We start from the raw sequence: 113020 nt of genomic DNA, 5'->3' as shown, positions 1-113020 counted from the left end.
CTGAGGATCGGCGTCGGCAGTCAGTCGCATGGGTCAACGCTAACGTCTGCGGCTGTGGGATGCCGGTACGCCTCAGTGGGCCGCGCTGACTGCTCGGGTAGAGTTACCAGCGCCCGAACAGGGCTTCCCTTGGCAGCCACATCGTAAGGCAACATATCTGTGACCTCCTCTGACGATTCGATCGATCCGTCGAGCGGCCCCGCCGCGGATCACGCGCACCGCCCGTTGAAGATCCTGCTCGGCTGCGACACGTTTGCTCCAGACATCAACGGCGCGGCGCGCTTCGCTGAACGCCTCGCCGCAGGCCTCGTGCAGCGCGGCCACGACGTGCACGTCGTGGCCCCCAACCAGGCCTACCGCCGTGCCCAACCGCGCACCGAGGTCATTGAAGGTGAGCCGATGACCCTTCACCGGCTTCCGTCAGTGCGCTGGGCGCCGCACGATTGGTTGCGGTTTGTGTGGCCGTGGCGTTCCAAGTTCTACGCTCGTCAGGTGCTCGACTCCGTGCAACCAGACATCGTGCACATTCAGTCGCACATTCTGATCGGTCGCGGACTCGCCCGCATCGCCCATGAGCGCGGCATCCCTGTGGTCGCTACGAACCATGTCATGGCCGAGAACATCATCGACCACAGCATGTTCCCGAACTTCGTCGACGAAATGATCTTGAAGTGGGCGTGGGGTGACGCCAAGCGCACCTTTGATCTGACGCGCGCCGTCACGACGCCCACCCGTCGCGCAGCCGACTTTCTTGAAAAGACCGTCGAAGTGCACGGTGTCATCCCCATCAGCTGCGGTATCGACCGAGCGCAGTACTCGCCAGTCGTCGCCCCGCGCGACAAGAACCGCATCATCTTTGTGGGAAGACTCACCGCTGAGAAGCAGGTCGAGGTCATCCTCAAAGCCATGACGAAGCTTGACCCCGCTCTGAACGCCACGTTCGACATCGTCGGCGGGGGCGACCAGCGCAAGCAACTGGAGAACCTCTCGGTGCAGCTCGGACTCGCAGACCGCGTGACCTTCCACGGTCGCACGAGCGACGAAGAGCTTCGGGCACTGCTGTCCCGCGCCAGCCTGTTCGTCATCGCCTCGATCGCCGAACTGCAGTCCATCGCCACAATGGAGGCGATGGCTTCGGCACTACCCATCGTGGCGGCGGATGCCGTTGCGCTCCCACACCTGGTGCACGACGGTGAAAACGGATACCTCTTTGAACCGGGCAACGCAGATGTACTCGCCGCGCGCCTGACAGATGTACTCACCGCGTCCCCCGAGGCATACGAGCAGATGCAACGCGCCTCGCTCGACGGCGTCGCGATTCACGACATCAACCGCACGCTCGATACCTTCGAGGCGTTGTACCGCGACGAGCCACTGCCCGAGTAGTCGCCATGCACATCGTGTTCTTCGGTGATCAGCACCTCGACTCCCTCGGCGGGGCGCAGGTGTCGATGAGGCTTCAGCGCGAATTTCTTGAGCGTGCGGGGCACATCGTCACCGTGGTGGCGCCGAAGATGCACGGGGCGGACGCTTCGACAGGCTCAGCGACCCAGCAGGGAGGCTCAGCGACCCGAGGGGGAGGCTCAGCGACCCGAGGGGCGGACGCTTCGACAGGCTCAGCGACCCGAGGGGGGGACGCTTCGACAGGCTCAGCGACCGGGGGAGGGTCAGCGACCGGGGGCGCGGGGGCGTATGTTGATCTGCCTTCGATGCCGATCACGGTGGATCGCGAATACTCGATGAGCTGGCCGGGGCGAGGCACTGACCGCCTCCTCGACCGGGAGATGACCAGACGACCCCCGGTCGACCTCGTGCACGTGCAGGCAGATTTTTGGGGCGCGTTCATCGGTCACCGGTATGCGCAACGCCACGGCATCCCGGTCGTTCACACCATGCATAACCGTGTCGATGTGGGGATCGCCGCCGTCACGCCACTGCACCGACCAGTGTTGGCAGCATTGAACGCCTGGCGCCGCGTGGCCCTGCACGGTATCGGATCCCCGGTGCCCGGCAGTGACGGGTGGTCTTTTCTCCGCGGTCTCGCCGCTGGAGCATCCGCGGTCACTGCTCCCTCGACACACTTCGCGCGCCGCCTCGAACAGCACGGCGTCTACCCGCACGTCGACGTGATCTGGAACGGGATCGACGACGACGTGCGCGACCAGACCCTCGCGGCGAGGTCAACAGTGCGCGAACCTGGGCGGCCACGCTTCATCTGGCTTGGCCGCATGAGTCCCGAAAAGCGGCTACTGCCCTTTCTGGAGGCGTTTGTAGCCTCCGGGGTCGACGCAGACCTTGAGATTATCGGCGGCGGCGCGCAACGCGCTGCGGCGGAGAAGATCGTCAGCGGCACGAGCGGCGTGCGCTTCGCTGGACGACTGACCTACCCGCAGACGCTGGCGCGGATCGCCGCGGCAGATGCCCTCGTGCAGACATCAATCGGCTTCGAGACCCAGGGGATGACCCCTTTCGAGGCAGCGACCCTCGGAACACCCTCGGTAATCTGCGACCCTGACATTGCTGCAGAGCTGGGCGGCGGGCTCTGGGCGGTGCCAGAAGCCGATTCCGCAGTGAGCGGCCGCGAACGTGAATCGCAACGGCAGCAAGCGCTTGTCGCTACGCTGCAGCGCGCGGCAGCAGAGATCGCGAGTGGCACAGCGCCGACGCCGCTCCCCGAGGTGGCGGAAGCGTTCCGGCAGTCGTCGCGCACGACGGCCATGATCGAGGTGTACGAGCGCGTTCTCGCCGCGCACTAGCGGTAGCCGTGCATTGACTCCGCGCGCTGGGTGGCGTTGCGGTCACTCACCCGATCACTGACCCGGCTCCAATCGGTGGGCGTTTGACGGTAGCCGTCGCGCCGCACTTCGACGAGCGTAGAGATGGTGGCCCAGGCGGTGAGGGCGAAGAGAGCAATGAGGAGTACCATGGCAGAAACGCTACGTTCGACGTAAACCTGCCACGAGGTGTCTGAGAGACTTCGAGCGTCGAAAAACTGCCATTGGGGGTAGGGGTGAAAACGGTCGCTTGTGTGATCCAAGAGGGGTTCGCGCCGTTCGAGTTTGGTGTCGCGTGCGAGGCCTTCGGGCTTGATCGTGCTGCCCAGGGCGTGCCGAACTTCGACTTCCGGGTGGTTGCCCCGCGAGCCGGCGTCGTGACGTCGAACATCGGGTTCTCGGTGAATGTCGAACACGACCTCACCTTCGCCTATGAGGCTGATTTGGTGGTGTTCTGCCCCATTCCGCGAGGAAGCTGGACAGGCGTCAATCCGCTCGTCATTGATGTGGCAAAAGACGCGGTCTCTCGCGGTGCGTGGGTGCTGAGCGTGTGCAGTGGTGCATTCATCCTTGCGGCGGCTGGAGTGCTCGATGGTCGGCGAGCGACCACGCACTGGCTGTATGCAGACACGCTGGAGGCGATGTATCCGCAGATCGAGATCGACCCGAATGTGCTTTTTGTGCAAGACGGCAAGATCGTCACCAGCGCGGGAACCGCCGCGGGCATTGATGCGTGTCTGCATCTGCTGCGACAAGAGGTGGGCGCAGAGCTCACCAATCGCATCGCCCGAAGAATGGTGGTGCCGCCGCAGCGCGATGGCGGGCAGGCGCAGTTCATCGACCGCCCGCTTCCCGTCGCCGCCGCAAACCCGCTCGCCGTGGTTGCAGAGTGGGCGGTCGAGCACCTCCGCGAAGAGCTGGGGGTCGATCAGTTGGCGGCCAGGGCACTGATGTCGCCGCGAACGTTCGCTCGCAGGTTCAGGGCAGAGTACGGCGCGACTCCCGCCGCATGGCTGGCGCGGCAGCGCATCATCCATGCGCAGCGCATGTTGGAGCACACTGATCTGCCGCTCGATCACATCGCTGACGAATGCGGGTTTGGATCTGCGGCAGTCTTGCGGCAGAACTTCGCGAGAGTGCTCGGGGTCACGCCCACTGCCTATCGTGCACGATTCTCGTGCGCCGAAGTCGCGACAGTGGGTGCGGGTTAGGCGGCACCATCTGGGCAGGTGGGTGGTAAACTTGAGTCAACACCACTCAACTTTGAAGGAGTATCTCCAGGAGGAGCGCATGGCAAACCCGCAGACCGGATCCCAGAACCAAGATCAGCAGTCCGCCCTTGAACAGTTCGGCATCAACCTCACCGACCGTGCCCGTCAGGGCAAGCTTGACCCGGTGATCGGGCGCGACAGCGAAATTCGGCGCGTTAGTCAGGTTCTTACCCGCCGCACGAAGAATAACCCCGTGCTGATTGGCGAGCCAGGCGTCGGCAAGACTGCCGTTGTCGAAGGTCTCGCTCAGCGCATTGTGGCGGGCGATGTCGCTGAATCCCTCAAAGGTAAAGAGCTGATCACCCTCGACATCTCCGCCCTGGTGGCTGGTGCGATGTACCGAGGGCAGTTCGAGGAACGCCTCAAGCAGGTGCTCAAAGAGATCACCGACTCTGACGGGCGGATCATCACATTCATCGACGAGTTGCACGTGCTGATGGGTGCTGGCGGTGGAGAAGGATCCGTGGCGGCCTCCAACATGCTCAAGCCGATGCTGGCCCGTGGTGAGCTGCGGCTGATTGGCGCGACCACACTGAATGAGTACCGCGAGTTCATCGAAAAAGATGCCGCGCTCGAGCGCCGGTTCCAGCAGGTGTATGTGGGCGAGCCGACTGTCGAAGACACCATCGCCATTCTGCGCGGGCTCAAGGGGCGCTACGAAGCGCACCACGGAGTCACGATTTCGGATAGCGCGTTGGTCGCGGCGGCGGCGTTGTCGAACCGCTACCTGCCAGCGCGCCAGCTTCCAGACAAGGCGATCGACCTGATCGACGAGTCGATGTCGCGACTCAAGATGGAGATCGACTCCTCGCCTGTCGAGATCGACCAACTCAAGCGTCAAGTTGACCGCATGAAGCTGGAAGAGCTCGCGCTCAAGCGCGAGAAAGACGCCGCTTCCAAGGAGCGCCTGAGCGTTTTGCGCGAGCAGCTCGTCGGAATGGAAGCGCAGCTCGCCGAACTCGAAGCCAGGTGGGCGCGCGAGCGGCAGAGCCTCAACCGCGTCGGAGACTTGAAGAAGAAGCTCGACGATGCGGTCACTCAGCGGGACCTTGCCATGCGCAACGCCGACTACACGAAGGCATCGAAGCTGGAGTACGAGACGATCAAGCGCCTGGAGCGCGACATCGCCGAGGCTGAGCAGGCTGAGGCAGCCACTCCAGCCGAACCCCGCATGGTGAATGAGCAAGTGACGGACGAAGATATCGCCGCGGTGATCGCCGCCTGGACAGGTATCCCGGTCGGTCGACTTCTTCAGGGGGAGAGTGAGAAGCTGCTGCACCTCGAGAAAGAGTTGGGCAAGCGTCTCATCGGGCAGAAAGACGCCGTCGGAGCTGTCTCTGACGCGGTACGCCGTTCGCGAGCAGGGATCAGCGACCCTGGTCGGCCCACCGGCTCGTTCCTGTTTCTGGGACCCACCGGTGTGGGCAAGACCGAGCTGGCGAAGGCACTTGCCGACTTCCTCTTTGATGATGAGCGTGCGATGGTGCGCATCGACATGTCCGAATATGGCGAGAAGCACTCGGTTTCTCGGCTGGTTGGTGCCCCTCCCGGGTATGTCGGCTATGAGCAGGGCGGTCAGTTGACTGAGGCAGTGCGGCGTCGTCCGTACAGCGTGATCCTGCTCGATGAAGTCGAGAAGGCGCACCCAGAGGTGTTCGACGTGCTGCTGCAGGTGCTCGATGACGGGCGGCTGACCGATGGGCAGGGGCGTACGGTCGACTTCTCGAACGTGATCTTGATCCTCACATCGAACCTCGGCTCGCCCATCCTGATCGACCCGGTGCTGTCCCCTGACGAAAAGCATGAGCAGGTAATGACGCTCGTGCGGCAGGCGTTCCGCCCGGAATTCTTGAACCGACTCGACGACATCGTGCTGTTCGCGCCGCTCAGTCAAGATGACCTCGCGCAGATCGTCGAACTGTCGATCGACCAGCTGCATGATCGTCTGAAAGACCGCAGGCTCACCCTTGCGGTCACGCCTGATGCGCGGTCCTGGCTGGCAGAGCGTGGGTACGATCCGATGTTCGGCGCGCGTCCGCTACGCCGCCTCATCCAAAGCGAGGTGCAGAACAAGCTGGCGACGGCGTTGCTCTCCGGCAGCGTGCACGACGGAGACACCGTGCGCGTCGACCTGGCAGTCGACGGCGCTGGCCTTGCCCTCACCTCGGCGACGCCTGAGCCTGACAACGGCGACGCCTGAGTCTGACGACGGCGCCGGAGCGGGAGCGGGAGGGGTCAGCGTCCCAGGGCCCAGAGGATCCGGCGTCGCACGATCCCCGCTCGCCGCCGCGCTTGCACGGTGAGCGGGTGGTCGCGCGCGGTATCGAGTATCTTCGCGTCGTACACGGAGCGCAGCTCGCGCGACCAGCGGCGCGTGATCGCCTCATCGGAGAACTCGGCCGCACGCGCGATCGCGCGACGTCGCATCGCCTCGACGGATGCAGGGGGCATCTGCTGCAGTTCGAGTATTCGTTTAGCCAGCGTCGAGACGTCGCCGTTGAGGACGAGAAAACCGTCGGCCCCGTCGGTGATCATGTCGGCTGGACCGTAGTGAATGTCATACGCCAAGGGGATGCACCCGGCGGCCATACTTTCGACGAGTACGAGCGGAAGGCCTTCGGAAGTTGAGGTGAGCAGACTGAAGCTCGCCGTCCCGAATGCCGAGCGTGCGGCGGCATCGTACCCACGCAGGTGCACGTAGTCCTCAGCCTGGAGTTCGTGCACCTGCTGGCGCAATGACGCCTCTTCTGGCCCTTCGCCAATGATGTCTACGTTGATGCGAGGGTCGGCGGAGTGAGCATGATCGATGGCCTGCACCGCATGCTCGAGGCGCTTTCGTTCGCTGAGGGAGGCGACGACGACGCCCTGCGCCGAGTCGCGTACGACGCTGCCCGGTGGCGGCAAGACAACGGCATTAGGGATTGTGCGGATCCGCGCCTGAACGCCCAGCGCGGCCAGATCTTCAGTGAGGTCAGCGCGCTGTCGTGGGGTGAGGACGACGATCTGATCGAAGTCGCCAGCGCGGCGCAGAACTGACGCGCGTGAGGCGCGCAGTGACCCTGGTGCCCCACCCACTCTGTGTGACGCGTGGACGATGTGGACCGTGGTGACGTTTTCTCGTCGATAGCCGGCCACCGACCTCGCGGCAGTCTTCGAGTCGACCAGGAGAAAGCTGGGCTTGCCGCCGGTCAGGCGATCCAACCACCAGCGATACAGCCCCCAGGTTGTCCGCCAGCTTCGTAGAGGCGTGCCATCGGCGGTGTAGAGCACGATCTTTTGCTCTTCCCCGTCGCGCTCGGTGGCCAGAAGTGATCCGTCGCGGCGGAATCGGTCAACAGCCAGCCGACCGTCGATGTGACGGGCCCGGCTCAGCACCGTTCCTTCGTGCATGGCGACGACGTCGTGCTCCTGCGGGACCAACAGCGTGTGTGCGGTGGGCGATGCGCCGCGCGCACGGGGAAGCTGCTGACGCAGCTCATCCCACAGGTTCAGAATGCGCAGTCCCTCGATGAGAACGCCCGTTTCTTGTAGGCGTGCCGCGTGTTCCGGGTAGTCGGGACGATCATCGAGGGTGAGGATGTCGACGTTGACCCCGCCGACCCGGCGAAAGGCGCGCGAACGGTGCAGCAGTGCCCCCGTCATTCCGCCGTGCTGATCGGCGATCCCCCAGGTGAGGGCGAAGTGTCGAGCAGCGGGGAGTCGAGCAGGAGAGCGGAGCATCGCGCGTAACAGTAGGCAGGCAGTGTGTGAGTTGCCTGAGTGTCGATCACGCGTTCGTTCGCGCGCCTCTGTGGAGACGTGTCTCCGGCGCTTTAGGCGCTGAGAATGACAGTTTCGGCCATCGGGCGGCGCACGCGTGGGGCGGTTTCGCGCTCGCGAAGAGCGTCGGAAAGGGCGTCGATGTCGCCCAGCTCACCCACGGCAAGAACGGTCGCGGCAGTGAAGCGTGGTTCCAGGTCGGCAAACTCGCGCACGACCTCAGGATCGAAGCCGCTCATCTGGTGCACCACAAGGCCATCGTGGTGTGCCTGCACGGAGAAGTGTGCAACAGCCTGGCCAACGTCGTACAGAGCGTGCGGGATCGGCGTGCCCTCGGCGGTGGCCGTCTCGGCAACCGCGACGACCAGCACTGCCGCGCTACCGGCCCAGGTCTGGTTGAAGCCGATCAGCGAGTCCACGATCTGGGCGTGCAGGGCGGTGTCGCGGCGGGCGATGATGAACCGCCAAGGCTGCTGGTTGTAGGCAGAGGGGCTCCAGCGTGCTGCCTCGAGGGCGGTGGCGAGCTTGGCCTCGTCGATGGGGTTCTGGTTGTTGAAGGCGCGGGGGCTCCAGCGTGCTGCCAGCACGTCGATCACGGGATGTTCGGTAGGGGCGGTGCGATCGATGACGGGATTGCTCACGGAAGTGCCTTTCGAAAATCAGGTCAGACCATCGGTCCAGGTACTCCGGGGCAAACCCTGGTGCCCGCGGTGCTATTCCTGATGCAGGCAAAGAGATTGCTAGTCCGGCAGATTGTCGGAGGCGGCGGACGTGAGTGCGCTGCGGACGGCCCTGATTGACGGTGCGGCCACAGACACCCGTCTTGTGGAGGAGAAGATCTCTCTGCGCGGCGCCGATGGCAACGGTGACAGCGTGACGGTCGGCGTCTCGCCTGCCCAGACGAGTTCTGGCAACAGGCCAACAGCGAGACCGGCCCTGATCAGACGAACGTGCGCCGTGAGGTCGGCGACTTCGAAGCGCACATCCGGCTCGAACCCGGCGGTGCGGCATAGCTGCTCTGCCCACGCTCTGGAGGCCGTACCCGCAGGCTCCAGCACCCATGGCTCTTCGCGTGTTGCCCACAGCGCTGCGGCAGCATCCGAGATCTCCGGTGTGCCAGGACGGGTCGCGAGCGCGATGGTGTCTTTGGCCAGTGCCATCCGGTCAAGGTCAGCGTGGATCGGGCGGGTGTGTCCGGGGTACTGCTCCGCGAGAATCAGATCGAAGTCGCGGCTGGACACCCCGATAAGGCCCGTCTCAGGGTCGCACTCTGTGACCTCCACCCGCAGCGCCGGATGCTCGACCTTGAGGCTGGCGAGTGCACGGGGAAGCAACGAGTGCGCGGCGGACTGAAACACTGCGATGCGCACGGTTCCGGTGACTTCCGTGAGCGACTCGGCCACGGCGACCCTCGCGTGCTCAAGCTGATCGAGGATACCGATCGCCTGCCGGACCAGCACATTTCCCTGAGGGGTGAACTGTACTCCGCGGCCGACTCGACGCAGCAGTGGCACCCCCACATCTCGTTCCAGTGCGCTGAGCTGCTGCGACACAGAAGCCTTGCTGTACGAGAGCGCATCGGCCACGGCAGACAGCGTTCCGCGGCGAGAAAGCTCCACCAGCATCCGCAAGCGATTGACGTCGAGCACGCGCATTCCGTTCGTTCGGTTTGAGTGAACAGAATCCACTCGAATCGGTTGATAGACGGAGCCTACCGAGCGGCAGGAAAATGAACCAGCCGCACACGAAAACCTGATGTGCGCATCCCGGAAGGTTCCCGACTATGACTGTCATCGACGACACCACCCCCCGCGCCGAAAACGTGGCAGCACTCGTGCAACGCTGGCTTGCTGAAAGTGAGACCTATCCGGTCGAGCCAGCCGCTCAGCGCCTGTCTGAAGTGCTGAAAGATCCGAACGGCCTGGCGTTCACTGTGGGCTTTGTCGATGGGGTGATGCGTCCAGAAGACCTGCGTGTAGCCGGACGCCAGCTCGCCGAGCTGAGCGACATTACCCCCGGCCTGCTTCCGGGGTACCTGCGCGCCGCGATCAAGACCGGCGGCTTCTGGGCCCCGAAGCTCCCCGGCGTTGTGGTGCCGATTGCGCGCCGTGTGCTGCGCGAAATGGTCGGCCACCTCGTGCTCGACGCGACGCCGTCGAAGCTCGGACCAGCCATCGCCAAACTCCGCAAGAGCGGAAACCGCCTCAACCTCAACCTCCTCGGCGAGGCAGTGCTCGGCGAGCGCGAAGCAGGACACCGTCTGCAGGGCACCCGCGACTTCCTGGCCCGCGATGACGTCGACTACGTCTCAGTCAAAGTTTCTAGCGTCGTCAGCCAGCTGTCGATGTGGTCGTTCGATGAGGCCGTCACCGATGTTGTCGCCAAACTCACCCCGCTCTACAAGCTCGCCGCGGCGGCTGAAGCGAAGGGTAAAGCGAAGTTCATCAACCTCGACATGGAGGAATTCCGCGACCTCGACCTCACAATCGCGGCGTTCACGAGCATCCTCGATCAGCCGGGCCTTGAAAAGCTTGAGGCAGGCATCGTGCTGCAGGCTTACCTGCCAGATGCGCTCGGAGCGATGCAGTACCTGCAGGAATGGGCAACCGCACGGCGTGCGAAGGGCGGAGCGCCGATCAAGGTGCGCGTCGTCAAGGGTGCCAACCTCGCGATGGAAGAAGTAGACGCCGCGATCCACGGGTGGCCACTTGCCACCTACAACACCAAGCAAGACTCCGACACCAACTACAAGCGCGTGCTCGACTGGGCGATGACCCCGGAGCGTTTGGATGCGGTGCGCATCGGCGTCGCCGGACACAACCTGTTCGACATCGCCTACACGTGGTTGCTCGCGAAGGCGCGTGGGGTTGCTGGCCCTTCGACAAGCTCAGGGGCCAATGGGGGCTCAGGGACCAACGGGGGCTCGGGGGCACCTTTGGTGGAGTACGAGATGCTGTTGGGGATGGCGACGGGACAGGCTGAAGCCGTCCGCAAAGATGTTGGTCGCCTGCTGCTCTACACACCGGTCGTCAACCCGGCCGAATTCGACGTCGCGATCGCCTACCTGGTGCGCCGGTTGGAAGAGAACGCCAGCCCAGAGAACTTCATGTCTGCGGTCTTCGAGCTCGCCTCAAACCCGACGCTCCTCACGCGTGAGCGTGAGCGCTTCGAGCGGTCGCTTCTCGGGCTGGCTGACGACGACCCGCAGCGTCCACCGGCATCGCACCGCGTGCAGGATCGCACCGCGGAGGTGCAGGTAGGCACGACCACCGGGTTCGAGAACCAGGCAGATACCGATCCGGCCATCGCCGCCAACCGGGCGTGGGGTCGCGAGATTCTGGCGCGCTCCGTCAATTCAACGCTTGGCCTCGATGCGATTGCGAACGCCAAGGTCGAGACCGATGAAGAACTCGACGGCATCTTCTCCGCCGCCACCGCCGCCGCCGAGAAGTGGGCGGCACTTCCCGCCTCCGACCGCGCAGCCGTGCTGCACCGTGCAGGCGATGAGCTCGCTGCGCGACGCGGTCAGCTCCTCGAGATCATGGCCAACGAGGCAGGCAAAACCATCGCCGAGGGTGATCCTGAGGTGAGCGAAGCGATCGATTTTGCGCACTACTACGCGGAGCGTGCCAAAGACCTCGAAGCTATTGCTGGTGCGGAGTTCGTGCCGTCGAAGGTCACAGTGGTCACCCCGCCGTGGAACTTCCCCGTCGCAATCCCCACGGGTGGTGTGCTGGCAGGGTTGGCCTCTGGCTCAGCCGTCATCATCAAGCCTGCCAAACTCACCCAGCGCTGCGGTGCCGTGATGGTCGAGGCGCTGTGGGCTGCAGGCGTGCCGCGCGACCTGCTGGTTCTTGTCGATCTTGCTTCGCGCGATCTGGGTACGCGTCTGGTTTCCGCTCCGTCGGTCGACCGCGTGATTCTGACAGGTGCGTACGAGACGGCGCAGCTGTTCCGTTCGTTCCGCTCCGACCTGCCGCTGCTGGCGGAGACCAGCGGAAAGAACGCGGTGATCGTCACACCGTCTGCCGACCTCGACCTCGCCGCCGCCGATGTCGCCAAGAGCGCGTTTGGGCACGCAGGACAGAAGTGTTCCGCGGCATCTTTGGTGATCCTCGTCGGATCAGTCGCCGAGTCGAAGCGCTTCGAGCGTCAACTTGTCGATGCCGTGACCTCGCTGCGCGTGGGGTTGCCCGATGACCCAGCCACGCAGATGGGCCCGCTCGTTGAGCCGGCAAACGGCAAGCTCCTCAGTGCCCTGACGAAGCTCGACAAGGGGGAGCGCTGGCTGGTCGAGCCGCGCAAGCTCGACGAGGAGGGGCGCCAGTGGACGCCGGGGGTGAAGACCGGTGTGCGCGAAGGCTCGTACTTCCACCTCACGGAGTTCTTCGGTCCGGTGCTCGGCATCATGCATGCCAAGGACTTGGATGAAGCGCTGCGCCTACAGAACGCGGTTGACTACGGCCTCACCGCCGGGGTGCACTCGCTGGATGCCGCCGAAATCGCGACCTGGCTTGATCGGGTCGAGGCCGGAAACCTCTACGTGAACCGCGGCATCACCGGCGCGATCGTGCAGCGTCAGCCGTTTGGTGGCTGGAAGCGCTCCGCGGTCGGTGCGGGGACGAAGGCCGGCGGTCCGAACTATCTCTTTGGTCTCGGCGAGTGGGTTCCTGCAGAGCTTCCTGCCGTCGCTTCTGGGGCAGCAGTCGCGCCGCAGGTCCGTGCGTTGTTGGCGGCAGCCGAGCCCGAAATCGATGCGGTGGAAGCTGACTGGTTGCAGCGTGCGGCGGCTTCTGACGAGCGCGCCTGGGTAGACGAGTTCGGTGCAGTCAGCGACAAGTCGGGCCTCGGTGCGGAGCGCAACATCTTCCGCTACCGGCCGGTGGCCATCGACGTGCGCATCGCCGAAGGTGCACCGCTGGTCGACGGAATCCGCGTGTTGGCGACGGCATTGCGCAGTGGCAGTCCGTTCACGGTGTCGGCTCCGGCGTTGCCTTCGCGCGTCGAGAAGGCGTTGCGTACGCACGGCATCACGGTGAAGCACGAGTCAGATGCCGCGTGGATGAAGCGTTACGCCAAGGGTGTTCGCACCTGGCACCGCGTGCGTCTCGTCGGCGGCGATGCCACTGCACTGCACGAGGCGCTCGACGGCAGCCCCGATGTCGCCGTCTGGTCCCACGCTGTCACGGGCGCCGGCCGTGTCGAAATGCTTCCCTTCCTGCACGAGCAAGCCGTCTCGATCACCAACCACCGTTTCGGCAACCCCACCACGCTCTCCGCCCCCCTGATCTAGCCCCCGCGTCCCCCCCCCGCGTCCCCCCCCACCCCCGTCCCCCACCCCACATATCGTCGAGACCCCGCGTTCGCGTCGAGACCCCCTGCTACCAGCACAGGTAGCAGGGGGTCTCGACGTTAAGGCGGGGTCTCGGGGGGGGGGGGAGGATGTGGGAGTGGGGGGCTAGCTTCGGAGAGCTTCGGAGAGCTTGACGCGCGAGCCCATCCGCAGGAGGGAGTTCTCGTAGATTTTCGCCCCGATGATGATCGCGGCCGCGCAGGTCACGAGCAGGATGACGAGGCTCAGCAGCGGCTCCCACCACTGTGCCTCGCCGACGAAGAGACGCATCGGCATGCCCACAGGAGCCGAGAACGGTACGTACGACATGATCGTCAACACCAGCGGGTTGTCGTTGAAGAAGATGACGAGCATGTACGGCGCCATGATCAGCATTGTGATGGGGGTGGTTGTGGAGCCGATGTCTTCCTGACGAGACACCATCGACGCCGCGGCGGCGAACATCGCTGCCAGCAGAATGAAGCCGAACAGGAAGAACACCGCAAACCAGATGATGGGCGCACCGAGTGTGTTGAGCACCTCGCGCTGGCCGGTGACCATCAGCCCGACCGTGGCTACCGCCGCGAGGGCGAGGATCTGGCCAATCGCGAGTACGGTGTTGCCGAGAACCTTCCCTGCCAGAATCGTGCGCGCAGGAATCGCCGAAAGAAGCACTTCAATCACACGAGTTTGTTTCTCTTCCACGACACTCTGCGCGATCGTTCCACCGAAGGTTGCTGCGGCGATCATGAATACCGCACCAAAAGCGATCGCGACGATGAACCGGAGCAGTGGATTGGTCGTCATTGGTTCGAGGATGACCACGTCTGGCTGCAGTGAGAGCGCCTGAATGAGGAAGCTGGGGGCGTCTTCCAGTGCAATGACCGTGTACCCCGCAACTCCCTCGTCTGCGAGAACGGCAGCGTCGACCGTTCCATCTCGCACGAGGTCTTCTGCTTCGGCCTGGTCGGTGACCGTGGTTACGTCGACATCGGGGATCTCAGATACCGCGGATGCCGTTTCGGCTGTCGCTGCGATGGGTGTGGCGTCGGTGTTCGCGCTTTGGAAACCGGCGAACAAGACACCTGCAAGGGTGAGCAGTAACAGGATGCCGCTGGAGATCATGAACGTCTTGCTGCGGAGCTTCGAACCAATCTCCCGCTCGGCCACGAGCCAGACACCGTTCGAAGCCTTCAGCATCCCTGCCCCGTTTTTGCCCTGGTGTCCTGCGCCGTTGGTGCCGTGGTGCTCTGCCCGGTTGGTGCCCTGGCGCTCTGCGCCGTTGATGCCCTGGTGCCCTGGCCCGTTTTGGGGCGCTGAGCCTGTCGAAGTGCTCACTGGATGACCTCCTTGAAGATCTGTGCGAGAGAGGGATGCTTGGGGGTGAAGCTGGCCACGTCGCCGCGCTGCACCGCAGATTTCAACACGCGTTGGGCTGTCTCTGGTTCGTCTGCATCGAAGAGCGCATAGCCGCCTTCGAAGTCGACGACGGTGACGCCTGGTTCGGTGCGTAGCCAGCCGGCGTCTCCGGTGGAGACCAGTTCGTAGCGGTTGTTGGCATGCTGGGAGCGCAGTCCTTCGCGTGACCCGGAGGCGCGGATTACGCCTCCGGCCAGGATGACAAGGTCGTCGCACAGCCGTTCGACCACATCGAGCTGATGGGATGAGAACAGAATTGATGCGCCCTTGGCGGCGCTCGCCTGCAACACGCCAGCGACCACGTCGACAGCGAGCGGGTCGAGTCCAGAGAACGGCTCGTCGAGGATCAGTACTTTCGGATCGTGCACGAGCGACGCGGCGATCTGCGCGCGTTGCTGGTTGCCGAGCGACAGCGACTCGATCGTGTCGTTGAGGCGCTCCCCGAGCCCGAGTTCGGTGAGCAGATCGGTCGCCCTTTCGGTCGCTTTCTGCTTGTCGAAGCCGTGCAGGCGGGCCAGATAGACAATCTGCTCAAGCACTTTCATCTTCGGGTAGAGGCCGCGTTCTTCGGGCATGTATCCGAAGCGGCGACGGTCTTCGGCCGAGAGCGGTGCACCGTCGAGCTCAACGTTGCCGCCGTCGGAGGACAGCAGGCCAAGCACAATCCGCATGGTGGTGGTCTTGCCCGCGCCGTTGCCGCCGACAAAACCGGTCAACCGCCCAGGGGTGACCGTGAAGGACACGTCGTCGAGCACCAACCGAGAGCCGTAGCTCTTGGTGATGCCGGAGAGTTGGAGCTTTCCTGTCGTCATGCCTCCACGCTAGACATCCACCCTTCTCACTTCGTCCCCCCTCCGGCGGACTTCCCCCCTCATCCCCCCTCATCCCCCCTCCGGCTGACCCCCTCTCAGAGTCGCCGAGTGCACGGCCGGTTGCCGAGTGCACGGACTACTCACGTGAGCTGCCCGTGCACTCGCCGCGATCCCGTGCACTCGCCGAGAGATGGGGGGAGCTGGGGGTCAGCGGGGGTGGAGGGTGGTGCGGATGAGGAGTCCGGCGACGAGGGCCCAGAACGCGGCGCTGACGCCGAAGACGGCGATTCCGGATGCGGCGACCAGAAATGTCACGACCGCGGGGAGGCGCTCGTGGGGATCTTGGATCGCCTGTTGCACGGACGATCCGAAGGCGGCGAAAAGTGCGAGGCCAGCAACGGCCGGGATCACGGCGGTCGGTGCGAGCACGACCAGGGTGGCGAAGGCGGCAGAAGAAGCGCCGAGCACCAGGTACGACACCCCTGTTGATACTCCAGCCACCCACCGCCGCTTCGGATCGGGATCTGCATCGGGCGATGCCGCGAGCGCGGCGCTAATCGCCGCGAGGTTGATGGCGTGACCGCCAGCAGTAGCGCCGAGTGCTGTGCCGACCCCGGTGACGAACATCGCGGGGCGCCACGGCACTTCGTAACCGAAGCTGCGCATAATCGCGATTCCCGGCACGTTTTGTGAAGCCATCGTCACGATGAAAAGGGGAAGCGCGAGCCCGATCACCGCGCCAATAGTGAAGGTGGGGGCGGTGAACTCCAGCTGCGGCAGTAGTCGTCCGGGGGAGAACTTTCCGCCATCGCCGATCAACGAAACAGTGACAACCACCGTCGCCGCGACAAAGGCAAGTGGCACGGCCCACCTCGGCGCAAAACGCGCACACACGAGCCACGTGAGCACCACGGGAACCACACCCCACGGATTCGCGACCATCCCGGTGATCGGGGCGAGACACAGCGGCAACAACACCCCGGCGAGCATCGCCTGTGCGATGGAAGGCGGGATGCGGGCGATCAGGGTGCCAAGTGCGGGCCAGAGAGCCGTGAACAAAATGAGTACGGCTGTCACCAGGAAGGCACCGACGGCTGCGGGCCATCCGCCCTCAACCGTGCCGGTCGCCACGAGCAGGGCGGCGCCAGGGGTCGACCAGGCGACGGTGATTGGCATGCGATATCGCCAAGCCAGTACGACACAGGCAAGGCCCATCGTGAGGCTGACCGCGAGGAGGCCACTCGCCGCCTGTGCCGCGTTTGCCCCGACGGCATCCAGCCCGGTGAGCACGACGGCGAATGAACTCGTGAATCCGACGAGCGCCGTCACCACCCCCGCCAAGATCGGGCGTGAGAGGGGAGCGGATCCTGCCATGGGTCTGAGGCTATCGCGGGACGCGGAACCTGCTGTGCCTAGGCGAGTCCGAAACGGTGCGCGAGCACCACGGCCTGCACGCGATCGCGCGCTCCCAGCTTCTGCAACACCCGGGAGACGTGGGTCTTTACGGTGGCTTCGCCGATAAACAGCGCCTTTGCGATCTCGGCATTGCTTTGCGCATCCGCAAGCAGCGCCAACACTTCAGCCTCGCGCTCGGTGAGTGGATCGGTGAGCGTCACCTTCGGCACCGCAACGCGCGCGACCGGGGTTTCCGTCGGCAACGGGGCGGGGTTAGCGGCGAAACGTGCGACCACTCGGCGGGTCACTTCGGGGGCGAGGATTCCGTCGCCAGCCGCAAGCGCGCGCACGGCAGAGATCAGGTCTTCGGCGCCGGCGTTCTTGAGTAAAAAGCCGCTGGCCCCCGCATCCAATGCCCTGAACAGGTAGTCATCTTGGTCGAAGGTGGTGACGATCGCGATGGCCGCGCTGACTGTGGGATCGGCGACGATGCGCCGGGTCGCTTCGATGCCGTCCATGTCTGGCATCTGTACATCCATCGTGATGACGTCGGGGTGGAGGGTAGACGCCAACGCCACCGCCTCTGCTCCCGATGCTGCCTCGCCCACCACCGTGATGTCTGGTTGCGTATCGAGAATTGTGCGGAAGCCCGCACGCAACAGCGCGTGATCGTCGACGAGGAGCACGCGGATCGGATCGCTCATCGCGTCACACTCGATTCGGCGGATACGGGGTCGGATACGGATGCGGATACGGGGTCGGATGCAGACAGCGGCACGCGTGCACGCACCCGCATGCCTCCGAGAGGCCGAGCGGCGACCTCGATGGTGCCACCAGAGGCGGCGGCTCGCTCGCGCATTCCGAGTTGTCCGAGGCCTGGACGCACCTGACCGACAGTGTGTCCCGTGTTCACGATCTCGACCTCAACGCCCTGGTCGTCGTAGCGCACGCGTACGTCGGCCGTCGCGCCTGGGCCCGCATGGCGCCGCGCGTTCGTCAGGGACTCTTGGGTGATCCGGTAGAGGTTCACGGCGACGAGCGAAGGCACGGCGGCCGGCTCTCCGATCACGACGTAGCCCGTGGGTAAACCCGCCTCGATCGACGCATCGACAAGTTCGGCAATGTCGTCGAGGGTGAGGATCGATGCGGAATCCATCGTCTCCCCTCCCGGGGCGCGCAGAGTCTCTAGCAACTGCCGAAGCTCGTGAATCGCATCGCGCGCGGAGTCTTCGATGCCTGTGAGAATGCGTGCGGATTGCGCGGGATCACGGTCGAGAACGAGTCGGGCCGCACCCGCCTGCACGCCCATCACTGACACGTGGTGAGCCACCACATCATGCAACTCTCTGGCGATGCGCACACGGTCAAGCGCCACGGCCTGCGCCGAGGTCACCTCGCGCTCGCGCTCCAGCTCTACGGTGCGTTCTTCGAGCGCGGCCAGCTGCTCAGCGGCGGCCCACGAGCGCTCGCCGAAGTAGTACGCGCCACCGAAATAGAGCACGTTCAGCAAGATCTGAATGAGCATAAAAGCCAGGTACGGCGACATCGCGCCAGCAACGACTTCGGCCTGGTCGGCCTCGTCAATCACGTCGCGGTACGCCGTAATCAGAAGCCAGATGAACATGCCCACAATGATCGCGACGCGCACAATAAGCGCGCGGCGGCGATCATTCATCCACGCCCCGACTGTGTAGAGACTGATGAACATCGCGATGTTGCCGACGTATATCTCGGGGACGCGAGCCGTCACCGCGGTGAAGTACGCCAGGGCGACGACGATCGCGACCGTTCCTGGCCAACAACGGCGGAAGGCGAGCGGAACCGTGGCGACGACGGCGTAGACGACGGCCCACCAGAGCGGGGCCTGATCCTCGCCGTAAATCTCGGCCATCGAGGACAACCCTGCGCTCAGCACCGCCCCGACAAACATCACGACGGCGAGCAACACGTCGGCGCGAAGCTCGCGATCGGTTGGTGTGCGGGTGAGCAGTTCTGCGGCCATCCCTCCACCGTAGGGCGGGGCGGCGCGTCTCGGTATCCCCCGTGGGGCGGATCGCGGCGTCAGTCGAGCAGTCGCTCGATCACCTGTGCGACACCGTCGTCGTCGCTTGATGCCGTGGTTTCGTTCGCCGCGTCCTGCACCACCGATTCCGCGTCGGCCATGGCGATGCCCAATCCAGCCCACCGCAGCATCTCGACATCGTTGAGTGCGTCACCAAACGCGACGACATCCGCCCGCTCAATGTGCAGATGTTCGCACAGGCGGGCAAGGCCCGTGGCCTTGGTGACGCCTTCGGCCATGACTTCTACAAAAGGGGCCCCAGAAAGAGTGGCTTCGAAGCCGGTGAGGCCGAGGGAGCGCACCGTGTCGAATAGTGCTGCGGGGGCGAGCTCGGGGTGCCGAATGACGAATTTGAGGCTGGGGGCAGCAAGCACCTGCTCCAACGGCACGCCGCCCATTGTCTTCGGATCGCGTTTGTGGTCGGCGAGGTCGGCAATATCGGCGTACCCGTGCTGGGCGACGAACGTTTCTCCGGCATCCCGCACGCTAGCGAACAGTAGCCCGGGGATACTCGCGCGCAGAGCCTCGGCGAGAGCTTGGATGGTCGCGGGAGGGAGCTCTTCGGCGAACAGCATCCGTGCGTCACGAAGGTGTACGGCGTACGCGCCGTTGCTGCAGAGCGCCCAGTCGTCAAACTTTGCGTCGGCGGCGATGGTGCGCAAACCGATCGGCTGGCGCGCGGTGACCGGAACAACGTGGATGCCGCGCGCCCTGGCCGCATCCAGAGCCGCGCGGGTGCGTGCGGTGACAGCCGATGCCGAGTTGAGCAGCGTGCCGTCGAGATCGGTGGCGATCAGTCGTGGTCCTCGCATCGTGCGTCCTTTTCTCGGCGGGTGCTTCGACAGGCTCAGCAACCGATTCCGCGCGGTCCCTGAGCTTGGCTCGGCGGGTGCTTCGACAGGCTCAGCAACCGATTCCGCCGGGTCCCTGAGCTTGTCGAAGGGTCAGGAGAAGATCATCGGCATGTCGTCGTCATCCTCAGCGCCGCCGAAATCCACGTCAACCACCACGGGAACGTGATCGCTTGGCTGTTCGCCCTTGCGCTCGTCGCGGTGGATAGACGCGCCGGTCACGGCTTCGGCGAGTGTGCGCGAGCCGAGCACAAAGTCGATGCGAACACCCTCATTGCGGGGAAACTTCAGGCGCTGATAGTCCCAATAGGTAAAGCCCTCGGGGATCAGCGGGCGCACCACGTCGGTGACGCCAGCATCTTGGAACGCGAAGAATGCGTCGCGCTCTTGCGGTGAGACGTGGGTTGACCGACCGATCACGATGTCGGGGTCTCCGTTGTCCACGTCGAACGGGATGATGTTGAAGTCGCCCACCAGCGCCAGTGGCAACTCAGGATTCGCCGCGAGCTCAGCTGCGGTGGAGTTTTTTAGGGCCTCGAGCCAGCGCAGTTTGTAGGCGTAATGGGGGTCTTCAAGCGAGCGTCCGTTCGGGACATACAGGCTCCACACCCGCACACCGTCGACCATCACCCCGAGCGCGCGAGCTTCGAGCGGAGCGTCAGGGCCTTCGTGTCCCTTTGCGAAGCCCGGCATCTCGTCGAACGACGTGCGCACATCGGTGATCGGCAGCCGGCTCGCGATCGCGACGCCGTTCCACTGATTCAGCCCGTGAACTTCGACGTGATATCCGGCCTCTTCGAACGGGCCGTAGGGGAATTGCTCCGGCTTGCACTTGATCTCCTGCATCGCCAGCACGTCGATGTCTTCTCGGACGGCGAACTCGACGGTGCGGGTGACGCGGGTGCGGATGGAGTTGACGTTCCAGGTGGCCAAGCGCATACGCCCAGCCTACTTGCGGCATCCCCCATCGCCCCCACCCTGCCCCCACCCTGCCTCCGCCTGCATGACTCCACCTGCATGACTCCTCGACAGCTGCAGGGGCCCGGCAGGGCACCTGCTCCGGCATCCGGAAAATCATCATGCATGTGCGGGGTGCGCTGCCTTCTAAACTGGATGTCGTGACCGCACTCGACGTAGACCGCCAGACACTTCTCGACCTCATTAAAGATGAGGCGGTGTTCCACGGTGACTTCACGCTCTCTAGCGGCAAGAAGGCGACGTACTACGTCGACATGCGCAAGCTCACGCTGGATCACCGTGCCGCCCCCGCCATCGGCCGCATCATGCTCGACCTGATCGGCGACCTCGACATCGTCGCCGTCGGCGGGCTCACGCTCGGCGCCGACCCGATCGCGAACTCTGTGCTGCATGCCTCTGTTGCAGCCGAGCGTCCGCTTGATGCCTTCGTTGTGCGCAAAGAGCCGAAGGATCACGGTCGCGGTCGTCAGATCGAGGGTGCCGACGTGAAGGGCAAGCGCGTCGTGGTGTTGGAAGACACGTCGACCACAGGGCAGTCGGCGCTGAAGGCAGTGGAGGCGCTGCGCAAAGAGGGCGCCGAGATCGTCGCTGTTGCGGTGATCGTAGACCGCAAGACCGGCGCGCAGGCCGCGATCGAAGCTGAGGGACTGGAATGGCGAGCAGCCTTCGACCTCAACGACCTCGGACTTGACCCGCAGTGACCCGCTACGCGCTCGCCGTCGATGTCGGCGGTACGAAGATGGAGGCCGCGCTCGTCGCGGAAGATGGTCTGCTCGTTGTGGGTAGCCGTAGTCGGCAGGGCACTGGCCGCGAAGCCACTCTCGACTCGTTGAACGCCGCAGTGGTGGCGATCGTCGAGCACGCGCTCGCTGCTTTGCCTGCGGGGGCTGAGGTTGTGGGTGCCGGGATCGGTAGTGCTGGCCCCGTCGACCGGACGATCGGCGCGATCATGCCGGTCAATATGCCGCTCGCCCTGGGGTTCGGTCTGGAAGCGTCGGTGCGCGAGGCGGCATCCGCCGTTCTCGGACGCGATGTGCCCACCACTCTGGGACATGACGGGGGCGCGCTCGCGCTCGCTGAATCATGGCTCGGCGCAACACAGGGTGCTCGCGCCTCGTTGTCGATCGTTGTCTCTACCGGAGTCGGCGGCGGGTTTGTGGCGAATGGGGCCTACCTCTCCGGCGCAACCGGTAACGCAGGGCACCTTGGTCAGATGCGTCGAGAAGGCGGCCTGACTCTCGAAGAAATCGCTTCTGGTCCGGCAAGTGCGGCATGGGCTCAGCAGCAGGGGTGGACCGGTGCCACAGGTGAGGATCTTGCGCGAGACGCCGATGCGGGTGACACCACCGCACGGGCGGCGATTGAGCGTTCGGCCCGCGAGGTGGGGGAGGCGCTGGCTGATGCTGCAACGCTCGTCGACCTGGATGTTGTGGCGATCGGTGGCGGATTCTCGCGAGTGTCTCCCGATTACATCGACCTCGTGCAGCAGGCGCTCACCGCGAGCGCGGTGCACGAATACTCCCGCCGCACTCGCGTAGTGCGCTCTGGCCTGGGCGATGAGGGTCCGCTGATTGGTGCCGCGGCGCTCGTCTTGCGCTGACTCTTCTTCACAACGCTTCAACGCTTCGACGCTTCAACGCTTCAACGCTTCAACGCTTCAACGCTTCAACGCCACAAAGGCTCAACGGTTCGCCGTGAGGAGATGACGCGGCGGACCTTCGAGTCGGGCGACGGAGACTTTGAGGTCGGCGACGTCACGTGCGACCCCATCGATCCGCGCGCTGAGCTTTTCGTCGACGGCGTCAATCCGCGCGCCGAGTTTCACATCGACAGCGTCAATCCGCGCGCCGAGCTTCTCGTCGACTGTGTCAATCCTGGTGCTGAGCTTCTCGTCGAGTCGGTCGATGCGGCGGACTATCCATGCTCCGGCGGCGACGAAGCTCGAGCCGAGGGTGAGCACGATGCCGATCGCGCTGACGATAATCGCGACGACCTCGGTAGACACGTGCACTCTTTGCTGGTGGGTAGGGAAATGACGTTACGCCGCTTCTCGCTCGGTTGCCCCCGGTGCCACGGCATCTGTGGAGATGTTTTTCGCACTTGAAGTAGTGGAGAGGATGTCAGCTGTGCGGCGCTATCTGGCGTGGCATCCGCGCGGCAATCAGCATCAGCACCGGCACCATGGCGCACAGTGTTGCTGACACAAGGAATGTGGCGCGGGATGCCGGGTCGTGCCCGACCAAAAGCACCAGCGTGGGCACGAATGTGCCGCCGACGGCACCGCAGGCGACGAGCGCTCCGGTCACTGCGGCGCTGCGAGCGGTGTCGAGACGGTCAAGAGCGAGTCCCAAAATGAGCCCGTAGCTCGGGGCCAGAAGCACCACAACGACAGCCAGCGCGACGAGCGCCCACACGGGAGCAGTTCCCACGAGCAACCCCGTGGCCGCCATCAACACGGCGGCCACGCTCGTGCTCACAGCGAGGATCACGAGGGGAGGGGTGGCGAGACGCCGCAGCGCAGCTGCGCCAAAGCGACCGACGGCCATCAGTGTCCAAAATGCCGAGGTGCCCAGTGCTGCAACGCCGGGATCAAGGGCGAGGAGCCGCTCGGGAATCACCGCCGACCAACCGGAAAGTACTGTTTCTACGCCGACGTAGAGTGGCAATGCCACGGCGAACGGCAACAGAATCCTCAGCCCGCCGACGTCACGATGGGGCGGCACTCCCGAGCCAGCCGCCGAGCCGAACGCCGTGGGGCGACTCGCGGCCAACAAGACGACGGCAACGACGGGAACGGCAGCGAGAAGGCTGAGCGCCGGACGTGCCCCTACCCCCGCGGCAACGAGAAGTGGGGTCACGGCGGCACAGACGGCGACCGTGCCGAGAAGTGCGCTGAGCAGCCCGGTTGCGCTGCCGACGGCCATCGACTTCGCGGCAACGGAGCCAGACGCCTCGACCAGCCCAAACCCGAATCCGGCGATGGCTGCCGCCGCGATAAACATCGCCGGAGTGCTGGCAAAAGCTCCGGCGACGATGGCCGCGGCCTGGAGTCCGCTGCCGAGCATCAGTGTGATGCGAGCGTTGGTGCGCATCAAAAGCGGGCCAGAAGCCAGCACCCCGATGAGCAACCCCGCAAAGAGCGCAGGCACTGCCACGCTGAGTTCGGTGCCGATCGTCTGTTGTGCGGCGGGGAGCATCGCGGGAACGAACGCCGCAGTGACCCCCAGACTGGCAAAAGTGGCAAACAGCCCGGTACGTGCGCTTCGGGGTGTCACGCCCCGCCCGCCCGCACGTGGTGCACGGCGGCGAAGGTGTCGCGCAGTGCCTCCATTGAGCGGTCGTAGTTCGACTGGGCGACACCGATAAAGATGCAGTCGACCACCATCAGCTGCGCGATGCGGCTCCCCAGTGCACCAGAGCGGAAGCCGGTCTCGCGCGCTGCCGTGGTGAGGACGATGTCGGCTTGCCCGGCCAGCGGCGCTCCGGCATGGTTCGTGATCGCGATGGTGGTCGCCCCGGCCTTGCGGGCGAGCAACAAAAACTCGATGGTGTCGGTGGTTGCGCCGCTGTGTGACACCGCAATCGCCACGTTGCCCGGTCCGAGAGTGGCCGCCGATGTCCAGGCGGCGTGCGGGTCTGACCACTCCAGCGCGGTGCGCCCAATACGGGTGAGCTTGCGCTGTAGGTCGAGGCCGACGATCGAGCTCGCGCCGACACCGAAGATGTCGACTCTGGTCGAGGAGGTAATTGCGTCTACCGATGCCCGCAATGATTCGGTGTCGAGCACCTTGGCGGTGTCGGCGAGGGAGAGGGTCTCGGCGAGCGACACCTTCGCCACGATGTCTGCGAGGGTGTCGTTGCGGTCGATGTCTCCGGATACGTCCGGAAACGCGGCGGTGTCGAAGGTTTCGCGCTCGACATCGCGCAAGACGTGGTTGCGGAGTTCGCGCACGTGTTCGTAGCCGAGCCGTTTGCAGAACCGCACGACCGAGGTGGTCGAGGTGTCGCAACGCTGGGCGAGCTCGGCGACGGAGAGTCCGGCCGTGCGCGCGGGGTCGGTGAGAAACAGATCGGCGATGCGTTGTTCGCTTGGCCGTAGTTCGGGGCGGATGGCCCGCATGCGAACGAGCACGGGGTGTGCGCCTGCTTCGTCGCGGACGGCTTCATTGATCATGACGGTCTCCGATCGGTGTCCCATAACAGTAAGGGAACTTCTGTTACATCTGAAGTGGGTTTCATGTACTTTTGGTACTTACCCGACCGACGATGTTCACAGGGCGATCAGGCAGCACCGCCTGAACCTGCACCAGGGCAATGCGGTCCCAGCCAGGAGGAATCTGTAATGAGCACAGCACGGCGAGCGTCATTCGGCGCTCTCACCGCCACGGGTGTCGCTTTGGCGCTCGTGGTTACCGGATGTTCCGCCCCCGCGTCCGACTCCGATTCGTCGGAAGGCACAGCGGGCGGCGATCTTGTCATCGGCGTCACCAGCGATCCAGACACCCTTTTCCCGTGGAAGGCGACGCAGTTCCAGGCCGTCAACGTGCTGCAGAACCTGTACGGCACGCTGACCGAATTCGACGAAGAACTCAACGTCGTCCCCGGCCTCGCCGAGTCGTGGGAGGTCTCCGAAGACGGCCTCACCGTGACCTTCACCCTGCGTGAAGGCGTCACCTTCGCCGACGGCAGCACCTTCGGATCCGAAGACGTCAAGTACTCGCTCGACGCGATCGCCGCCGAAGAGACCGCGGCGGTTGCCAGTTCCTCCCTCGCCTCTGTCACCGCGGTCGAGGCGACGGATGAGAACACCGTCACCCTCACGCTGAGCGCACCGGACGCGGCACTTCCCGCGAACCTCGCCGTGATCAACATGGCGATGCTCTCCTCTGACGACACGGAGGAAGCTCTCAACGCCACCCCGAATGGCACCGGCGCGTTCATCCTTGAGGACCGCACCGCAAGCCAGTCGATCACGCTCGCCAAGAACGAGGACTACTGGGGCGACACGGCGCTGCTCGACACTGTTGAGTTCCGCGTGATCCCCGACGAGTCGTCGATTGTCTCTGCGATGCAGTCCGGCAACGTGCAGCTCGCCGTCTTCAACGACCCGCTGGTGGCCCAGACCGCTGAGGGTGCCAACGTTGAGGTCGCCACCACCCCGCAGCTGAGCTACCACGCCCTGCAGCTGAATGCCACGCGCGGCGATCTGACCGACGTCAACGTGCGCCTTGCTATGCAGTGCGCCATCGACCGCCAGGAAGTGCTCGACACGGCAGCTCTCGGCGAAGGTGAAGTCACCGGCCCCATCACGTCTCCTGCGTACAAGTCGGATCCAGACGCACGTCCGTGCCCAGAGCGCGATCTCGACAAGGCCGCTGAGTACCTCAAGAAGGCGGGCAAGGAAGACGGCGTCACCGTCAACACCATCGTCTCGCAGGGCGAGTACGCCACCTCGGTCAACGAAGCGCAGAGCCTGAAGGCGCAGCTCGCCGAAGCGAACATCACCCTTGAGCTCGAGGTTCTCGAGTCCGGTGCATTCGTTGACCGCTGGATTGCGGCTGACTTCGATGCTGCCGTCGCGCTGAACGGCGGTCGCCCCGACCCAGACGGCATGTACGGACGTTACTTCACCAGCACCGGAAACCTGAACCAGGTCGCCGGCTACTCCTCGCCTGAGCTCGACGCTCTGTTCGCCGAGGGTCGCGAGACGGCTGACGCGGAGAAGCGCAAGGAAATCTACGCCCAGGTCTCCGAGAACCTCGAAGACAATGCCGCGTGGATCTGGCTGTTCACCAGCTACTCCTACACCGCAACGGCATCGAACGTCGACGGTTTCGTTCCGATGGCGAACGGCGCGCTGCAGTACCTGCGCACCACTTCCCTCAAGTAGCCGAATGTGGGGGCGCGGTACGGCCGCGCCCCCACATTCGCCCCAGACAGGCCCCGACGACAGGCACCACACACTCGCATGTTCAGACAGATTCTCCGTAATAGCGTGCTGCGACGCATTCTCGCCGCCCTCGGCACGCTTTTTGGCGTCGCCATTTTCGTGTTCCTGATGCTGCGCGCCATTCCTGGCGACCAGATCAGCTCCAATCTCGGCACAGAGGCGGCCGCACTGACGCCTGCGCAGCGCGCGGCACTGGAGTCGTACTACGGGCTGGACCAGCCGCTCATCGTGCAGTTCTTCTCGTGGTTGGGCAACATCTTCACGGGAAACCTCGGCTTTTCTGCGCGGGCTCAGACGAGTGTTCTCGATCTCACCGCCGCCGCGCTTCCGGTGACGTTTGAACTCGCGATCTTCTCGATCGTGATCGCCCTCGCGATCGGTATCCCTCTCGGCATGCTCTCCGCGTCGAAGCCCGACTCGATCCGCGATGGTTTCGGTCAGGTCGTCGGACTTGCGGGTCTTTCCATCCCCGCGTTCCTGTTGGGGACCGCGTTGCTGGCGATCCTTGCCTCGTCATTCGGGTTCAACCCGAACGGACAGGGGTACGCCACGCTGTTTGAAGACCCCCTCTTGAACCTCCAGCAGATGTTGCTGCCGTCGATCGTGTTGGGCTTCGGTATCGCCGCGCCCATCATGCGCACCACTCGCACAGCGGTGCTGGAGATTCGCGCCAACGACTTCATCCGCACCGCCCGCGCGAAGGGTGTTCCTCCTCGCCGCTTGCAGGTGCGTCACGTGCTCGGCAATGCGCTGGTGCCCATCGTCACGATGACAGGCTTGCAGTTCGGATACCTTCTCGGCGGTGCCGTGGTGGTGGAGCAGATCTCGTCGCTCCCCGGCATCGGGCGCCAGGTGCTGCTCGGCATCCAACAGAAGGAATACGCGCTCGTGCAGAGCACCGTGCTCGTGATCGCGCTGGCCTTCGTGATCGTCAACCTGCTCACCGACCTGCTGTACCGGGTCATCGATCCTCGGGTGCGTGCCGCATGACCGCCATCTCTCAAACACCGACCCTCACCCCAGGCGGTGGACGCAACCAGGAGCGCCTGCGGCTGCTGCTGCGCAGCCGCAGCGGTCTCGCTGGGCTGATCATCGTGGTGCTGCTCGCCATTCTCAGCATGGTCTCGGCGTTCGGCTTGCTGCCATATGACCCGCTGGCGCAGGATCCTCCCTCTCGCCTACAGGGTCCGTCGGCTGTGCACTGGTTCGGCACAGATCAGTTCGGACGCGATGTGTTCTCTCGGGTCGCTGCCGGTGTGGCGAACTCGGCGCTGATCTCTGTTGTCGCTGTCGCCTTCGCTACCGTCGTTGGCACGCTCTGTGGCCTGATCGCCGGGTTCTATCGCGGTTTCTCCGACAGTGCGATTTCCGCCGTCACGAACGTGCTGTTTGCCTTTCCTCCGCTGCTGCTCGCGCTGTCGCTGGCATCGGTGTTCGATCGCAACTGGTTCACGATTGCCGTGGCCATCGCCATCGTCTACGTCCCGATTTTTATTCGCGTAACCCGTGGCCCTGTGCTGTCGCTGCGCGAAGTGGAATACGTCAAGGCAGCCAAGAGCACCGGACAGAGCCGGATGGCGACGATGTTCCGGCACGTGTTGCCGAACATCACCTCGATCATCATCGTGCAGGTCACGCTTTCGCTGTCGTGGGCGGTGCTCACCGAGGCATCGCTGAGCTTCCTCGGACTCGGCACCCCGCCGCCTGCGCCCTCGCTCGGATCGATGATCTTCGAAGCGCGCACGCTGGTGACCATTGCCCCGTGGACGATGATTGCGCCCGGTGTGATCGTGGTGCTGCTGGTGGTCGGACTGAACCTGCTCGGCGACGGACTTCGCGACAGCCTCGACCCGAGAAACAGAGGAAAGCGATGACCACGGAAGATCTCGGCGGACTCGCCACCGAGGCGAGCGACCCGCGTTACGCCGAACTCGATCTGATGAGCGTCGCAGAACTCGCCCAGACGATGAACGAGGCAGATGCCAGCGTGCCCGCTGCTGTCGCGCGCGCCATGGGACAGATCGTGCCGGCAATCGAGGGGACCGCTGAGCGCATGGCCCAGGGGGGCCGTTTGGTCTATGTCGGCGCGGGAACCCCAGGACGCATCGGCGTGCTTGACGCCTCAGAATGCCCACCCACTTTCAGCACTCCGCCGGAGATGGTGTTTGCGATCATGGCAGGGGGACCCCGCGCGATTGTGAACCCCGTCGAAGGCGCAGAAGACGACGCGGAGGCGGGGGCGGCCGCCATCGATGCCTCAGAAATTGGTCCGCTCGATACCGTGATCGGGATCGCCTCCAGTGGACGCACTCCCTATGTTGTCGCCGCTGTGACTCGTGCGCGGGAACGCGGCGCACTCACGGTCGGTCTGTCGTGCAACAGCGGCACCGTTCTTAGTGCAGCCGCCGATCATGGCATCGAAGTTGAGGTCGGTCCAGAGGTGCTCTCCGGCTCCACACGCCTCAAGTCGGGGACAGCCCAGAAGCTGGTGCTCAACATGTTCTCCACCATCTCGATGGTGCGAAACGGCAAGGCATACGGCAACCTGATGGTTGACGTGAAGGCGACGAACCACAAGCTGCGCGAGCGTGCCATTCGCATGGTGCAGACCATCGCCGATGTCGACCGCGAGGCGGCGGTGCAGGCGCTGGAAACGTGCGCCTACGACGTGAAGCTCGCCTCGATCATGATCCGCCGCGGCGATGACCTCGCCGCAGCCACCGCTCGACTCGCTGCGACCGGCGGCCGGTTGCGCACCGCACTGGAAGGCAACTGATGCGCGTTCTTGGACTGATTTCTGGCACATCGCACGATGGGATTGATGCGGCAGTCGTCGACTTCGCTACCAGCGGCGGGTTCACCGCGTGCGGCGTCGATCTGCACGGCACCGTGCTCGCTGCAACGAGCGTGCCGTACTCGCCAGAGCTGCGCGCACGGCTGGTCGCGGCGCTTCCCCCCGCCCAGACGACCCTCGCCGAGGTGTGCGAACTCGACACCCTCATCGGCCAGGCTTTCGCCGAGGTTGCCGCCGATATCGCTGCCGAGGTCGGCGGCGTCGATGCTGTCTGCTCGCACGGCCAGACCGTCTACCACTGGGTAGATGGAGCACAGGCGCTCGGCACCCTGCAGATTGGACAGCCAGCCTGGATCGCCGAGAAGGTCGGCGCTCCGGTCGTGTCAGACATCCGCATCCGCGATATCACTGTCGGCGGCCACGGCGCTCCGCTGGTCTCCTTCCTTGACGAGCTTTTGTTGCGTTCGCGCGCGGGAGTCTCTGCGGCCCTCAACCTGGGCGGCATCTCAAACATGACAGTGGTGCGGCCGGATGGCCTGGTGGCCTACGACATCGGCCCGGCCAACGCGCTGGTCGATGCGGTGATTGTGGAGCACGGGCTGAACCCCCTCGGTTACGACGACGACGCAGCGATTGCGCGCACGGGTCAGATTGATGAGGCGCTGCTGGCAGCCCTGCTCGACGATGCGTACTACGCGCTTCAGCCGCCCAAGAGCACCGGAAAAGAGCACTTCCACCTGGGCTATGTGCACGAGCACCTTGCCGCACAGGGGCGGGAGATTCCGGTAGCCGATGTCGTGCGCACGCTCACTGAACTGACGGTGCGCACGGTGGCACGCGACGTTGAGGCCGCCGGTATCGGCTTTCTCGCGGTCTCGGGTGGCGGCTGCCGTAATCCGTTGCTGCTGGATGGACTCCGCGCCGCCCTGCCGACGACCGAGGTGGTGCTCGCCGACGAACTGGGCGCCGCCGCCGACAGCAAGGAAGCGATCCTTCTCGCGCTCATCGGATGGTCGACGATGCATGGGGTTCCCGCCATCGTCCCCGGCGGTACCGGAGCACGCGAGCCGCGCATTCTCGGCACCATCACGCCGGGTGTCGGCCCGCTGCAGATGCCGGAACCGATCACCGCTATCAACTCCCTCGCGCTCACGGAGGCCTCGGCATCGTGACCCTGCAGGTGCGCCGCGCCACCCCGGACGACCTGTCCGGGGTGCTCGACGTGTTCCTCGCCTGCTGGCGGGAGAGCTATCGAGGGATCCTCCCCGATGCCTCCATTGATGCGATGACTGACGAGCGGGCAGAAGCGCTGTGGCGCCGAGTGCTCGCCGCCGTCGATGGTGTCGTGCTGGTGGCAGAACGCGAAGGCGCGATCGTCGGGATGACCCGGTACGCGGTAACGCAGACAGATGCTGACCGCACCGCCGGCGCAGTGCACTCCCTTTACGTCTCCCCGCGCGCCCACGGCGGCGGGATTGGTGGAGCACTCCTCACCCGCGCGGCGGATGACCTGCGTGAGGCGGGGGCAGAGGCGGCCACCCTTTGGGTGTTCTCCGCGAACCAGCCGTCGATCGGCTTCTACGAGGCGAAGGGCTGGCATCCAGACGGTGCGACGCGCACGCAGCCGGAGTTTGGTGAGCCGGAACAGCGCATGCGTAAGGAGTGGTCATGAGCGCCGGGGCAATCCAGCGCATCCGCGTGCTTCGGGTGCCGTCTCCTCTACTGCGCCCTTTTGTCACCGCAGTGCGGCGCGCCACCCACCTCGATGTCGTGCTCGTCGAGGTGACCGATGCCGAAGGACGCCGCGGATACGGCGAAGCCGCCACCAGCTGGCGCGTCACCGGTGAGAGCCCCGAGAGTGTGGCGGCTGCCGTCGCCGGGCCGCTGGCAGAGATTGTGCTCGGCCATCCAGCCACAGACACCGACCTTGCCGCACGAATTGCCCCGTCGGTGTGGGGTAACGCTGCCGCGCGCAGCGCGGTCGAGTGCGCTGCCGCCGATCTTGCTGCACAGCAGCGGGGACTTCCGCTGGCGGCGACCCTGGTCGTGAGTGATGTAGCGACTGATGTGGCGAGTGTTTCCGGGCGGCTGGCCAGCACCCCGTCGCGCATCCGCACCGACATGACACTCTCTGTCGCTGAGCCGGCCGAACTCGCGAAGCGCGCGACCGAGTACGTGGCGCGAGGGTTCGGATGCCTCAAACTCAAAGCCGCAGCGACCCACGACACCATCGCAGGTCTTCGCGCGCTGCGGGCAGCCGTCGGTCCAGAAATCGTGCTGCGAGTAGACGCAAACCAGGCCTGGACTGCGGCAGAAGCTATCGGCGTGATCCGCGCAGCCGAAGACGCGGGCCTCGGGTTGGAGTTCGTGGAACAGCCGGTCGCCGCCCATGATCTCGCCGCGCTCGCCGCCGTGACGGCCGCTGTCGATACGCCGATCATGGCGGATGAGTCGGTGCGCACGGCTCGGGATGTGCGGCGGATCGCCGAACGCGGTGCGGCGACGCTGGTGAATATCAAGCTCGCGAAAACAGGCGGGCTCGCCGAAGCCCTCGCGACAGCCGATGCTGCCCGCACAGCAGGGCTGGGCATCGTGATCGGCTGCATGATGGAGTCGCACGTGGGCGTGAGTGCTGCTGCGCACCTGGCCGCGGCCATTGCTCCCGAAACAGTGCACGACCTCGATGCCGCGTCTTGGCTGCGAAGCTCTCCGGTAACCGGCGGGATGTCGCTCATGGGCGACGCTCTCGCGCTCAATGCGGGCCACGGGATCGGGGTAACGGGGATCTCCGCTGACGCAGAGGCCGATCTTCTCCTCGATGTGTCTTTTCGTGTGGGGGTGCCCGCATGACCGCCGCTGAAGCCGTCGCAGCCGTGCTCGCCGGCTCATCCGCCCCGCGCGGAGCGGTCGCCGGTGTGGCCACTGCGGCAGGGCGCGATATTTCTGCTGGCGGCTCGGCTGACCTTTTGGGTACACCCGTGACCACGGCTACCGCCTTCGACATCGCATCGGTGTCGAAAGTCGCCGCGACCACTACCGCGATCCTGCGCCTGGTAAGCCGCGGCGAGCTGAGGTTCGAAGACCACGTTGACCGTTTTCTACCGCGCACACACTGTGCGCCCGAGACAACAGTGCGTCACCTGCTGCACCACCGAGCAGGGCTGTGGGAGTGGCAGCCGCTCTACCTGGATCGTGCGCACACAGACGCGGCGGATGCGGCGGATGCCCTCCCGTTGCGCTACGGGCTCGACGAAGCTCATCACTACTCCGACCTGGGCTTCATGCTGCTTGGACGCATCGTTTCGGTCGTTACAGGACTCCCGTTGGACGATGCGGTGCGCGAGCTCGTGACCGCCCCGCTCGGCCTCGACCGCACCGGATATGGTCCTGCGGTCACCCCCGTGGCTTCGTCGGCCATCGGTGACGCCGCCGAGCGTCGAATGGTCGCGACCGGTGAGCCGTACCCGATCCTGATCCCCGTCACTGACCCCGCCGATTTTGCGTGGAGGGAAGGCGAGATCAACGGCGTCGTCAACGACGGCAACTGTTTTCATGCGTATGGCGGAGTCGCCGGTCACGCGGGTGTGTTCAGCACCGCAGACGATCTCCTGACCCTCGGAATGGCTCTTGCTACTCCCGACCGGCACCCCGAGCTGTGGCATCCGCAACTCGTGGCCGAGCTGTTCCGCGACGGCCCAGATCAGGGCCAGGCGCTCGGCTGGCGCAGTCGTACCGCGCTGATGGGTGGCCTCGAGACGAGGATGCTGTGGCACCCCGGCTACACCGGCTGCGCCCTCGGCGTCATCCCTGAGACGGCGTCTACACCTGGTGCCGCTGTGGTGCTGCTGAGTAACCGACTTTTTGCCGCAGAGCCCGCCACGACAGAGACGCTGTGGCACACGGCGCTCCCCGCCCTCCTGGACGACCAGATCATTTTCCGCGACACCGAAAGAACGAGAACACCATGAGCACCACCGAGCCCGTGCTGAGCATCACCGGCCTCGCCGTCGCCTTCCAGACCGGCTCCGAGCTGGTCACCGCGATCAGCGACATCAACATCGACATCGCCGCCGGCGAGACCGTCGCTGTGGTGGGGGAGTCCGGTTCAGGCAAGTCGACCACAGCCGCCGCCGTCAACCGCCTGCTGCCAGAGAATGGCTCGATCACGGCTGGCAGCATCCGCTTTGATGGGCGCGAACTGACCGATCTGCCAGAGAGCGCCATGATCTCGCTCCGCGGTGCCGGCATTGGTCTTGTTCCGCAGGATCCGATGTCGAACCTCAACCCGCTGATGCGCGTCGGCGAGCAGATCGGCGAGGCGCTCGAAGTGCACGGGCACACGAGTGGCGATGCCACCAAGACCCGCGTCGTTGAGCTGTTGGAGATGGTGGGCATCGCAGATGCGGCGCAGCGCGTGCGGCAGTACCCGCACGAGTTCTCCGGCGGCATGCGCCAGCGCGTGCTCATCGCCATGGGGCTCGCCTGCAAGCCCCGCCTGCTGATCGCCGATGAGCCCACCTCGGCTCTCGATGTGACAGTGCAGCGTCGGATTCTCGATCAGCTCGACACGCTTACCGGTGAGCTGGGCACCGCCGTGTTCCTCATCACACACGACCTTGCGCTCGCCGCGGAGCGTGCCGACCGGATCGTCGTGATGTTCCGCGGAAAGGTCGTCGAGGAGGGCACGTCAGAGCAGGTGCTCGGCAACCCGCAGCACGAATACACGAAGCAGTTGCTTGCCGCAGCTCCGAGCCTCGCCTCGCGCCGCAACGCGGTTCCGCAGCGGGAGGCCGCCACAGGGACGCCGTTCGTCGAGATTCGCGACCTGCGCAAGGAATTCGACCTCCGGGCGCCCAAAGCAGGCGAGCCGCAGACATTCACTGCTGTTGACGGGGTGAGCTTCGAGATCCGCCGCGGCACCACTGTGTCGATTGTGGGGGAGTCCGGATCAGGCAAGTCGACCACCGCGAACATGGTGCTCGGACTCGAAGACGCCACGTCCGGCTCGATTCTGTTTGACGGACTGGACCTGACGGCCCTCCGCCGCAAAGAGCTTTTCGCCCTGCGTCGCCGTGTGCAGCCGGTGTTCCAGAACCCGTATGCCTCGCTCGACCCGCGCTACACCGTGGAGCAGTCGATCGCTGAGCCTCTGAGCGTGCACCGCATCGGCACGGCGGCTACCCGTCACTCGCGGGTGCTGGAGCTGTTGGAGCAGGTAGCACTGCCCGCCGCGATGGCAGAGCGCCTGCCGCACGAACTCTCCGGTGGACAGCGGCAGCGCGTGGCAATTGCCCGTGCGCTCGCGCTGGAGCCCGAGCTTGTGGTGCTCGACGAAGCTGTCTCCGCGCTGGATGTGCTGGTGCAGGCGCAGATCCTCGATCTACTCGCCGACCTGCAGCGCCGCCTCGGCCTCAGCTACCTGTTCATCAGTCACGACCTGGCCGTCGTGCGGATGATCTCCGACGAAGTGCACGTTATGCAGCGCGGCGTCGTGGTGGAAAGCGGCACACCGGAGCGCATCTTCGATGCCCCGCAACACCCGTACACCCGCGAGCTGCTCGCCGCGATCCCCGGCGCATCCCTCGCCACCTAACCCCGCACCCGGCTGCGGCTGCACACTTGTCGGGAGTTTGCCTCCGGATCGGCCGAAAATGCACGAAATTGGCCGACATCCGTACGATCACCCGACATCTGCACCGCGAGATCGGGCAGGATCGGACGGGCGGGAGGAGGGGGCGGAAGAGGGAGGGGAGTTAGTGTTGGCGGTCGTCGTCGTGCCAGGGGCCTTCCCACCAGCCGGCGCGACCGTCGTCTGAGCTGCTGCGTCCGCGACGGGAGCGCACAAACTGCACGATGAACAGGGTCAACGTACTGACCAAGATCAAGACGACAACAAGGAACATCACGTCGCTCTGGTTCATGGGCGTCTTCCTTCCGCGGTATCCGCAACGATCTTCGCGGGGGCGAGAAGCCCATCGGCCGCGAGTGATGCGAGCGACGCGAGACGGGCTTTGTTGGCTGCCGCCCATCCGCTGCCTGGGCGGCGAGGGAAAAACCACTGCGCACTCCGAGGAGCCAGATTCCGGCGCCAGCTCGCCGCATCGGAAGCCGTGAGGCGTTCGCCGTCGTCGAGTGCACCCACGCGCTAGTCCTTCGTCTTCACCGTGGTGATCGTCTCCGTGATGCGCGGCAGCAGATCGGCCACCGACTGCACGACCTCATCCGGCCGGAACGGGTACTTCTCGATCTCTGCTTCGTCGCTGATGCCCGTGAGCACCAGTACCGTGTGCAGGCCGGCCTCGATCCCGGCGACAACGTCGGTGTCCATGCGGTCGCCGATCATGCCTGTGCGCTTGGAGTGTGCGCCGATCTTGTTGAGGGCAGAGCGGAACATCATCGGGTTCGGCTTGCCGACGACGTAGGGCTCCTTGCCTGTCGCCTTCGTGATCAGCGCTGCAATGGCGCCGGTGGCGGGAAGCGGACCATCGGCGCTGGGGCCGGTGGCATCCGGGTTGGTGACGATGAACCGCGCTCCGCCGAGGATGAGACGAATCGCCTTAGTGATCGCCTCAAACGAGTAGTTGCGGGTTTCGCCGACGACGACGAAGTCGGGGTCGGTTTCGGTCATGATGAACCCGGCTTCGTGCAGGGCAGTGAGGATTCCTGCCTCGCCGATCACGAAAGCGGAGCCGCCCGGAAGTTGTTGCTGCAAGAAATCGGCGGTCGCGAGGGCCGACGTCCAGATCCGCTCTTCCGGAACGTGCAGGCCGCTGATGCGAAGGCGTGCCGACAGGTCGCGGGCGGTGAAGATCGAGTTGTTGGTGAGCACCAGATACGGGATACCGGCACTTTCCCATCCGGCGAGTAGCTCGGATGCCCCCGGTACGGCGTCGTTTTCATGGACGAGCACGCCGTCCATGTCGGTGAGCCAGCATTCGATGTCGTCTCGTTGAGCCATGTGCTCAGCCTAGAGGGCGCACCTGATTCGCGCGTGGCAACGACTAGGCCGTCAGCCAGACCACCTGCGCGGCGTCAGGAGGGAGCACCGCGTCTGTGCCGTTGATCTCGACACCGGACGGCGTCACACGCACGGTGGCCGCGACAACGAGGCCGAGAGCTTCAAGTGCACGGAGCAGTTCGGGGTCGCGGTCGTCTACCCGCAGCACTTGACCGGTGTGACCCTCTGGTGCGTCGCCCAGAAGCACGAACGGCACGCGTTCGACATGACCATCCGCGTCAGGGATTGCGTCGCCGTGGGGGTCGAAGCGCGGGCGGCCGAGGCGCGCATCGATGCCTTCCAAGAGGCGGTCGCTGATTGTGTGTTCGAGCACTTCGGCCTCGTCGTGCACTTCATCCCAGCCGTAGTCGAACTCCCGCACGAGCCACGTCTCGATGAGGCGGTGGCGGCGCACCATGGCGAGGGCGCGGAGGGTTCCGGTATCGGTCAGCCGCACTGCACCGTATGGCACGTGCGAAACCAGCCCGGCGGCAGCGAGCTTCTTCACCATCTCGGTTACCGAAGAAGGTGCGATTCCGAGCTTCGCCGCAAGCACCGACGGGGTGATGGGGGCATCTTGCCACTCGGTGTGCGCGTAGACGGTCTTGAGGTAGTCGTCAGTTGCAGGAGAGGCCACCTGACCAGCTTAGGTCAGCCGTTTAGGGCCAAGAGGAGCACACCGAATGCGACCTGCCCGGCAAAGAACACCACGAGGAACCCCAGTAGTGCCGCCGCGAGCGAGAGTCGTCCATCAAAGTCAGTCACCTCGGCCATGCCGATCTTGCGCGCCTTGAACGCGAGGATCAGGGTCACGATCCCCAGCCCGAGCTGCACCCACGGGCCACCGAACGGAAGGTAGTCGGGAAAGGCGATGAGCAGGCCTCCTGCCACACCCGTCACGAAACCGATCCAGGTGAGGATACGGACGTTGCGGCGAGCAGGTGCGACAGACATGGGGTCGAGCCTATCCGGGCCACCGGTCAAAGCCGACCGCGTAAGTGCGGACTACGCCCCCGTGAGCACCAACCACAGCAGTGCGCCGTTGAGTGCGATCAGGAGCAGAGACGCGACCACCCCAGCGGCGGTGGTCCATCCCCGATTCACCCACACGCCGAGAGTGCGGCGCTGCGCGGTGAGCACGACCAGGGGGATCAGGGCGAACGGGATGCCGAACGACAGCACCACCTGACTGAGCACCAACGCGAGCGTCGGATCGACGTTGAGGCCCAGAATCACCAGCGCAGGGATCAGAGTTATCAGGCGCCTCATCAGCAGCGGGATGCGCACGTGCAACAGTCCGTGCATGATCTCGGCTCCCGCATAGGCGCCCACCGATGTCGATGCCAGCCCCGATGCCAAGAGCCCCACGGCGAAAAGGGTAGCGACGACCGGGCCGAGCCCCGCCGCGAGGGCGGCGTGCGCGCCTTCGAGAGAGTCGGTGCCCTCAACGCCTGTGAGGTTAGCGGCGGCGAGCAACAGAATGCCGAGGTTCACGGAGCCAGCGATCACCATGGCAATCGAGACGTCCCACCGTGTGGCGGTGAGGAGCCGGCGGATGCGCGACGTCTCGGTGCGTGCTGCTTCATCACCGGCATGAGCGCTGGTGGCTCCGAAGCGGTCGCGCGTGAGAGAAGAGTGGGCGTAGATCGCGTGCGGCATGATCGTCGCACCGAGGATGGAGGCGGCGAGCAAAACAGATCCGGTGTCTTCGAAGCGCGGCACCATCCCCGCAAGCACCCCGGCAGGGTCGGGCGGCGCGATGAAAACACCCGCGACGAAGCCGACCGTGATGATCACCATCAAACCGATGATCACAAACTCGAACGGGCGTGCTCCTCGCCGACTCTGCACGGTGAGCAGAATCATGGAGACGGCCCCGGTGATCGCACCGCCGAGCAGGAGTGGCACATTGAAGAGCAGGTTGAGGGCGACCGCACCGCCGATGATCTCGGCGAGGTCGGTCGCCATGGCGACAAGTTCGGCCTGCAGCCAGTACGCGCGGCGTGCCCAGGGGCGACGCAGTCGTGTGCCGAGCACTTCGGGGAGGCTCTGGCCTGTGACCACACCCAACTTGGCCGAGAGGTATTGGATCAGCCACGCCATGATGTTGCCCGCGAGCACGACCCACACCAGCAGGTAGCCGTACTGCGCCCCGGCTGTCATGTTGCTCGCCACATTGCCCGGATCGAGGTACGCCACACCAGCCACCAGTGCGGGCCCCAGCAGCCAGAGGCTGCGCGGCGGGGTTACCCGCGCTTGACGATTTTTAGGCACACCGAAACCGTACCGCATTCGGTTGTCGTTCGAAGCACCAGCGTCCCCGGCGATAACCTGGCGGGATGGATGACACTGCGCCGCAGAACACGGCCTCAGATGAACCCGCAGTGTCGGCTGGTAGCTCGACAACGCAACCGGGGTACGGCGTCGGGCCGTGGCCCGGTGGAGCAGACGCGTGGCCGGACGGTGAGCAATACGATCAAGAGCTTCTTGCCGCTGGTGACACACGCAACGTGATCGATCGCTATCGCTACTGGCGGATGGAGGCGATTGTCGCCGACCTCGACACCCAGCGGCATCCGTTCCACGTAGCCATCGAGAACTGGCAACACGACATGAACATCGGGTCGATTGTGCGCAGCGCCAACGCGTTCCTTGCGGACACCGTGCACATCATTGGTCGTCGTCGTTGGAACAAACGTGGTGCCATGGTCACTGACCGCTATCAGCACGTTATCCATCACGAAGATGTGGAGACGTTCACCGCCTGGGCTGTTGCCGAAGGTCTGCCCATCGTGGCGGTCGACAACGTCGATGGTGCGGTGCCGGTGGATCGGGCCGATCTCCCGCAGCGCTGTGTGCTGCTATTCGGTCAGGAGGGTCCGGGATTGTCGGCCGAAGCGCTCGCCGCGGCGTCTGCGCACATCGAGATCACGCAGTACGGTTCAACCCGCTCGATTAACGCCAGTGCCGCGGCTGCCGTCGTCATGTACGAGTGGTGCCGCCGCTACGCCGACTAGCAGTGCGCCAGCGCTAGCCGGTGCGCACCCCGGAAAACTCACTGGAGAACTCTGTGCGGACGCTGGTGAACTCTTTGCGCACGTTCTCGAACTCTTTGCCGATCCCGTCAAAACCGTTCTGCATTATGCGCAGGAACAGTGTCGAGATCAGCGTGGCGGTCGCGAGCATCCCCCCAGCGAAGATGCCGATCAGTGTCCATACTTGTGGTTCCGTCATCCCCAGCATCCCCTCAGTGTGTCTTGATCATCGTCGAGCGCACCAGGGGTTGAGCCGCAGTATTCCGCGGATTCCGGCGGTTGGGGAGAAGTGCTTTTGAAGTGGGTCTGTGCAGTGAATCAGCTCAGGCGGGCTGTGAGCGTGATTCTCTCGTCCACGGCGATGCGCACACTGTGCAGGCGGTGGTGACTACCTTCTGCACCGAGGTGTTCGTTGAGGTCGTGGGATCGACCAACCTCAGCTGCGATCGCTTTGCGAGCCGCCCGCAGCGCCAGATCGACAAGAGGATTCTTGCTCCCGATCTGTAGCGCGCGCACCGTCAGAACACCGTCGGGGGTCACGACGAGCCTCGTCATTCCCGTGAGTGAAGCACCGAGAACTTTCCAGCGGATGCGTGTCTTCCCTTCGATGCGCACCCCGTCTGCGCCGTCTTGCACGACGCTGACCGAAAGACGTCGCAACCTGATTCCTGCCTCGTTCAGGGCCGGGCGAAGACAAGCGACCAGAAGCGGAGCCAAGTCCGATTCTTTGACAGAGGCGACGAGCGAACCATTCATCCCCTCCCGTTCGTCAGCGATACGGAGTGCGTAGCGACTCTCAGGGCGGGTGGAAACCTCGGGCGCGGCATACGTCTGCCACTCGATTGGAGCGTTGTGTAGCTGCAGGTCGAGGGTGATCGGAATGCGTTCGACCCGCACGGGGTCTGCCAGCACGCGTATGGTGTGGGCGAATCCGCTGGATCTGCTGACGACAGCTGGTGAGCTCGCTGTCCTTTCAGGTGCAGGTGTGCCCTCTGAGAGGCGGAAGCGCAGCTTCGCCCTGCTCGCATCAATCGTGAGGTGTTCGAGATCGCTGCCGGTCAGCGCCACTGAGATGCGTACGTCGTCGAGCCCGTGGATCGTGAACTCGGAATCATCAGGGTGCAGAGACGCCCGTAACCACTGAGTCACGTTCGAGGAAGTCCCAGGCCACTCTGGTGTCGTCATCACGCGGGCGCTCCGATCCAGCGTCCAGAACGCACGCGCCAGCCAAGTGTTCCCAATCGGGCGAGCAGATAAACGCCAAAGAACGAGATAGCGAGCCAGACGAGACCAGCGACACCATCGACGCCTGTCGCGGCGACGCCCCACAGGGCCGGAAGAAACGGCACAAGGTTGAGCAAGCCAGCGATCGCGAGGTAACGAACGTCATTGGCGCCCATCAGCACGCCATCGAGAACGAACACGATCCCAGCGATCGGTTGGGCCACTGCCAGCACCAATAGAGCGGGTTGCACAAGTGCCGCGATTGTTGCATCGCCCGTGAATACAATGCCGAACACACCGGAGAGAGCTGCGATGAGCACGCCGACAGCGACACCAAACCAGGCACCCCACGCGACCGTGCGAGCGAGCACCCGGTGCACCTGTTGCTCGTCTCCTGCCCCCAGCTCCTTACCGATAAGCGCCTGGGCGGCGATCGCGAGTGCATCGAGAGCGAAGGCCGCGGCAGAGAAGATTGTGAACACAATCTGCCAACCGGCGAGCTCTTCGGTGCCGATGCCCGTGGCGACGCCCACGGTTGCAAGCAGCGCCACCCGCAAGCTCACGGTGCGCAAAAACAGCCAACCACCAGAGGTTGCGGTATTGCGCATGCCGGCCCGTTGCGCTCGCAGCGATGCGCTGTGCTTCGTTGCCATCCGTCGCACGACCAAAACGTATGCGGCCACCATGCCCCACTGTGCCGTGACGGTCCCGGCGGCGGAACCGGCGATGCCCCAGCCGAGCCCGTAAATGAACAGCCAGTTGAGAAGTGCGTTCGCGCCGAAGCCGAGCCCCGCGATCCACAGCGGAGTCATGGTGTCTTGCATTCCGCGCAACAAACCGGTGGCGGCGAACACGATCAGCATTGCCGGAAGACCCCACATGGAGATCACGAGGTAGTCGTTCGCCTGAGTGGACACCGCGTCACTCGCTCCGAACAATGACACCAGCCAGGGGGAGGACACCGCCCCCACCACGGCAAGCACGGAACCGAGTCCGAGGGCGAGCCACATGCCGTTGATGCCGACAGAGACCGCTTCGCCCGGTTGTCCTGCACCGAAGCGGCGGGCAACGGCGGGCGTGGTCGCGTAGGCGAGAAACACCATCAGCCCGACGATCGTCTGCAACACAGCCCCGGCGATACCGAGTCCGGCCAGCGGGGTGGTGCCAAGATGCCCGACGAGAGCGGCGTCGACGATAAGGAACGCTGGCTCTGCGATGAGTGCGCCGAGCGCGGGGATGGCGAGGCGCAAGATCTCTCGGTTCAGGGAGGTGCGCGCCATCATCCTTTGAGCCTATGACCTGGTGCCGACTTTGCTGGTCGGTCACACCCCAGTGTGGGAGGCGGGTCATAGGCTGGGAACATGACTGACGTTCTTCCCGCGGGCCTCGCCCTTGACGAGTTCAGCTCCACCATTCGCCCCCAAGATGACCTCTACCGCCACGTGAACGGTGAGTGGTTGTCGCGCACAGAGATTCCGGGCGACAAGGCGCGCTGGGGGTCGTTCCATCTTCTGGCCGAGCAGGCAGAAAGCGACGTCCGCGCGATCATTGAAGAGTCGCAAGATGCGGCTGAAGGCACGCTCGCCCGCAAGATCGGCGACCTGTTCGCGAGCTTCATGGACACGGACCGCATCGACGCTGCAGGCGTGACGCCGCTGGCCGAGACGCTGGCGGAGATCGATGCCCTCGACAGTATTCCCGCGTTCCTCCGGCTGGTGGGCACATACGACCGCGACGGTCGTGCTGCGGTGATCGGGTTCTATGTCGACGGTGACCCTGGCAACCCGGAGCGCTACCTGCCCGTTCTCGTACAGGCTGGCCTCTCACTGCCAGACGAGAGCTACTTCCGCCTCGACACTTTCGCCGACACGAGAGCCGCCTACCGTGCGCACCTCGAGCGGCTGCTCGATCTCGCTGGTGTGCCGCACGCCGCAGAGAACGCCGACCGGGCGATCGCGCTCGAGACTCAGCTCGCCAGCCACCACTGGGACAACGTGCGCAGCCGTGACGCGGTAGCGACCTACAACCTCAAGACGTGGGATGAGTTGCAGGAGCTTGCCGGTGTCGACCTCACTCCGTGGCGAGAAGCCGTCGCCCCCTCCAAGGCTGGCGCGTTCGATGAGGTCGTCGTCGCACAGCCCAGCTTCGTCGAAGGGCTCGGCAGCTTGCTTGCGCCGGCGCACCTTGAGGGGTGGAAGGCATGGTTGCGGGCCAAGGTCGTGCACGCGGCCGCCCCGTACCTGACCGATGAGCTCGTGCAGGAGAACTTCTCGTTCTATGGCACCGAACTGACAGGCGTTCCCACCATGCGTGAGCGTTGGAAGCGTGGGGTCTCGCTCACCGAAGGTGCACTCGGCGAAGCAATCGGCAAGGTGTACGTCGAGCGGCACTACCCGCCGACGGCCAAGGCCGCGATGGACGAGCTGGTGGCCAACCTGATCGAGGCTTATCGTCAGAGCATCACCGAGCTCGAGTGGATGACGGCCGAAACTCGTGAGCGAGCGCTCACCAAGCTCGACTCGTTCACCCCCAAGATTGGGCACCCGGAGGTGTGGCGGGACTACTCCAGCCTCGAAATCGATCGCGCAGACCTGTTCGGCAACGTGCGACGCGCTTCGATCTTCGAGCACGACCGCAACGTCGACAAGATCGGCGAGCCTATCGACCGGGCAGAGTGGCATATGCCGCCGCAGATGGTCAACGCGTACTACAACCCGTCGATGAACGAGATTGTGTTCCCTGCGGCCATCCTTCAGTACCCCTTCTTCGATGCCGAGCGTGACGCAGCAGCGAACTACGGAGGAATCGGGGCCGTGATCGGTCACGAGATCGGCCACGGCTTCGACGATCAGGGCAGTCGTTACGACGGTGATGGCCGGTTGCAGGACTGGTGGACAGACGCCGACCGTTCCGCGTTCGAGGAGCGCACGAAGGCACTCATCGATCAGTACGACGCACTGGTTCCTGAGGGCCTGGCTCCCGAGCATCACGTGAACGGCGCCCTCACTATCGGCGAGAACATCGGCGACCTCGGCGGCCTGGGCATCGCCCTCCGCGCCTACGCGCTCTCCCTCACCTCCACCGCGGTCCCTGAGTCCGCCGCGGTCCCTGAGCCTGTCGAAGGGCCCGAGCCCGCCGCGGTCCCTGAGCCTGTCGAAGGGCCTGAACCCGCCGCGGTCCCTGAGCCTGTCGAAGGGCCCGTCATCGACGGTTATACCGGCGTCCAGCGCCTGCTGCTTTCGTGGGCGCAGGTGTGGCAGCAGAAGAGCCGTGATGCGGAGACTCTGCGGCTCCTGACGATCGATCCGCACTCGCCTAACGAGTTCCGTTGCAACCAGATTGTGCGCAACATTGACGCGTTTTATGAGGCGTTCGGAGTGACCGAAAGCGATGCGCTGTGGCTCCCAGAGTCTTCTCGCGTGACCATCTGGTGATCAATCAGCTGACTATTTGAAAACTACCCCGGCGGTGGGGATACGATAGCCCTGCCGCTGGGGAGCGCGTCCTCTCGGTATCCCGAAAAAACTTTCGTTAGGACCATGCGTGGGCGCTTCCGAGCCTGGTGAAGGGTTTCGCAACCCTGCAGTTCCCGAGTCTCTTAATGGCGCCCAAGAATCATCTGGTTCAGGCCGCCGTTCGCAGCGTACGAGCCGTCGTCTTCCGCGACGCACCGCTGTCGGTCGTCGTTCTTTTGTGACAGTGCTCCGTTCGCTTGAGGGCTTGGCAGATGCGGGTGCTCAGGTGTCGGTGCATGTTGTCGACCTCGACAACCATGTGCATGTGTTGGCCGGAGACGACCATGTGACGATGCCGGTTGCGGGTCTTGGCGTGGTGCCGTTGCTGGTCGAGGTAGCGGCGGGCTTTGCTGATGGAACTCTCGATCCGTTCGAGATCATCGAGCGCACCAGCGTCGAGCCGGTGGAGTCGGCGGGATTGTGGCGCAATTTGCATGCCCCCGCTCTTCCGCTGGAAGACCTGGCAGTGATCGCCGCCACCGCTGGCGATCCGATTGCGGTGAATGCTCTGCTCAAGAAGGTCGGGCATGACAAGGTACGCAAGCGCATCGAGTCGTTGGGGCTGCGGCGCACCGCGCTCCTCGACCGCTTTCGCGATCACCGTGGGCCTGACGATGCACCACAGGTTGCCGTCGGTTCGGCACGCGAACTCGCTGGCCTGTTTTCCGCGTTGGTCAACTCGCAGGTGGTCGATGCCGCCGTCAGCGCACAGGTGGCGGAATGGCTGAGCCTGAACCAAGACCTGAGTTTGGTGGCGTCATCCACAGGCCTGGATCCGTTTTCGCATGAGCATGATGCCCACGGACTGCTGTTTGTGAACAAGACCGGCCGTGACCGCGGGGTGCGTGCCGAGGCCGGTGTTCTGGCTGGCCCCCGCGCCGGGGTCGCCTACTCGCTCATCGTCTGTTTCGACGATCTGTCGATCACTCACCGTTTGCGCGCCCACGACGCGTTCCGCATCCTCGGTGTGGAACTCATGGAGTACACCCACTAGCTCCTCACGCGCGCAACGACGAGTTAGCAGGGAACCTACGATTCCCGGAACGGGCCGAGGAGGGGCAGACTGGGAACGTGCGTACCATTCGTGATCTCGACACCGTTGAACTCATCCTCGATGCACAGGGCTTGCTCGACTCCATTCGGGGTCCGCAGCGCGTGGTCGATGCAGGCACCCTGCGCGCTCTGCAGCAGTCAGGCAACTATGTCGTTGGCTTCTTCGACGGCGAGGGTGAAGAGGAGCGCATGGTCGGCGCCTCTATCGCTTTCTTCGGCGAGCCAGCACGCCGTGCGATGCACTCGCACATCACGGCACTGCTGCCCGAATACCGCGGGCGTGGGTGGGGTCGCGAACTCAAAGAGCACCAGCGTCAGTGGGCGTTCTCGCGCGATGTCGGCCGCATCACCTGGACGTTTGATCCGTTGGTGGCACGCAACGCGCACTTCTTCTTTGCAGTACTGGGTGCCCGCGCTACCGGCTACTCGGTGAACCGCTACGGCATCTTCGGCGGCGGAGACGCGGGCGACGAAAGCGACCGCCTCGACGTCGAGTGGGCGCTTGCCGATATCGCGAAGCCCCCGGCAGAGGACGCCATAGCGGAGATCCTCGAGATTCCGGCCGACATCGAATCGCTACGGGTCTCCGACCCCGATGCAGCTTTGGAGTGGCGCACTCGTCTGCGGGCGCAGATGGAGGGCCTGCTCGGCAGTGGGTTGCAGATCGCCGGCTTCGACACCGCACGCGGTTACCTCTTCGCCGCATCCTGACCCGGTAGGTTGACCGGTTCAGCCTCAACGACCAGCGGTAGAATGGGGTGCCCGTGCTCGCGGGTTTCCTTCCGCATCCGACCATTGGAGCCACCATGGCCGAACAGTCCCGCCTCGATAAGGTCATCGCCCTCGCCCGCCACCGCGGGTTCGTGTTCCAAGCGGGTGAGATTTACGGCGGTTCTCGGTCGGCCTGGGACTACGGCCCCCTCGGTACGGAGCTGAAGGAGAACATCCGTCGTCAGTGGTGGCAGACGTTCGTGCGTGGCCGTGGCGACATGGTGGGACTGGATTCCAGCATCATCCTCCCCAAGCGGGTCTGGGAGGCCTCCGGTCACGTCGCCACTTTCACCGACCCGCTGGTCGAGTGCCTGCAGTGCCACAAGCGCTTCCGCGCAGACAACCTGATCGAAGACTTCGAAGCTCGCAAGGGGCGCAAGGCCGAGAATGGTCTCGCCGATGTGCCGTGCCCCAACTGCGGCAACAAGGGTCAGTACACCGAGCCCAAATCGTTCTCCGGACTGGTGAAGACCTACCTCGGTGTGGTCGACGACGAGTCTGGCCTGCACTTCCTGCGTCCAGAGACAGCGCAGGGTATCTTCGTCAACTTCTCAAACGTGCTCACCGCGAGCCGCAAGAAGCCCCCGTTCGGTATCGGCCAGGTGGGTAAGGCGTTCCGCAACGAAATCACCCCGGGTAACTTCATCTTCCGCACCCGCGAGTTCGAGCAGATGGAGATTGAGTTCTTCACCCCGCCGGCAGAAGCACCGGAGTGGTTCGATCACTGGGTCGAGGCGTGCTGGAACTGGTTCATCGATTTGGGGATCGACCCAGAGAACATGCGTCAGTTCGATGTGCCAGAAGACGACCGCGCGCACTACTCGGCAGGCACCATCGACGTGGAGTACAAGTTCGGCTTCGCGGGCAAGGAGTGGGGCGAGCTCATGGGCGTCGCCAACCGCACCGATTACGACCTTTCGAGCCACAGCGAGGCATCGGGCACGAGCCTCACCTACTTCGACCAGGCGACAGGCGAGCGCTACACGCCTTACGTCATTGAGCCGTCGTTCGGTCTCACGCGCGCCATGATGGCTTTCCTCGTCGACGCGTACCGCGAAGAAGAAGTGCCGAACGCCAAGGGCAGCACCGATGTGCGCACCGTGCTCAAGCTTGACCCGCGCCTCGCGCCAGTGAAGGCAGCGGTCTTGCCGCTGAGCCGCAACGAGAAGCTCTCGCCGCTCGCTCGCGAGGTGGCAGACAAGCTCCGCGCGTCCTGGGCCGTCGACTTCGATGATGCGGGCGCGATCGGACGCCGTTACCGTCGTCAAGACGAGATCGGCACCCCGTTCTGCGTCACGGTCGACTTCGATTCGCTCGATGATCGTGCCGTCACGGTGCGCGACCGCGACACCATGGCGCAGGAACGCGTCTCGATCGACAACCTGCACACCTACCTCGCAGAGCGTTTGCGCGGCGCCTGACCGACAGCTCGATGAGAAGGCGCCGCGGCGCGTGGGGGAGGCTCAGCAGTGACAGAAGACTCGCAACCGAAACCTCCCCCCGGCAGGCGTGCGCGGGTTCGGGAGCTTTTCCGTCGTCGCACTCTGGGTAAAGATGCCGTCGCGGGTATCGTCCTCGGCGTCGAGAGTGTGCCAGATGGACTCGCCAGTGGTCTGCTCGCCGGGGTCAATCCCGTCGCCGGCCTCTACGGGTACCTCTTCGGCATGCTGGGGGCGGCGTTCTTCACCAGCAGCACGTTTATGGCTGTGCAAGCGACCGGCGCGATGGCGTTGGTGGTGGCAGACACCGATCTGAGCTCGCGTCCCGATCCGGATCGCGCGCTCTTCACGCTCGCGATGCTCACCGGTGTCGTGATGATTCTGGCTGGCGTGCTGAAAGCGGGCCGCCTGCTGCGGTTTGTTCCCACGTCGGTGATGACCGGATTCGTCACGGCCGTCGGCGTCAACATCGTGCTCGGCCAGCTGTCGAACCTCACGGGGTACGAAAGCGACGCGGCCAATAGGGTCACGCGTGCTGTCGATCTGGTGCTGCACTTCTGGCAGGTGAACCTGCCAACAACGGTCATCGGCGTCGTGACGATCGGGCTCATTGTGTGGCTCACCCGCACGCGACTCGCGTCATTCGGCCTCGTCGTCGCCGTTGTTGTGGGATCCATCCTCGCGTGGGCCAGCACTGCGGGTTTGGGTTGGTCTGTCGCGACGATCAGTTCAATCGCCGATGTACCAAGCGGCCTCCCCGGGCCTGTGCTGCCGGTGATCGACGACATCGCGTACCTTGCGATCCCCGCGGTTTCCCTCGCTTTCGTCGGGTTGATTCAGGGGGCGGCCGTGTCGGCTGGTGTCCCCAACCGCGATGGGCGTCCTGCGGACGCATCGAAAGACTTCATCGGCCAGGGCGTCGGCAACATCATCGCCGGTGTCTTCCGCGGCATGCCGGTCGGTGGGTCGATGTCGGCGTCGGCCCTCATCGCCCAGGCTGGCGCGCGCACCCGCCTGGCGTTGATGTTCGCCAGCGGTGTGATGGCTGCGGTCATCCTCTTCGCCTCTGGATTGGTCGCCTATGTTGCGATGCCGTCGCTTGCGGCACTGCTGATTGTCGTCGGGATTGGGGCGATCAAGCCGGCGAACATCATGTCGGTCGTGCGCACAGGCGCACTGCAGACGACCGTGCTGGCCATCACCTTCGTCCTAACTCTTCTTATCCCGTTGCAGTTCGCCGTGCTGGTGGGGGTGGGGCTGGGCATCGTGCTGTTCGTGGTGCAGCAGTCGAACCGCATTCGCGTGCGCCGCGTCATCATCGAGCCAGAAGGGCGCATGCGCGAGACGGACTCGGTCGACGAGGTCCCCGCTGGTCAGGTGCTCGTGTTGCAGCCCTACGGCAGCCTCTTCTTCGCCAGCGCTCCCGTGTTTGAAGCGCGGCTCCCCTCCGTCGTTGGCACATCGCGTCGTTCCGTTGTCGTGCTGAGGCTGCGCGGCGTCGATGAGCTCGGAATCTCTCTCGTCGAGGTGCTCCGGCGCTACGCCGTCGAGCTTCAAGCGCACCAGAGCGCGCTGCGTTTGGTTGTCAGTAGCGACCGCGTGATCGATCAACTCCGCGCTGGCGGCGTGATCGATGTGGTGGGAGAAGAGGGCGTCTACCACGCGACTTCGTGGTTGGGTGAGACATTGCGCACGGCCCACAGCGATGCGCTGACCTGGGTCGAAGCTCGCTCCTGAACCCTCGGCTCGATCAGCTGGTGGCGGAGAGCCGCGAGCCAAGCAGCGGGGTGAGCAGGGGCGACCACCCGACCTCTATGTTCAATCGGACAATCTGAGCACGGTTCGATCGTGCTTTTGCACACGTGTCAGGGATTCTCCGTTGACTAGCATCGGCAAGATGACCCGTCCCGGCGAGACCCAGCTTTGGCTCGAACACGCGATTGCTGCGCGTTCCGCCGAGCGCATCCGGTGTGGTCGGGACCGCATCGATTCAATGGTCACGCAATCGGATTGCACATGCCATTCGTCGGCGCACGGCGCACGGCGCAATGCGCCAGTCATCGAAAACACAACCCTCCACGGGCTGAAAGAGGAAAAGAGGAACAATGACGAAGCGATCATTGAGCATCGTCGGTGTCGTAGCCATCGGCGCCCTCACGCTTGCCGGGTGTTCGGCAAGCGGCGACGCCGATTCAACGGGCGGGGACTATGCCTCGGATGCCACCTTCACCATGGCGGTGAAGTCGGACGCCGGTGCGCTCGATCCTCAGATGGGCGCAGGCTCGGTCTTGAACCAGCTCACCCAATTCGCATATGACTCTTTGGTGAGCGTTGATGGAGCAGATGGCTCCATCAAATCGCAGCTGGCTACCGAGTGGACTGTTGCGCCCACCGAGCTCACCTTCACGCTGGCCGATTCGATTACGTGCGCCGATGGGTCAGCGTTCACAGCTGAGACGGCCGTGCGAAACATCGAGTTCGTCACCGACCCAGCCAACGAGAGCCCACTTCGCAACGTATTCGTGCCGGCGGGGGCAACCGCGACAGCTGATGGCAACGTCCTGTCTGTCTCGCTCGAAAGCCCGTCTGCGTTTGCGATCAACGGGTTCGGCGCCCTCCCGATGGTGTGTGACGCCGGCATGGACGATCGTGCGATGCTCGCGACAGGTACCGCAGGTTCTGGCCCTTACGTACTTACGAACGCTGTTCCCAACGATCAGTACACATACGAGATTCGCGAGGGGTACACGTGGGGTCCCGATGGCGCAACGACGGCTGACGAGGGTGTTCCAACGACCTTGAATGTGCGCGTGATCGAGAACGAGACGACAGCGGCGAACCTTCTGCTCAGCGGTGATATCAACGCGGGCGCGATTGTAGGTAGTGACGCGCAGCGCCTTGACGGAGCCGATCTGTATACGGCGCAGACCGAAGAGATCATTGGCCAGCAGTGGTACAACCAGGGCGAGGGGCGCGTGACATCCGACCCCGCCGTGCGAATGGCCCTGACGCAGGCCGCTGACTACGAAGAGCTCGTGAAGGTCGTCGGTGCCGGCAACGGCGCTCCTCCCACCTCATTCGCCGCGCTCACCCCGGCCGCTTGTCAGGGTGAAGCGGTGGTGAGCTCGATGCCGGCTTTTGACAGCGAAACGGCAGCCGATCTGCTTGACGCTGCTGGCTGGACGATGGGAAGCGGTGGCGTTCGAGAGAAGGACGGCGAGCCTCTCGCGATCAAGTTTGTCTACAACGCAGCCATGGGGTCTGGCGGAACCGCTGGTGCCGAACTCATCGTTCCGCAGTGGGAAGCTATCGGGGCTCAGGTTGAGCTAGAAATGCTTGAGTCGACGGCGTTGCAAGCAAATATTTTCGGCCAGGGGGACTGGGATGTTGTGTGGATCTCGCTTAACGTCAACACTCCAGATCAGATCATCGGATTCTTGAGCGGTGACGCGTCGACCAACTTTGCAAAGATCGACAACGACGACTACAACGCTGCAGTCGCCAAGGCATCCGAGCTCCCGGGAGCCGAAGGCTGCGACGCCTGGCTCGAAGGTGAATCGGCGTTGGTGGAGGCCGCAGATGCCTTCCCCTTCGCAAATACTTCCGTCAAGACGTTCGGGAACGGTGCAGAGTTTTCTGTCGGCGGCGACCTGGAGCCGTTGACGATCCGGATGCTGGGCTAGGGGCCGAACGTCATGGCAACAGCGACGCCAGCGGTCGTGCCTGCGGCTTCGTCTGCTCGTGGTGCAGACGGGATTCTCTCTGGGCGATGGGTTCGGTTCGGCATCCGCCGCGCCGGACGGCTGCTGGTGTCGTTGTGGGTGCTGATCACTGCGTCCTTCTTGATGATTCCGCTCATCCCTGGGGATCCCGTCCGCGCAGCGCTCGGTCCGACCGCACCGCCTGACGTGGTCGAGGCCCGCCGTCAGGCGCTCGGGCTGAACGACCCGCTCTTCGTGCAGTACTGGAACTACCTGCAGGGCCTCATGACGGGCGACCTCGGTACCTCGATGGTCTCGTCGCTGCCTGTCGCCGAGACCATCTGGCAGCGCCTGCCCGCGACGCTCCAGCTGGCTGGTCTCGCGTTCGTTGTCGCAATTCTCGTGGCAGTACCTCTTGGTGTGACCATGGCGATTCTCACCCGTCGAGGAAAAGGGCGAAAGACGGAACTCGTGTTCACGAGTTCGAGTGTCGTCGTGAGCTCAATTCCTGACTTTCTCCTCGGTGTCATTCTGGTGGCTGTTTTTGCGGTGAGTCTTGGATGGCTGCCAGTGGCTGGACGCAGCGGTGCCGACTCGTTCGTGCTTCCCGTGATCGCACTGGCTGCGGGGTCGGCGGCGGTGCTCTCGCGTATCGTGCGCGTCGAAATGATCGGTGTACTGGATGCGGACTATATCCGCACTGCGCGATCGAAACGGCTTGCCTCGTGGGTCGTGAACCTCCGTCACGCATTGCCCAACGCCGTAACAGCTTCGCTCACTATCGGTGGCATGCTGCTCGGCGGATTGGTTGCATCAACTGTGCTTGTTGAGAACGTGTTCGCCTGGCCAGGACTCGGGTCAGTAATGGTCTCCTCTATTACAACCAAGGACTATCCGCTCATTCAAGCGACGGTGCTTGTATACGGCGTTGGCGTGCTCTTGGCCAACACTCTCGTCGACATTGTTCTCGCGCTGCTTGATCCGCGCTCGACGATCGGAGAGAACTGATGACGCACCTTGCTCCCGAGTTTGCGACCCCCACAGGCGAGCCGTTCGATCACCTGGCTGCTCCGAAGAAGTCGACGAGCGCTCGCCGCCGGCTTAGCCTGCTGCGCACCCCGATAGGGGTAGCGGCAATTGTGTTGACTGCCCTTTTGGTGACGCTGGCGATCTTCGCGCCGACGATCTGGGGTGATGCTGCCAACACTACTGACACCGACGATATCTTTGCTCAGCCATCAGCTGAGCATTGGGTAGGCACCGACGCTCTCGGGCGCGACATCGCCGCGCGGGTGCTGGTTGCTACTCGCCTGTCGATCCTGCTGGCGCTCGGCGCGACAGCGATCGGGGTTGTCCTTGGCATAATTTTGGGCGCTGCGCCGCTGCTCCTCGGGAAGCGGTTGGGCAGGTTCGTGACCGCAGGTGTGAACATTGCGGTCGCCTTCCCTGGACTGCTTCTGGCGTTGTTCTTCGCGGCAATCTTCGGTGCAGGGCCGATCGGGGCGATGCTCGCGATCGGCTTTGCTGGAGCACCCTCGTTCGCGCGGCTATGCCAGACCCTTGTGGCGAGTGTCGCCGAGCGAGACTATGTGTCGGCGGCACGCAGCGTTGGCGCAAGCCGTCTGACTCTCTTCACCCGTCACGTTCTGCCCAACATCGGTGAGCCCCTTATCGTCAACGCCACCGTGGGGCTCGGCAGCACGCTGCTCGCTTTCGCTGGGCTTTCTTTCCTAGGGCTGGGCGTACAGCCGCCAGCATACGACTGGGGTCGTCTGATGCAGGAGGGTCTTGCCCAGATCTACAACAACCCATTCTCGGCGCTGGCGCCAGGCATCGCGTTGGTTGTGGCTGGGCTCTCGTTCAACCTGCTCGGTGAAGCGCTTGCGAAAGGGCTTGGTGTCCCGGGTGCTGGCGGTGTTCCGTTCAGAGCGCCACTTCGTGCGAAGCAGACCGCGACGACTCAAGCGCAAAAGTCGGCCACAGTCCGCAACGACGTTGTGCTCGAGGTGAAAGACCTCGAGGTCACCGTCCCGACAATGGACGGCGCGATTCACCCCGTCCGTGGCGTTTCATTTTGTGTGACGGAGGCCGAAGCAATTGGCATCGTCGGTGAGTCCGGCTCTGGGAAGTCGATGACGGCGCTCGCCATCGCACAGCTCATTGAGGAGCCGGTTGTTGTCGATGCTGAGCGGCTCACACTGGTCGGGCACAACCTGCTCGCAGGAGATTCACCTGAGCGCCAAAGTGTTCTCGGCACGTCGTTGGCGATGGTTTTTCAAGATCCGATGACGTCGTTCAACCCGACGATGCGCATCGGAACTCAGCTGGCCGAGGTCTCGCGCCGTCACGGCGGAATGACGCGAAAGCAGGCCATGACCCATGCGGTACAGCGGCTCGGCTCGGTGCGGCTCCCGGAGCCTGAACGTCGAGCTAAGCAGTACCCCCACGAGTTTTCGGGCGGCATGCGTCAGCGAGCGATGATCGGCATGGGCATCATGGGGACGCCATCGGTGATCATCGCCGATGAGCCTACGACAGCTCTCGACGTCACCGTGCAGAAGCAAGTTCTCGACCTGCTCGCCCAGATCCGGGAAGAGAACGGTGTCGCGATTGTGCTGATTAGCCATGACGTAGCCGTGGTCAGGGAGGTCTGTGATCGCGTGTTGGTGATGTACGCCGGAAAGATTGTCGAAGACCTGCCCTCCGCGGAGCTCACCTCGGCGGCTCAGCATCCCTACACGCGTGCACTCGTTGCTGCTGTTCCTGATATGTCGATCGATATCTCCAAGCCGCTCCCCGTGATTCCAGGTCGTTCGGTGGATCCGGCACATCTGCCTTCCGGCTGTGCATTCGCCGCGCGGTGTCCGCTGGCAGACGCGCATTGCGCCGAAGAAGACCCCGCGCTCATCACAGACGACAATGGCCGGCGGGTGGCGTGCTGGCACGCAGGAGAACCGCAACCGACGGTAGAGGAAGGGAAGCTGGCATGAGCGACCTGGTTTTCGAGAACGTCACCGTCCGCTACGGAACACGTCGGCGTTACACCACAGCCGTTGACGACGTGAGTCTCACAGTGCCATCGGGTTCAGTCGTGGGGCTAGTGGGGGAGTCTGGTTCGGGAAAGTCGACACTGGCCCGCACTGCAGTTGGTCTTGCCCCCTTGGCCGGAGGGCGCATCCTGCTCGGAGGGACTCCGTTGAACCCGCGAGGTCGCGGTCGAGCCGTACAAATGGTCTTTCAAGACCCGTACTCGTCACTCGATCCGCGCATGAAGATAGTGGACACACTGCTTGAAGCCATGCCCAAAGCACAAAGAGGTGCGGCGGGGCGACGCGAAGCGGAACGGCTGCTCGAACTCGTTCACCTTGACCCGCGGCACGCGCAGTCTTACCCGAGCGAGATGTCGGGCGGTCAACGGCAGCGCGTCGCGCTCGCGCGAGCTCTGGCAGGCCAGCCAGATGTTGTGGTGGCCGACGAAATCACATCGGCGCTGGACGTATCGATTCAGGGCTCAGTGCTGAACGTACTGCGGACGGTGCAACAAGAGCTGGGCTTCTCGATGCTGTTCATTTCGCACAACCTCGCGGTTGTGCGGTACGTCGCAAGCGAGGTCGCCGTTATGCTGCGCGGCAGCATCGTCGAGCAGGGGCCAACGACGCGGGTGCTCGAGAGCCCACACCACGAATACACCCGGACCCTCTTGAGCGCGGTTCCTGGGGCAACAGCGTCGTCGGCGAGCGCGGCTGACGCATCTATGAGGAGCTTGCAATGACCCGAAGGCTGACGATCGACGACCTTGCTGCCGTGTGTGTTCCCAGCGCACCGACGCTGTCGCCTGAGGGGGCCAGCATCGTCTACACCGTGCGTACCCTTGACGCCGACAACGACAGCGTGGCAACGAATCTATGGAGCGTTGCGGATGAGACGGCGCCGCGGCAGCTGACGTTTGGAGACACTGACTCTTCCCCGACGTTCTCGCCTGACGGCCGGCGTATCGCATTTCTTCGTGCCGTCGATGGGGTCGATCAGCTTCACCTGCTGAACGTGGATGGTGGTGAGGCCAGAGTTATCACGACACTTCGCGGTGGTGCTGGCGCGGCGGCGTGGAGCCCAGACGGTAACTATCTTGCGTTCGTCGCCGCTGTTGACACTGACGCGACTGAGTCGTCGGCCCTCGCGCCGATTGTCGTGTCGCGTCTCGATGCTCAGGTCGACGGTGTCGGCTACCTTGGCGCGGTGCGGTCGCAGTTGCACGTGCTCAACGTTGTTGATGGCGCGGTGCGTCAGCTGACCTTCGGTGGCGAGAACGCAGACGCCCCGGCCTGGTCGCCAGACGGACGCACTCTGGCGTACACCTCCGGCTCGGCTGAAGGTGGTCACCCGCTCTGTCGTCCAGTGTGGATGATTGATGCGCACGATGTGAAGGCAGACCCGGCGTGCGTGGCGCTCGCCGAGGGATATGCCGAGTCAGTGCTGTGGACTGCAGACGCGGGATCCCTCATTGTGGTGGGTTCGCTTGATCTGCTCGGAGGGCACGCACGTCTGCTTCGCGTCGATCTTGGGACCAAGGGTGGCGCGTGCACCGGCACCGTCGATCTCGGCGCGGCGCTTGATCGCAACGTGATGTCTGGGGCGCCGGCCTACCCTGGGGCGTCTCCTGCGCTCATCGATGATGGTCAGCGCGTGCTGTTTTGCGTACGCGATCGCGGGCTCACACATCTTTACAGCGTGGCCGTAGCGGGTGGGGCGGAACCGGTCGCCGTTCTTGCCGGGAGTGGGCGACTCGTCGCCGGGATGAGTGTCGCGGCAGGTACTGCCGCCGTGGTTGTTGCCACGCGCGACTCGTACGGCGAGATTGTGACGCTTGATCTTGCGACGGGTTCAGAGGTTGTGCGCACCCAGCACGGCGCGGTCAGTGGCGAAGGTGAACGCTACGGGTGGACTGAGCGCACGTTCAACATCAGTGACGGCGCTGTCGTTCATGGGTGGGTGCTGAGCGCCCCTGAGCAAATCGGGCCGCGCCCGCTGCTGCTCGATGTTCACGGCGGTCCACACAACGCGTGGAGCGATGTCGCGGACGAGATGCATGCATATCACCATGAGCTGGTCGCTGCCGGGTGGGCTGTTCTCATCGTTAACCCACGGGGCAGTGACGGCTATGGTGAAGAGTTTTTCCGCGCGGTCGATGCCGCCTGGGGCATCTCAGACGCGAGCGATTTTCTTGAGCCGATAGAGGCGCTCGTTGCCGAGGGGCTAGCCGATCCCCAACGGCTCGCCGTCGCAGGCTATAGCTATGGCGGCTACATGGCCTGCTACTTGACCGGGCACGACAGCCGCTTCGCAGCGGCTGTCGCCGGAGGAGTGGTCTCCGATTTGGTGAGTATGGTTGGCCCCGCCGACCTCAGCGCACAATTTACCGATGTTGAGCTGGGCGGACCGCCTTGGGAAGACGCTGCACGCTACGCGGCGATGTCGCCGTTGTCGCACGTGGCTGAGGTGCGTACGCCCACCCTGATTCTTCATGGCGAGGCGGATCGTCGGTGCCCTGTTGGCCAGGCGCAACAGTGGTACTTCTCGCTAAAGCATCGCGGAGTGCCAACGGAAATGGTGCTCTACCCAGGGGCGAGCCATATCTTTCCGCTTGCCGGGAGGCTCTCGCATCGCCTCGATTACAACCGTCGCATTGTGGAGTGGCTGGAGCGTTTCGCGGGGGATGCTGCTGGTCCTCGCCCTGTGCCACTGGACGAGGCGCACTGGCGGCGCCGTACGGAGGAGCTCGCTCGGCGACACCAGATCGTTGGTGCGCAACTGGGGATCCTTCGCCTCAGTTCACGTGACGATGACATGGTGCGTGCGGCGACAGGAACGCTGAACAAGCTCACTGGGGTGCCGGTGACTGTCGACTCGATTTTTCAGATCGGTTCGATCTCGAAGGTGTGGACGACGACCATCATCATGCAACTCGTGGAGGAGGGAAAGTTCACGCTCGATACGCCGATCGTTGAAATACTGCCAGACTTCCGGTTGAGCGACCCAGAGGCGCAGGATGGAGTGACGATTCGTCACCTGCTCACGCACACGAGCGGGATTGACGGTGACATTTTCACTGATATCGGTCGTGGCGACGACGCGGTAGCGAAGCTCGTCGAACTCCTGGCCGAGTCGAAGCAAAATCATCCGCTTGGCGCCAGCTGGTCCTATTGCAACTCGGGGTTCGTGCTTCTCGGGCACGTGATCCAGCGCGTTACTGGCCAGACGTGGGAGCAAGCCATCGAAGCACGGCTCGCCAGCCCCCTGGGGCTGTCGCGCACCGTGACCTTGCCGCAAGATGCCATCCGGTATTCGGTAGCTACCGGTCACGTGCCAGGAGCTGACGATGAGTTGGCCCCCACACCGACGTGGGACTTGCCTCGCTCTTTGGGACCAGCGGGACTTATCGTGCAGTCCACTGATGAAATGCTCGCGTTCGCACGGATGCATATGCGCGGCGGCGTGGCAGCTGACGGTACCCGCATTTTGAATGAAGCCAGCGTCGCCGCCATGGCCGCCCATGAGGTCGACCTGCCAGACAAGATCACGCTGGGGGACTCTTGGGGATTGGGGTGGATACGGTTTGATCTCGACGGTCACCGCGCGATAGGTCATGATGGAGCCACGATCGGACAGAACGGGTTCTTGCGGATCCTTCCGGAGCAGAACCTTGCTGTTGCCATCGTGGCTAATGGGGGAAACTCGGGAGACTTCTTCCGTGAGCTGTCGAGCGAGATCTTTGAAGACGTTGTTGGTATCTCGCGCACACCCGCCTTCGCGCCGCCTGCTGATCCTTTCGACGTGGATGCGTCGGCGTACGTCGGCGCTTACGATCGTGCCGGCGTGCGCATCGATGTCTATGAAGAAGACGGTGTGCTCAAGATGACGCTGCAACCGACGGGTGACATGGTTGAAGTGGCTGAAGACAAACCGCAAACGTTCGACCTCGTCGCTGTCAGTGACGCTCTCTTCGCGATGCGAATGCCAGGGACAGTTGGGTGGTCGCCCGTAACCTTTTTCACACATGAAAACGGACGCCAGTACGTACACTTCGGTGCCCGCTCGACACCAAAGGTGGACCGAGGTGAGTGAGGCTTTCGACGACGAGCGTGCGCTGGCGACGCTGATCGAAGACATTCGCGCTGTGGTGGAGTGCGAGTCCCCGTCGAGCGATGACGCTGCCGTCAGCCGAAGTGCTGATGTGATCGCTGCTCTCGGTGAGTCGCGTCTCGGTGCCGTACCTGAACGCATGCAGGTGGACGGATGCTCCCACCTCCGCTGGCGATTTGGAACCGGGCCACGGCGCGTTGTCGTGCTGTGCCATCACGACACAGTGTGGCCTCTCGGTTCGCTTGCTGAGCGGCCATTCCTGGTCAAGGATGGTGTGTTGCAAGGTCCCGGCTGCTTCGACATGAAGACGGGTCTCGTTATGGGAATTCACGCCGTCGCCGCTCTCGAGAATCGCGATGGAGTCTCGATTCTCATCACGGGGGATGAAGAGATCGGTTCGCCCCGCTCACGTTCGTTGATCGAAGCCGAAGCGCGCGGAGCCTCAGCCGTCTTCGTCTTGGAGGCGTCCGCCGACGGAGGCGCGCTTAAGACGCAACGCAAGGGCGTTTCGCTCTACCGAGTTCACCTGCACGGCCGTGCCGCCCATGCTGGTCTCGAACCGCACAAGGGTGCCAACGCGACCATCGAACTGGCGCACCAAGTTCTCGCCGTGAACAAGCTTGGTGATGCTGAACATGAGACCACCGTGACCGTGACGACTGCTGGGGCTGGCACCACGGCCAACACGATTGCTGCTCATGCGTCGTTTGCCGTTGATGTGAGAGCAACATCGGAGCAGGAGCAGCAACGAGTCGACGCCGCACTGCGTGCGCTGATGCCCGTCATTTCTGGTGTGAGCATCGAGATTGACGGCGGAATTAACAGGCCCCCGCTCGAACGCTCAGCATCGGAGGGGCTTTTTGCGCGGGCGCAGAAGGTGAATGCGCGCCTCGGGTATGCACCGCTAGACGCCGTTGCTGTCGGCGGTGCTTCTGACGGCAATTTCACCGCTGGCGTGGGAACCCCCACCCTCGACGGACTCGGTGCGATTGGCGGCGGTGCGCATGCACCTCACGAGCATGTTCTCACCGCCCAACTGGTTGAACGTACGCGGTTGCTCTCGGCCCTGATCGTCGATGTGTGTGCTGATGTTGCTGGCGGAGCGCCGCGATGATCGATCCCGAGGTCGTTTCCGACGCGGTTGGCATCGCCGATACCGCCGCCAGTGCCAGCGGCGTTGTCGTGCGAAAGGTCGACGGAATCGAATCCGCTCACGCCGCAGCTTCGCTGTTCGCGGGAATCTGGGGCCGCAGGCACGGCCAGCCTGTGACGCCAGAGATGTTGCGTGCGATGTCAAAATCGGGAAGCTATGTTGTGGGGGCGTACCGGGAAGAGACTCTTGTGGGCGCGGCGGTGGCGTTCCATGAGGAGCCAGCACTGCGCACTCTGCATAGCCACATCACAGGCGTCGTTCCTGGCCCCTGGCGCAATGTTGGCTTTGCCCTCAAAGCTCATCAGCGAGCATGGGCGTTGCAACGAGAGATCACCAGAGTCGCGTGGACTTTCGACCCGCTCGTGGCGCGGAACGCTTACTTCAACATCGCAAAGCTCCGTGCGCGTCCTGTGGAGTACCTCGAGAACTTCTACGGGAACATGTCCGACGCTCTGAATGGTACGGACGACACTGATCGTTTGCTGCTGCACTGGGATTTGCTCGCGCCCGATGTGATCGATGCCTGTCACGGAGCGCGCATGCAACAGATGAGGCGGCACGAAGCCGTGCCGCTGTTAGGCATGGATAACGACGGCAGGCCAACAGTGGGGAACGCACCGCTCAAGGCAGACGCCCTGATCTCTGTGGCATTGCCGTCTGACGTCGCTCGTCTGCGTGGCGAAACCCCAGAGGTCGCCCGCGAGTGGCGAGTGGCGGTGCGGGCCGCCCTCGTCCCTCTGCTCAGGCAGGGTGCCGAGTTTGTGGATTTCGATCGTGCCAGCGACGGTGAAGGCACAGGCCAGTACGTTTTACGCGCCCGAAGCGCCCCTCACCGCGCTTCACCGCAGCAAGGAGTTACTCATGAAGATTGAAGGGTTTGATCTCACGCGCATAGCGATGCCGTTAGTGTCACCGTTTCGGACATCGTTCAGCACACAGACCTCGCGGGACATTCTGCTCGTGCGGGTAGTGACCGACATCGGCGACGGGTGGGGCGAGTGCGTTGCGCTCGGCGACCCGCGCTACTCACCCGAGTACGTCGATGGTGTTGTCGACGTCATGCGTCGATTCTTGATCCCCGCGCTTGCGGGCGGGGGATTGACGGCACCACTGGTTGCTGAGCGGTTGCGTCCGTTCAAGGGGCATCAGATGGCTAAGGCCGCGCTCGAGATGGCGGTGCTCGATGCCGAGCTTCGTGCGGAAGGGCGCTCGTTCGGCCGCGAGCTGGGCGCGGTAAGCGAGCGTGTGCCCTGTGGCGTCTCGGTGGGCATCATGGACTCTGTGCCGGAGCTGCTTGACGCGGTTGATGCATACGTGGCCGAAGGATACCTCCGCATCAAGCTGAAAATTCAACCCGGCTGGGACCTTGAACCTGTGCGGGCGGTGCGTGAGCGTTTCGGTGATGATCTGTTGCTGCAGGTCGACGCGAACACCGCATACACATTGCATGATGCGAGGCACCTGGCGAAGCTTGACTCCTTTGAGCTGTTGCTCATCGAACAGCCACTCGGCGAGCACGACATCGTCGGTCATGCGGAACTCGCTCGCATGGTGACAACGCCTATCTGTCTTGACGAGTCGATTGAGTCGGCTGCAGATGCGGCCGCCGCCATCAAGCTGGGCGCGACCTCAGTTGTCAATATCAAGCCAGGTCGCGTTGGCGGCTACTTGGAAGCACGTCGCATTCACGATGTGTGCGCCGCAAACGGAGTACCAGTGTGGTGTGGCGGAATGCTGGAAACGGGGCTGGGCCGCGCGGCAAACGTCGCGCTCGCTGCGCTGCCTGGCTTTACCGTGCCAGGCGACACCTCCGGCTCTGGCCGGTATTACCGCACTGACATTACGGAGCCGTTCGTTCTGGACGACGGTCACCTCACCGTCCCCACCGGACCTGGGCTGGGTGTTGCACCGCTTCCTGACATGTTGGCAGAGGTCACGACCTCGACCCAGTGGGTGTCTCTCTGACCTGCAGATTCGGCGAAACTCCCCGTCGAACGCTCGAACGCCACCATGATCGCAGTGAACCTCGCGAACTAGACTGGGCGCCTATTTCGCTCTCACGAATGGTGCCGCCACCGTGCCCCTGAATCACCGCGCCACCCTTGCCCGCGTGCTCGATAACCTCGGTGACGCGTTACTCGACCTGTGTGTCGGGGTTGCGGATTCGGTCGACCAGATCGGGGGAATCGTCATCCACGATCCGCTCGACGAGGCAGTGCTGCCGCTGCGCTCGATCGTGCTGGGGGTGGGGCTTTCCGACATCGCGGAGATATGTCGGGTCATCGATTCGCTGTCGCCTAGTCACGCCATCGCACTGATCGTGCGTGCGCCGTTGCCGGATGACCCTGCGATTCGCGCCGCGGCTGCCAGAAGCGGTTTAGCGGTGCTTTCTTTGCGCCGTGGGGCATCGTGGTCGCACCTAGCCGCGTTGTTGCGATCGTTCTTAGTTGATGACATCGGCGCGGAGGATGCGGAGTCGTTGGGCGGCATCCCCTCCGGCGACCTTTTCGCAGTGGTGAACGCGATTGCCGCGCTAATGGACGCTCCGGTCACAATCGAAGACCGAGAGTCACGAGTGCTCGCCTTTTCGGCGCGGCAGGATGAAGCAGACCCCTCGCGTATCGAGACGATTCTGGGGCGGCAAGTGCCGTCGCGTTACGCGAGTGAGCTCATGGAACGCGGTGTTTTTCGTGAGCTGCAGCGCAGTGACCGCCCGATTCGTGTCGAACCCCTCGATAACAGTGGCTTCTCGGTGCCCCGCGTTGCCGCGGCCGTTCGCGCGGGCGATGAGTTTCTCGGATCAATTTGGGTTGCGGCACATGAGCCGCTCAGCCCGGAGCGTGAGACGGGGCTACAGGATGCGGCGAAGCTTGCAGCGCTGCACATGCTGCGGGTGCGTGCGGGTGGCGATGCGCAACGAAGAGTGCACGCCGATCTGCTTTCGACGGCACTCGAGGGTGGCCCCGCCGCGCACTCTGCGATGTCTCGCCTGGGGCTTGCTGATCAATCGGTGATGGTCTTGGGGGTTGCTCTGGCCCGCAATGATCAAGAGTCATTGCGTGAAGGGGCTGTCGTTGCCGGTGATCGGGCACGGCTCGCAGACGCCTTCGCGATGCATCTGTCGTCGACGCACGCTGGCGCCACAGCAGCGTTGGTGGGCGATACTGCCTACGGTCTTATCCCGGTCTCGACAGCACGCACGAGGTCGGAGACGAACGCATCGCCTGGGGCCGCGCGTGCAGAAAGCGCAGGCGAAGAGCGCGCCTTTAGTATCGCAACGGAGTTTCTCGAACGGGTGGGGCGCCGCTACTCGGCTGTGATTGGCGTCGCACCAGCGGTAAGCGATGTCGCAGATCTTGCGCATGCGCGAACCACAGTAGACAGGGTGTTGCGGGTGCTTCGTGGCAAAGGGGACTCGCGGGTTGCGCGGCTAGCAGATGTGCAGACAGAGGCGCTCGTGCTTGATCTCCAAGACGTGGCTTCGGCGCGAGGTGACGAGCCCACTGGCGCAGTTGCACGGTTGCTCGCCCACGACCGCGCGCACGGGAGCGAGCTTGTGCCGACGTTGCGACTGTGGCTCGAAACCTTCGGAGACGTCACCGCTGCTGCGGGGCAGCTCTATCTGCACCGAAACACATTTCGGCACCGGCTACGCCGCATCGCAGAAGTTGGCTGTATGGATCTTTCTGATCCTGATCAGCGTTTTGCTGCCCTGTTACAGCTGCGCGTTCTGGCGCCGACCCGTCTTCCGAGCGCAGAAGAACCGGGACGAAGGTAGATACGCGCGTCCCCGACTCGGCGTCGAACCACTTCAGCTGGTGACGGTGAGTTGAATCTCTGGCGTGCCACCGGCTTCGACCCATGCGAGTGAGCGCGCGAGGATGCCTCGCAAGACATCGAGGTCGATCTGCTCAAGGTCTTTGATGTACAGGCATCCGACACCGGTGGTGTGCGGGCCGAGCGCTGCCAGTGCCTCGGCGTGCGCCCCGACACCGTCGAGCAGGTAGATCGTGGTCGCGTTCTTGCGCGGCGCAAAGCAGATCAGGCCGCTGTCGCCTTCGTTGCCTGTGGGATAGCGGTAGTGGCACGAACCGAAGCCGATGATCGTGCCCCACGTTTGCGGGGTGCGGCCGGTGACTTCTTGCAGCAGGGCGATCAGGGTCTCCGCGTCCCGGCGGCGAATGGCGGGGGACGAGCGGGAGATGAGGCCAGCGACGTCGTCGCCCGTCGGTTTCACTTGGTGCCCTTGGTGTCGGCAGATTTCGCGGCGGCCTTCATCGCCCTCTTGTGCTCGCGAACCTTCGTCAATGACTCGGGGGAGACGATATCGGCAACGCTGCGGAACGCTCCATCGTCGCCGTAGGGGGCGGATGCCTCGCGCCATCCTTCACCAGCGAAACCGTACTGCTTGCCGAGCAGCGCGAGGAAGATCTTGGCCTTCTGCTCGCCGAAACCGGGGAGAGCTTTCAACCGCTTCAACACCTCGCGACCCGAGGGGTCTCCGTCGGTCCACAATGCCGCAGCGTCGCCGTTCCAGTCATCGACGAGCCTCTGGCACAGCGTCTGCACGCGCGTGGCCATCGAACCGGGAAAGCGGTGAACGGCGGGAGTCTGCCTGAACGCTTCAAGAAACTCTTCCGGCGCCATCTGTGCAATGGTCGCGGCATCCACCGCGCCGGTTCGCTGCTCAATCTTGAGCGGACCGGCGAACGCGGTTTCCATCGCAATCTGTTGATCGAGCAGCATCCCGATAAGCAGCGCGAGCGGATTCTCGGTCAGCAGAGTATCGGCTGCGGTGTCTCCGGTGATGTGAAGTTCGGGCATGAATCTAGTTTGTCAGGGGCATCCAATTTTTGATTGGTGCTCCGTTTCGGGCCGCGATGCCTGCGTGTTCTGCGAGATCGTCGCAGGGCGTGAACTTGCTCGACTGTTGCGGCATCGCTGGCTCGCATACTTTCCGCGCGAGCTCCCTGGGTATGTATCAGCTTCACCGCTAGGGGAGGTGCGCGCAGTGCGCAGAGCGCAGAGCGAAGGGGGCTCGTGTGTCATCGAGGGAACTGGAAAACCGAGTAAAGGAGCATGGCGATATGAAGGGCGGTGAACCGAGGGATTGGCTCTGACTGTTGTCCGCCGCTCGACGGATGTGCACACTTTCGGAGATTTTGTACCGTAGGTCGCATGGATATCGCATCGATGATCGTGGGCGCTTCGATCGTCTCCATCGGGTGGATCGCCTTCTGGCCGTGGACGCAGCTGAAGCGCCTTCGTGAGTTCGAGGAGGGCGCCGCTGCCGGACCGGAATCTGCTCCGCCTACGTAACTGGGGCGCGAAGCCGCCCGTGACCGACGGCCAGGATTCGTTCTACAAGACGGGAGATGTAGTTGTGGCGACGACTCCCGCGAGTGCGAGGTTCACGGTAGTCTCGGACGACTACTTCGACGGGCCAGGGTCCACGATCGAGTTTTCGATAGTGGAGGGCGACGGCGAGTATATGCTCCGGGAAACCGCGGTGGCGCTCAGAGCCGCCGCCGCTCTCGCTGAGCTAGCGGCAGGGTGGAGATGGAATGATCAGGCCAACAACCTGAAGGATGTAGTGAAAAAGTACGGGGGAAACTAATGCGGCGTGGCACGACTTTCGCGCTTCTGCTCTTTAGCCTCGTGTTCATCAACATTCCAGCGCTTAGCTACGAGGGCGCCATGGTTTTCGCCTCTGGGTCGACGTCGAGTAGTGGTTGGGTATTCGCTCTCTTGATCGTGCCGACGTTCATTTCGAGCATCGTGGCGGGGCTGTTGGCCGTGTTGGGAGCTTTCATCGGTTCACGTGGGTCTCAGCCGGGGAATGCCTCCGAGCGGTACTCGGGGTGGGGAGCGCAGAGCGTGGGCGCGGGGATAGGTGCCGCGGTGGGCACTGGGCCGCTTCTGCTGTACATCGCGCTGCTAATGCAGGGCAGCCTCGGAATGCAGATCGCGCTTTTCGGGATGCTCATCGTGTTCGTGGGGTTCATCGTTTTCACTGCCTTGTGGAGTCGGTGGAAGGACCGTGCGAATACGGCAGCGGCAGGTGCGCGTTGAAGAGTCTCTGTGGAAGGCGGCAGAAGCCGTGAAGGCTCGCGGTACAACGCTGGCGCTCCTGCTGTTCAGTCTCGCTGTTTTCATGACCCCGGTCTTGATCTACCAAGTAGTGGCTTTTGTTCGTTTTCCGGAGAGTTTCGCATCTAACCTCTTCTGGGGCTCCGTTCTGCTCACCCTTCCTGCGTTGGTGACGAGTGTCGCTGCGGGACTGTTGGCCGCGCTCGGGGCGTTTACCGGCTCCCGTGTTTCTCAGCCCTTGGATGCAACTACGCGCTCCACTGGATTAAGAGCACAGAGCGTGCGTGCGGGAATTGGTGGAGCTGTTGGATCCGTGCCCATCGTGCTCCTCTTCTCGGTGCGATTCGTTGGCGGAGCAGCGGTGGTGCCGATTGTGGTGCTCGGCGTGCTCATAGTGTTTATCGGTTTCGTTGTCTTCACGACTCTGTGGTGTCGGCGGGTGGACCGTGTTCGCAGTGCGGCGCCTTCCTCTTCCGGCACGGAGGTCGCTGAGTGGTAGTGCGACGCGGCACGACCTTGGCGTTTCTGTTGTTCAGCGTGACGTTCGTAAATACACCGCTGATCGTTCTGGAGGTCGTCAGGCTCTTTGTAAATCAGTCGGGTATCGGAGGGCTGTATTATCTGAGCTTCGTGATGTGGCCGGCATTCGTCGGGAGCATTGTGGCAGGGCTGCTGGCCGCGTTCGGTGTGTCGCGTTCGCGGAGGAGCGAGTCGACGGGGCGAGAGCCCCAGTGGAGCGTTCAAGGTCTTGCGGCAGGGGTAGGCGGGGCGGTTGGCTTGGCCCCGCTCTTGCTCTATTTCTCGTGGCTCGCGCAGTACGGGCCAGGGGTGCTGGTCGTGCTTTTTGGGGCTCTGACTGCTTTCGTTGCCTACTTCGCTTTTGCGGCAATCTGGTGCAAACGCGTGGAACGCACGAGCGCATCGGGTGCGCTTCTGCTGTTTAGCGTTGCATTCTTGAACATTCCGGTCCTTGTTTTCGGGTGGGTGGAAATTCTCGTCGCCGAGACGGCACCGAACTCCAGTACCGCTTGGCTGCCGCTTCTCATGGTTGCGCCGACCTTCGTGGGGAGCATTGTCGCGGGGCTGCTCGCGGCGCTGGGCGCGCGGATTGGTTCACGAGTTTCGCGCTCAGCGGGCACGCTCAAACAGCACGCAGGGTGGCGTGCTCCAAGTGTCGGGGCTGGCGTTGGTGCCGCAGTGGGGTCCACACTTTTCCTGATGTACTGGTCGTTGCTTTTTCATGATGGACCCAGATTTCAGCTGCTGCTCTTCGAAGCGCTTATTGTGTTCACGGGGTTCGCCGTCTTCACCGCCTTGCGGTGTCGGAAGGATGCCGTGAAAAAGTACGGGGGAAACTAATGCGACGCGGCACGACTTTCGCACTTCTGCTCTTTAGCCTCGTGTTCCTCAACATTTCAGTGTTCGGTTACGAGGGTGTCGTGGTCGCCACCAGGTCGACGTCAACGTCGATCAGTGAGACTGTATTTCTTCTTTTGATCGTGCCGACGTTCATTTCGAGTCTCGTGGCGGGGCTGTTGGCTGCGTTGGGGGCGTTTATCGGTTCACGTGTGTCTCAGCCGGGGGATGCCTCCGAGCAGTACTCAGGGTGGGGACCGCAGAGCGTGGGGGCGGGGATAGGTGCCGCGGTGGGCACTGGGCCTCTTCTGTTGTACATCGGGGCGCTGAATCAGAGCAGTTTCGGAATGCAGATCGCGCTTTTCGGGATGCTCATCGTGTTCGTGGGGTTCATCGTTTTCGCTGCCCTGTGGTGTCGGCGGGTTGACCGTGTTCGCAGCGTGGCACCCTCCTCTTCCGACAGGGAGGTCGCTGGGTAGCTGGCCCAGGGCTGGAGTAGAACGAGCGTTACGCGGTGGCGGCGTCGTCTGCTTCGGCGGCAGGCGCCTGCGGTGCGATGTCATACAGTGCGGCGAGCGCGGAGGTGAACTCGTCTGCACGGCCGGCGGCGGCGAGTTCGTGTGCGCGCACGGTGGGGGTGTGCAGGAGAACTCCGGCGAGGTGGCGCAGTGCTTGCTCGACGCGGCCGTCTTCGTCGCCGCGTGCGCGTGCGCGGTTGATCTCGGTGTCGAGAAGGCCGAAGATGTGCGAGCGCAGGGCGACAACCTGTGGGGTCACGCTTTGGCGTGCGCCGACGACGTGGAAGACGTCGGCGGCTTCGCGCACGACGGTGCGCGCTGCGTCTGTGGCCTGCAGTTCTTCGAGCGGAGCATGCAGCCGGATGGTTTCGAGGTCGAGCAGGGCCACGCCTTCGAGGGTGGCGATCTCTGGATCGACGTTTCGGGGCATGCCCAGGTCGACCACGAGGCGGTTGGGGGCACCCGTTGTGCCAGCGGCTGCGCTTATGGGGCAACCGACGGCGGCGATGCTGGTGGGCAGTTGCAGGTGTTGCGGGCCGAGCACTGGTTCTGTCGCTGTGGTGCAGGTGATGAGCAGACTCGATCGCGCTGCGGTGTGCGCATAGTCATCGGCTGCGACCGGACGGATGCCGTGCTTCGCGGCGAACACCTCGGCGCGGCCAGAGGGTGAGTAGACCGAGATGTCGACGGCGCCGCGTTCGCGAAGCGTGGCGAGGGTGACGGCGGCGTAGGCGCCGGTGCCAACGAGCAGCACGCGTTCCGCCGACCAGTCCGCGATGCGGCTGTCGGCGAGTTCCAGCGCGAGACGCACGAGCGAGCGTCCTGCGCGACCCAGGGCTGTGACGTTTTTGACCTTGCGCTGTGCCTGGCTGGCGCGCTGAAACAGGCGCTCAAGCTCTGGCGAAGTGGTGCCGTCTTTGCGGGCTGATTTGAGGGCACGGCGCACCTGACCTGCGATCTCCCCTTCGCCGGATACGACGGATTCGAGTCCTGAGGCAACAGAGAAAAGGTGTTCGGCGACGCGGCGTCCTGAGTGCACGGCGTATGCGCCGTCGAGGTCGGTGGCGGCGATTCCGGTCGCAGATTCCACTGCTTCCAAGACTGCTTCTACACCGATGGCGCCAGCTACCGTGACCGGCTCATCCATTTCTACGTACGCCTCGAACCGGTTGCACGTCGCCAAAACAACCGCACCCTGCACGCACGGCGTCATGCCCACGATGGTGGAAGCGACGTCGTCGGGGGTGCGGCTCAGGCGTTCGAGCAGTTCGAAAGAGGCGGTCTGGTGACTCGCCGTGACACACAGCAGCACAGATCGATTGTACCGGAGCGTATGCGGGGGTGGTTCAGACAGTCGAACTCGGCGGCCCCATAAGCGCCTGGTGGGAGGATAGAGACATGGCACTTTCCGACGCCCCTCTGTTGCGCGCCCTCGCCGGCGACCGTCCCACTCACGCTCCGGTGTGGTTCATGCGACAGGCAGGCCGGTCGTTGCCGGAATACCGCGAACTGCGCGTGGGAACGCGGATGCTCGATGCGTGCCTCACTCCCGATGTGGCCGCCGAGATTACTTTGCAGCCGGTGCGCCGGCACGGTGTCGATGCGGCGGTGTTCTTCAGTGACATCGTCATCCCGCTGCGGCTTGCTGGCGTCGAGGTAGAGATCGAACCAGGGCGCGGACCCGTGTTCGTGAACCCGATTCGTACCGCGTCAGATGTCGATCGCGTCACCGCCATCGACCCGGAAGACCTGGATGGAACCGCGATCGCCGAGGCTGTCGGGATCGTCACTGCCGAGCTGGGCGACACCCCGCTGATCGGCTTCGCTGGCGCCCCCTTCACTCTTGCCGCTTATCTGGTCGAAGGTGGTCCGTCGAAGGAGCACCTGCGGGCACGAGCGATGATGCACTCCGACCCGGATTCCTGGAACAAGCTGGCCGGTTGGTTGGCCAAGGTCTCGCGTCGTTTTCTGGAAACCCAGCGCGATGCCGGTGCCTCTGTCGTGCAGCTGTTCGACAGCTGGGCCGGATCCCTCAGCGTCGCCGACTACCGCACTTTCGTCGCCCCGCACTCGCGTGCAGCGCTGGAAGGCATCGGGCTCCCGAGCATCCATTTCGGTGTCGGTACCGGCCCTTTCCTCGCCGACATGCGCCTTGACGGCATCGTCGACGGTGTCGGGGTCGATTGGCGTCAGCCGCTCGATGAAGCAGCCGCGATCCTCGGACCAGACATCACGGTGCAGGGCAACATCGACGCCGCGTTGCTCTCTGCACCCTGGCCTGTGCTGGAGGCGCACGTGCGCGATGTCGTCGAACGCGGCCGCGCTGCCCGCGCACACATCCTGAACCTGGGCCACGGCGTTCCACCGGAGACCGACCCAGACCAGCTCACCCGCATCGTGGAGCTGGCCCACACGATCTAGCGATCAGGGCGTGCGCCGTGTTGACACCCGGTGTGCGATCCGCAGATCGTCCCAGCCGAAGCGGCCGTCGGGGAGAGCTGCACGAATGCGATCGTCAGTGAACTGCCGCGAAGGACGAATGTCTACCGGCGCCTCCGGCGCGTAGGGGGCTGGTTCGCTCACGCCCTCGGCAAGCATCCGTGCTTGCGCCTTCGCCACGAGCGGCACAACCATCGTCCATTCCGTCAGCTGAGCGAGCACGCGGATCGTCCACGGGGGCATCGGGAAGTAGGCAGGGCGACGGCCGGCGACCCGTGCAATTCGACGGATGGACTCACCCAGCGTCATCTCATCCGCGCCCATTACAGCGATCGTGGGTTCGGGGATGCGTCCCTCGACCGCGGCGAGGAGCACGTCGACCGCGTCGTCGATCGGCACAGGGCGGGCCGTGCGTTCCCGGTAGCCAACGGTCCAAAACAGCGGCACCGTCCGCACCGCTCTCGCTACGTGGTTGACCATGTGGTCGCCTGGTCCGTAGATCATTCCGAATTTGAGGATCGTGTGGGGGATGCCCGCTCCGCGAACAATCTCCTCCGCCTCCCATTTGGACTCGTGGTAACCGGAGCCGCAGTTCGGCCGCGCCCGCAGAAAACTGATCAGCACGATGCGCTTCACGCCAGCGCGCTGGGCGGCTTCCACCACCGCCTTCGTTCCATCAATGTGTACGCGGCGGAAGGTTTGGGATCCGATCTCGCGGTTGATGCCCGCGCAGTGGGCGACGACATCGCACCCTTCGAACGCGGCGGCCAAGGCGTCGACGTCGGTGATTTCGACACCGTTGCGTCGCGAGATCACGACCGGGTTCTCGAGACGCTCGGCCAGGTGGCGGCCGACGAATCCTGTGCCGCCAGTGATTGCAACTCTCATCGCGTTTCTCCTTCGCTCTTTAGCTACCTGGCTACAGAGTATCTAGCAAGAGTGCTATATTGCAAACATGGCAGATAGCGCGACCGATATCTTTGCGGCGTTGGCGCACCCCACTCGACGCCAGATTTTGCAAGACCTCAAAGACGGGGAACTCGCGGCAGGCGAGATCGCCTCGCGGTTCTCGGCAAGCGGGCCCACCATCTCCCGACACCTGGGCGTTCTTCGCCAGGCGGGGCTTATTACTGAGCGCCGCGATGCGAACCGCATTCTGTACTCGCTTGTCGGAGAACGGCTCGCCCTCTCGGTGGGCGACTTTCTTTCCACGGTGTGCCCTGAGCAGGTCGTGCTGCGCGAAGTGCGCAAACGGGGCCGAGGTGCGACAGAATCCGACGACTCACCGGAACCCTCGGTGCGAGAATTGAAGGCATGACCCCTGAGCTTCCCGAGTCGTCCGACCTCGCAGCCCGAGCCGCGGAGACTCACGTCGTCGTTGTCGGCGGCGGTGTCGGAGGGCTCGTTGCCGCACGGGAGTGCGCGAAGGTAGGCATGCGGGTGACGCTGCTGGAAGCATCCGAGAATCTCGGCGGGGTGATTCGACGCGTTGAGCTCGACGGTGTGGTGCTCGACGCAGGCGCCGAAAGCTACGCGACTCGTGGCGGGCATGTACGCGCTCTGCTGGAAGAGCTCGGCCTGACCGACCAGGTTGTTGCCCCGCGTGCGGGTGGTGCATGGCTTGCCGGTATTCCTGGTGTGGGTGCTGCACCGATGCCAGTCGGCGGGATTCTCGGTATCCCCGCCAACCCTTTTCAAGACGACGTGCGTCGCATTCTCGGGTGGCCTGGTGTCTGGCGCGCATACCTCGACCGCGTGCGTCCGCCGCTCACTATCGGTCACGAGCTCAGCCTCGGCAAGCTGGTCTCGTCGCGGATGGGCGCGAAGGTGCGCGATCGTCTGGTCGCGCCGGTAACGAGCGGGGTCTACTCCGCATCCCCCGAAGATGTCGACGTTGATGTCGCCGCCCCAGGACTCAACGCGGCACTCACGCGCGTGGGCTCACTGTCGGGGGCCGTACAAGAGCTGCGCGATAGAGCAGCATCTTCGGCGGCAACCCCCTCGGCGCCCGCAAAGGCACCAGGAGCAGCTGTCGAAGGACTCCGTGGTGGGATGAGCGTGCTCGTCGACGCGCTCGCCGACGATCTGGCAACCCTCGGCGCGCAGATACGCACGGGGGTGCCGGTGCGCTCACTCCGCAGGTCGGGCGAGAGCTGGGCCATCGAAATTGAGCCCGAGGTGCCCGAGGTGCCAGCGGGTGAAGCGTCCGAGATCGAACAGTTTGAGCCAGAACAGTCTGAGCCAGAAGAGTTGATCGCAGACGCAGTCATCGTCGCAACGCCAGAGTCGGTGGCGCGATCACTGCTCGCAGGCGTCGCCCCCGCGCTGCACAAGATGGAGGAGACCTCTGCACCCGAGGTCGAGATCGTCACTCTTCTGTTGGAGGGGTCGCAGCTCGCATCCGCGCCCCGAGGCACCGGGGTCTTGACGGTGCCAGGGAGTCACACCGCCAAGGCGCTCACTCATTCGACAGCAAAGTGGGCGTGGGTTCGGGAAGCCGCAGGAACCCGCGAAATCGTGCGCGTTTCATTCGGGGCGCAGGGTGAGCCGGCCGCTACCGCCGAAATCAGCGACGATGATGCGTTCGACCTCGCTCGCCGACAGGCAGAGGCGCTTCTGGGTGTGAGTATCGAGCCAACCTCGGTGGTGGCCTCGCATCGCGGCAGCTTCGTGCAGTCGCAACCTGCCTCTGTGATCGGCGCAGGGGAGCGTCGCGCGGGTGCTCGCCAGGCGATCCACGCGGTGCCTGCGCTCGCCGTGGTCGGTGCCTGGCTCGCCGGAACAGGCCTCGCCCAGGTCGTGCCGGATGCCCGTGAAGAGGTCGACCGGCTCCGCAGATCTCTTTTATGGGACTGACTGCTTATCGTCAACCCCTTCTCGTGTAGATGCCGAGATTGGCATACAGGGCTACGCTGGGAACCTGATCCGCAGGGCTCACTGCCAGCGGTCAAACCCAACCGGGCGAATCTGGCCGGAACAACCGGAACAAGGTGAGGAGCACCCATGAAGGGGAAGATCGGACTTGTCGTCGGACTCGGCGCTGGCTATGTCCTCGGCACCCGTGCCGGGCGAGAGCGCTACGAGCAGATCAAGACACAGTGGTTGAAGGTCTGGAACCTCGACCCCGTGCAAGAGCAGGTTTCCAAAGTTTCGGGCTTTGTCGGCGATAAGGCCGCGGCCGTTCCTGGTGCAGTCTGGACGGGAGTCGTCAAGGTGGCAAAGACGGTCACCGGCTCTGGCACACCCGGTCAGCGACTGGACTCCGCTATCGCTACCAGCAGGGAAGTAGCGGAAGACTTGGAAGAGGCGACAGAAGAAGCCGTAGAGGCAGCCAAGGCTGCGGGCTCGTCGAACTCCACCGCAAAGAAGCCTGCTGCGAAGAAGTCGACGTCTACCAAGACTTCGTCCGCAAACACGACGGCAAACAAGACCGCCCCCAAGAAGTCCGGCGCCTGAGATGCCCCGCGGATACCGTGATCGGGCTGATGACAGCCTGCTGACCCTTCTCGGGGACTTGCCAGAGCTCGTTACCAAGCTCGTGAAGGCCGAGATCGATGCCGCAAAGGCATGGGTCTCCCGCACCGCGAAAGACGCCGGTATTGGTTCGGTGTGGTTCCTGGTCGCCCTGTTCTTCCTGTTCTGGGCCGTGCCAGTGATCCTCGTCTTCGCGATCGCCGGACTGTCGTCGTGGTGGCCCGTGTGGCTATCGGCGATCGCCGTCTTCGGCATTTTGATCGTCGCCGTGCTGCTGTTCGCGCTGCTGGGCATTCTGAAGTTCCGCAAGGTACTCGCTCGTCAGAATCCCGCGCAGGCTGTTGCTGAAGACATTCGACTCGTGAAGGAGGCCGGCGATGACGAACTCTGAGATGGTGCCGCGCACTGCCGTACCCGCGGGGATCGTTGACCCCGTCGCCTCGGCGCGTGCCGAGTTGAAGGCTGCGCTTGCGGCCATCGAGATCAAGGGCAACGTACCCCGACGCGTAGAAAAGGCTTCTGTGCGTGCCGCAGCTAAGGCGCGTGTCTTCGCCGACCGCAACCCACTGGGCGCGATGGTCATTGCCGTTGGCGCCGCCGCCGCTGTAGGCGGAGCAGTGTGGGCGATCGCCCGCGCGATTTCGCGCTGACGCGCACATTTTCTGGATGCCGCTAACTGCCTTTCGCGGGCAATTAGCGGCTCCTGCGTAAACGAGGCAGACTGGGGAGCATGATGTCCGAAGAGCGCGATGAGAACCCGTCCGGCTTCACCCTGTGGGCCGTCTGGCGCCGCAATCCTGACGTTCCTGTCACCGAGACGGAGTCGACCGAGCTAGAGACGATCGTCTCCTACATCGAAGACTCTGGCGTGACAGTGCGCGGGTTCTACGACGTCTCTGGTCTGAAGGCAGACGCCGACCTCATGGTCTGGCTGCACGGCGAGACGGCAGAAGAACTGCAGAAGGCGCTGCGTCGTCTTCGTCGCACTGAGCTGTTGCGCACTCTTCTTCCCGTGTGGAACGTGATGGGGGTGCACCGCGATGCGGAGTTCAACCGCGCCCATGTTCCCGGGTTCCTTCGAGGCGTCGAGCCGAAGGACTGGCTGTGCCTCTACCCGTTCGTGCGCACGCCGGAGTGGTACCTCGCTCCCGAAGACGAGCGTCGCAAGATGCTCGCAGACCACGGACGACGAGGAGCCGCGTTTACCGGCGTCCTTGCCAACACCGTCGCCTCGTTTGCGCTCGGCGACTACGAGTGGCTGCTGCCGCTTGAGGCTGATGAACTCACCGATCTCGTCGACTTGATGCGCGATCTTCGCTACACCGAGGCGCGCCTCTACGTGAAGGAAGAGGTGCCCTTCTACACAGGGCGCAGACTTCGCTTCGACGAGATCGCGGACGTCTTGCAGTAATCGATATGAGCACTCCCATTCGTCTGGGTACCCGTCGCAGCGCGCTCGCGCAGGCGCAGTCGGGTCATGTTGCCGCCGCACTGGAGAAGATCTCCGGTCGGCGGGTTGAGCTTGTGCCGATCACCAGTGAGGGCGACACGAACCGTGCGTCTCTCTCCGAGATCGGTGGTCAGGGAATTTTCGCCACTCGTCTTCGTGAGGCGCTGTTCGCCGGCGAGTGCGACTTTTTGGTGCACTCGCTCAAAGACCTGCCGACGGCTATCCCCGAAGGCCTCACTATCGCGGCCACACCGAAGCGGGAAGATGCGCGCGACGTGGTCCTCACCCGCGACGGAGTGCCACTGCATGAGTTGCGCTCTGGCAGCACAGTTGGAACGGGGTCGCCCCGCCGCATCGCCCAGGTGGGTAGACGCGCACCCGGTGCCCAGGTTGTCGATATTCGCGGCAACGTCGATTCACGCCTCGCGCGAGTCGTCTCGGGCGAGCTGGACGCAGTGATCCTCGCGGCGGCCGGACTTTCCCGTCTTGACGCTCAACCGCCGCTCCAACGCGAAGAGCTCGGCCTCGCCGAGTGGCCCACAGCGCCAGGACAGGGTTCGTTGGCTGTGGAGACCAGGCAAGACGCTCCGGCAGACCTGCATGCGGCGCTGGCCAGCCTTGACGACGAAAGCACGCGCCTGGCCATCACAGTGGAGCGGGCGATCCTGGCGGGTCTAGACGCCGGGTGCCAGGCCCCGATGGCGGCGCACGCCGTGGTTGAGGGCTCTTCGGTGCGTGTCAGAACCGTTGTTTACGCCGCGGATGGCGGGCGTCGGATCGGCCTCGACGTCACCGAGGTGCTGAACGGGGAGTATATTCGTCGGAACGGCAGTGGCAACGATGCAGATGCTGCCGATGGTGCAGACCCGATGCACGCAGCGCGCGAGCTCGGTTTCACTGTTGCCCGTCGGTTGCTCGAACAAGGGGCGGCCGAACTCGTACCCCGAGAGCAATCTTTATGACGACACCCGAAATCAAGCAGGACCGACCGCTCGACGGCTGGCGCATTCTTGTGCCCCGTGGCGGGCCCTGGGGCGACAGCGTCGCCGCGAGCCTGCGCACCCTTGGTGCTGTGCCCGTGGTCGCGCCGCTCATCAACTTTGCGCCGACGACAGACCAGGCCACCCTCGACACCGCGCTGGCGCAGCTGGCAGCCGGGGAGTTCGACTGGCTGACCGTCACGAGTGCCACCACCGTGGATGTGCTTTTTGCGCACCGCGCAGTGATTCCACGCTCGACCAAGATTGCTGCTGTCGGTGAAACAACTGCCACGGCGTTGCAAGCGGTCGGCTACGAGGTGGCTTTGGTCCCTGAGCAAGACAACTCTGCAGAGGGCATGGCGCAGCAGCTCATCGCGCTGGAGAATCAACCTCGTCGCATTTTGGCTCTGCGTAGTGAGATCGCAAAGCCCGTTCTCAGCAGGCTCCTCTCGGAGGCAGGGCACGATGTGCACGGTGTCGTCGCCTATCGCACCGTCGGTGTGCCGGTGACAGATCGCATTCGCCGCGATGTTGAAAACGGTCGTATAAACGCCATTCTCATCACCAGTGGTTCGGTAGCTACTCAGGTGCGCGAGCAGTTCCCTGTTATCCCCGACGAGACGCTGCTGGCCGCCATCGGACCGCGCACGGCGCGAGATGCACAGCTCGCCGGACTCCCGGTGTCTGTGGTCGCCGACCGGCAGACAGTCGACGCGTTGATCGAGGCTGTTTCGCACTTCACACTTCCGCACGCGGCTGACGAGTACGCACCGTGAGTTTTCCCGACATTCGGTTGCGGCGGCTGAGACAGTCCCCGGCCGTGCGCGACCTGGTGCGGGAGACTTCGTTGCAGCCGCGGCAGCTTGTGCTTCCGCTTTTCGTTCGCGAAGGTCTTACGGAGCCAGTGCCGATCGGCTCGATGCCCGGAGTCGCCCAGCACTCACTTGATTCGCTGCGCGCAGCGGCAGCGGAGGCAGCAGAGGCTGGCGTCGGTGGTGTGATGTTGTTCGGCGTTCCCGCGGTGCGTGATGCACGAGGCTCTGGGGCAGATGACCCCCAGGGCATCTTGAACGTGGCGACAGAAGCGCTGGCCGCCGAGGTGGGTGATGCGCTCGTGGTGCAAACCGATCTGTGCCTGGATGAGTTCACCGACCACGGTCACTGCGGCGTGCTCGCTGCAGATGACTCCTCTGCAGGCTCAGGGCAGGTCAGAGTCGACAACGATGCCACCCTCGATCGTTACGCCTCGATGGCTCTCGCCCAGGCTCGGGCCGGATCGCAGCTGCTGGGACTGTCCGGGATGATGGACGGCCAAGTGGCCGTCGTGCGTGCCGCTCTCGACGCCGAAGGCTTCACAGACACGCTTCTGCTCGCATACGCCGCGAAGTACGCCAGCGCGTTCTACGGCCCGTTCCGCGAGGCCGTCGACTCGCAGCTCCAGGGCGACCGCCGCACGTACCAACTTGATCCTGGCAACCGCCGAGAAGGCGTCCGCGAAGCGGTCGTCGATGAGGCCGAAGGTGCAGACATCGTCATGGTCAAACCAGCGATGGCCTTCCTTGACGTGCTGCGAGAGGTGCGAGACACCGTGAGCGTGCCGGTGTGGGCGTATCAAGTATCTGGTGAGTACGCGATGATCGAGGCCGCAGGAGCAAACGGCTGGATCGACCGACGCGCTGCCGTACTCGAATCCCTGCTCTCCATCCGCCGTGCGGGGGCAGATGCGGTGCTGACGTACTGGGCGACGGAAGCAGCCCGCTGGTTGCGCGACTGAGGAGTATTCATGACCGACCGCAATGACGACCTGTTTTCCGCTGCTCGTGCGGTGATCCCCGGTGGGGTGAACTCGCCGGTGCGGGCTTACGGTTCCGTCGGCGGTACCCCGCGCTTCCTTGCCTCTGCGCGGGGCGCGATGGTCACCGATGTGGCAGGCGACGAGTATGTAGACCTCGTCGCGTCGTGGGGTCCGGCGTTGCTCGGCCACGCGCATCCGGAGGTTATCGCAGCCGTGCAGGAGGCTGCGACGCGCGGACTCTCGTTCGGTGCTCCTACCGAGGGCGAGGTGGAACTCGCAGAGCTCATCGCGGAGCGCGTGCGGTTCGGTGACGTGCGACCTGTCGAACGCGTGCGTCTGGTCTCCACCGGCACAGAGGCGACGATGACGGCGATCCGTCTTGCGCGCGGTGCCACCGGTCGCGACCTGCTGGTGAAGTTTGCCGGGCACTACCACGGTCATTCAGACGGACTTCTTGCCGAAGCGGGATCGGGAGTCGCCACGCTGGCACTTCCCGGCTCAGCGGGTGTGCCTGCCCCTATCGCCGCGCAGACGCTCGTCATCGGCTACAACGATCCGGAGGCGCTCGCTGCGGTGTTCGCCGAGCACGGCCCCCGAATCGCCGCGGTGATTGTCGAAGCCTCGGCAGCGAACATGGGGGTCGTGCCCCCTGCACCCGGCTTTAACCGCCTGATTGCCGACACCGCACATGCACATGGTGCGCTGATGATCATCGATGAGGTGCTCACCGGCTTCCGCGTGCACCCCGCCGGTTTCTGGGGACTGCAGGCGGAAGCGGGCGAAGACTACGTGCCCGATATCTTCACGTTCGGCAAGGTTGTGGGTGGCGGAATGCCTTTGGCTGCCCTCGGCGGGCGTGCGGATGTGATGGACATGCTTGCCCCTGTTGGCCCGGTCTATCAGGCGGGTACTCTTTCGGGGAATCCGCTCTCGGTCGCCGCTGGGCTCGCGACGCTGCGGCTGGCGACACCCGAGGTGTACGCGAAGGTCGACGCGGCGTCTCTGCGCGTCTCTGGAGCACTGGACGCGGCACTAACGGCGGCTGGGGTCACCCACGCCATCGCCACAGCGGGCAGCCTTTTCAGCGCATCGTTCCGCGCCACGGCGCCGCAGACCTATGCCGACGCGCAAGCGCAAGATACGTTCCGCTACGCCCCCTTCTTCCACTCGCTGCGAGAGCAGGGAGTGGCTCTGCCGCCCAGCGTTTTCGAAGCCTGGTTCCTGACGGCAGCGCACGGGGAAGAAGAGTTGCAGCGGATCGAAGCGGCGCTTCCTGCTGCGGCTAAGGCCGCGGCGGCCGCTACTCCACGCGCCTAGCTCGTCGATCCGCCCTGGTGAGGGCCACGACCGCGGTCGCAAGGAAAATCAGCACGAGCGCCCACCCGATGAGCGAGATCGCTGGCTGACCGCTGAGTAGAGCGATCACGGCTGCTGTGGTGCTGGTGACCGCTCCGATCCACACAGTTGGGGCGGCTGAGCGGTGTGCGGCCGTCCAAGCGGCGTCGCTCTTCATCGTCGCGTGAGTGCGGATGCCAGCGAGGCGGTTTCGCGGCAGATGCTTGCTGCCAGCCAATGACACCAGCACCGCGGTAAGCAGCAGCACGACCGGAACGACCGTGACGATGACAACCATGGGGCGAGTATAAACGGCGACCAGGCGCACCACAGAGCTGCGATCACACCAGCGCTGGAGTCGATTGGTGCGTCTCGACAATCGGATCGTTGCGTTCCTGTGAGCAACTTCCAGACAACTGGCAGGACAGCGCTGGCAGACTGGGAGACATGGTGACGTTGTTGCTGGACCAGACGCAACTAGAGATAGTGCTTTCGCCGATCGAACGAGCCGCAACGTTCCATCGGGACAATCTGCGGATCGCACGCGAAACAATCACCAAGGTGCAGTTGACCGATGATGCCTGGACCTGGCTTCGCGGAGTCCCGAACCCGGGAACACACATTCCAGGGGTACTGGCCGCCGGTAGTTGGAAGGCAGCGGGCAGCCTCGACTTCGTGCTGATCCGCCGCCGCCGCCCCAGCGTCGTCATCGACCTTGAGGGCGATGAGCAATATCGCCGCCTCATTTTCACCACGCAGAATGGGCTCGCTCTCACGCAAGCGCTGCGTTTGGACGTATCGACCGAGCCAGCCAGCGTCGAAGAGATCGTAGCGACATCGCCGATCCCTATCGTGAAGGGCAGTAGACGCCCCGTCATCAGGCCCCGACCAGCGTGACCTGAACGATCCTGACCTGAAACGCAGAACGCCCTCCGAGACCTAAAGGTTCGGAGGGCGTTCGTGTCAGCGAAACCGCTCAGTGCTGGTGGTGCTCGCCATCGTGGTGGTGTTCACCTTCGTGCTCGTGGTGTTCACCTTCGTGCTCGTGGTGTTCACCTTCGTGGTGGTGTTCACCTTCGTGGTGGTGTTCACCTTCGTGGTGGTGTTCACCTTCGTGCTCGTGGTGTTCAGCGTCTGCATCGGTGTTCTCGGTGCTGGCGCTCTCGTCGTCGGAGACCTCAGACGCGTCATCTGTTGGCTCTGCTTCTGGCTCTGCGTGTGGCTCTGCGTGTGGCACAGTCTCGATCACACCGGTGGAGGCGACGCTCCAGTGGGAGTCCTGGGTGGCAGCGGCTGCTTCTTCTGTTGCAGGACCCTCAGTTGTTGCAGGACCCTCAGTGCTCAGCGGGTAGTCACGCGGCTCGTCTTCGTAGTAGGCGCGGGCTGCGGCAGCAAGCATCGAGCTGACCGCGGCTGCGCGCGGATCTACTTCCTCTGCATCTGCTCCCTCTTCAGCTGAATCGTCAGAGTCGGAGGGCTCGTCGAGGACTGCGAAGATCTCGAGACCGCTACCTTCTTCGGAATCTGCTTCGTCGTCTGAGGCATCACCTTCGGCTGAGGGGCCCTCAGCTGGCGGTTCTTCAGATGCCGGTTCTTCAGATGCCGGTTCTTCAGATGCCGGCTCTTCAGAGGAGTGTTCCTCGGTTGCGACCTCTGCCGGGGCGACCTCTTCAGAAGCGACAGCCTCGGCGTGGTTGCTGACGGTCACAGCCTCGGGGGAGTGCTCGTCAGGTGCCTCGGGCGATACCTCTTCAGATACCTCGGATGATGCTTCGGCAGCATCTTTCGCCGGTGCCTCGGCGCCCAGGAAGGAAGCCTCATTCTCGACCGGAGTTGCGGCCACGGCTGCGACCGGAGTAGCGCCGCCGAAGAGAATGTCATCGAACGACTGCGTGGAATCTGCGACTGCTGTCTCTTCGTCTGTCGACGCCTCCTCAGGTGCCTCCGGCGCGGGAGCGTCACCGGGGGCCACGTCATCGGGAGTCGCCTCGACGGGAGTTGCCTCCTCGACGGGAACTGCATCTTCGGGAGTTACATCTTCGGGAGTTACCTCTTCGGGAACTGCCTCAACGGGTGCGACGGCAACGGGTGCGGCGAGCGGCGCGGCTTCTGCGCTCTGGACGAGCCTGCCGCCACGCATCACGTCAATGAAGACGTCTTCCAGCGTCGGGCCGCGCTGCACGAGGGTGCTCAGCGCGATGCCGGCTTCGGCGGCCACTGCACCGACGGTTCCCGCATCGCCACCGCGCACGGTGAGCCCTGAGCGCAGCACCTCAATGTCGAATCCCTTCGCCGAGAGTGCGGAGCGGAGGGCGCCGCGATCCTCGGCGTCCACAATCACTGACCCGCCCTTCGGATCGGCGAGGGTTCCGATGTCGCTGGCGAGCACAAGCTGTCCTTTAGACAACACGAGTACGTTGTCGGCGACCTGCTCGACCTCACTGAGGACGTGCGAGGAAACGAGCACAGTGCGCCCCTCATCGGCAAGCCGACGCATTAGGAGGCGAATCCAGCGGATTCCTTCGGGGTCTAGACCGTTGGCTGGTTCGTCAAAGACGAGGGCGCCGGGGTCGCCAAGCAAAGCGTGGGCGACGCTGAGACGCTGGCGCATGCCGAGCGAGAAGCCGCCGATCCGGGAGCTTCCTTCGCCTTCGAGGCCAACCAGCGAGAGCACCTCGTTCACGCGCGAGAGCGGAATACCGTTCGCCTTGGCGGCAATCGTCAGCTGACGCTCTGCTGTGCGGCGCGGACGGTAAACCGTCTCTTCCAGCACAGAACCGATGGTGCGCAACGGCTGACGGAGGTCTGCGTAGGGGACGCCGCCGATCGTTGCCGTGCCGGAGGCTGCGCGCATCTGACCAAGCAGAATGCGCAGCGTCGTTGTCTTGCCAGCTCCGTTCGGGCCAAGGAACGCGGTAACGGCGCCCGGCTCGACGCGCGCCGAGAAGTCGGAGACCGCGGTCACCTCGTTAAAGCGCTTCGTCACGTGCGTGAACTCGAGCACCTGTCCTTCAGGCATCCGTGACCTCTCGTCGCATTTGAACAGTTCCTCCCTATCCTGCCTGAAAACCCCGTCGGACCCCGCATTTAGCGCCGAACTACCGCCTGCGTCGAGGGGGTAGCCTGGCACGCGTGACCGATTCTGCTGCTTCACCCCGAGTCCTTGTCCGCACCGAGGGGGCACTGGGCCGACTCACACTCAATCGGCCGGAAGCCATCAACGCTCTCAACGCCGAGATGATCGAGATTCTCATCGACACATTGGCTGCGTGGCGCGACAACACAGACGTCCAGATTGTGCTGATTGACGGTGCGGGTGAACGGGGCATGTGCGCGGGTGGCGACGTGCGTGCGCTGCACGGGCAGATTGTCGCAGGGCATGCAGAGCAAACGGTCGAGTTCTTTCGCGCGGAGTACGCGCTGAACGCCATGATCGCGGAGTACCCGAAGCCCGTTGTCGCTTTCGCCGACGGCATCACGATGGGTGGTGGCATCGGACTCGCAGGGCACGCCGCTATTCGCATCGTTACCGAGCGTTCTCAGTTGGCGATGCCGGAGACCCGCATCGGTTTCACCCCAGACGTCGGCGGCACATGGTTGCTCGGTCGGGCGCCCGGCCGGTTCGGGGAGTACTTCGGGCTGACCGGAGCCGCGATGAACGGCGCAGACGCGCTCTATCTGGGCTTCGCCGACCACTTCGTTCCCTCAGAGAACCTGGAGGCGCTGCGCGAAGCCCTCGCCTTCCGCGCCGACCCCACGGGGCCGAGCGAGATTGTGTTGCTCTTCGACGAGACGCCTGAACCATCGCAGCTGCCCGCATCGAGAGAGTGGATCGATGAGGCATTCGCTGCCGACACGGTGAGCGAAATCGTCGATCGGCTGCAGGCGTTGGGGTCGACAGAAGCCGCTGCTGCCGCCGATCTGCTGGCCGAACTCGCCCCGACAGGGCTCGCCGTGACGCTGGATGCCGTGCGAGAGGCGCGCGCTTCCTCTGGTCTGCGCGCGGCGCTCGAAGGGGAATACCGCAGGGTGCTCTGGTTTGTGAACGAGCATCCTGACCTCGTCGAGGGAATTCGTGCGCAGCTGGTCGACAAAGACCGCAACCCGAAGTGGAGTCCGCCCACGCTGGCCGAACTCACGTCGGACGCCGGTGCGCCCGCCCGCGACTACGTCCCCCAGGCCCCCCTCTTCTGACCCGCACGTCCGTCCCTTCCGTCCCACCCCGCGTCCACTTGTCGGGAGAATGCACGGCTGTCGGGAGATTTTGGCTCGGTGCGGGCATTGGGACGAAAGCTCCCGACGGATGACCTGGATGCAGGGCGGCGCACGGATGCAAGAGTGCGCTGTGAGCGAAGGTCATACTCGCGAGGGATCCGAATGTCTTTAGTTCGTGGCACTCTATGTTGTGGCCGATTGTCGGTCGGCATCCGTTCGCCGAGAAATCAGCCGCTTCACCCTTCCTAGAAAGTCTGCCTGTGCTGGGAAAAATTCTCCTCCGCTACCTCACTCGGTATAAGTGGTGGCTGGTCGCTGTGCTGGTGTTCCAGCTCTCCAGCGTCGCCGCGACTCTCTACCTGCCACGCCTGAACGCCGACATCATCGACAAGGGTGTCGCTCAGGGCGACACCGACTACATCATGCGCACCGGCATGTTCATGCTTGCCGTGTCACTCGGGCAGATCATCGCCGCAGTGATCGCCACCTATTTCGCGGCCCGCGCCGCAATGAGTGCCGGTCGCGACATCCGTGCGGATGTCTTTGGCAAGGTCAGCGGATTCTCCGAACGCGAAGTGTCGCAGTTCGGCGCAGGATCCTTGATCACACGCAACACGAACGACGTGCAGCAGGTGCAGATGCTGGCGATGATGGGCGCGACGATGCTCATCACCGCGCCGCTTCTTGCCATCGGCGGCATCATCTTCGCCGTGCAGACCAATGTGGGACTGAGCTGGCTTATCGCCGTGGCTGTGCCTCTGCTGCTCATCCTGGCGGCGATCGTGGTCAGCCGCATGGTGCCGCTGTTCCGCAGCTACCAGGGCAAACTCGACGCGGTAAACCGCATCATGCGTGAGCAGCTCACCGGAGTGCGAGTGGTGCGAGCGTTCGTGCGCGAGCGCATCGAAGAAGAGCGATTCCGTGGCGCCAACACCGACATCATGGTCGTCGGCCGCAAGGTCGGCTCGCTGTTCGTGCTGCTGTTCCCCCTCTTCATGCTCATCCTCAACGTGACCGTCGTGGCGGTGATCTGGTTCGGTGGCATCGAAGTGAACAACGGCACAGTGCAGGTCGGCACTCTGTTCGCTTTCATGCAGTACATCGGACAGATCATGGGCGGCGTCATCATGGCGAGCTTCATGGCGATGATGATTCCGCGCGCCGCCGTCTCTGCCGAGCGCATCGGCGAGGTACTTGACTCCGAATCCTCCTTGGTTCGCCCAGAGAGCGGCGTCACGGAGTTCCCCGCTCCAGGGGCGGTCGCCTTTGACGACGTCGAGTTCACCTACCCCGGCGCAGAAGCACCCGTACTTTCTGGCATCAGCTTCGGCGCGCAGCCCGGTGAAACCGTCGCCATCGTCGGATCGACAGGCTCAGGCAAAACGACGCTCGTCTCCCTCATTCCTCGGCTGTTCGATGTCTCGGGCGGAGCCGTCCATGTCAGCGGCACCGACGTGCGCGACGCCGATGTTGAGGCACTGTGGGCTGGCATCGGACTCGTGCCGCAGCGTCCGTTCCTTTTCACAGGCACCGTCGCTTCGAACCTGCGGTACGGACGAGAAGACGCCACAGACGAAGAACTCTGGCACGCGCTGGAGATCGCACAGGGGCGCGACTTCGTGGAAGAGATGCCGGATGGGCTCGAGTCTCGCATCTCGCAGGGCGGCACCAACGTGTCTGGCGGACAGCGCCAGCGCTTGGCAATCGCCCGCGCGATCGTGCATCAGCCGCACATTCTGGTGTTCGACGACTCGTTCTCGGCGCTCGACCTCACAACAGATGCACGACTACGGCAAGCACTGTGGCGCGAATTGCCACACGTCACGAAGATCGTCGTCGCCCAGCGCGTTTCGACCATCACCGATGCCAACCGCATCGTGGTGCTCGATGGAGGTCGCATGGTCGGCGTCGGTACCCACGAAGAGTTGCTGGAAACGAGCGACACCTACCGAGAAATCGTCGAGTCACAGTTGGGGGTGGACGCATGAGCAAGGACCCTTCGACAGGCTCAGGGACCGAGGGTGCTGCAGGCTCAGGGACCGAGGGCGCTGTTGGCTCAGGGACCGAGGGTGCTGCAGGCTCAGGGACCGAGGGTGCTGTTGGCTCAGGGACCGAGGGTGCTGTTGGCTCAGGGACCGAGGGTGCTGTTGGCTCAGGGACCGAGGGTGCTGTTGGCTCCGGTGCTAAGCGGAAGCGCGGGCGCAAGGGGGCGGCAGTTCTGGAGCCTCAGCTGACCGAAGAGGAGAAATACGAAGCCGAGCTCGCAGAGCAGGCGCGTCAGAACTCCGGCGACTGGGACAGCGTCGCGCCAGGCAAGGCCGACAACTTCGGCAAGAGCTTCGGTCGCATGATCGGACTCTTGAAGCCCTCAGCGGTGTGGTTCGTGTTTGTGTCGATCCTCGGAGCGCTCGGAGTGGTGCTCACCGTTGCCGCGCCGAAGGTGCTGGCAGAGGCGACGAACATCGTCTACAAGGGGTTCATCTCCATCCAGCTCGGCCAGCCGAACGACACTTTCCCCGGCTTCCCCGTCGGCACGTCGCAAGACGTGGTTGTCGAGCAGCTCCGCAGCGCTGGTGAGACAGATTTCGCAAACCAGGTCGGCGCGCTGGGAGAGTTCCAGGTCGGCGACGGCGTCAACTTTGAATCTCTGCGCTGGGTGATCGCCGCCGTGCTCGCCATCTACGTGGCAGCCTCTTTCCTGAGCTGGATTCAGGGGTTCGTCATCAACATCATCATGGTCCGCACCATGTGGCGACTGCGTGAATCGGTCGAGGCGAAGATCAACCGCCTACCGCTGGCTTACTTCGACAAGGTGCAGCGTGGCGAGCTGATCTCGCGCGTCACCAACGACATCGACAACATCACGCAAACGATGCAGCAGTCGCTCTCCGGCGCGCTGACATCGGTGCTGACGGTGGTCGGTGTGCTGGTGATGATGTTCTCGATCTCATGGCAGCTCGCCCTCGTCGCCCTCGTCGCTCTGCCTCTTATGGGTGTGATCTTCGGGGTGATCGGTCCGCGCTCGCAGAAGGCATTCGGAACGCAGTGGCGCAAGGTTGGCCGTCTCAATGCCCGCGTCGAGGAGGCTTTCTCAGGTCACGCGCTGGTGAAGGTCTTCGGGCGTGAGCAGGATGCGCTCGACAGGTTCAACGACGAGAACGAAGAGCTCTACCAGGCGAGCTTCAAGGCACAGTTCCTCTCCGGCATCATCATGCCGGCGATGACTTTCATCGGCAGCCTCACCTACGTGGGTATCGCCGTGCTCGGCGGACTGATGGTGGCGAGCGGCCAGCTTCGCCTCGGCGACGTGCAGGCATTCATCCAGTACTCGCAGCAGTTCACGCAGCCGCTGTCTGAGCTGGGCGGTATGGCTGCAGTCGTGCAGTCTGGCACGGCATCGGCCGAGCGGGTCTTCGGACTCCTCGACGCTGACGAGCAAGACCCAGACGCCGCAGATGCCCCAGAGATCACTGACGGTCATGGGGTCATCGAGTTCGAGAACGTGGCCTTCTCTTACACGCCGGATCGCCCGTTGATCAAAGACCTCTCGTTCCGGGTGAAGCCGGGGCAGACCGTCGCGATTGTCGGTCCGACGGGCGCGGGTAAGACCACCCTCGTAAACCTGATCATGCGCTTCTACGAGCTCAGCGGCGGACGCATCATGCTCGATGGCCAAGACATCTCGGAGATCACCCGCGACGACCTGCGCTCACGCACCGGCATGGTGCTGCAGGACCCGTGGCTGTTTGCGGGAAGCATTCGAGAGAACATCCGCTACGGCCGCTCGTCTGCGACTGATCAAGAGGTGCTTGCCGCTGCCGAGGCGACGTATGTCGATCGGTTTGTGCACGCCCTTCCTGAGGGATACGACACGGTGCTCGACGAAGAAGCGTCGAACGTGTCGGCGGGTGAGCGTCAGCTCGTCACGATCGCCAGGGCGTTCGTTGCGCAGCCGTCGATCCTCATCCTCGATGAGGCGACATCGGCGGTAGACACCCGCACCGAGCTGCTGTTGCAGCAGGCGATGGCCGCGCTCCGCGAAGGTCGCACGTCGTTCGTGATTGCGCACCGGTTGTCGACCATCCGCGATGCCGACCTCATCCTGGTGATGGAAAGCGGAGACATCGTAGAAAAGGGCACGCACGACGAGTTGATCGCCGCGCAGGGCGCCTACTGGCGGCTCTACCAGTCGCAGTTCGAGCAGGCGGCTACCGACATCGATGCAGAAGATGCGCTCACCGGTACGACCCCGGTTGTGCTGGAGGATGCAGAGCCAGCGGAGCAGCGCGACTGACTCCTGCACGAGAAATCGCCCCATCCTGATCATCCAGGGTGGGGCGATTTGTGTCAGGAGAGGTCGGTGGCGATTCCGAGAAGTTCGAGGGGGTGCGTGAAGCGCCACCAGGCGCCGGGGCCCTCGACGTCTTCCGCCAGCACCAAAGGAATGGTGGTGGTGTCGATCGGACCGTCCGCCGTGAGCTCGCCCACTGCGGCGTTCGCTTCGCGCTCGTCGCCGAGGTCGAAGGCTGTCGCCGCTGTCGCAGAAGCGCCATTCCACAGCACCACGTTGGCGTCTGCATCGGTGACGACGTCGACCTCTTCGCCCCAGATTGTGGTCACCTGCCCCACGACCGTGCCAGCGGGGACGGCAGGTTCCTGCGCCTCAAGTGCAGCTTCCAACTGGGCAAAGAGTGAGCGGGTGAGGGCCAGGCGCTGGTCGTTGTCTGCTTGGTTCAACGATGCGGCGAAAAGGTTCACGGTGGTTTCGCCCACGGTCAGGTCTTTCGCGGCGAGGAGGTTCCAGCCCACCAGTGTGCCCGTCTTGATGCCAACGACGCCGGGGTCTGTGGTCAGCATTTCGTTGGTGTTCACCACAGTGCCAGCACCGGGAAGGTCGACGGAGACCGTGCCAACGATCTCGGCAAAAACAGGATTCTGCATCGCGCGCTCTCCGAGAGCGATCAGCGCCGCAGGGGTCGCCACGTTGCGCTCGTCAAAACCAGAGGGCGTCACCACCGTGATGTCGGACAGGCCACGTTCGCTCAGCCAGATATCGGCGGCGGCAGCGAACTCCCAGTCGGCTCCCCAGATCTCGGAAACGAGCCTGTCGATGTAGTTGTTGGCAGAGCCCATGAGGGTTCCCTGCAACAGTTGGTACTCAGTCAGCACGCCGTCTACTGGCACATCGAGGGCGGACTCGTTGTTTCGCCGATAGTCCCAGTACTCCACACTGTCGCCGTAGTCGAAGGTGAACTCCGGGCCCTGCTCGCCCAACGCGAGCGGCATCCGGTCCAGCACCATCAGGGCGCTGACGACTTTGGTAATGCTGGCGATACTGACCTGTTCGGTGGTCGACGCGGCGGTGCTCAGTCCAGCGATGCCAGCTGCGGCACTGCCTTCGGTCGGCCACGTGATGGTTGACGCAGCGGCCGGAACAGTTTCGAACTCGACGGACTGCACCGTTGGTGCCACCTCGTGCAGCGGCCAGAGCATTGTCGAGCCCGTATAGGCAACGAAGATTCCGACCAACGTCGCGAGCGGCACCAAAATGCCAGGACGAGTGATTGCTGGCCGCAGCGGTGCACCCTGCAACAGATTCCCCGCCTGCTCTCTTCTCGACTTCGCGTCTATTGACGCGGGAGGCGTGTGCTCGGCAATCGCCGCAGGATCGACCCAGGTCAGCGCCGTGGCAGGAGTCTTCTCATCAGCCCACTCTGCTTCGTCAGCGTCAGCGTCAGCGTCAGCACCTGCTGCATCTGCCTCTGCATCTGCCTCTGCATCTGCCTCTGCATCTGCCTCTGCCTCTGCCTCTGCATCGGCTTCTGCGGTTGCCTCTGTGTCGGTCTCTGTGTCGGTCTCTGTGTCGGCCTCAGCGTCGGCGTCGGGAGCCACGTCGGCGTCGGCGAGCGCGGTCGTGTCGTCGGCGGGGGGTGAAGCGGTCACTTGCTTACGGTACCTAATTCCCGGCGTGTTGCGCGCCCTGCCGTCCGTCGCGCCGGAGTGTCGCCAGCCGGTAAGCTCTTTCACACAACCACGGGAGTCCGGCGAGCCGGGCTGAGAGGGAGCGATTCGCGCTTCGACCGTCGAACCTGATCTGGGTAATGCCAGCGCAGGGAGGAGTTCAGATGAGTACGTCTACATCCACGTCTGCCCCCAGCACCGCGAAGGGCGCACAAACACCGCGCGTCTGGCGTTGGCGGGTCGTCGACATCGTCGTCGCGGCCGTTCTCGGTGTCGCGATCGGTCTGGTGTTCTGGGGCTGGAACACCATCGGCTACGCCTGGTTCGGTGCGGCAGATGCCCTGACCCCAGGCCTCGGCGGAATCGCTGTCGGAATCTGGCTACTCGGCGGTGTCGTCGGTGGCCTGGTGATTCGCAAGCCGGGTGCCGCGCTCGTCGTCGAACTTGTCGCGGCGATCGTATCGATGCTGATTGGCAATGTGTGGGGCGTCTCCACCGTGCTCTCCGGTCTGGTGCAGGGCTTGGGGGCTGAGCTCATCTTCGCCCTCTTCTTCTACCGTCGATTCGGTATCGCCGTGGCAGCGCTTGCGGGTGTCGGAGCGGCCGTCGCCGCCTGGGTATTCGAGCTTTTCTACGGCAGCTCGCCCAACATCTTGAAGTCGGTGGAGTTCAACACCATCTACTTGGTCAGTGTCGTTGTCTCCGGTGCGATTCTGGCTGGCGTGGTCGGCTGGTTGCTCGTGCGTGCGCTCGCCGTCACTGGTGCGCTGAACCGCTTCGCCGTCGGGCGAGAGCACGTACGCGAGGTCTGAAGATGAGTTTCGCCGCCCCGGCCCGCGTGCAGGCTGCGGGCTGGGGGTGGCGGTACGCCGGTCGTAAGAAACCCGCTGTCGCCGACGTCACGTTCACCATCGAGCCAGGCGAGCGGGTGCTGCTTCTCGGCGCTTCTGGCGCAGGCAAGTCGACGTTGCTGGCCGGGCTCGCTGGGGTGTTGGGCGATGACGACGAAGGCGAGCGCACTGGCTCGCTCTCGATCGACGGCGCAGCACCCGAGTCGCGTCACGGTCAGGTGGGATTGGTGCTGCAAGATCCGGACGCGGGCATCGTGCTGTCGAAGGTGGGCGATGATGTCGCCTTCGGGTGCGAGAACCTTGGTGTCGCGGCGGACGAAATCCCCGGTCGTGTGGCGGAGGCGCTCGACGCTGTCGGACTGAATGTTCCACTGCAACGCGCCACCAAAGCTCTCTCCGGCGGACAGAAGCAGCGTCTGGTCCTGGCTGGCGTGCTGGCGATGCGTCCGGGTCTGTTGTTGCTTGATGAGCCGACTGCGAACCTTGATCCCGATGGGGTGCGCGAGGTGCGCGCGAGTGTCGAGCAGGCTGTTGAGACAACAGGGGCGACGCTGATCGTCGTCGAGCACCGCACTCCGGTGTGGGTCGACCTCATGACGCGCGTGATCGTGCTCGCCGCCGACGGTGGTCTCCTCGCCGATGGTGCGCCAGAGCGAGTGTTCGCCGAACACGGAGATGCGCTCGCCGATGCAGGGGTGTGGGTGCCGCATCGTGGCGTCGAACTGCCTGTGCTGGAACGCGTGACTGCGCCAGCTGCGCTCACTGCTTCTCGTCTCTCGATTGCGAGAGAATCGGGCGTCGTCGTGCAATCGGGGCTGGAGCTGGAAGTGCCGCGCGCGAACGCGACCGTCATCACCGGGCCTAATGGTGCGGGCAAATCGACGCTCGCACTCACCCTCGCAGGGCTCATTCCTGAGCACGCGGGGGAGGTGCGTTCGGCAACGGAGCTTGCGGGACGCAAAGGCACCCGCCCGATCCGCTGGACCTCGCGAGAACTCCTCACCCGCATCGGCATGGTGTTTCAAGAACCGGAGCACCAGTTCCTCACCCAGACGCTCAGGGATGAGCTCGCCGTCGGCCCGCGTGCGCTCGGGTGGGATGCGGTGAAAACAGCGGGCGTTGTCGACGACCTGCTCGATCGCCTCGGCCTTGCTGCGCTCGCACTCGCGAACCCCTTCACGCTCTCCGGAGGGCAGAAACGGCGACTTTCGGTTGCCACGGTGCTCGCGGGTGCGCCGGAAGTGATCGTGCTCGACGAGCCAACTTTTGGTCAGGACCGCCGCGGATGGATCTCGCTCGTCGCGTTGCTGCAGGAAGAGATCACGCGCGGTCGGTCGATTATCGCTGTCACCCACGACGACGACGTTATTCGGCATCTGGGTGGTCAGCGCATCGCGCTGGGGGCGACATCATGACGACGACCGAGACGGCGCGGAATGTGTGGCTCGATGGCGTCAACCCGGTGACGAAGCTGGTGCTTGCGCTGCTGCTTTCTGTGCCGCTGTTTGCGTCCATCGACATCACGAGCGCGCTGGCGGCGATCGCGCTTCAACTGCTCTGCCTGCCGTTGACCGGACTGCGGCTCACGACGGTGCTCAAAAGGCTGCTGCCGATCGTGATCTTCGCCCCGATCGCTGGCGTCAGCATGCTGTTGTATGCCGAGCCGGCCGGGCGCATCTACTGGACGTTCGGCTTCGCGACGATTAGTGAAGACTCCATCACGCTGGCGATTGCGGTGAGCCTGCGCGTGATTGCTCTCGGATTACCGACGATTCTGCTTTTCGGGGGAACCGACCCGACAGAGCTCGCCGATGCGCTCGCGCAGGTCGCCAAGCTGCCCAGTCGTTTTGTGCTCGGAATCCTTGCAGGCACCAGGATGCTTGGCCTGTTCCTCGACGACTGGCGCACGATGGGCCTGGCCCGTCGTGCGCGCGGCGTGGGGGATCGCGGGGTGTTGCGACGGTTCTTCTCGATGGCCTTCGTGCTGTTGGTGTTCGCCGTGCGGCGCGGCTCCAAGCTCGCTATCGCGATGGAGGCGCGTGGGTTTGGTTCCGACATTCCTCGCACGTGGGCACGGCCTTCGCGGCTGCATCCGCGCGACGCGGTGGCACTGATCGGCGGCATGGCAATCATGACGCTCGCCCTCGCCGCTGCGGTGGCCGCCGGTACCTTCCGCTTCGTCTGGAGCTAACGGCGCGTTAGCCGAGCACCCCGGCGACGACCTGGATGTGGCCGCCGCGCAGGCTTTGGAAACGCAAGTCGCGGCCATCACGCAACAGCATCGTCCAGGGCCTGGCGTCAAGGTCGGCGTGACCGAACTTGCAGACCGCTTCGACGATCGGGGTGAAGACACGAGCCGCACCGCTTGGTCGTTGCATGTCGACGACCGCGGCCTTCCCGCCGGGACGCACGGTGCCGCACACGCGCTCTGTCTTTCTGATCACGGCGCGTGCGCGCTCCCATGCGGCGGCTGGATCATCTACCACGCTGAGCGAATAGGTGGCCAGCACCGCATCGATCCGCTCGGCGGGGAGGTCATCGAGAGTAAAAGCTGTCGCGTCTGCCTGCACGAGCGAGACATTGTTCCAGCCGTTGTTGTCGATGCGCCGTTGCGCGACCGAGAGCATTTCTTGGCTACGGTCGAGCCCGATGACCTGACCGTACGGACCGACGGCCGCACGCAACAGCTCGAAGTTGAGGCCGGTTCCGCACCCCAGATCGAGCACCACATCGCCGAGTTCGAGGCCGAGCATGCTGATGCCTGCCACGCGTCCAGGCCGGTAAACCGGCTCACCAGAGACCACGTCATACATCCGTGCGCCGCTTGTATACGGCGTCCGCTTCTTCATCGGTATTCGGGATTAGCGTCGTACCCGAAGTGTTCGCCTTCGCTCCATGCTCCCTTGACGTTGCCGTAGGCGGGGATCCCTCCGGCGTCTTTCAGGCGGCGGGCAGTGTGCAGCAGATTCCACGTCATGAAAGTGGTGTTGCGGTTGGTGAAGTCGTTCTCCGGACCACCTGAGTCCTCATCGAGGTAGCTCGGTCCCGGTCCGATCGCACCGATCCAGCCAGAGTCTGCCGCTGGCGGCACCGTGTATCCGATGTGCTGCATGCTGTAGAGGATCGACATCGCGCAGTGCTTCACGCCATCTTCGTTGCCGGTGATGATCGCGCCTCCTGCTTTGCCGTAGAAGACGTACTGCCCCTTGTCGTTCATGAGGCCACTCATGGCGTACAGACGCTCGATGAGCTTGCGGGTGATCGACGAGTTGTCTCCCAGCCAGATGGGTCCGCCGATGACGAGAATGTCGGCGTCAGCAATCTTCGGCCAGATATCCTCAGGCCAGGCATCGTTCTCCCACCCGTGCTCGCGCATGTCGGGGTAGACGCCGGTCGCGACATCGTGGTCGATGAACCGGATGCTGTCGACCGTCACGCCCTGGGCACGCATCAGCGCGATGCTGTGATCCATGAGGCCCTGCGTGTTGCTGGTCTCTGGGCTGGGCTTGAGGGTGCAGTTGACGAACACAGCGCGCAGGTCGTCGTACTTTGCGGGGGGATTCGGCTGGCTGTTCATACCTTCACGCTACCCCTGCGCGTCTTAGCGCTCTGTGTGCTCGGTCACCGTTCTGCAAAGCAGCGGTGCCTAGAGTTGCCTCATGGAGAAGCAGTCGCAGGCGGCAGAGCCGTGGGATCTTGTCGTTGTCGGTGGCGGAAGCGCCGGGCTCGTCGCGAGCAAGGCAGCCGCAGGATTCGGGGCACGCGTGCTCCTCGTAGAAAGCGGTCGACTCGGTGGCGACTGCCTGTGGACCGGCTGTGTTCCCTCCAAGACTCTGATCTCTTCCGCCGCAGGCGGCCGCACAGGGCAGGAGGCCTTCGCACACGCGCACGCCTCGGTGCAGCGGGCGATCGGCACCATCGCGCCGACGGACTCGGCCGAGGCTCTGCAAGAAGCCGGTGTGGCGGTGATGAAGGGGCACGCCCGCTTCACCTCCCGGCGCACGATGGATGTTGACGGAGTCGAGGTCGCGTTTCAGCAGGCGGTCATCACCACTGGCACCTCACCCGTTGTCCCCGATCTCGAGGGGGCAGAGTCGGTGCACATCCACACCACGGAAGACTTCTGGGAGATCACAGAACTCCCCGCACGCATGGTGGTGCTCGGCGGGGGGACGGTCGGCAGTGAGCTGGGACACGCGATGGCGCGGCTGGGTTCTGCGGTGACGATTGTGCAGCGCAGTTCCCGCATTCTCCCGAAGGAAGAGCCCGAGGCTTCGGCCATCGTGCAGGCCGCGATGGTGCGAGACGGCGTCGACGTGCGCACTGGGCGCACAGCCGTCTACGTGCGTCAGGGCGAAGAATCTGCCGGTGTGCTGACGCTCGATGACGGAAGTGAAGTTCCGTTCGACGTGCTGCTGGCAGCGCTCGGGCGTTCCGCCGACACCGATGCTCTGGACTTGAGTCGTGCGGGGGTACGAACCGACGCTAAGGGCTTCGTCTTGGTGGATGCGGCTGCACAAACAACCAACCCACGCATCTGGGCAGCGGGCGACGTCACCGGTCCGCCGATGTTCACCCACACCGCAGGCATGGACGGCAGCGTCGCCGGCAGTAACGCGATTCTCGGACTACGCAGAAAGACGCAGCGCGCCGTGGTGCCGCGCGCCACTTTTACGTCGCCAGAGGTAGCGGCAGTGGGCTTGCAGGCGGCCGATGCCGATCCCGAAAAGCATCGTGTCGTCACCTGGCATCACGAGCACGCCGACAGGGCGATCGCAGAGAACGCGATGGACGGCTATTCCCGAATCGTCGTCGATAAAAGCGGACGCATCCTCGGCGGCACCATCGTCAGTCCTCGTGCCGGTGAGACGATCGGCGAAGTGTCGCTCGCGGTGAAGCAGAAGCTCAACACCGGCGACATCGCAGGCACCATCCACCCGTACCCCACCTACACCGATGCCTTTTGGAATGCGGCGGTCGTCGACGTCAAAAACCGCCTCAATGGCGGGGGGATCTCCTTCGCCGTGCAAACCCTCAGGGGAGCACGTCGGCAGATGCTGAGGATGAATGACTGGGTCAGCGGAGGATTCGGACGGCGCTGACAATGCGCTGCGCCGCGCTGATGAACACCAAGATCGCCCACCCGACCGCGATCTGCCAGGCGTGCGCGGGAATGAGCAACCAGATCGCGTGAACGGCGATGGTCTCCGTGCCCTCGGCGATGCGCCCAAGGAACGAGAGCGATCTGCCGTCTTCGATGCGGCGTCCCGTGCGCTCGGCGATCGAGGAGAAGGCCAAGAACGCCGTTCCGTTCAAGTAATACGCCAGCAACACCAGCAGGAACGGCCACCACGGCGCATCGAACGCGGCGGTCGCGCCGATAGCAACACCCATCACGCCTGCCCCGTAGACGATGAAGTCGGCCATGATGTCGAGGAATCCGCCGACCTCGCTGCTGGGCTCTGCTCCCGCTCTGCGGCGGCGAGCGAGCGCGCCGTCTAGGCCATCGAAAACGCGGGAGATCAGCCAGGCGATCAGTGCGGGGATCCACAGCTGCGTGGCCGCAAAGCCCGCGCTGGCGAGCCCGATCACGAGGCCAATCAGTGTCAGTCGGTTGGGGGAGATCCAGTGCACATCAACCGCTCTGGCGAGGCCGGTGATCGGCCCATCCACGACGCGGCGCATCTGCACATCGATCATTCCGGCGCTCCGACAGGCTCCGGGGTCTGCGTGCGTCGACGGAACCTGGCGGCGTAGACGCCACCCCCGACCGTCATCACGCCGAGAACGGCGACCGCCACGAAGAACGGCCAGTCCAGCTCGAAACCATAGGCGCCGACGGCGGTGTAAGCCGCTGATCCGGGGATGATTCCGATGGCGGTGCCGAGAAAGTAGTGACGAAACTTCACCGAGGTGAGCCCGACTGTGTAATTCAGGAGCGTGAACGGGATGACCGGCACCAGCCGCGCCACGATCACCGCCGAAAGCCCGTGGTCTCCCAGTGCTTTGTCGACCTTTGCCACTCGTGCTCCGGTGAGGCGTTCAATCGCCTCGCGGCCCAACCAGCGACTGATCGCAAACCCACCAAGCGCACCGGTCACAGCGCCGACGTACACCGCAGCGAAGCCGAGGGGGAAACCCCAGAGCAGTCCGGCAGCGATCGTCAGGACGCTTGTCGGGAGGGGCACCAAGGTCAGCACGGCGTAGAGCGCCGCGAAACCGACGATCGCCCACGGCCCGATGTCCATCGCGACCGCACGCACTTCGTCGACGTCAGGGAGGGGCACCGTCAAGGCCACCACCACGGCGAGAGCAAGAAAGACGACGAGAAGCGCGGCGCGCCGAACTTTTCGATCCCGGAAAACTCTCATGACTTGAGCGTAGCCACCGGAACCACCCCTCATCTGTGCGGGAGATCACCAACGGACTAGTGGCAATACGGTTACTTTTAGGTTCAGGAGGTCGATTCCCCCACGCAGGCCGTCTTCGGCTTCGCGTTCCCCTTCACGAAAGATTGCGCACTGTGCCGGTACACCACTCTGCTCTCGGCGTCCGCTCGCTCCGAGCTCTTGCGGGCGGTGCCGTGTTGCTCTTCGCTCTCACGGCATGCGCCGCGCCCTCGGCCCCTGCGGCGGCACTGCCCGCGTCTTGGCAAGAAGTCGTCGACGAGGCAGAGGGTCAAACCGTAAACCTGTGGATGTATGGCGGAGACGAACAGGGCAACGCCTACGTCGACGAGGTGCTGGCGCCAGCGGTCGCTGAGGCGGGGGTCACCCTGAGGCGGGTTCCGGTGGCCGACACAGGCGACGCACTGAACCGCGTGCTCACAGAGCTGCAGGCCGGTCGCTCCAACGACGGCTCGGTCGATCTGATCTGGGTGAACGGCGACAACTTTCGCACCGGAACACAGGCGGATGCCTGGCTCTGTGACTGGACAGAGCTGCTGCCGAACATGAAGGACGTCTCGGCGGAAGATCCGTTGCTCACTGAAGACTTCGGAACTCCTATCAACGGCTGTGAGGCGCCGTGGCACAAAGCACAGTTCAGCTTTGCCTACAACGCTGATGTGGTGACCGAGCCGCCGACCACCTTCACGGGGCTGCTCGAGTGGGCAGAGCAAAATCCGGGGCGGTTCACATACCCGGCGCCACCCGATTTCACCGGCTCCGCCTTCATCCGTCAGGCGCTCTACAACGCGTCGGGCGGGTATGAGAATGTCCCGTCAGAGTTCAGTAACGAGGCGTACGACGAACTGTCCCCCGCACTGTTCGAGACGCTGACAGACATCGCGCCGTCGCTGTGGCGTGGCGGAGACACCTACCCCGCCGATGCGGATCAGCTCAACCGGCTGTATGCCGAAGGCCAGGTGGACTTCACAATGACGTATGGCCCGGCGACTCTCACCAAGCTGGTCGCCGACGGCACCTATCCGCAGAACACCCAGGTTCTCTCGCTCGACGAGGGCACTCTCGGCAACGCGAGCTTCCTCGCGATTCCTGTCAACGCCGAAGACCGTGCGGGGGCGATGGTCGTGGCCAACATTGCCCTGTCGGTCGAGCAGCAGGTGGCGAAAGCCGATCCCGCCGTGTGGGGACAGTTCACTGTGCTCGACTACGACGCCCTGAATGAGAGCGACCGCGCACTGTTCGACGCGCTCCCTGCATCACCTGTCGTTCCTTCCTTTGACGTCCTGTCAGAAAACGCCAACCCAGAGCTCAGTGCACAGTGGGTGCCGCCGCTCGATGACCAGTGGCGCACCGCCATCGCCGGACGATGAGTCGCCGCCTGCCGCACCTTCTTGTTCTGCTGGCCGCAGCGCCCGCAGCAGTGGTGGTCATCGGCGGCACGGTGTCTGTGATCCTGCAAAGCCTCGGTCTGATGCCTGTGTTCGGTCCGCCGCGGGTGTCGGTCGACGCCTATACCGACATCGCTGCTGAGCTGCCATTAGCGACCGGGATCTCGTTGTGGATCGCGACGGCGTCCACCGCGCTCGCCGTCGTGTTCGGCGGAGCCATCGCGTTGCTGGTCGTCGGTGGCGGTCGACTCGGTCGCACGCTGAACGGCCTCGGCGCCGCCACCGTCACCGTGCCGCACCTGGTGGGGGCAGCGGCGTTCTGGCTGTTGCTGACCGAGACAGGTCTGCTGCCGCGCCTGTTCGGCATCCCGGATTCCGAGTGGCCAGCCCTGGTAGGTAGCAACTGGTGGATTGGCGTCATCCTCGAATACGCCTGGAAGGAATCGGCGTTCGTCGCGCTAATCGTTGCGGGAACCCTCTCTGTACGCATCGCCCGTTTTGATGAGACCGCCGCTGTGCTCGGTGCGGGACGGTGGCAGCGGATTCGGCTGGTGCTCTTGCCGCTGGCGTGGCCGTCGCTCATCATCACCGGCACCATCGTGTTCATCTACACGCTCGGCACCTATGAGGTCGCCTGGCTGCTCGGACGCTCCTACCCCGAACCCCTCGCCGTGATGGCTGTGCGCCTCTACACCGCGGTCGACCTGACTGCACGATCAGCGGCAGCCGCCACAGCGGTGGTCATCACCGCGGTCGGAGCCGTGGTGGCGGCGCTCGGGTTTCTGCTGCTGCGACGAACGGCGTGGCGATGAAGGCGCGCACCCTTTCGCAACGGCTCGGCCGTCTGGTGATCGCCGCGCTGATGATCGCCTGGCTGATCGTGCCTTTCCTGCCGATGGTGCTGTGGGCTTTCGCCGACCGCTGGCCGACGTCTGAGGCGTTTCCCACGCAGTGGGGCACAGCAGGGTTCATGACAGCGATGGCACAGGGCGGGGCGGCAGCTTTCAAGAAATCGCTGATCCTCGGTCTGATTGTGGCAGCGATCGCCACTCCTGCGGGTGCGGTGGTGGGCCGTGCTCTGGCGCTTGGGCGTGCACCCGCACCGCGTTCGCTGACGGTTCTCGTGTTTGCCCCGCTGCTACTGCCGGCGCTCACGCTCTCGCTGGGCATGAATGTTCTGCTGCTCCGTGCCCGTGTGCCGGAGCTGATCGGACTCGTCCTCGTGCTGGTGGCAATGGCGATGCCCTATACGACCTTCTCGATGCGCGCTGCCTATGCCGGATACGATGCGGGATACGATGCCGAAGCGCGCGTGCTCGGGGCCTCGCGCCGGCATACTCTCTGGCACGTGCACCTTCCCCTCATCGCGCCTGCTCTCGCGCGATCCGCGTTCCTCGCCTTTTTGGTGGGATGGAGTGATTACATCGTGACTCTGCTGATCGGTGGGGGACAGATCGTCACCCTGCCGCTGATTACCGCATCGGCCGCCGCAGGGGTCGGCAACGACAGCCTGGTCGCTGTGCTGTCGTTGATTGCGATCATCCCCCCAGTGCTCGTGCTTGCGTGGCTCGCACGACAGCCCTGGCGCACGAGGAGCGTGGCATGAGCGCGGCGGTCGAGGTTCTCGGTGTGACCAAGCAGCACCCAGGGCAACCGTCGCCGGCGGTGGACGACGTATCGCTGCGCCTGGAACACGGCACGCGCACGGCGCTTCTCGGACCGAGCGGATCAGGCAAAAGCACATTGCTGAGACTGATAGCCGGGCTCGACGAGCCATCGAGCGGACGGGTGCTCATCAACGGCGCTGACATGAGCGCAGTACCGCCAGAGCGTCGGGGGATCGGCATGCTTGCGCAGCGTCCGCTGCTGTTCCCGCACCTTTCTGTGCTCGACAATGTGGCCTTCTCCGCCCGCGCGGCAGGTGCGAAGCGCACGCGTGCGCGGGCAGATGCGCAGCCTTTCCTCGAGCTTGTGCAGATGGGCGATTTTGGTGCGCGCAACGCATCGACGCTCTCTGGCGGCCAACAGCAACGTGTCGCGATCGCCAGAAGCTTGGCTTCCCATCCGCAAGTGCTGCTGTTGGACGAACCCTTTGGTGCGCTGGATCCTGGCCTGCGCGACGACATGTATGCGCTGTTGGACCGTCTGCGCGAGCAACTTCCTCCGACAATCCTGCTCGTGACGCACGACCGAGATGAAGCCGCCGTTGTGGCGGAACGCATTGCGCTTCTCGAGGGCGGCATTGTGCTGCAAAACGACACAGTTGAAGGCATCTTTCATCGGCCATCGTCGCTGGCGGTCGCCCGACTCATGGGCGGACGAAATGCGGTGCAGGGCGTGGTCGAAAACGGGGTACACACCTCTGACCTTGGACGGTTGCCGGTGATTTCGGAGACCCCAGACGGGGTGGGTGTTCTTGTGGTGCGCCAAGAGGCGATCCAGGTGTTGGCAGAACCTGCACGCTCGACACCTGGGGTGTTGGCCGGTGTCGTCGCCGCCCTGGAGCACAGGGGTCCTCGATGCTCGGTGATCGTGCGCAACGGTGAGGCCGAGCTGGTCGCAGACCTCCCTCCAGGCCTCGATCTGCGCGTGGGCGATCCGGTATCGCTCATGATCACGGCGGGGTCGGCAACCGTGGTGCCCCGATGAGATGTGTAGTGGTTTCAGTGTCAAAGATTGGAGAACTGTCATGACTTCTCACGAGTTTGATTCGCACCGTGGCGAGCTCGGCATGCCGTCACCCTGGTCGCCTGTCGAGCGGGCGAAGGATCCAACGGATGCCGTGACACCGACAGATCCGTTCTCGTGCTTGAACGCGGTTGACCTGTTCGCCGACCTCTCGGCAGAAGAGATCGAAGCAATCGACGACATGGTGCCAGCCACACTGTTTCGGCGTGGACAGATTTTGCACAGTCAGGCTCAACCGCTGCACTCGCTGTTCATCTTGAAGACCGGGCGCGTGCGCATCTTTCGCGTTGCCGAAGACGGCAAGGCGCTCACACTGGCGATCCTCGAACCGGGGTCGGTGTTCGGGGAGATGATGCTCGTCGGCCAGCGAATGTACGACAGCTACGCCGAAGCAATCGACGATGCGCTGGTCTGTCAGCTGAGCATGGCCGATGTGGAACGGTTCTTGCTTGCAGACCCGAGGATCGCCGTGCGCGTCGCCCGCATCCTCGGAGACCGCGTCGCTGAGCTGGAAGATCGGCTCACTGACCTCGCTCTCCGGTCGCTGCCATCGCGGGTGGCTGCCACCCTGCTCAATCTCACCCGCCGCTCCCAGAGCGGATCCGGCCCGTTCGCGCGGGCGCCGCAGGTGCGGCTGACTCACGAGCAGCTTGCGGGAGTGATTGGCGCGACCAGAGAAGCCACCAGCCGGGTGCTCAGCGACTTCGCCGACCACGGTCATATTCGTCAGGGCCGAGGGCGCATCATCATCACCGACGCTTCGGCGCTGCGCCTCATCAGTCGCGACGCGCGCTGAGGCAGGCCGGGTACGTTTAGCTAAGTCAGAAGCGAATGCTAAAGATGGGCTGTGGGCCAGGCATCACCAAACCATCGTCTGGACCGAAACGGTGTACCCATGAACGCACGATCCCTCCGCCGAAGCCTGCCAATCGTGAGCATCACCATCGCCGTAGTCCTCGCTCTCACTGGCTGCACTGGTCCGCAACTCGCCTCACCGGTCGGTGAGTGGGTCGCTATCGAAGACGATTACGGCACGTTATCGATTCACTCTGACGGCACCTTCGCGATCACCGACGCGTCTTATAACCCCCTTGAACAACGAGACGCTGACGACGACTTCAACGCCACCGGCACCTGGCGCATATTTCCGGACGACACGGAACTATCTCTAGTCTTCGTTGAAGCTTCGCAAGGCGACTCGGACGTGAGTCCAGCTGGTTTTGACGTTCCCTTCCGCTCAGGCACCATCCGTTTCCATGATCCGGACGACGTGCTCGATATCGAGTTCCGACTCGCGGACGAAACCTCGAAGTAGGACTGCGGGGAGGAGATCACAAATCGCCTGGAACGGTGTACCCATGAACGTACGATCCCCCCGTCGCCGATACCTGGCAGTCGCGAGCATCGTCATCGCCGCAGTCCTCGCTCTCACTGGCTGCACTGGTCCGCAACTCGCCTCACCGGTCGGTGAGTGGGTCGCTATCGACGGCGACGAAGGCACCCTCTCCATCCGCCCCGACGGCACCTTCACCATGACCGATACATCGTTCAATCCGCTAGAAGGCAGAGACGCAGACAGCGAGTTCGACGCCACGGGCGCTTGGCTCACCGCGCGCGACGATACCGAGGTTGCCTTGGACTTTGAAGAAGCATCACCGGGGTCGCGGGACGTCGAACCTCGCATCTATTTCGTCCCTTTTCGCTCCGGTACCCTCCGTTTCCAAGATGCGGAGGGATTGTTCGATATCGAGTTCCGACTCGTGGACGAAGCCTCGGAGTAGGGCTGCGGGAAGGAGGTCACAAATCGCCAGCCATCGGACCTTGGTAGCGGGGAGTAACCGCTCTCGCACCCCGGATCGAGCTGTACACACATGAACGACGCCACAGCGCGCTCGGCGGCCACCTGATGGCCGGATACGTTTAGCTGTCTTTCTCGCGGAGGCGCTTGAGGTAGGTGTTGTATGCGTCAAGCTCTGTCGTGCCGTGGAGGTCGGCGTACCTGTCTGCGGCGGCGGCACGAGCGGTGTCTTCGCGGAACCATCGGTGCATGACGTAGACGAGAATCAGTAGCGTCGGCGCCTCGCCATACGACCAAGCCAACCCGCCGGCGAGCTGTTGATCGGCGAGTGGATCGATGCCGAGCGCCTCCGTCGGGGCGACGAAGTAGTCCACCAGCATCGTCGTGGCCATCATCAGAAAGACCCCGAAGAAGGCGTGTAGCGCTGCCTCAGCGAAAACGTCGAGCGCTCGCCCGCCGTGGCTGAGGCGTACCGGGAGCGGATCGGAACTCAACACCGGAATCGCGAACAGGATTCCCACGACCAGAAAGCCGATCTCCAGCGAGATGTGCCCGCCAGGTTCCGCCAGAATCTGGTCGGCGAGACCGGCAAGATAGAGCCCGTAAAACGCGATCAGGTAGAGCGGCAAGGCAATCCACGGGCTCAGGATCCACCCCGCTATGCGGCTGCGGAGCCCCCAGTGTGCCGCGCGCAACACCTGAGCGCCGGCCCCGTGGTGGTGCGTGGCGCGCAGCAGGAGGGTGCCAGGCGAACCCAACACAAGCAGGGGAGGGATCGCGATCATCAGCGTGAGCTGCTGGAACATGAACACCGACATCATGGCGTAGCCATACGCTTCAACGCCGAGCCCGGTGGTGGCAGCGAGTAAGACGCAGCCCAGCAGAAAGCTGACCGTGCGCCAGATTGGCCAGCGGCGGTGTTGGCGCCACAACCGGATCGCGCCAGCCAGATACATCACTCCCAAAACCGCTGCGACCAGCGGCAGTAGCGGGAACGGACCTGGCGCCAGCGCGAGAAAGTCAGAGAAGGTCGGCGCCTCGTCGGGCATCCACGTGTTCATTCGACGGGGGCCTCCCTCAACCTGTCTGTCTCGTTTGTGTCATCCGCTGCGCTGCCCGTTCGTCGTGCCGCACGCTGGTCGAGCATGATGCCGACGACCAGGATGACCCCGCCAATTCCCAGGGCGACGTCAGCGAGGTTTCCGATGAATAGGTGTCCGTAAGCGAGGAAGTCGGTGACCTGTCCGCGGCCAAATGCGGGCGGGGCAAACAGACGGTCGAGGACGTTGCCGAGTGCGCCGCCAAGGACGAACCCCCATCCGCACGCCCACCACGCCGTTCTTGCACGCATTGCGGCGAGGAACAGCGCAACAATCGCGCCGACTCCGACCACGGTGAGGAGCCAGGTTGCCTCGGATCCGAATGACAAAATCGCGCCGGGGTTGAAAGCCAGCTGCAGTCCGAGCGCCGCGCCCAGCAACGGAATCCGCTCTGTTTCGCTCAGGTTCGCGATGGCGGCGGCCTTGGTGGTCTGATCGATGATCAATACGACGCCGGCGACGATAAACGCGATCGCATAGCGAGGGAACCTGTCACGCTTCATCCGAAGCCTCCTCGGAGTGTGTGGTGGAACGGCGATCGCGCGAGCGTTTGGCCCGAGCGGAAAGGAAGACGCCGAGTGCGCCAGCGGCGAGCAGAAAGCCGATGGCCCCCACAAAAGCGAAGCCGAGAAGGCTGAGGTCTGTGCGCTCTACGTCTTCTTCACCGTTCTGCTGCTGGTGGTCGGTTTTCTCCGCCTCCGATGGGGTGGGGGAAGGAGTGGGGGTGGTGCTGGCGGTCGCAAGTGGCTGAGTCGAGATCGCTGGCTGGCTGGCCTGGCTGGTTGCCGACTGATCTTGCGCCGTCGCGGACTGTGCGCCGAGAAGCACGAGCAACAGAGTGAGCGCAGCCACGAGGGGCGAAGCGAGCGTGGTTCTTCTCCGGCGCGGATTCGCGTTCTCCACGGGGTGGTTCATTTCAGGGTCCTTCACGGGTAAGGCAAGCGTGTGATGTCGCTGAAGAGCGACAAGGCCGAACGGGCCTAGCGAACGGAGACGTGCGCTCGACTCAGGTGCGGGACACGCTCAACAGGGCGAGGGAAACCATCGACACTCGTGGGCGCGTGACGAGCGTTACCGGCGTCGGCACGGCGCGTTCGAGGCTGGAGGGCGCAGAAAGCAGATCGCGGGCACGAAGCGTGCGCCACAGCACGATCATTGCGGCGAGACCACACAAAACCCCGAGCACGCAGATGGCGGCCTCGACGAGTGCATTCGCACCGTTCGCCGAGGCAAGCGGTGTCTCCCGGTCGGAGTCAGCGAGTTCTGCAGAATCCGCAGAACTCGCCGTAGAACTCAGGGCAGAGAGGCCCGCAGTCTCGGTGGACGCGAGGTCGCTGTGCGCAGTGGCGGTGAGGGCGAAAAATACGAGCAGCGCCAGGGCAGTACTGGTAATGAGCCGTATTATCAATAACCGCGTATTTGGCTCCGCGGATCGTTGGATCCGAAGTGTGCGGAGCATCCTCGAAATTCTACCCTTGAGTCGTATCGTGGTGGAATCAGGAACCACGTAGGCTGAAACCGCGTTTCAAATGAGCAGGCCGCGCGACGTTCGAAGGGGAACATCAGATGCAGATCAGTGGGCAGGGTGCACTTGTCACCGGAGGGGCTTCTGGCCTCGGACTCGCCACCGCACGTCGACTTGTTGCCGGTGGTGCTCATGTCACGATCATTGATCTCGCCTCCTCTCGCGGGGCAGAAATTGCGGCAGAGCTGGGCGGGCTGTTCGTGGCCGCCGACGTCACCAGCGCCGAAGAAGTGCAGGCAGCTGTCGCCGCAGCGCAAGCCGCTGCGCCTTTGCGTGTGGTCGTGAACTGCGCAGGGATCGCGCCGCCAGCCAAGGTGCTCGACCGCGAAGGAAACCCCGCTGTGCTCGCCGACTTCGAGCGGGTGGTGCGGATCAATCTCGTCGGCACTTTCAACGTGATTTCGCAGGCAGCCGCGGTGATCTCGCAGAACGAACTCCACGACGACGAGCGCGGAGTCATCGTGAACACCGCAAGCGTCGCCGCGTTCGATGGTCAGATCGGTCAGCCGGCCTACTCCGCATCGAAAGGGGGCGTGCACGCGATGACGTTGCCTGTGGCGCGTGAGCTGGCGCGGCACAGCATCCGCGTGTGCACGATCGCCCCAGGAATTATGGAGACCCCGATGCTGATGGGGCTTCCGCAGGCTGCGCAAGATTCACTGGGCCAGCAGGTGCCGTTCCCCTCGCGTCTCGGTCGCCCAGAAGAATACGCAACCCTCGTGCAGCAGATCGTAGAAAACGCCTACCTCAACGGCGAAACCATTCGCCTGGACGGCGCCATCCGCATGGCCCCCCGCTAACCCCCCCATCTTTTTGCTCCCGTCGCACTTTCTGTCGCTCAAATCGGATTTGAGCGACAGAAAGTGCGACGGGAACGGACTACTGAAGGAGAATTCATGTCACTTGCAGGCAAGACCATCTTGATGTCGGGCGGGAGCCGTGGAATCGGCCTCGCGATCGCGCTTCGTGCAGCAGCAGACGGCGCCAACATTGCGATGCTCGCGAAGACCGACACCCCGCATCCGAAGCTCGAAGGCACCATCCACACGGCTGCCGAGCAGATCAGGGCAGCAGGCGGACAAGCCCTCCCGATCGTGGGCGATGTGCGAGAAGACGACGACATCACCGAAGCAGTGCTGAAAACGCAGGGTGAGTTCGGCGGCATCGACATCGTCATCAACAACGCCAGCGTCATTGACCTCTCCCGCTCGCTCGACCTCGGGCCGAAAAAGTACGACCTGATGCAAGACGTCAACGTGCGTGGCACCTTCATGCTGTCGCGTGCGGCAGTGCCGATTCTGAAAGATGCAGAAAACCCGCACATCCTCTCGCTCTCGCCGCCGCTCAACGCGACGCCGAAGTGGCTGGGTGCGCACACCGGATACACGCTTGCCAAGTTCGGCATGACGATGGCCACGCTCGGACTGGCTGCAGAATTCGCCCGCGATGGCATCGCCGCGAACACACTCTGGCCTCGCACCACCATCGCCACCGCCGCGGTAAAAAACCTGCTCGGCGGAGACAAGGTGATGGCGGCGAGTCGCACCCCCGAGATCTATGCGGATGCCGCATACGCCGTGCTCGTGAAGCCTGCCGCTTCGTACACGGGGCAGACCCTCATCGTCGAAGACGTGCTCGAAGCTGACGGCGTGACGGACTTCTCCAGCTACGCCGCGGTTCCAGGAACACCGGACAACGCGCTGTTCCCCGACATCTTCCTCGACTGACGCTTCGACAGGCTCAGCGACCGGGGGTGGGGACGCTTCGACAGGCTCAGCGACCGGGGGTGGGGACGCTTCGACAGGCTCAGCGACCGGGGGTGGCTCAGCGACCGGGGGTGGGGACGCTTCGACAGGCTCAGCGACCGGGGGTGGCTCAGCGACCGGGGGTGGCTCAGCGACCGGGCGGGGTAGGTCCCTGAGCTTGTCGAAGGGTCAGAACAGCAGATACACCGCGCCGACGATCGTCAGCACAATCACGATGCGGTCAAAGACACCCTGGTTCATGCGGCGCGTGACCTGCATCCCCAGTAGCGCGCCGATCACCACCAGTGGCGCGAGTGCCGCATCCATCAAGAGCAGTGGCGCTTCGAACAGCCCGAGGCTTGCAAGGAACGGCACTTTAACGACGTTGATGATGGCGAAGAACCACGCAGAAGTGCCGAGAAAAACCTGCACGGGGGTGCGGGTCGCCAGAAAATACATCGACATCACCGGCCCGCCCGCGTTGGCGACCATGGTGGTAAACCCGCCGAGTGTGCCGTAGGCCCCTGCAAGGACGATGCCTCCGGCAGCAGGCGCATCGTCTGCTGCCCCACGTTGCCGCCACCGGCGCCACAGCGTCACACTGATCATCAACAGCAGGATCACACCGATCGCGCGCCGGACCACGCCATCGCCAGCGAACGCAAGAAACGCGAACCCGACGGCCAACCCCGCGATGACCGCTGGCGCGAGTCGCAGCAGCGTCGGCCAGTGAGCGTGCCTGCGGTAGGCGATCAGCGCGAACACGTCGCCGACCATCAACAAAAGCAGGGTGGCGGCGGTCGATGTGCGTGCAGGCAGCACCGCAGCGAAAAGAGCGATCGCAAGGATGCTGCCTCCAGGAAGCGCGGTCTTCGAGATTCCAATCGCGACGGCGGCCACGGCCAGGGCCACCCAGGCCCAGGGGTCGAGGGCGATCACCGCCGCGGCCAGGCGATGACCGGGCGGATCATCCGCGTGTGGCGGCGAGCGCTGTGGCGAATCGGGCGGCGCGCTGTTCGATGTCGGCCCAGTCAGATGCCTTGATCGATGCGCCGTTTGCGAGGTCGCCGCCGGCGCCGACGGCGACTGCTCCTGCCGCGAACCAGGCAGCGAGGTTGTCGGGGCTCACGCCTCCGGTTGGCATGAGGGGAGCGTCGGGGAACGGTCCGCGCAGGGCACCGAGGTAAGACGGTCCGCCGAGGGAGGCGGGGAAGATTTTCACGACGTCGACGCCGAGTTCGAGCGCGCCCATCACTTCGGTGGGGGTCATCGCTCCGGTCATGACGACACGTCCGGTGTCGAGCATGGTGCGGGTGAGGTCGGGGAGCGTGCCGGGGCTCACCAAGAATTCGGCTCCTGCGTCGGCTGCCTGTGCTGCTTGCGCTGCCGTGGTCACAGTGCCAGCGCCGATGTAGGCGGCATCGCCGTGGCGTGCCACGAGTTCGCGGATCACTGCGGGGGCGTCTGGGGTTGAGAAGGTGACTTCGATGCCGGTTACGCCGCCGCGAATGATCGCTTCGGAGGCTTCAAGCGCCAGCTCAGGCGATGGTGCGCGGAGGACGGCGAGGATGCCGGTGCTGCGGGCGCGGTCGAGACGGTCTGGCATGGAGGCTCCTTCAGAGGGCGGGCTCGACCATTCTCTCGGGCGGAGCCTGTACCGACAAGTCCAGATGGACTCTTTTCGACAACGGATGGGATCGTGCCCCAGCCGCCTTTCACCGGGCACCGCGTACCCTGGAGGTATGACTGAGACTCCCCGCACGCGCGAGACGCGCCCACAGGCAGCGCCCGCGTCCCGTTCAGGGGCGATTCGGGAGACGCGCAAGCCGCAGGTGCGGCCTGCGACTGAGGGGTGGACGCAACAGAAGGATGCCGAGGGGCGGCCGCTGTTGCAGTTCGCGAGCCCTAAGCGCGGCAAGCCGCCGGTGCATCTCGCCGACCTCACCCCCGCTGAGCGCGTAGAGAAGGTGAAGGAGCTGGGTCTCCCCGGTTTCCGCGCGAAGCAGCTGTCAACGCACTACTTCCGCCACTACACCTCCGATCCTGCGGAGATGACGGACCTTCCTGCTGACACCCGCGAACAGCTCGCCGGTGGCCTGTTGCCTTCGTTGCTCACTGAGGTGCGGCAGCTGAAGACCGATCGCGGTGACACTGTCAAGTTCCTGTGGCGTTTGCATGATGGTGCGCTCGTTGAGTCCGTGCTGATGCGGTACCCGGGGCGGATCACGCTCTGCGTATCGAGCCAGGCCGGGTGTGGCATGAACTGCCCGTTCTGTGCGACGGGGCAGGCGGGCCTGACCCGCAATATGTCGACCGCTGAGATCATCGAGCAGATCGTCCGCGCGAATCGACTCATCGCTGAGGGCGGCCTTGGCGGCAAGAAGTCCGATGACCACAGCATGGATCGCGTCTCCAACATTGTCTTCATGGGCATGGGAGAGCCGCTCGCCAATTACAAGCGCGTGATGGATGCGGTGCGCTGCATGGTCGCCCCGCAGCCTGACGGCGTCGGCATGAGCGCTCGCGGCATTACGATTTCGACAGTGGGGCTGGTGCCGGCGATGAAGAAGCTCGCCGATGAAGGCATCCCCGTCACTTTTGCTCTCTCGCTGCACGCTCCAGACGATCACCTGCGCGACGAACTCATTCCGGTGAACTCTCGCTGGAAGGTCGACGAGGCATTGGATGCGGCGTATGACTATTACGCCAAGACCGGTCGTCGGGTGTCGATCGAGTACGCGCTGATCAAAGACATGAACGACCATGCCTGGCGTGCCGATCTCTTGGCCGACAAGCTCAATCAGCGCGGGCGCGGGTGGGTGCACGTGAACCCGATTCCGCTGAACCCGACGCCGGGGTCGATTTGGACAGCGTCGGAGATTCCTGTGCAGAACGAGTTCGTGCGTCGGTTGAACGACGCCGGCATCCCCACCACGCTCCGCGACACCAGAGGCAAAGAGATCGATGGGGCGTGCGGTCAGCTCGTCGCCACCACGGAAGATGAGGCCGCCTCGGCAGCGATGTCCTGAGGCTTCGCTTTCGCGCGGTTTCTGTCGGCGGCTCCGAGTTGCTCTGCGGTGTCGAGCCAGCGGGCGATCTTCGCATCGCCTGCGGTCTTGACTCCGAGCATGCGTGTGGTGCGTACTGATCCGACGCCGCAGAACTTGAGGGTGTTGCGCACGATCTGCTTCTGCACAGGGAAGCCGCCCAGCGGTGCAAACAGCCCTGGTGTGTCGGAGAGCAGAATCAGGCGTCCTTGGGTGGCGGGCAAGAGACCCTCGGGGAACCCTCGGGGGGTGTAGCGGTACTCCTGCTGGGGGAGTAGTGCGCGATCGAAGAATCCCTTGAGTACGGCGGGAACCGATCCCCACCAGAGCGGTGTGGCGACCACAATCGCATCTGCCTCATGGAGTGCCCTCTTTGCGGCGATCAGATCTGGCTCGAGGGTCGTGCGCTTCCGGTAGCCAAAGTGCAGGTGCGGATCGAAGTCGAGATCGCGCAGGGCGAGCACTTTGGCATCGCCGTGCCCTGCGGCGTAGCGCTGCACGATGGCGGCGGTGAGGGATTGCGAATCGGGGTGGCCGTCGATGACGAGGGTAGACATAAAGTGTTCCAATCTGGACAGTGTCAACTAGGTGGACACTGTCAAGATAGGTAAGAATGTTGCTCATGTCAAGTTCGAAAGATGGCTACCACCACGGCAGTCTTGCCAGCGCGCTGGAAGACGCCGCGATGCAGTTGCTTGAGCGCATGCCTGCCACAGAGATCAGCCTTCGCGAGGTTGCACGAGCAGCCAATGTGAGCCACAACGCCCCGTATCACCACTTCTCGGATCGACGGGGACTTCTCAAGGCCATCGCCGAGCGCAGCATGGCCGAGCTGCTGGAACAAGTGCGTTCAGCCGGTGCGGACGCCTCAACCCCACGCGCCGTGCTGGAGGCGAAAGGTTCGGCGTACATCCGGTTCGCTGTCGAACGATCACATGCATTCGACGTGATTCATATCCCGACGGTGTGCGTGCCTGGCGCGCCGACAGCGACGATGGCGCCGCTGATCGATGGGCTCGAGGCAGTGCTCGCCGAGAGTGCGGGCGCCGCCGGTCTTGATCGTCCAGGCGACGACATCGCGTTGTGGGGACTACTTCACGGCCTCGGTACGCTCTCTGCTGCCAAACACTTCACCCTCGACGTCGCACTCACCGCGTACATCGCAGCGATCGATCGGGCACTCGCAGGCGTCTGATTGTGCGGCTGTAGCGCGAAACCTGTGAAGCGTTCAAAGAACTCTTCCACTCGATCCACAGGAGGGGTTTCGTAGATTATCCGGATGCCTTATTCTGCCCATCGACCGGGTCGCTACGACTCGCAGGGTCGAATCATCTTGGATGACGACTCGAACGACTCCACGGATGATCTCGACTTTTTGCGTGAGTACGAGCCGACAGGTTCCGACGAAGCCTCGCCTGAGAGAGATGTCTCCGCGACGGCCGATGCGGCTCCGGCCACGGTCGACGAGCAGGCCGCGCCGGTGAACCCGCCCCGTCAGCCGCGGGAGCGCAAGCCGCGGGAGCGCAGGGCGCGTGCGCAGCGCACCCCTGGTTCGCGTTGGCGTCAGCTCGCGATCCTCGGTGGTGCAGAGGGCGAAGTGCTCGACCGCGTGCCCGGCGAGACGCCTCGGTTCGTGCAGATGTTCTTCGTGCTGGCCGGAACGGCGCTACTGTCGGCGATCTCGATGCTCTTCGCGCTCACGACCGGTGTGCAGGCAGTGATCTGGGTGGCGGTGCCGCTGGCGATCGTATGGTCGCTCATCATCTTCAACCTCGATCGCTTTCTTACCTCGACGATGAGCTCGACCACGAACATCTGGCGCCTCATCGGCCTCGCAATTCCGCGAGTGATCATGGCCGCGATCATTGGGTTCGTCGTCGCGGAGCCGTTGGTCTTGCAGATCTTCAACAACGACATCGCTCGCGAAGTCGCCTCGACCAACATCTCGCAGTCGCAGTCCGACCAGGAGGCGCTGGAAACCGGGCCAGAGAAGCTTGCGCTCGATGCGGCATCCACCCGCCTTGCCGAACTAGAGAACCAGGCGGCGACCGGAATTGTCGCCGGAACCGATTCTTCATCCGCAACCGAGTCGGCGGCGCAGGCTACGGTCGACGACGTCACCGCGAAGTTGACGGAACAGCAGGCCGTTATCGATCAGGCACGCATTCTCTACCAGTGCGAGTTGACGGGCGAAGGAGCTGGCACGGTGCCAGGATGCACAGGCGTCAATGGCGAAGGCGCGAGTTCTGATGCCGCCGAAGCGCAGCTCAACGAAGCCCAGCAGACCTATGACGCACTCGCCGCTCAGCTACGCGATGCCAACGAAGAATTGGCCGCAGCGGGCACGACGGCGAAAGAGAACACCTCCGCATCAGAAACGCAGAACCGTGAGCAGGCAGAATCGCAGCTCCCCGCAGCCAGAGAGTCGTACGACCAGGCGCTCGCCGCGTACAACGATCGGGCGGATTCTGTGGCATCGGGTAACGCAGGGGCGGTGGGGCTTCTGAGCCAGATCAGCGCGCTTGAGCGGCTGAGCGAGAAGGAGCCGGCGATCCTGTGGGCCCGCATCCTGATTGCCGCACTGTTCTTCATGATCGAGTTGTTGCCTGTGCTGGTCAAGGTGCTCACGAGCTATGGCGCGCCCAGCCTGTACGAGAAGGCGGCAGCGATTCGAAAGCAGGTCGCGCTCGACAAGGTGACCGCCGAGGGCTTCCGCGACCGCGCCGACATCGTCACCACCCCCTCCCCACCTTCCTCCCAACCCGCCTAACCCCCCCCGGTTCCCCATCCCCCACCCCCACCCCCATTCTCATCCTCATCCCCAGACTCGCTCGCGTCGCGCCTCTTTACATCCGCTCCCGTCGCACTTTCTGTCGCCCAAATCCGATCTGAGCGACAGATAGTGCGACGGGAGCAGGGTTGGGGTGGGGTGGGGGGTCGCATGGCAGCGGTGCAAATCCTCGTCCTCAATCCACTCGCTGCGGCGCCCGGTCTCACGCTGAGCCAGATCCGCTCCCAAATGTCAAGTGCCCAGGAGAGCCTCCATCCGACGTTCGTGCTCAGCTTCCTGGGGTCGGAGTGGTATTAGCCACAGGGATCGCTTTGCTCTCAATAGTGCGGCGCGTGCACCCCGTGGTTCCTGCTGGAGCGCTCTTATCCCTGTTGATGTTCGGGGCGCCAGGTTATTTCGTCGCCTCATTCGGTGCGGGAATGGCGCTCGCCGACACCTTCGGAATCAGCGGTGGCGACTACTCGCCGTGGGCGTGGCCGCTCTACGCCGTGAGTGCGCTCGCCGGGCTCGTACTCATCATCGGCGTCGTAGTCGGTGCTATTCGGCGCCGCCCAACAGCCGCGACTCGGTAGGCCTACCCTCCCGTGGGCGCGGGTTTGGGGGAAGACAAAAGAGAGGGGCAACAGAAGGGGAGGGCGGGCC

112 protein-coding genes and 1 riboswitch (1 of these 113 cut by a window edge) are annotated in these 113020 nt (G+C 64.1%); of the genes, 70 read left to right on the top strand and 42 right to left on the bottom strand.

The features are described 5' to 3' along the window. A protein-coding gene (locus AB0O87_RS02070; protein ID WP_363511260.1) for a hypothetical protein crosses the window boundary here: on the bottom strand, positions 1–30 show its start. The gene continues 558 nt to the left of window position 1, outside the view; 30 of the gene's 588 nt are visible here — the first part of the coding sequence; the start codon lies at positions 28–30; its stop codon lies beyond the left edge, outside the window. A gap of 123 nt (positions 31–153) precedes the next feature. On the opposite strand from AB0O87_RS02070, the gene AB0O87_RS02065 reads away from it, so the two are divergent. Next, a complete protein-coding gene (locus tag AB0O87_RS02065) occupies positions 154–1386 on the top strand; it encodes a glycosyltransferase (protein WP_363512872.1) in 1233 nt (410 codons plus the stop codon). 5 nt (positions 1387–1391) lie between these two features. Then, positions 1392–2756: a glycosyltransferase gene (locus AB0O87_RS02060; RefSeq protein ID WP_363511258.1), complete on the top strand. Its 1365-nt coding sequence runs from the start codon at positions 1392–1394 to the stop codon at positions 2754–2756. On the opposite strand, the gene AB0O87_RS02055 is transcribed toward AB0O87_RS02060, so the two are convergent. Then, complete coding sequence (locus AB0O87_RS02055; RefSeq protein ID WP_363511256.1) at positions 2753–2926, bottom strand: hypothetical protein; 174 nt, start codon at positions 2924–2926, stop codon at positions 2753–2755. The two genes, AB0O87_RS02060 and AB0O87_RS02055, sit on opposite strands and share 4 nt — an antisense overlap. Before the next feature lie 84 nt (positions 2927–3010). Between AB0O87_RS02055 and AB0O87_RS02050 the strand changes: the two genes are divergently transcribed. After that, positions 3011–3985: a helix-turn-helix domain-containing protein gene (locus AB0O87_RS02050; protein ID WP_363511254.1), complete on the top strand. Its 975-nt coding sequence runs from the start codon at positions 3011–3013 to the stop codon at positions 3983–3985. A 79-nt stretch (positions 3986–4064) separates the two neighbouring features. Next, positions 4065–6245 (top strand): AAA family ATPase, encoded by a 2181-nt coding sequence (locus AB0O87_RS02045; protein ID WP_363511253.1) that lies wholly within the window; start codon positions 4065–4067, stop codon positions 6243–6245. A gap of 35 nt (positions 6246–6280) precedes the next feature. Here AB0O87_RS02045 and AB0O87_RS02040 read toward each other — a convergent pair whose 3' ends face one another. From AB0O87_RS02040 to AB0O87_RS02030, 3 genes are all read right to left on the bottom strand, one after another. Next, positions 6281–7765 carry a glycosyltransferase gene (locus AB0O87_RS02040; protein ID WP_363511251.1) on the bottom strand — a complete coding sequence of 495 codons (1485 nt, stop codon included), beginning with the start codon at positions 7763–7765 and terminating at the stop codon, positions 6281–6283. A gap of 92 nt (positions 7766–7857) precedes the next feature. Further along, positions 7858–8445: a nitroreductase family protein gene (locus AB0O87_RS02035; protein WP_363511249.1), complete on the bottom strand. Its 588-nt coding sequence runs from the start codon at positions 8443–8445 to the stop codon at positions 7858–7860. 99 nt (positions 8446–8544) lie between these two features. After that, positions 8545–9453: a LysR substrate-binding domain-containing protein gene (locus tag AB0O87_RS02030; protein ID WP_363511247.1), complete on the bottom strand. Its 909-nt coding sequence runs from the start codon at positions 9451–9453 to the stop codon at positions 8545–8547. Between the two features lie 134 nt (positions 9454–9587). Here AB0O87_RS02030 and AB0O87_RS02025 point away from each other — a divergent pair, with 134 nt between their 5' ends. Continuing rightward, positions 9588–13097, top strand: coding sequence for a bifunctional proline dehydrogenase/L-glutamate gamma-semialdehyde dehydrogenase (locus tag AB0O87_RS02025; protein ID WP_363511245.1), 3510 nt, complete (start codon positions 9588–9590; stop codon positions 13095–13097). Positions 13098–13262: 165 nt separating this feature from the next. On the opposite strand, the gene AB0O87_RS02020 is transcribed toward AB0O87_RS02025, so the two are convergent. The 7 genes from AB0O87_RS02020 to AB0O87_RS01990 form a co-directional block, all read right to left on the bottom strand. After that, positions 13263–14336 (bottom strand): ABC transporter permease, encoded by a 1074-nt coding sequence (locus AB0O87_RS02020; protein WP_363512869.1) that lies wholly within the window; start codon positions 14334–14336, stop codon positions 13263–13265. A gap of 134 nt (positions 14337–14470) precedes the next feature. Continuing rightward, positions 14471–15367 carry an ATP-binding cassette domain-containing protein gene (locus AB0O87_RS02015; protein ID WP_363511243.1) on the bottom strand — a complete coding sequence of 299 codons (897 nt, stop codon included), beginning with the start codon at positions 15365–15367 and terminating at the stop codon, positions 14471–14473. Between the two features lie 207 nt (positions 15368–15574). Beyond that, on the bottom strand, positions 15575–16741 hold the full coding sequence (locus AB0O87_RS02010) for a benzoate/H(+) symporter BenE family transporter (protein WP_363511241.1): 1167 nt from the start codon (positions 16739–16741) through the stop codon (positions 15575–15577). A 38-nt stretch (positions 16742–16779) separates the two neighbouring features. Next, entirely contained in the window at positions 16780–17466 is a 687-nt protein-coding gene (locus AB0O87_RS02005; protein WP_363511239.1) for a response regulator transcription factor, read from the bottom strand. Further along, positions 17463–18764 (bottom strand): histidine kinase, encoded by a 1302-nt coding sequence (locus tag AB0O87_RS02000; protein WP_363511237.1) that lies wholly within the window; start codon positions 18762–18764, stop codon positions 17463–17465. The genes AB0O87_RS02005 and AB0O87_RS02000 overlap by 4 nt, the downstream gene beginning before the upstream one ends. 59 nt (positions 18765–18823) lie before the next feature. Continuing rightward, positions 18824–19636 (bottom strand): Cof-type HAD-IIB family hydrolase, encoded by an 813-nt coding sequence (locus AB0O87_RS01995; RefSeq protein WP_363511235.1) that lies wholly within the window; start codon positions 19634–19636, stop codon positions 18824–18826. A 132-nt stretch (positions 19637–19768) separates the two neighbouring features. Further along, positions 19769–20614 (bottom strand): exodeoxyribonuclease III, encoded by an 846-nt coding sequence (locus AB0O87_RS01990; RefSeq protein ID WP_363511233.1) that lies wholly within the window; start codon positions 20612–20614, stop codon positions 19769–19771. Positions 20615–20793: 179 nt separating this feature from the next. Here AB0O87_RS01990 and pyrE point away from each other — a divergent pair, with 179 nt between their 5' ends. Next, on the top strand, positions 20794–21354 hold the full coding sequence (pyrE, locus tag AB0O87_RS01985; RefSeq protein WP_363511231.1) for an orotate phosphoribosyltransferase: 561 nt from the start codon (positions 20794–20796) through the stop codon (positions 21352–21354). Then, on the top strand, positions 21351–22253 hold the full coding sequence (locus tag AB0O87_RS01980; protein ID WP_363511229.1) for an ROK family protein: 903 nt from the start codon (positions 21351–21353) through the stop codon (positions 22251–22253). Before pyrE ends, AB0O87_RS01980 begins: the two co-directional genes overlap by 4 nt. 81 nt (positions 22254–22334) lie before the next feature. Here AB0O87_RS01980 and AB0O87_RS01975 read toward each other — a convergent pair whose 3' ends face one another. The 3 genes from AB0O87_RS01975 to AB0O87_RS01965 all read right to left on the bottom strand — a co-directional run bounded on the left by AB0O87_RS01975 (position 22335) and on the right by AB0O87_RS01965 (position 24827). Next, positions 22335–22658, bottom strand: a complete 324-nt coding sequence (locus tag AB0O87_RS01975) for a hypothetical protein (RefSeq protein WP_363511227.1) — start codon at positions 22656–22658, stop codon at positions 22335–22337. 115 nt (positions 22659–22773) lie between these two features. Further along, positions 22774–23928: an MFS transporter gene (locus tag AB0O87_RS01970; RefSeq protein ID WP_363511225.1), complete on the bottom strand. Its 1155-nt coding sequence runs from the start codon at positions 23926–23928 to the stop codon at positions 22774–22776. Further along, on the bottom strand, positions 23925–24827 hold the full coding sequence (locus AB0O87_RS01965) for a MurR/RpiR family transcriptional regulator (protein WP_363511223.1): 903 nt from the start codon (positions 24825–24827) through the stop codon (positions 23925–23927). The genes AB0O87_RS01970 and AB0O87_RS01965 overlap by 4 nt, the downstream gene beginning before the upstream one ends. 168 nt (positions 24828–24995) lie before the next feature. On the opposite strand from AB0O87_RS01965, the gene AB0O87_RS01960 reads away from it, so the two are divergent. From AB0O87_RS01960 to AB0O87_RS01920, 9 genes are all read left to right on the top strand, one after another. Continuing rightward, positions 24996–26543, top strand: a complete 1548-nt coding sequence (locus tag AB0O87_RS01960; RefSeq protein ID WP_363511221.1) for an ABC transporter substrate-binding protein — start codon at positions 24996–24998, stop codon at positions 26541–26543. 78 nt (positions 26544–26621) lie between these two features. Next, on the top strand, positions 26622–27593 hold the full coding sequence (locus tag AB0O87_RS01955; protein ID WP_363511219.1) for an ABC transporter permease: 972 nt from the start codon (positions 26622–26624) through the stop codon (positions 27591–27593). Next, positions 27590–28477, top strand: a complete 888-nt coding sequence (locus AB0O87_RS01950; RefSeq protein WP_363511217.1) for an ABC transporter permease — start codon at positions 27590–27592, stop codon at positions 28475–28477. The genes AB0O87_RS01955 and AB0O87_RS01950 overlap by 4 nt, the downstream gene beginning before the upstream one ends. Further along, a complete protein-coding gene (murQ, locus tag AB0O87_RS01945) occupies positions 28474–29379 on the top strand; it encodes an N-acetylmuramic acid 6-phosphate etherase (RefSeq protein WP_363511215.1) in 906 nt (301 codons plus the stop codon). The genes AB0O87_RS01950 and murQ overlap by 4 nt, the downstream gene beginning before the upstream one ends. Further along, a complete protein-coding gene (locus AB0O87_RS01940) occupies positions 29379–30569 on the top strand; it encodes an anhydro-N-acetylmuramic acid kinase (protein WP_363511213.1) in 1191 nt (396 codons plus the stop codon). Before murQ ends, AB0O87_RS01940 begins: the two co-directional genes overlap by 1 nt. Then, the gene (locus AB0O87_RS01935; protein WP_363511211.1) at positions 30566–31069 is read left to right on the top strand and encodes a GNAT family N-acetyltransferase; all 504 of its coding nucleotides are present in this window, start codon (positions 30566–30568) and stop codon (positions 31067–31069) included. The genes AB0O87_RS01940 and AB0O87_RS01935 overlap by 4 nt, the downstream gene beginning before the upstream one ends. Further along, positions 31066–32247 (top strand): enolase C-terminal domain-like protein, encoded by a 1182-nt coding sequence (locus AB0O87_RS01930; protein ID WP_363511209.1) that lies wholly within the window; start codon positions 31066–31068, stop codon positions 32245–32247. Before AB0O87_RS01935 ends, AB0O87_RS01930 begins: the two co-directional genes overlap by 4 nt. After that, a complete protein-coding gene (locus tag AB0O87_RS01925) occupies positions 32244–33365 on the top strand; it encodes a serine hydrolase domain-containing protein (RefSeq protein WP_363511207.1) in 1122 nt (373 codons plus the stop codon). Before AB0O87_RS01930 ends, AB0O87_RS01925 begins: the two co-directional genes overlap by 4 nt. Next, the gene (locus tag AB0O87_RS01920; RefSeq protein ID WP_363511205.1) at positions 33362–34990 is read left to right on the top strand and encodes an ABC transporter ATP-binding protein; all 1629 of its coding nucleotides are present in this window, start codon (positions 33362–33364) and stop codon (positions 34988–34990) included. The genes AB0O87_RS01925 and AB0O87_RS01920 overlap by 4 nt, the downstream gene beginning before the upstream one ends. A 160-nt stretch (positions 34991–35150) precedes the next feature. Here AB0O87_RS01920 and AB0O87_RS01915 read toward each other — a convergent pair whose 3' ends face one another. The 6 genes from AB0O87_RS01915 to AB0O87_RS01890 are packed head-to-tail and all read right to left on the bottom strand — an operon-like array spanning position 35151 to position 38668. Continuing rightward, positions 35151–35318 carry a hypothetical protein gene (locus tag AB0O87_RS01915; RefSeq protein WP_363511203.1) on the bottom strand — a complete coding sequence of 56 codons (168 nt, stop codon included), beginning with the start codon at positions 35316–35318 and terminating at the stop codon, positions 35151–35153. Beyond that, a complete protein-coding gene (locus AB0O87_RS01910) occupies positions 35315–35539 on the bottom strand; it encodes a hypothetical protein (protein WP_363511201.1) in 225 nt (74 codons plus the stop codon). Before AB0O87_RS01910 ends, AB0O87_RS01915 begins: the two co-directional genes overlap by 4 nt. 3 nt (positions 35540–35542) lie before the next feature. After that, the gene (locus tag AB0O87_RS01905; RefSeq protein WP_363511199.1) at positions 35543–36355 is read right to left on the bottom strand and encodes an HAD-IIA family hydrolase; all 813 of its coding nucleotides are present in this window, start codon (positions 36353–36355) and stop codon (positions 35543–35545) included. A 43-nt stretch (positions 36356–36398) separates the two neighbouring features. Further along, entirely contained in the window at positions 36399–37031 is a 633-nt protein-coding gene (locus AB0O87_RS01900; protein WP_363511197.1) for a metal-dependent transcriptional regulator, read from the bottom strand. 14 nt (positions 37032–37045) lie between these two features. Continuing rightward, positions 37046–37348, bottom strand: a complete 303-nt coding sequence (locus AB0O87_RS01895; protein ID WP_363511195.1) for a hypothetical protein — start codon at positions 37346–37348, stop codon at positions 37046–37048. Between the two features lie 51 nt (positions 37349–37399). Then, a complete protein-coding gene (locus AB0O87_RS01890) occupies positions 37400–38668 on the bottom strand; it encodes an Nramp family divalent metal transporter (RefSeq protein ID WP_363511193.1) in 1269 nt (422 codons plus the stop codon). A gap of 65 nt (positions 38669–38733) precedes the next feature. On the opposite strand from AB0O87_RS01890, the gene AB0O87_RS01885 reads away from it, so the two are divergent. Further along, positions 38734–39411, top strand: a complete 678-nt coding sequence (locus tag AB0O87_RS01885; RefSeq protein WP_363511191.1) for a TrmH family RNA methyltransferase — start codon at positions 38734–38736, stop codon at positions 39409–39411. Between the two features lie 13 nt (positions 39412–39424). Here AB0O87_RS01885 and AB0O87_RS01880 read toward each other — a convergent pair whose 3' ends face one another. The 3 genes from AB0O87_RS01880 to AB0O87_RS01870 all read right to left on the bottom strand — a co-directional run bounded on the left by AB0O87_RS01880 (position 39425) and on the right by AB0O87_RS01870 (position 41933). Beyond that, on the bottom strand, positions 39425–39628 hold the full coding sequence (locus tag AB0O87_RS01880) for a hypothetical protein (protein WP_363511190.1): 204 nt from the start codon (positions 39626–39628) through the stop codon (positions 39425–39427). Positions 39629–39747: 119 nt separating this feature from the next. Then, positions 39748–40578 (bottom strand): hypothetical protein, encoded by an 831-nt coding sequence (locus tag AB0O87_RS01875; RefSeq protein WP_363511189.1) that lies wholly within the window; start codon positions 40576–40578, stop codon positions 39748–39750. A 35-nt stretch (positions 40579–40613) separates the two neighbouring features. Then, positions 40614–41933 (bottom strand): MATE family efflux transporter, encoded by a 1320-nt coding sequence (locus AB0O87_RS01870; RefSeq protein ID WP_363512866.1) that lies wholly within the window; start codon positions 41931–41933, stop codon positions 40614–40616. A gap of 81 nt (positions 41934–42014) precedes the next feature. Here AB0O87_RS01870 and AB0O87_RS01865 point away from each other — a divergent pair, with 81 nt between their 5' ends. From AB0O87_RS01865 to AB0O87_RS01800, 14 genes are all read left to right on the top strand, one after another. Next, entirely contained in the window at positions 42015–44087 is a 2073-nt protein-coding gene (locus tag AB0O87_RS01865) for a M13-type metalloendopeptidase (protein ID WP_363511187.1), read from the top strand. Between the two features lie 109 nt (positions 44088–44196). Further along, on the top strand, positions 44197–45162 hold the full coding sequence (locus AB0O87_RS01860; protein WP_363511186.1) for a serine hydrolase: 966 nt from the start codon (positions 44197–44199) through the stop codon (positions 45160–45162). Between the two features lie 77 nt (positions 45163–45239). After that, a complete protein-coding gene (locus tag AB0O87_RS01855; protein WP_363511184.1) occupies positions 45240–45932 on the top strand; it encodes a GNAT family N-acetyltransferase in 693 nt (230 codons plus the stop codon). A gap of 95 nt (positions 45933–46027) precedes the next feature. Further along, positions 46028–47413, top strand: a complete 1386-nt coding sequence (locus tag AB0O87_RS01850; RefSeq protein WP_363512863.1) for a glycine--tRNA ligase — start codon at positions 46028–46030, stop codon at positions 47411–47413. 48 nt (positions 47414–47461) lie between these two features. Then, positions 47462–49168, top strand: a complete 1707-nt coding sequence (locus AB0O87_RS01845; RefSeq protein WP_363511182.1) for a SulP family inorganic anion transporter — start codon at positions 47462–47464, stop codon at positions 49166–49168. Positions 49169–49536: 368 nt separating this feature from the next. Then, positions 49537–51114: an ABC transporter substrate-binding protein gene (locus AB0O87_RS01840; protein WP_363511180.1), complete on the top strand. Its 1578-nt coding sequence runs from the start codon at positions 49537–49539 to the stop codon at positions 51112–51114. A 12-nt stretch (positions 51115–51126) separates the two neighbouring features. Next, positions 51127–52140 (top strand): ABC transporter permease, encoded by a 1014-nt coding sequence (locus tag AB0O87_RS01835; RefSeq protein ID WP_363511178.1) that lies wholly within the window; start codon positions 51127–51129, stop codon positions 52138–52140. Further along, the gene (locus tag AB0O87_RS01830) at positions 52140–54122 is read left to right on the top strand and encodes a dipeptide/oligopeptide/nickel ABC transporter permease/ATP-binding protein (protein WP_363511176.1); all 1983 of its coding nucleotides are present in this window, start codon (positions 52140–52142) and stop codon (positions 54120–54122) included. The genes AB0O87_RS01835 and AB0O87_RS01830 overlap by 1 nt, the downstream gene beginning before the upstream one ends. Further along, positions 54119–54904: an ABC transporter ATP-binding protein gene (locus tag AB0O87_RS01825; protein WP_363511174.1), complete on the top strand. Its 786-nt coding sequence runs from the start codon at positions 54119–54121 to the stop codon at positions 54902–54904. Before AB0O87_RS01830 ends, AB0O87_RS01825 begins: the two co-directional genes overlap by 4 nt. Next, entirely contained in the window at positions 54901–58254 is a 3354-nt protein-coding gene (locus AB0O87_RS01820; RefSeq protein ID WP_363511172.1) for a serine hydrolase, read from the top strand. Before AB0O87_RS01825 ends, AB0O87_RS01820 begins: the two co-directional genes overlap by 4 nt. After that, positions 58247–59386 (top strand): M20 family metallopeptidase, encoded by a 1140-nt coding sequence (locus AB0O87_RS01815; protein WP_363511170.1) that lies wholly within the window; start codon positions 58247–58249, stop codon positions 59384–59386. Before AB0O87_RS01820 ends, AB0O87_RS01815 begins: the two co-directional genes overlap by 8 nt. After that, complete coding sequence (locus AB0O87_RS01810; protein WP_363511168.1) at positions 59383–60297, top strand: GNAT family N-acetyltransferase; 915 nt, start codon at positions 59383–59385, stop codon at positions 60295–60297. Before AB0O87_RS01815 ends, AB0O87_RS01810 begins: the two co-directional genes overlap by 4 nt. Then, positions 60287–61390 (top strand): o-succinylbenzoate synthase, encoded by a 1104-nt coding sequence (gene menC, locus AB0O87_RS01805; protein ID WP_363511166.1) that lies wholly within the window; start codon positions 60287–60289, stop codon positions 61388–61390. The genes AB0O87_RS01810 and menC overlap by 11 nt, the downstream gene beginning before the upstream one ends. A 112-nt stretch (positions 61391–61502) precedes the next feature. Further along, the gene (locus tag AB0O87_RS01800; protein WP_363511164.1) at positions 61503–63203 is read left to right on the top strand and encodes a helix-turn-helix domain-containing protein; all 1701 of its coding nucleotides are present in this window, start codon (positions 61503–61505) and stop codon (positions 63201–63203) included. A gap of 33 nt (positions 63204–63236) precedes the next feature. Here the strand turns inward: AB0O87_RS01800 and AB0O87_RS01795 are convergent, their stop codons facing one another. Both AB0O87_RS01795 and AB0O87_RS01790 read right to left on the bottom strand, forming a co-directional pair. Continuing rightward, complete coding sequence (locus tag AB0O87_RS01795) at positions 63237–63662, bottom strand: DUF1801 domain-containing protein (RefSeq protein ID WP_363511162.1); 426 nt, start codon at positions 63660–63662, stop codon at positions 63237–63239. Then, positions 63659–64249 (bottom strand): HhH-GPD-type base excision DNA repair protein, encoded by a 591-nt coding sequence (locus tag AB0O87_RS01790; protein WP_363511160.1) that lies wholly within the window; start codon positions 64247–64249, stop codon positions 63659–63661. The genes AB0O87_RS01795 and AB0O87_RS01790 overlap by 4 nt, the downstream gene beginning before the upstream one ends. A gap of 354 nt (positions 64250–64603) precedes the next feature. Between AB0O87_RS01790 and AB0O87_RS01785 the strand changes: the two genes are divergently transcribed. Genes AB0O87_RS01785 through AB0O87_RS01760 form a run of 6 tightly spaced genes read left to right on the top strand, consistent with a single transcriptional unit; the run spans position 64604 to position 67350 of the window. Next, positions 64604–64744, top strand: a complete 141-nt coding sequence (locus AB0O87_RS01785) for a hypothetical protein (protein WP_363511158.1) — start codon at positions 64604–64606, stop codon at positions 64742–64744. Positions 64745–64763: 19 nt separating this feature from the next. Beyond that, a complete protein-coding gene (locus tag AB0O87_RS01780; RefSeq protein ID WP_363511156.1) occupies positions 64764–65042 on the top strand; it encodes a hypothetical protein in 279 nt (92 codons plus the stop codon). Continuing rightward, positions 65042–65497: a hypothetical protein gene (locus tag AB0O87_RS01775; RefSeq protein ID WP_363511154.1), complete on the top strand. Its 456-nt coding sequence runs from the start codon at positions 65042–65044 to the stop codon at positions 65495–65497. The genes AB0O87_RS01780 and AB0O87_RS01775 overlap by 1 nt, the downstream gene beginning before the upstream one ends. Next, entirely contained in the window at positions 65466–66014 is a 549-nt protein-coding gene (locus AB0O87_RS01770) for a hypothetical protein (protein ID WP_363511152.1), read from the top strand. Before AB0O87_RS01775 ends, AB0O87_RS01770 begins: the two co-directional genes overlap by 32 nt. Before the next feature lie 38 nt (positions 66015–66052). Further along, entirely contained in the window at positions 66053–66874 is an 822-nt protein-coding gene (locus AB0O87_RS01765; RefSeq protein ID WP_363511150.1) for a hypothetical protein, read from the top strand. Then, a complete protein-coding gene (locus AB0O87_RS01760) occupies positions 66874–67350 on the top strand; it encodes a hypothetical protein (protein WP_363511148.1) in 477 nt (158 codons plus the stop codon). Before AB0O87_RS01765 ends, AB0O87_RS01760 begins: the two co-directional genes overlap by 1 nt. Before the next feature lie 28 nt (positions 67351–67378). Here the strand turns inward: AB0O87_RS01760 and AB0O87_RS01755 are convergent, their stop codons facing one another. Then, entirely contained in the window at positions 67379–68701 is a 1323-nt protein-coding gene (locus AB0O87_RS01755) for a glutamyl-tRNA reductase (RefSeq protein ID WP_363511146.1), read from the bottom strand. Positions 68702–68787: 86 nt separating this feature from the next. On the opposite strand from AB0O87_RS01755, the gene hemE reads away from it, so the two are divergent. Beyond that, positions 68788–69810, top strand: a complete 1023-nt coding sequence (gene hemE / locus AB0O87_RS01750; protein ID WP_363511145.1) for a uroporphyrinogen decarboxylase — start codon at positions 68788–68790, stop codon at positions 69808–69810. Between the two features lie 3 nt (positions 69811–69813). On the opposite strand, the gene AB0O87_RS01745 is transcribed toward hemE, so the two are convergent. Beyond that, entirely contained in the window at positions 69814–70716 is a 903-nt protein-coding gene (locus AB0O87_RS01745) for an NAD(P)H-binding protein (RefSeq protein WP_363511143.1), read from the bottom strand. 67 nt (positions 70717–70783) lie between these two features. Between AB0O87_RS01745 and AB0O87_RS01740 the strand changes: the two genes are divergently transcribed. The 10 genes from AB0O87_RS01740 to AB0O87_RS01695 all read left to right on the top strand — a co-directional run bounded on the left by AB0O87_RS01740 (position 70784) and on the right by AB0O87_RS01695 (position 78844). Beyond that, positions 70784–71146: a metalloregulator ArsR/SmtB family transcription factor gene (locus AB0O87_RS01740; protein WP_363511141.1), complete on the top strand. Its 363-nt coding sequence runs from the start codon at positions 70784–70786 to the stop codon at positions 71144–71146. Next, positions 71143–72684 carry a protoporphyrinogen oxidase gene (gene hemG, locus AB0O87_RS01735; protein WP_363511139.1) on the top strand — a complete coding sequence of 514 codons (1542 nt, stop codon included), beginning with the start codon at positions 71143–71145 and terminating at the stop codon, positions 72682–72684. Before AB0O87_RS01740 ends, hemG begins: the two co-directional genes overlap by 4 nt. 147 nt (positions 72685–72831) lie before the next feature. Then, positions 72832–73284 carry a hypothetical protein gene (locus AB0O87_RS01730; protein WP_363511137.1) on the top strand — a complete coding sequence of 151 codons (453 nt, stop codon included), beginning with the start codon at positions 72832–72834 and terminating at the stop codon, positions 73282–73284. 1 nt (position 73285) lies between these two features. Then, the gene (locus AB0O87_RS01725) at positions 73286–73693 is read left to right on the top strand and encodes a phage holin family protein (RefSeq protein WP_363511135.1); all 408 of its coding nucleotides are present in this window, start codon (positions 73286–73288) and stop codon (positions 73691–73693) included. Next, complete coding sequence (locus AB0O87_RS01720) at positions 73680–73952, top strand: hypothetical protein (protein ID WP_363511133.1); 273 nt, start codon at positions 73680–73682, stop codon at positions 73950–73952. The genes AB0O87_RS01725 and AB0O87_RS01720 overlap by 14 nt, the downstream gene beginning before the upstream one ends. 80 nt (positions 73953–74032) lie before the next feature. Next, positions 74033–74713 carry a hydrogen peroxide-dependent heme synthase gene (gene hemQ, locus AB0O87_RS01715; RefSeq protein ID WP_363511131.1) on the top strand — a complete coding sequence of 227 codons (681 nt, stop codon included), beginning with the start codon at positions 74033–74035 and terminating at the stop codon, positions 74711–74713. A gap of 5 nt (positions 74714–74718) precedes the next feature. Continuing rightward, entirely contained in the window at positions 74719–75714 is a 996-nt protein-coding gene (hemC, locus tag AB0O87_RS01710; RefSeq protein ID WP_363511129.1) for a hydroxymethylbilane synthase, read from the top strand. Then, a complete protein-coding gene (locus AB0O87_RS01705; RefSeq protein ID WP_363511127.1) occupies positions 75711–76508 on the top strand; it encodes a uroporphyrinogen-III synthase in 798 nt (265 codons plus the stop codon). Before hemC ends, AB0O87_RS01705 begins: the two co-directional genes overlap by 4 nt. After that, on the top strand, positions 76505–77506 hold the full coding sequence (gene hemB / locus AB0O87_RS01700) for a porphobilinogen synthase (protein ID WP_363511125.1): 1002 nt from the start codon (positions 76505–76507) through the stop codon (positions 77504–77506). The genes AB0O87_RS01705 and hemB overlap by 4 nt, the downstream gene beginning before the upstream one ends. A gap of 9 nt (positions 77507–77515) precedes the next feature. Then, complete coding sequence (locus AB0O87_RS01695) at positions 77516–78844, top strand: glutamate-1-semialdehyde 2,1-aminomutase (RefSeq protein ID WP_363511123.1); 1329 nt, start codon at positions 77516–77518, stop codon at positions 78842–78844. On the opposite strand, the gene AB0O87_RS01690 is transcribed toward AB0O87_RS01695, so the two are convergent. Then, on the bottom strand, positions 78828–79160 hold the full coding sequence (locus AB0O87_RS01690) for an SdpI family protein (protein ID WP_363511121.1): 333 nt from the start codon (positions 79158–79160) through the stop codon (positions 78828–78830). The two genes, AB0O87_RS01695 and AB0O87_RS01690, sit on opposite strands and share 17 nt — an antisense overlap. A gap of 149 nt (positions 79161–79309) precedes the next feature. On the opposite strand from AB0O87_RS01690, the gene AB0O87_RS01685 reads away from it, so the two are divergent. Next, complete coding sequence (locus AB0O87_RS01685) at positions 79310–79759, top strand: hypothetical protein (RefSeq protein WP_363511119.1); 450 nt, start codon at positions 79310–79312, stop codon at positions 79757–79759. Between the two features lie 79 nt (positions 79760–79838). Here the strand turns inward: AB0O87_RS01685 and AB0O87_RS01680 are convergent, their stop codons facing one another. Then, a complete protein-coding gene (locus AB0O87_RS01680) occupies positions 79839–81881 on the bottom strand; it encodes an ATP-binding cassette domain-containing protein (protein ID WP_363511117.1) in 2043 nt (680 codons plus the stop codon). Between the two features lie 113 nt (positions 81882–81994). Between AB0O87_RS01680 and AB0O87_RS01675 the strand changes: the two genes are divergently transcribed. The 3 genes from AB0O87_RS01675 to AB0O87_RS01665 all read left to right on the top strand — a co-directional run bounded on the left by AB0O87_RS01675 (position 81995) and on the right by AB0O87_RS01665 (position 87371). Further along, positions 81995–83056 (top strand): enoyl-CoA hydratase/isomerase family protein, encoded by a 1062-nt coding sequence (locus AB0O87_RS01675; protein ID WP_363511115.1) that lies wholly within the window; start codon positions 81995–81997, stop codon positions 83054–83056. Positions 83057–83337: 281 nt separating this feature from the next. Further along, positions 83338–85065, top strand: coding sequence for an ABC transporter ATP-binding protein (locus AB0O87_RS01670; RefSeq protein WP_363511113.1), 1728 nt, complete (start codon positions 83338–83340; stop codon positions 85063–85065). Beyond that, positions 85062–87371 (top strand): ABC transporter transmembrane domain-containing protein, encoded by a 2310-nt coding sequence (locus AB0O87_RS01665; protein WP_363511111.1) that lies wholly within the window; start codon positions 85062–85064, stop codon positions 87369–87371. Before AB0O87_RS01670 ends, AB0O87_RS01665 begins: the two co-directional genes overlap by 4 nt. Positions 87372–87424: 53 nt before the next feature. On the opposite strand, the gene AB0O87_RS01660 is transcribed toward AB0O87_RS01665, so the two are convergent. Continuing rightward, positions 87425–89020, bottom strand: a complete 1596-nt coding sequence (locus AB0O87_RS01660) for a D-alanyl-D-alanine carboxypeptidase (protein WP_363511109.1) — start codon at positions 89018–89020, stop codon at positions 87425–87427. 80 nt (positions 89021–89100) lie between these two features. Beyond that, positions 89101–89212: riboswitch (TPP riboswitch) on the top strand. On the opposite strand from AB0O87_RS01660, the gene AB0O87_RS01655 reads away from it, so the two are divergent. From AB0O87_RS01655 to AB0O87_RS01645, 3 genes are all read left to right on the top strand, one after another. Further along, positions 89203–89850 (top strand): ECF transporter S component, encoded by a 648-nt coding sequence (locus AB0O87_RS01655; RefSeq protein ID WP_363511108.1) that lies wholly within the window; start codon positions 89203–89205, stop codon positions 89848–89850. Its footprint overlaps the riboswitch before it by 10 nt. 2 nt (positions 89851–89852) lie before the next feature. Continuing rightward, positions 89853–91304, top strand: a complete 1452-nt coding sequence (locus AB0O87_RS01650; RefSeq protein WP_363511106.1) for an ABC transporter ATP-binding protein — start codon at positions 89853–89855, stop codon at positions 91302–91304. Beyond that, positions 91301–92080, top strand: coding sequence for an energy-coupling factor transporter transmembrane component T (locus AB0O87_RS01645; RefSeq protein ID WP_363511104.1), 780 nt, complete (start codon positions 91301–91303; stop codon positions 92078–92080). The genes AB0O87_RS01650 and AB0O87_RS01645 overlap by 4 nt, the downstream gene beginning before the upstream one ends. A 7-nt stretch (positions 92081–92087) precedes the next feature. Here AB0O87_RS01645 and AB0O87_RS01640 read toward each other — a convergent pair whose 3' ends face one another. Together AB0O87_RS01640 and AB0O87_RS01635 are read right to left on the bottom strand one after the other, a co-directional pair. Continuing rightward, positions 92088–92738: a methyltransferase domain-containing protein gene (locus AB0O87_RS01640; protein ID WP_363511102.1), complete on the bottom strand. Its 651-nt coding sequence runs from the start codon at positions 92736–92738 to the stop codon at positions 92088–92090. Beyond that, positions 92735–93466: a flavodoxin family protein gene (locus AB0O87_RS01635; RefSeq protein ID WP_363511100.1), complete on the bottom strand. Its 732-nt coding sequence runs from the start codon at positions 93464–93466 to the stop codon at positions 92735–92737. Before AB0O87_RS01635 ends, AB0O87_RS01640 begins: the two co-directional genes overlap by 4 nt. Before the next feature lie 82 nt (positions 93467–93548). On the opposite strand from AB0O87_RS01635, the gene AB0O87_RS01630 reads away from it, so the two are divergent. After that, a complete protein-coding gene (locus tag AB0O87_RS01630) occupies positions 93549–94991 on the top strand; it encodes an FAD-dependent oxidoreductase (protein WP_363511098.1) in 1443 nt (480 codons plus the stop codon). Here the strand turns inward: AB0O87_RS01630 and AB0O87_RS01625 are convergent. After that, positions 94966–95589: a CDP-alcohol phosphatidyltransferase family protein gene (locus tag AB0O87_RS01625; RefSeq protein WP_363511096.1), complete on the bottom strand. Its 624-nt coding sequence runs from the start codon at positions 95587–95589 to the stop codon at positions 94966–94968. The two genes, AB0O87_RS01630 and AB0O87_RS01625, sit on opposite strands and share 26 nt — an antisense overlap. Continuing rightward, positions 95586–96260, bottom strand: coding sequence for a TVP38/TMEM64 family protein (locus AB0O87_RS01620; RefSeq protein ID WP_363511094.1), 675 nt, complete (start codon positions 96258–96260; stop codon positions 95586–95588). The genes AB0O87_RS01625 and AB0O87_RS01620 overlap by 4 nt, the downstream gene beginning before the upstream one ends. A gap of 152 nt (positions 96261–96412) precedes the next feature. On the opposite strand from AB0O87_RS01620, the gene AB0O87_RS01615 reads away from it, so the two are divergent. The 7 genes from AB0O87_RS01615 to AB0O87_RS01585 all read left to right on the top strand — a co-directional run bounded on the left by AB0O87_RS01615 (position 96413) and on the right by AB0O87_RS01585 (position 102153). Further along, entirely contained in the window at positions 96413–97666 is a 1254-nt protein-coding gene (locus AB0O87_RS01615) for an ABC transporter substrate-binding protein (RefSeq protein ID WP_363511093.1), read from the top strand. Continuing rightward, entirely contained in the window at positions 97663–98496 is an 834-nt protein-coding gene (locus AB0O87_RS01610; RefSeq protein WP_363511091.1) for an ABC transporter permease subunit, read from the top strand. Before AB0O87_RS01615 ends, AB0O87_RS01610 begins: the two co-directional genes overlap by 4 nt. Further along, positions 98493–99290 (top strand): ABC transporter permease subunit, encoded by a 798-nt coding sequence (locus AB0O87_RS01605; RefSeq protein ID WP_363511089.1) that lies wholly within the window; start codon positions 98493–98495, stop codon positions 99288–99290. The genes AB0O87_RS01610 and AB0O87_RS01605 overlap by 4 nt, the downstream gene beginning before the upstream one ends. Then, positions 99287–100333 (top strand): ABC transporter ATP-binding protein, encoded by a 1047-nt coding sequence (locus AB0O87_RS01600; protein ID WP_363511087.1) that lies wholly within the window; start codon positions 99287–99289, stop codon positions 100331–100333. The genes AB0O87_RS01605 and AB0O87_RS01600 overlap by 4 nt, the downstream gene beginning before the upstream one ends. 40 nt (positions 100334–100373) lie before the next feature. After that, positions 100374–101168: a Crp/Fnr family transcriptional regulator gene (locus AB0O87_RS01595; protein WP_363511085.1), complete on the top strand. Its 795-nt coding sequence runs from the start codon at positions 100374–100376 to the stop codon at positions 101166–101168. 99 nt (positions 101169–101267) lie between these two features. Then, positions 101268–101687: a hypothetical protein gene (locus AB0O87_RS01590; protein WP_363511084.1), complete on the top strand. Its 420-nt coding sequence runs from the start codon at positions 101268–101270 to the stop codon at positions 101685–101687. A gap of 43 nt (positions 101688–101730) precedes the next feature. Further along, on the top strand, positions 101731–102153 hold the full coding sequence (locus AB0O87_RS01585; protein WP_363511082.1) for a hypothetical protein: 423 nt from the start codon (positions 101731–101733) through the stop codon (positions 102151–102153). A gap of 139 nt (positions 102154–102292) precedes the next feature. Here the strand turns inward: AB0O87_RS01585 and AB0O87_RS01580 are convergent, their stop codons facing one another. From AB0O87_RS01580 to AB0O87_RS01565, 4 genes are all read right to left on the bottom strand, one after another. Continuing rightward, positions 102293–103219, bottom strand: coding sequence for a cytochrome c oxidase assembly protein (locus tag AB0O87_RS01580; protein ID WP_363511080.1), 927 nt, complete (start codon positions 103217–103219; stop codon positions 102293–102295). Positions 103220–103227: 8 nt separating this feature from the next. Next, entirely contained in the window at positions 103228–103773 is a 546-nt protein-coding gene (locus tag AB0O87_RS01575; RefSeq protein WP_363511078.1) for a signal peptidase II, read from the bottom strand. After that, on the bottom strand, positions 103763–104185 hold the full coding sequence (locus tag AB0O87_RS01570; RefSeq protein WP_363511076.1) for a hypothetical protein: 423 nt from the start codon (positions 104183–104185) through the stop codon (positions 103763–103765). The genes AB0O87_RS01575 and AB0O87_RS01570 overlap by 11 nt, the downstream gene beginning before the upstream one ends. Before the next feature lie 91 nt (positions 104186–104276). Beyond that, a complete protein-coding gene (locus AB0O87_RS01565; protein ID WP_363511074.1) occupies positions 104277–104729 on the bottom strand; it encodes a hypothetical protein in 453 nt (150 codons plus the stop codon). Positions 104730–104836: 107 nt separating this feature from the next. Between AB0O87_RS01565 and AB0O87_RS01560 the strand changes: the two genes are divergently transcribed. After that, on the top strand, positions 104837–105595 hold the full coding sequence (locus AB0O87_RS01560) for an SDR family NAD(P)-dependent oxidoreductase (RefSeq protein WP_363511072.1): 759 nt from the start codon (positions 104837–104839) through the stop codon (positions 105593–105595). A gap of 96 nt (positions 105596–105691) precedes the next feature. Further along, positions 105692–106522: an NAD(P)-dependent oxidoreductase gene (locus AB0O87_RS01555; RefSeq protein WP_363511070.1), complete on the top strand. Its 831-nt coding sequence runs from the start codon at positions 105692–105694 to the stop codon at positions 106520–106522. 207 nt (positions 106523–106729) lie between these two features. Here AB0O87_RS01555 and AB0O87_RS01550 read toward each other — a convergent pair whose 3' ends face one another. Both AB0O87_RS01550 and AB0O87_RS01545 read right to left on the bottom strand, forming a co-directional pair. Next, positions 106730–107479, bottom strand: coding sequence for a sulfite exporter TauE/SafE family protein (locus AB0O87_RS01550; RefSeq protein WP_363511068.1), 750 nt, complete (start codon positions 107477–107479; stop codon positions 106730–106732). A 28-nt stretch (positions 107480–107507) separates the two neighbouring features. Further along, entirely contained in the window at positions 107508–108146 is a 639-nt protein-coding gene (locus AB0O87_RS01545) for a bifunctional 4-hydroxy-2-oxoglutarate aldolase/2-dehydro-3-deoxy-phosphogluconate aldolase (RefSeq protein ID WP_363511066.1), read from the bottom strand. Positions 108147–108282: 136 nt separating this feature from the next. Here AB0O87_RS01545 and rlmN point away from each other — a divergent pair, with 136 nt between their 5' ends. After that, complete coding sequence (gene rlmN / locus AB0O87_RS01540; protein WP_363511064.1) at positions 108283–109569, top strand: 23S rRNA (adenine(2503)-C(2))-methyltransferase RlmN; 1287 nt, start codon at positions 108283–108285, stop codon at positions 109567–109569. Here the strand turns inward: rlmN and AB0O87_RS01535 are convergent. Further along, positions 109518–110144, bottom strand: coding sequence for an NAD(P)H-dependent oxidoreductase (locus AB0O87_RS01535; protein ID WP_363511062.1), 627 nt, complete (start codon positions 110142–110144; stop codon positions 109518–109520). The genes rlmN and AB0O87_RS01535 overlap by 52 nt on opposite strands. A 65-nt stretch (positions 110145–110209) precedes the next feature. Here AB0O87_RS01535 and AB0O87_RS01530 point away from each other — a divergent pair, with 65 nt between their 5' ends. The 4 genes from AB0O87_RS01530 (at position 110210) to AB0O87_RS01515 (ending at position 112950) form a co-directional block, all read left to right on the top strand. Beyond that, on the top strand, positions 110210–110782 hold the full coding sequence (locus tag AB0O87_RS01530; RefSeq protein WP_363511061.1) for a TetR/AcrR family transcriptional regulator: 573 nt from the start codon (positions 110210–110212) through the stop codon (positions 110780–110782). An 84-nt stretch (positions 110783–110866) separates the two neighbouring features. Then, complete coding sequence (locus AB0O87_RS01525; protein WP_363511059.1) at positions 110867–112357, top strand: DUF4407 domain-containing protein; 1491 nt, start codon at positions 110867–110869, stop codon at positions 112355–112357. A 171-nt stretch (positions 112358–112528) separates the two neighbouring features. Further along, on the top strand, positions 112529–112675 hold the full coding sequence (locus tag AB0O87_RS01520; protein ID WP_363511057.1) for a hypothetical protein: 147 nt from the start codon (positions 112529–112531) through the stop codon (positions 112673–112675). Between the two features lie 122 nt (positions 112676–112797). After that, a complete protein-coding gene (locus AB0O87_RS01515; RefSeq protein ID WP_363511055.1) occupies positions 112798–112950 on the top strand; it encodes a hypothetical protein in 153 nt (50 codons plus the stop codon). The last annotated feature ends 70 nt before the right edge of the window (positions 112951–113020 follow it).

The organism is Microbacterium sp. NPDC076768, from assembly GCF_040687205.1.
GTDB lineage: Bacteria > Actinomycetota > Actinomycetes > Actinomycetales > Microbacteriaceae > Microbacterium.
The sequence above is the reverse complement of the archived record's forward strand: the minus strand, read 5'-3'. Positions and strand labels throughout refer to the sequence as shown.

Coding starts and splice junctions, on each gene's coding strand:
- AB0O87_RS02060 (WP_363511258.1), top strand. CDS start 1,392: ATGCACATCGTGTTCTTCGGTGATCAGCACCTCGACTCCCTCGGCGGG.
- AB0O87_RS02055 (WP_363511256.1), bottom strand. CDS start 2,926: ATGGTACTCCTCATTGCTCTCTTCGCCCTCACCGCCTGGGCCACCATC.
- AB0O87_RS02045 (WP_363511253.1), top strand. CDS start 4,065: ATGGCAAACCCGCAGACCGGATCCCAGAACCAAGATCAGCAGTCCGCC.
- AB0O87_RS02040 (WP_363511251.1), bottom strand. CDS start 7,765: ATGCTCCGCTCTCCTGCTCGACTCCCCGCTGCTCGACACTTCGCCCTC.
- AB0O87_RS02025 (WP_363511245.1), top strand. CDS start 9,588: ATGACTGTCATCGACGACACCACCCCCCGCGCCGAAAACGTGGCAGCA.
- AB0O87_RS02020 (WP_363512869.1), bottom strand. CDS start 14,336: ATGCTGAAGGCTTCGAACGGTGTCTGGCTCGTGGCCGAGCGGGAGATT.
- AB0O87_RS02015 (WP_363511243.1), bottom strand. CDS start 15,367: ATGACGACAGGAAAGCTCCAACTCTCCGGCATCACCAAGAGCTACGGC.
- AB0O87_RS02010 (WP_363511241.1), bottom strand. CDS start 16,741: ATGGCAGGATCCGCTCCCCTCTCACGCCCGATCTTGGCGGGGGTGGTG.
- AB0O87_RS02005 (WP_363511239.1), bottom strand. CDS start 17,466: ATGAGCGATCCGATCCGCGTGCTCCTCGTCGACGATCACGCGCTGTTG.
- AB0O87_RS02000 (WP_363511237.1), bottom strand. CDS start 18,764: ATGGCCGCAGAACTGCTCACCCGCACACCAACCGATCGCGAGCTTCGC.
- AB0O87_RS01995 (WP_363511235.1), bottom strand. CDS start 19,636: ATGCGAGGACCACGACTGATCGCCACCGATCTCGACGGCACGCTGCTC.
- AB0O87_RS01990 (WP_363511233.1), bottom strand. CDS start 20,614: ATGCGCTTGGCCACCTGGAACGTCAACTCCATCCGCACCCGCGTCACC.
- AB0O87_RS01965 (WP_363511223.1), bottom strand. CDS start 24,827: ATGATCAATGAAGCCGTCCGCGACGAAGCAGGCGCACACCCCGTGCTC.
- AB0O87_RS01960 (WP_363511221.1), top strand. CDS start 24,996: ATGAGCACAGCACGGCGAGCGTCATTCGGCGCTCTCACCGCCACGGGT.
- AB0O87_RS01955 (WP_363511219.1), top strand. CDS start 26,622: ATGTTCAGACAGATTCTCCGTAATAGCGTGCTGCGACGCATTCTCGCC.
- AB0O87_RS01950 (WP_363511217.1), top strand. CDS start 27,590: ATGACCGCCATCTCTCAAACACCGACCCTCACCCCAGGCGGTGGACGC.
- murQ (WP_363511215.1), top strand. CDS start 28,474: ATGACCACGGAAGATCTCGGCGGACTCGCCACCGAGGCGAGCGACCCG.
- AB0O87_RS01940 (WP_363511213.1), top strand. CDS start 29,379: ATGCGCGTTCTTGGACTGATTTCTGGCACATCGCACGATGGGATTGAT.
- AB0O87_RS01930 (WP_363511209.1), top strand. CDS start 31,066: ATGAGCGCCGGGGCAATCCAGCGCATCCGCGTGCTTCGGGTGCCGTCT.
- AB0O87_RS01925 (WP_363511207.1), top strand. CDS start 32,244: ATGACCGCCGCTGAAGCCGTCGCAGCCGTGCTCGCCGGCTCATCCGCC.
- AB0O87_RS01920 (WP_363511205.1), top strand. CDS start 33,362: ATGAGCACCACCGAGCCCGTGCTGAGCATCACCGGCCTCGCCGTCGCC.
- AB0O87_RS01915 (WP_363511203.1), bottom strand. CDS start 35,318: ATGAACCAGAGCGACGTGATGTTCCTTGTTGTCGTCTTGATCTTGGTC.
- AB0O87_RS01905 (WP_363511199.1), bottom strand. CDS start 36,355: ATGGCTCAACGAGACGACATCGAATGCTGGCTCACCGACATGGACGGC.
- AB0O87_RS01895 (WP_363511195.1), bottom strand. CDS start 37,348: ATGTCTGTCGCACCTGCTCGCCGCAACGTCCGTATCCTCACCTGGATC.
- AB0O87_RS01885 (WP_363511191.1), top strand. CDS start 38,734: ATGGATGACACTGCGCCGCAGAACACGGCCTCAGATGAACCCGCAGTG.
- AB0O87_RS01880 (WP_363511190.1), bottom strand. CDS start 39,628: ATGACGGAACCACAAGTATGGACACTGATCGGCATCTTCGCTGGGGGG.
- AB0O87_RS01870 (WP_363512866.1), bottom strand. CDS start 41,933: ATGGCGCGCACCTCCCTGAACCGAGAGATCTTGCGCCTCGCCATCCCC.
- AB0O87_RS01865 (WP_363511187.1), top strand. CDS start 42,015: ATGACTGACGTTCTTCCCGCGGGCCTCGCCCTTGACGAGTTCAGCTCC.
- AB0O87_RS01850 (WP_363512863.1), top strand. CDS start 46,028: ATGGCCGAACAGTCCCGCCTCGATAAGGTCATCGCCCTCGCCCGCCAC.
- AB0O87_RS01840 (WP_363511180.1), top strand. CDS start 49,537: ATGACGAAGCGATCATTGAGCATCGTCGGTGTCGTAGCCATCGGCGCC.
- AB0O87_RS01835 (WP_363511178.1), top strand. CDS start 51,127: ATGGCAACAGCGACGCCAGCGGTCGTGCCTGCGGCTTCGTCTGCTCGT.
- AB0O87_RS01830 (WP_363511176.1), top strand. CDS start 52,140: ATGACGCACCTTGCTCCCGAGTTTGCGACCCCCACAGGCGAGCCGTTC.
- AB0O87_RS01825 (WP_363511174.1), top strand. CDS start 54,119: ATGAGCGACCTGGTTTTCGAGAACGTCACCGTCCGCTACGGAACACGT.
- AB0O87_RS01820 (WP_363511172.1), top strand. CDS start 54,901: ATGACCCGAAGGCTGACGATCGACGACCTTGCTGCCGTGTGTGTTCCC.
- AB0O87_RS01810 (WP_363511168.1), top strand. CDS start 59,383: ATGATCGATCCCGAGGTCGTTTCCGACGCGGTTGGCATCGCCGATACC.
- menC (WP_363511166.1), top strand. CDS start 60,287: ATGAAGATTGAAGGGTTTGATCTCACGCGCATAGCGATGCCGTTAGTG.
- AB0O87_RS01790 (WP_363511160.1), bottom strand. CDS start 64,249: ATGCCCGAACTTCACATCACCGGAGACACCGCAGCCGATACTCTGCTG.
- AB0O87_RS01785 (WP_363511158.1), top strand. CDS start 64,604: ATGGATATCGCATCGATGATCGTGGGCGCTTCGATCGTCTCCATCGGG.
- AB0O87_RS01775 (WP_363511154.1), top strand. CDS start 65,042: ATGCGGCGTGGCACGACTTTCGCGCTTCTGCTCTTTAGCCTCGTGTTC.
- AB0O87_RS01760 (WP_363511148.1), top strand. CDS start 66,874: ATGCGACGCGGCACGACTTTCGCACTTCTGCTCTTTAGCCTCGTGTTC.
- hemE (WP_363511145.1), top strand. CDS start 68,788: ATGGCACTTTCCGACGCCCCTCTGTTGCGCGCCCTCGCCGGCGACCGT.
- AB0O87_RS01745 (WP_363511143.1), bottom strand. CDS start 70,716: ATGAGAGTTGCAATCACTGGCGGCACAGGATTCGTCGGCCGCCACCTG.
- AB0O87_RS01740 (WP_363511141.1), top strand. CDS start 70,784: ATGGCAGATAGCGCGACCGATATCTTTGCGGCGTTGGCGCACCCCACT.
- hemG (WP_363511139.1), top strand. CDS start 71,143: ATGACCCCTGAGCTTCCCGAGTCGTCCGACCTCGCAGCCCGAGCCGCG.
- AB0O87_RS01730 (WP_363511137.1), top strand. CDS start 72,832: ATGAAGGGGAAGATCGGACTTGTCGTCGGACTCGGCGCTGGCTATGTC.
- AB0O87_RS01725 (WP_363511135.1), top strand. CDS start 73,286: ATGCCCCGCGGATACCGTGATCGGGCTGATGACAGCCTGCTGACCCTT.
- AB0O87_RS01720 (WP_363511133.1), top strand. CDS start 73,680: ATGACGAACTCTGAGATGGTGCCGCGCACTGCCGTACCCGCGGGGATC.
- hemQ (WP_363511131.1), top strand. CDS start 74,033: ATGATGTCCGAAGAGCGCGATGAGAACCCGTCCGGCTTCACCCTGTGG.
- hemC (WP_363511129.1), top strand. CDS start 74,719: ATGAGCACTCCCATTCGTCTGGGTACCCGTCGCAGCGCGCTCGCGCAG.
- AB0O87_RS01705 (WP_363511127.1), top strand. CDS start 75,711: ATGACGACACCCGAAATCAAGCAGGACCGACCGCTCGACGGCTGGCGC.
- AB0O87_RS01695 (WP_363511123.1), top strand. CDS start 77,516: ATGACCGACCGCAATGACGACCTGTTTTCCGCTGCTCGTGCGGTGATC.
- AB0O87_RS01690 (WP_363511121.1), bottom strand. CDS start 79,160: ATGGTTGTCATCGTCACGGTCGTTCCGGTCGTGCTGCTGCTTACCGCG.
- AB0O87_RS01685 (WP_363511119.1), top strand. CDS start 79,310: ATGGTGACGTTGTTGCTGGACCAGACGCAACTAGAGATAGTGCTTTCG.
- AB0O87_RS01680 (WP_363511117.1), bottom strand. CDS start 81,881: ATGCCTGAAGGACAGGTGCTCGAGTTCACGCACGTGACGAAGCGCTTT.
- AB0O87_RS01665 (WP_363511111.1), top strand. CDS start 85,062: ATGAGCAAGGACCCTTCGACAGGCTCAGGGACCGAGGGTGCTGCAGGC.
- AB0O87_RS01655 (WP_363511108.1), top strand. CDS start 89,203: ATGAGTACGTCTACATCCACGTCTGCCCCCAGCACCGCGAAGGGCGCA.
- AB0O87_RS01650 (WP_363511106.1), top strand. CDS start 89,853: ATGAGTTTCGCCGCCCCGGCCCGCGTGCAGGCTGCGGGCTGGGGGTGG.
- AB0O87_RS01645 (WP_363511104.1), top strand. CDS start 91,301: ATGACGACGACCGAGACGGCGCGGAATGTGTGGCTCGATGGCGTCAAC.
- AB0O87_RS01640 (WP_363511102.1), bottom strand. CDS start 92,738: ATGAAGAAGCGGACGCCGTATACAAGCGGCGCACGGATGTATGACGTG.
- AB0O87_RS01635 (WP_363511100.1), bottom strand. CDS start 93,466: ATGAACAGCCAGCCGAATCCCCCCGCAAAGTACGACGACCTGCGCGCT.
- AB0O87_RS01630 (WP_363511098.1), top strand. CDS start 93,549: ATGGAGAAGCAGTCGCAGGCGGCAGAGCCGTGGGATCTTGTCGTTGTC.
- AB0O87_RS01625 (WP_363511096.1), bottom strand. CDS start 95,589: ATGATCGATGTGCAGATGCGCCGCGTCGTGGATGGGCCGATCACCGGC.
- AB0O87_RS01620 (WP_363511094.1), bottom strand. CDS start 96,260: ATGAGAGTTTTCCGGGATCGAAAAGTTCGGCGCGCCGCGCTTCTCGTC.
- AB0O87_RS01610 (WP_363511091.1), top strand. CDS start 97,663: ATGAGTCGCCGCCTGCCGCACCTTCTTGTTCTGCTGGCCGCAGCGCCC.
- AB0O87_RS01605 (WP_363511089.1), top strand. CDS start 98,493: ATGAAGGCGCGCACCCTTTCGCAACGGCTCGGCCGTCTGGTGATCGCC.
- AB0O87_RS01600 (WP_363511087.1), top strand. CDS start 99,287: ATGAGCGCGGCGGTCGAGGTTCTCGGTGTGACCAAGCAGCACCCAGGG.
- AB0O87_RS01595 (WP_363511085.1), top strand. CDS start 100,374: ATGACTTCTCACGAGTTTGATTCGCACCGTGGCGAGCTCGGCATGCCG.
- AB0O87_RS01590 (WP_363511084.1), top strand. CDS start 101,268: ATGAACGCACGATCCCTCCGCCGAAGCCTGCCAATCGTGAGCATCACC.
- AB0O87_RS01585 (WP_363511082.1), top strand. CDS start 101,731: ATGAACGTACGATCCCCCCGTCGCCGATACCTGGCAGTCGCGAGCATC.
- AB0O87_RS01580 (WP_363511080.1), bottom strand. CDS start 103,219: ATGCCCGACGAGGCGCCGACCTTCTCTGACTTTCTCGCGCTGGCGCCA.
- AB0O87_RS01575 (WP_363511078.1), bottom strand. CDS start 103,773: ATGAAGCGTGACAGGTTCCCTCGCTATGCGATCGCGTTTATCGTCGCC.
- AB0O87_RS01570 (WP_363511076.1), bottom strand. CDS start 104,185: ATGAACCACCCCGTGGAGAACGCGAATCCGCGCCGGAGAAGAACCACG.
- AB0O87_RS01565 (WP_363511074.1), bottom strand. CDS start 104,729: ATGCTCCGCACACTTCGGATCCAACGATCCGCGGAGCCAAATACGCGG.
- AB0O87_RS01560 (WP_363511072.1), top strand. CDS start 104,837: ATGCAGATCAGTGGGCAGGGTGCACTTGTCACCGGAGGGGCTTCTGGC.
- AB0O87_RS01555 (WP_363511070.1), top strand. CDS start 105,692: ATGTCACTTGCAGGCAAGACCATCTTGATGTCGGGCGGGAGCCGTGGA.
- AB0O87_RS01545 (WP_363511066.1), bottom strand. CDS start 108,146: ATGCCAGACCGTCTCGACCGCGCCCGCAGCACCGGCATCCTCGCCGTC.
- rlmN (WP_363511064.1), top strand. CDS start 108,283: ATGACTGAGACTCCCCGCACGCGCGAGACGCGCCCACAGGCAGCGCCC.
- AB0O87_RS01535 (WP_363511062.1), bottom strand. CDS start 110,144: ATGTCTACCCTCGTCATCGACGGCCACCCCGATTCGCAATCCCTCACC.
- AB0O87_RS01530 (WP_363511061.1), top strand. CDS start 110,210: ATGTCAAGTTCGAAAGATGGCTACCACCACGGCAGTCTTGCCAGCGCG.
- AB0O87_RS01525 (WP_363511059.1), top strand. CDS start 110,867: ATGCCTTATTCTGCCCATCGACCGGGTCGCTACGACTCGCAGGGTCGA.
- AB0O87_RS01520 (WP_363511057.1), top strand. CDS start 112,529: ATGGCAGCGGTGCAAATCCTCGTCCTCAATCCACTCGCTGCGGCGCCC.
- AB0O87_RS01515 (WP_363511055.1), top strand. CDS start 112,798: ATGGCGCTCGCCGACACCTTCGGAATCAGCGGTGGCGACTACTCGCCG.